This is a genomic window from Tistrella mobilis KA081020-065 (assembly GCF_000264455.2).
Lineage (GTDB): Bacteria > Pseudomonadota > Alphaproteobacteria > Tistrellales > Tistrellaceae > Tistrella > Tistrella mobilis.
Genome location: NC_017958.1, coordinates 55,819 through 168,397, shown reverse-complemented (window position 1 = coordinate 168,397; position 112,579 = coordinate 55,819). Strand labels below are relative to the sequence as shown.

Sequence of the window (112,579 nt, the reverse complement as noted above, 5' to 3'; positions counted from 1 at the left end):
TCACCCGCGAGATCTTCGAACGCGGCACGGCCGCAGCGGTCCTGCCCTATGATCCGGTGCGCGACGAGGTGGTTCTGATCGAACAGTTCCGCCCGGGCGGACTCTACGGCCCCACCGATGCCAGCCCCTGGATGGTCGAGATCGTGGCCGGCATCATCGAGCCGGGCGAGACGCCCGAGGCGGTCGCCCGGCGCGAGGCGGTGGAAGAGGCCGGGCTTGAGCTTGGCCGGATCGAAGCCATATCGACTTATCAGCCCTCGCCCGGCGCCTGCGACGAATGGGTGCATCTCTATGTCGGCGAGGTGCGGGCCGAGCACCGCGGTTCGACCGGCGGCCTTGTGGAAGAGCACGAGGACATCCGCATCTTCGCCCTGAAGCGCGAGGCGGCGGTGGCCCTGCTGGATGGCGACCGGCTGGACAATGCGACCACCCTCGTGGCGCTGGGCTGGCTGGCCCGCCACGGCGCGGCGCTGAGAGCGCGGTGGCTGAGCGATCGCAAGACCAGGGAGGAGGAGGCATGACCAGCGCGGACAGAACCGACAAGGATGGGGCCGACCTCGCCGGACGGCTGGGGCTCGGCAATCCCGCCCCGGGGGCCCGGCCGGCGGAACAGCGCCGGGGGCCGTTTTTCTGCGGCGATATCGACATGCGCATCGCCCGCGACGGCACCTGGTTCTACCAGGGCACGCCGATCGGCCGGATGCCGCTGGTGAAGCTGTTCTCGACCGTGCTCCACCGCGACCAGGACGGCGACTACTGGCTGGAGACCCCGGTCGAGAAATGCCGGATCCAGGTCGAGGACGCCGCCTATATCGTGACCGCCATGCGCATCGAGGGCGCGGGCGACGACGCCCGGATCGTCTTCCGCACCAATGTCGATGCCGAGGTGCCGCTGGACGCCGACCACCCGCTGGTGCTGCGCCCGCGCCCCGAAAGCGGCGACCCCGCCCCCTATCTGGCGGTCGGCCGCGGGCTGGAGGCGCTGCTTAGCCGTTCCGTCTATTACGAACTGGTCAACATAGCCGATCTGGCTATTTCGCCCGAAACCGGAGAGGAATTGCTGGCGGTGAAAAGTGCCGGTCTGACCCATTATCTGGGCTCCCCCGATATCGAGATCGCAGAGCCGCGGCATCGTGCCGGAGGCCGCGCATGACCACCGGTGCCGATATCGCCGCCCTGTTCAACGAGCCCAATGCGGCCGGCATCGACCCGGCGATGCCGGCGGTGAACGGCGACTATGTGCTCAACCCCGGCTCCCGCCATGGCGGCGCCAAGCGGCCGGCGGCCGTGCTGGTGCCGCTGGTGGAACGGTCCGGGGGGCTGACCGTGCTGCTGACCCAGCGCACCCAGCATCTGCATGCCCATGCGGGCCAGGTCGCCTTTCCCGGCGGCCGGGTGGACGAGGGCGATGTCGATGCGGTGGACACCGCCCTTCGCGAGACCCGGGAAGAGATCGGCGTCACCCGCGATCACATCCGGATCATCGGCCGGCTTGACACCTACGAAACCATCACCGGCTTCCATGTGGTGCCGATCGTGGGCCTGGTGACGCCGCCCTTCGAGGTGATCCCCGATCCTTTCGAGGTCGCCGACGTCTTCGAGGTGCCGCTCGCCTTCTTCATGGACCCGCGCAACCGCAAGCGTCACTCGCTGGAACGCGGCGGGGTGGTGCGTCACTGGTATGCCTTTCCCTTCGGGCGCTACTACATCTGGGGGGCGACCGCGGGGATGCTGGTCAATCTGACCCGGGTGCTGGATGCCGGGCTGTCGCTGAAGGACACCGATGGCGAGGGCCGCATGGCCGGCCCCAGGGTCGCCGATTTCGCCGCCGCCGGCACCATCGCGGCCGGGGCGGGCTAGGGCAGGGCGATGCGGATCCTGCTGACCTATATCCTGCCCTTCCTTGCCCCCTTCCTTGCCTATGCCGCCTGGATGGCCTGGGCCGGGCGGGTGGAGCGGCAGCGGGGCAGCCGGCCTGACGCACCGCCGGTCTGGGTCACCGGGCTTGCGGTGGTGGTGCTGGCGGCGGCATTGTTCCTGGTGGGGCATGCGGTCGGTCCCCGGCCCGACCCGGGCGTCTATGTTCCACCCAGGGTGGAGGACGGCCGGATCGTCCCGGGCCATTACGGGCAGGACTGACCGCGCCCATCGTCGCCTTACCGTCCCCTGCTCCAGCGTGATCCCGCATCATGGCCGACGCCCCCGAACCCCTTCTGCCTGCGCGCACCGATCCCGTCCGAACCGATGTCGTGCTGCCGCCCGAAATGGCGGCTGCACCCGTGCGCCGGGTCTTCGCGGCGCTCGCGGCCGCGGGCGGCGAGGCGCGCTTCGTGGGCGGCGCCGTCCGCGACCTGATCTCGGGCGACCCCATCGGCGACATCGACGTGGCCACGACCCTGGAGCCGCCGGCGGTGATGGCGGCGGCCGCCGCCGCCGGGATCAAGGCGGTGCCGACCGGCATCGAGCACGGGACCGTTACGCTGATCGCCGACCGTCTGCCGGTCGAGGTGACGACCTTGCGCCGCGACGTTGCCACCGACGGGCGGCGGGCGGTGGTGGCCTTCAGTCGCGACTGGGCCGAGGATGCCCGGCGGCGCGACTTCACCGTCAATGCCATGTCGCTGGACCTTGCCGGCCGGCTCTACGATCCCTTCGACGGGCTGTCGGATCTGGCGGCCGGGCGGGTGCGGTTCATCGGCGATGCCCGGCGGCGGATCCTGGAAGACATCCTGCGGATCCTGCGCTTCTTCCGGTTTCAGGCGCGGCTGGGCCGCGGCGAGCCCGACCGGGCGGCCGTCGATGCCTGCCGGGAATTCGCCGAGCGCATCCAGGCGCTGTCGGGCGAGCGGATCCGCGAGGAATTCCTGCGGATTCTGGGCGGGCCGCGCGTGGCCGGCGGTGACGGCATCCTGCTGCTGATGGCCGATCTGGGCGTGCTCGACCAGGTGCTGGGCGGGATCGTCGACACGGGGCCCCTGGACGCGCTGATCGCGATCGAAGAGGCGCTGGACATGGCCGATGCCGCCCGCCGGCTGGCGGTGCTGACGGCCACCTGCGGGCCGGCCTTCGGGGCCGTCGACCACTGGCGCCGGCGGATCGAGCGGCTGAAACCGTCGAACCAGCTGGTGGCCCGGGTGGGGGCGGTGGCCGAGGCGACCGCCCGCCTGCCGGCCAGACCGCCCAGCCCCTTGACGGTGCGGGTCGCCGCCTATCGCGAGGGCATCACCACCATCCGCGACCGGCTGTTCGCCGGCTGGGCGCGCGCCCGCGCCCGCGGCGTGCTCGATGCGACCGACGAGGCCGGCTTCCGCCGCGCGATCGGGGCGCTGTCGGGCTGGAGCCAGCCGCATCTGCCGCTGGGCGGCGCCGATCTGATCGCGCTTGGCCTGAAGCCCGGCCCCGGGTTGGGGCAGGCGCTGTCCGAGATCGAGGCCTGGTGGCTGGACGAGGGCTTCGCCCCCGATCGCGGCGCCTGCCTTGCCGAGGCGCGGCGCCGCTTCGTGCCCATGGGTAGCAGCACGGGCGGGGGCGGCGGTTGAGCCGGTAAGGCGCCGGTTCAGGCGCCGCCGCCATCATGCACCGGGCAGCCGGCGGGGGTGAGGGCCGAGGGTTCGAAATGCGCTTCGGCCGCCGCATCGCCCCCCTCGAACCAGGCGATCCAGCGCCGGAGGATACGGCCGGTATAGAGCACCGGCATGTCGTGGCGGTACAGCTCCTTGCGCATCTCGGCGAAGGCCGGATCCTGATGGCTGGCATACCAGTGGTGACGATCGGTATCCAGATAGGTGGGGCAGAGGCCGGTGTCGGTGATCGAGACATAGTTCCGCACCGTGCGCTCGGCAAAGCGCTGCCACAGCTCCGAGGCCCGGGCGAACAGGGCCCGGCGGGTGCGGTGATCCGCAATCTCGAACACCTCGCAGTCATGGGCCTGCAGGCAGAGATCGCGGGTGAACATCGAAAAGGCATAGACGTCGGAATTGAGGTTGGCGCAGATCACGGGCGCCGCCATCATCGGGTCGTAGAGCGGATCGCCCGGGTCGGCGGCGGCCGGGCAGAAGGCGACGGCATCGAAATCGTCGAAGAGCAGCCGCCGGTTGGTGACCGGGCAGGTCAGCTCGATCGCGCGGTTCAGCTGGCCGCCATCGACCAGGACTTCGGGCGGGCGGGTGGTCAGCACCGACATCAGATCGGCCATGCGCCGGATGGCGGTGGCGACCGGTTCCGGCGGCAGCATGCCGCCATCGGGGCGGGTGGCCACGAACAGCCCGGCGACCGTGCGGCGCGCCTCCAGGGCTTCCACGAAACCCGTGAAGGCGCGGCGCACGTCGTCGGGGGTCGCGACCGGGGCGATGTAATAGCGGTTGCGGAGGAACTCGCGGCGGCCGGCGACACAGCCAAGGCCACTGACCATCCAGTCGCGCAGCCTCTCGAGCGCATCGTCTCGCGATGCTTCTTCGGCGGGGGATGAGGGGATCATGGGACGAACCATTTCGGTCGTGGATCCGGGATGCGAATTCATCTATCTATAATAGAATGTAGATCGGAATCATAATTATAAGTTGATGATCGCAACGTGATACATCTACCGGCTGCAGGGCGCTTCCCATCCGAGGTCTCCCCCCAATGACCGCCTCATCGACCAATTCCGACCCTTCGGCGGCCGCCTCCCGCCCCGATGACCGCCACCCCTCCCGGGTTCTCGTGGGGCTCGTGGCGGTCAACCTGCTGTCAGGGCTCGCCCAGATCGTCCAGATCGGGGCGACCGCACCGTTGCTGGCGCTGATGCTCGACGGGCGCGGCGTCGATGCCGGCACCATCGGTCTTGTGGCCGCCGCACCCTGGGCAATGATTCTGCTGGTCTCGCGCTTCGTGCCGGCGATCATCGCCCGGCTGGGGCTGGCGGGGACGGTGGCGCTGGCGCTGATCACCGGCATCGCGGCGCTGGGCGGCATGGCGGTGGTGGAAGATCCGATCGCCCTCGCGGGGTTGAACGCGCTTGCCGGCATCGGGCTGATCCTGCGCTGGATCGCCTGCGACACCTGGATCGTGCGCATCGCGCCAGAGGCGATCCGCGGTCGTGCCATCGGCACCCATGAAACCCTGATGGGCCTGGGCATCGCGCTCGGCCCCGGGCTGGTGGCGCTGACGGGGCATGAGGGCAGCCTGCCATTCCTGGCGGCGGCCGCGGTGATGGCGGCGGCGATCCCGCCGCTGGTGGTGTTGAAACGGCTGGGCTTCGACGGCCGGCCGGGCGTCGCGCCCGTCCGCGACGGCGCCGGCCGGCGATCGGGCTGGGGGCTGGTGCGGCTGCTGCCGGTGGCGCTGACCGCAGCCTTCGCCTGCGGCGTGGCCGAGACCGCCTCCATCGCCTTCCTGCCGCTTTACGCCGCGGCGGCCGGCAGTGGGGGCGGTGGCGGCCCCGCTCTTCGCGACGGCTTTCGGCGCCGGCGGCACCATCCTGCAGATCCCGCTCGGCGCCATCGCCGACCGGCTGGGCTTCGACCGGGCCCAGGCACTGGCGGCGACGGCCGTCATCCTGGGGGCGATCCTGCTGCCGCTGGCCGATGACGCAATCCTGCCCTGGGTGATCGCCTTCCTGTGGGGCGGCGCGGTCGGCGGGTTGAACACCCTGGCGGTGATCGAGGCCGGCGCCCGGGTCGACGAGATGCGGATGAGTGCGGCCATGACCGCGATCGCCTTCTGCTACACGCTGGGCGGTTTCGCCGGCCCGGCCGCCGCGGGCCTTGCCACCGAAATGCTGTCGATGCACGGCCTGCCCATGGTGGCGGGTGCCGCAGCACTGGTCGTGCTGGCGGTCTGGGCGGTCAGGCGCGGGGCGGAAAGCTGAGCGCGTCGGGCCGGGGGAGTGCGTCGGGCCGGGGGAGTGCGTCGGGCCAGGTGAGCGCGTTGGGCCTCAGGGCCATTTCGCATGCGGTGGCATGGACATCAGGATCGCCTCGGTGTTGCCGCCGGTCTTCAGGCCGAACTGGGTGCCCCGGTCGTAGAGCAGGTTGAATTCGGCATAGCGGCCGCGGCGGATCAACTGATAGTCGCGCTCGGCCTCGGTCCAGGATCGGTTCATATGGGCCCGGATGATCGCAGGATAGGCATCCAGGAAGGCGAGCCCGACATCGCGGGTGAAGGCGAAGTCGCGCGCCCAGTCGCCGCTGTCCAGATAGTCGTAGAAAATGCCGCCCACGCCGCGGGTCTCGCCGCGATGGGGCAGGAAGAAATAGTCGTCGCACCAGGCCTTGAAGCGCGGATAGTAATCGGCGTCATGGGCGTCGCAGGCGGCCTTGAACGCCCCGTGGAAGCGCGCGGTATCGGGGGCGTGCGGGGTGATCGGGGTCAGGTCGCCGCCGCCGCCGAACCAGCCGAGCGTGGTGCGGATATGGCGGGTGTTCATATGGGCGGCCGGCACATGCGGCGACCACATATGCGCCACCAGCGACACGCCGGCCGCCCAGAACTGCGCGCCGGCGCCATCGGCACCGCCGGGGGCCGGGTCGCGGTCGGCGCCGGGGATCTGCTTTGCGAATTCGGGCGAGAAGCCGCCATGGACGACCGAGATGTTCACGCCGACCTTTTCGAACACCCGGCCGCGCATCACCGACATCTCGCCGCCGCCGCCGCCCGGCCGTTCCCACGCCGTGCGCTCGAACCGGCCGGGGGCGAGATCCGGGTTCATCGGTCCGGCATAATCGTCTTCGATCGCCTCGAACGCCGCGCAGAGCCGGTCGCGCAGCTCGCGGAACCAGCCCGATGCGGCCTGGCGGCGTTCGGCCGCGACCTCCGGATCCTCGGGCGGGCTGGTGCGGGCGCGGGCGTCGAGCACGGCGCGGGCGTCGAAACTCATCGGCTGGTCTCCTCGGGGAGGACTGGCTGGGGCGGGCAGGCGACCGGCTCTGCCGGAAATCCACCGGTCTGGCGCAGTGCCTCTCCCAATATCATGGATGCGGCCACGGCGACATTCAGCGATCGCATGCCGGGCACCATCGCGATCCGCACCCGGGCATCGACTGCATCATGAACGCTTTCGGGTACGCCGGCGCTTTCGCTGCCCATCAGCAGCACGTCGTCCGGTCGGAAGGCGAAGTCGGTATGCGGCACCGCGCCCTGGGTGGTGGCCAGCACCAGACGGCTGCCGGGCACCTCGGCGGCGCGCGTCGCCCGGAACGCCGACCAGTCGGCATGGCGACGGATCGTCGCACGCAGGGCATAGTCCATCCCCGCCCGCTTCATGCGCGCATCCGACAGAATAAAACCGCAGGGCTCGATGATGTCGATACCGATCCCCAGGCACGCGCAGAGCCTTATGCAGGTTCCGGCATTTCCGGGGATGTCCGGTTCGTACAGGGCGAGGCGCATGGCGGGCTCCGGGTGAAGGAGACGTGTCTCTCTTGCCGCGCTCGGCGGAAATATCGGGGCGGGACACCGATGACGGGCGACGGATCGCCCGGGCGTCTGTAACATGCCCAGGGGGGCATCCTTTGCAAAGAGGGCGTTTTTTCGGTATACCCCTTTGCGACACGGCAGTAATCCACCCGTTCGGGCAAGAGGTGGTGCCTCGCTTCGGGCGTTGGACGAGTGGCCGTGATCGACGGGAGGAAAAGGAACGACGTCGGGGCTTCGCAAGGCCACCCTATGGTGGTGCGACAACCTGACGCATCCACCAGTCCGGGTGCCGCGGACAGTATCCGTGTATATCGGCGGATCCCCGGGAACGGGGAAACGGCGGGGACGGAGTGAGCGGTGTTCGGCCGGATCCCGTGCGACCGCAGGCGAGACCGAGGCTTTACGCCCGATAAGGTGTGAGAGCGACGAAAGGTTTGCGAAATGGCGAACACGGTGCCATCCGGCGACGGCCACCACGACCATGGTGACGATGCCACGCGCCGCGACTTCCTGATGCTGCTGGCGGGCGGCGGCGCTGCGGTGGGTGCCGCGGCACTGGCCTGGCCGCTGATCGACAGCATGAATCCGGCGGCGGACGTTCTGGCGTTGTCGTCCACTGAAGTGAACATCTCCCAGATCGAGGCCGGTCAGGCGGTGACCATCACCTGGCGCGGCAAGCCGGTGTTCATCCGTCACCGGACCGAGAAGGAGATCGAGGAGGCCCGGGCGGTCAATGTGGCCGACCTGCCCGATCCGCAGCCCGATGCGGATCGCGTCGAAAAGCCGGAATGGCTGGTGGTCGTCGGCGTCTGCACCCATCTGGGCTGCGTCCCGCTGGGCTACCAGGGCGATTACGACGGCTGGTTCTGCCCGTGCCATGGTTCGCATTACGACACCTCGGGCCGCATCCGCAAGGGTCCGGCACCCGCGAACCTCGCCGTCCCCGAATATGTATTCGTGGACGACAACACCATCCGCATCGGGTAAAACCAAGAACAGGGTTGGGGTTAGGCGATGAGCAGTCCCTCGACCGGCAGCCGTGTGTCGAACTGGATCGACCACCGTTTGCCGATCATCTCCTTCGCGCGGGAACACTTGATCGAGTACCCGGCGCCGCGGAATCTGAATTACTGGTGGAACTTCGGTTCGCTGGCGGGCATCGCGCTGGTCCTGCAGATCGTGACCGGCATCGTGCTGGCCATGGCCTATACCGCGCACACGTCGCTCGCCTTCGACAGCGTCGAGCGCATCATGCGCGACGTGAATTTCGGCTGGCTGCTGCGCTATGCGCATGCCAACGGCGCGTCGATGTTCTTCATCATCGTCTACATCCACATCTTCCGCGGCCTGTATTACGGCTCCTACAAGGCCCCGCGTGAGATTCTGTGGTGGCTGGGCGTGATCATCCTGCTGCTCATGATGGCGACCGCCTTCATGGGCTATGTGCTGCCCTGGGGTCAGATGAGCTTCTGGGGTGCTACCGTGATCACCAACCTGTTCTCGGCCATACCATTGGTGGGTGAGAGCATCGTGACCTGGCTCTGGGGCGGCTTCTCGGTCGACAACCCCACGCTGAACCGCTTCTTCAGCCTGCATTACCTGCTGCCCTTCGTGATCGTCGGCGTGGTGGTTCTGCATCTGGCGGCGCTGCACACGCACGGCTCCAACAACCCGCTGGGCATCGACAAGAAGACCAAGAAGGACGTTATTCCCTTCCACCCGTATTACACGATCAAGGATCTGTTCGGGCTGGGTGTGTTCCTGACCTTCTTCGCCGTCTTCCTGTTCTTTGCACCGAATTTCTTCGGCGAGCCGGACAACTACATCCCGGCCAACCCGCTGGTGACGCCGGCGCATATCGTGCCGGAATGGTACTTCCTGCCGTTCTACGCGATCCTGCGTTCGGTCCCGAGCAAGCTCGGCGGCGTGCTGCTGATGTTCGCCGCGATCTTCGTGCTGTTCCTGCTGCCCTGGCTGGATACCTCGCGGGTCCGCAGTGCGAAGTTCCGTCCGGTGTTCAAGGTGTTCTACCTGCTGCTGATGATCGACATCCTGGCGCTCGGCTGGGCGGGTGGTCAGCCGGCGGAAGGTGTGGCGGTGGTCATCGGCCAGATCGCAACGGCCTGGTACTTCCTGCACTTCCTGGTGCTGCTGCCGCTGCTCGGCTGGTTCGAACGGCCTCGGCCGCTGCCCGAGAGCATCGCCTCTGCCGTGCTCGGTGACCGCGCGATGGAGAAGGCGTGATGCGTAAGCTCCTGATCAGCACCCTCGCCGGCCTCGGCGCCCTGATGGGCGTCCAGGCCACCGCGATCGCTGCCGAAGCGGTCGAACTGCCCGAGGTCTCGTTCAGCCACGAGGGCCCGTTCGGCACCTATGACCGCGCAGCGGCGCAGCGCGGCTTCCAGGTCTTCGAACAGGTCTGCTCGGCCTGCCATTCGGCCAAGTATCTGGCATTCCGCAACCTTGCCGACCTCGGCTACAACGAGGACGAGATCAAGGCGATTGCGGCGAAGAAGCAGGTCCAGGACGGCCCGGACGACAATGGCGACATGTTCATGCGCCCGGCCGTCGCCTCGGATCGCTGGCCCAGCCCCTATGCCAACGAGAAGCAGGCCCGCGCCTCCAATGGCGGCGCCTATCCGCCGGACCTGTCGCTGATGGCGAAGGCCCGTCTGGGTGGCGAGCACTACATCTATGCGCTGCTGACCGGCTATACCGAGCCGCCGGCGGGCATGGAAGTGCGGCCCGGCATGTACTACAACGCCTACTTCGCGGGCCACCAGATCGGTATGCCGCCGCCGCTGGCAGCCGACATGGTGCCCTATGGCGACGGCACGCCCGCGACCGTGGAACAGATGACTCACGACGTGTCGGTCTTCCTGACCTGGCTCGCGGAGCCGAAGATGGAAGAGCGCAAGCAGACCGGCATCAAGGTGATCCTGTTCCTGATTGCGCTGACCATCGTGTTCTATGTTGCCAAGCGGCGGATCTGGGCCCGCATCCATTGATGCAGCCTGGCTGATCCGACCGGATCGAAACGGGGGTCGCCCTTTTGCGGAGGGGCGGCCCCCGTTGCGTTTCGGGCCCCTGTTGCGTTTCGGGCCCCTGTTGCGTTTCGGGCCCCTGTTGCGTTTCGGGTTGTTGCATTCCGGCCACGGGTCGGCCAGGGTGCGCCGTCCCGGCCGGTGTCGCAACCGGCGCCGTCCCGCGGGAAGCCGGTGGCCGGCGCTTAACGCAGGGTAGAAAATTCCTCCCGAACCACGCAGAATGCGAGCAGCCGGGAAGAGCAGGGCCCGCGGATGGATCCGGGGCCGGATGACGAGACGAACCAGACGAGGGGTGACGGGCATGGCATCGACCAGTGCAGCGGGCGCAGGCATCGGATTGGGCAGCGACGGCCGCCCGGTGATCGGCATCATCGGCGGCAGCGGCGTCTACGACATTCCGGGCCTGACCGATATCGGCTGGCGGCGGATCTCCTCGCCCTTCGGGGCCCCTTCGGACGAGTTGATGTTCGGCCGGCTGGGCGATGTGCAGCTGGTCTTCCTGCCGCGCCATGGCCGCGGCCATGTCCATGCGCCGTCCGACCTCAACTACCGTGCCAATGTCGATGCGATGAAACGGGCGGGCGTGACCGAGATCCTGTCGGTCTCGGCGGTCGGCTCGCTGAAAGAGGATCTGCCGCCCGGCACCTTCGTCATCGTCGACGATTTCATCGACCGCACCTTTGCCCGCGAGAAGAGCTTCTTCACCAAAGGCTGCGTCGCCCATGTCTCCATGGCCCATCCGGTCTGTCGGCGTCTGGGCGATGCGGTGGAGGCGGCGGGCCAGCGGCTCGGTCTCGATATCCGCCGCGGCGGCACGTATATCGCCATGGAAGGCCCGCAATTCTCGACGCTTGCCGAATCGAAGCTCTATCGCAGCTGGGGCGCCAGCGTGATCGGCATGACCAACATGCCCGAGGCCAAGCTCGCCCGAGAGGCGGAGCTGTGCTACGCGACCGTCGCCATGGTGACCGATTTCGACTGCTGGCATCCCGAGCACGACAAGGTGACGGTGGAGCAGGTGGTGAAGGTGCTTCTGGGCAATGCCGATCATGCCCGCGCCCTGGTGAAAGAGGTGGCGCCCGCGCTGGCCGACCGTCGCGAGCCCTGCCATGCCGGCTGCCACACGGCACTCGATCATGCCCTGATCACCGCGCCCGAGAAGCGCGATCCCGAGCTGCTCGCCCGGCTCGACGCCGTCGCCGGCCGCGTGCTCGGCGCCTGATCCGCCCACAGAGATCCGGAGCCCCGCCCCATGGACGAGAGCCGTTTCACCCGCCGCACCGTCTGGCTGGAAGCCGACGGGCGGACCGTCGGCATCCTGGACCAGACCCGGCTGCCCTTCGAGACCGTGGACGTCCGGCTGACCAGCCTGAGCGATGCCGAAACCGCCATCCGCGACATGCTGGTCCGCGGCGCGCCGCTGATCGGTGCGGTGGGCGCCTACGGCATGGCGCTGGCGCTGGCGGAAGACCCGTCGGATGCCATGATCGCCACCGCCTATGACCGGCTGTTCGCGACCCGGCCGACGGCGATCAACCTGCGCTGGGCGCTGGATGATCTGCGCGAACGGGTGGCGCCGCTGCCGGAAGCGGCGCGGGCCGATGCGGCCTATGCCCGCGCGCGGGAGATTTCTGACGAAGATGTGGCGATCAACCGGGCGATCGGCGAGAACGCCTTCCGGCTGATCGAGGCGCGTTACGAGGCGATCGGCCGCAGCCGGCCGGTGGAGATCCTGACCCATTGCAATGCCGGCTTCCTGGCGACGGTGGGCTGGGGCACGGCGCTGGCCGGCATCTTCCTGGCCCATGCTCGCGGCATTCCCGTGCATGTCTGGGTGGACGAGACCCGGCCGCGCAGCCAGGGCGCCTATCTGACCGCCTGGGAGATGCGCTGGGCCGGCGTGCCCCATACCGTGATCGCCGACAATGCCGGCGGGCATCTGATGCAGCACGGCCGGGTCGACATGTGCATCGTCGGCACCGACCGGGTCGCCGCCAATGGCGATGTCTGCAATAAGATCGGCACCTATCTGAAGGCGCTGGCCGCCCATGACAACGGCGTGCCGTTCTATGTGGCGCTGCCCTATCCGACCATCGACTGGCGGATCGCCGACGGCGTGCGCGACATCCCGATCGAGGAACGGTCGGCGACCGAAGTGACGGTGGTGCGCGGGCGGCTGCCCGATGGCGGCATCGCCGATGTGACGGTGATCGAGGACAGCCCCGCCGCCAACCCGGCCTTCGACGTGACTCCGGGCCGGCTGGTCACCGGGCTGATCACCGAACGCGGCGTCTGTGCCGCTTCGGCCGAGGGGCTGCGCGGCCTTTATCCCGAGCGTGCCGCGGCCGAGTGACCGCGCACCCGACCCGGCCTGTCTGCGAATTGAAGCTGAGGTGAAGACGATGCAGAACCGCTGGTCCGATGCCGATGCGGCCGCCATGGTCGCCCGCTATGTCGATCAGGGTGTGAACGAGGATCTGGCGCTCAGGGTCTATACCACCCGGCTGCTCGGCTCCGATCCGCGGCTGGTGCTGCATGGCGGAGGCAACACCTCGGTCAAGACCCGGATGACCGACATCCTGGGCGATCCGCTGGACGTGCTGTGCGTGAAGGGCAGCGGCTGGGATATGGGGGTGATCGAACCCGCAGGCCTGCCGGCGGTGCGGCTGGAGCCGCTGCGCCAGCTGGAGCGGCTGGAGGCGCTGACCGACGAAGAGATGGTCAATGTCCAGCGGCTGAACCTGCTGGACTCGACCGCTCCCAACCCCTCGGTCGAGACCCTGCTCCATGCCTTCCTGCCGCAGAAATTCATCGACCACACCCATGCCAATGCGGTGCTGTCGCTGACCGACCAGCCGGATGGCGAGGCGATCGTCCGCGAGCTGTATGGCGACCGGGTCGCCTATATCCCCTACATCATGCCGGGCTTCCTGCTGGCCAGGACCGCGGCCCGCATCGTTCGTGAGACGCCGGGCGTCAAGGGCATGGTGCTGCTGAAGCACGGCATTTTCAGCTTCGACGATGACGGCCGCACCGCCTATGAGCTGATGATCGATTTCGTGTCGATGGCCGAAGAACGGCTGACCCGCGGCCGGCGGACGCTGGTCCAGGCGGCCGTTCCGGCGGGGCTGGCGCCGGTCGCCGCGGTGGCGCCGGTGCTGCGCGGCCTGACGGCGCTGGCCGACCCTGCCGCCGAGGGCGGGCGTCGGCCTTTCGTTCTGGAGCATCGCGCCGGCCCGGCGGTGATGGATTTTGTCAACGCCGCCGATCTGGACCGGATCGCCAATTCGGGCGTCGCGACGCCGGATCATGTGATCCGCACCAAACCGGCGCCGCTGATCCTGCCGGCCCCCAGGGCGGATGACCTCGCGGGCTTCAGGGCGGCGGCAGAGGCGGCGCTCGGTCGCTATGTCGAGGCCTATCACGCCTATTTCGCCCGCAACAACGAACGGCTCGGCGGCATCAAGACCGAACTCGACCCCATGCCGCGGATCGTGGCGGTGAAGGGGCTCGGCATCTTCGCGCTCGGCAAGTCGTCGAAAGAGGCGCGGATTGCGGCCGATGTCTACGAGGCCGCGATCGAGGTGATCACCGGTGCCGAGGGCATCGGCCGCTTCGAGAGCATTTCCGAAGCCGATCTCTTCGATGTGGAATACTGGTCGCTGGAACAGGCGAAGCTGGGCAAGGGCGGCGAGAAGCCGCTGCAGCGCCGGATCGTCGCCGTCACCGGCGGGGCAGGGGGGATCGGTGCGGCCACCGCCCGGGCCTTTGCCACCGCCGGTGCCGAGGTGGCGGTGCTGGATCTGAACCCCGAGGCGGCAGCCGGGGTGGCCAGGCCGCTGGGCGGTATCGGCATCGCCTGCGACGTGACCGACCCGGCCTCGGTGACTGCCGCGATCGAGGCGGTGGTGACACGCTTCGGCGGGCTCGACATCCTGGTCAGCAATGCCGGCGCCGCCTGGCAGGGCCGGATCGGCGAAGTGGACGAGGCGGTGCTGCGCCAGAGCTTCGAGCTGAATTTCTACGGCCATCAGCGCGTCGCCCAGGCGGCGGTGAAGGTGATGAAAGCCCAGGGCTTCGGCGGCCAGCTGCTGTTCAACGCCTCGAAACAGGCGGTCAATCCGGGCCCCGATTTCGGCCCCTATGGCCTGCCCAAGGCGGCGACGCTGTTCCTGTCGCGGCAATATGCGCTCGACCACGGCCGCGACGGCATCCGCGCCAATGCGGTGAATGCCGATCGGGTCCGCTCGGGGCTGCTGACCGACGAGATGGTGGCTGCGCGCTCGAAGGCCCGCGGCCTCAGCGAGGCGGATTACATGGGCGGCAACCTGCTGGGGCGCGAGGTGACCGCGGCCGATGTCGCCCAGGCTTTCGTGGATCTGGCGCTGGCGCAGAAGACCACCGGCTCGGTCACCACGGTCGACGGCGGCAACATCGCGGCGGCGCTGAGATAGGCGGGACCGACAGCAGAAGAGGGGGCGGCTGCCCCCTCTTTCGATGCCGTGTCGGATCGGGCCGTATCAGGCCGGGCTGCCGGAGCGACCCAGGGCCTTGCGCAGCTGCGGCTCCACCAGATCGGCCAGCTTGCGCATCGCCCGGCTTTCGATCTGGCGCACCCGCTCTTTCGAGATGCCGAGTTCCGAGCCCAGCGCATCCAGCGTCGCCGAGGCCTCGGCCAGATGACGGCGGGTGATGATCAACCGTTCGCGGGCATTCAGGGCATCCAGCGCGCCGCGGACGATGCGCTTGCGGAACGAGGCCAGATCACGTTCGACCAGCTGTTCCTCCTGGTCGGGCTTGTCGTCGGCCAGCTGATCCAGCCATTCATCGCCGCTGTCAGCCGACATCGGCGCGTTCAGCGACTGGTCGCCGCCCGAAAGCCGCATCTCCATCATCCGCACATCGCGGTCGCGCACACCCAGCGTGGTGGCGATCTGGCCGACATCGGTCGGATCCAGGCTTTCCGAGGCGCGGGTTTCGTCGCTGCGCCGCAGGCGGGCCTTCAGCTTGCGGAGATTGAAGAACAGCGCCTTCTGGGCGGCGGTGGTGCCGATGCGCACCATCGACCAGGACCGCAGGATATAGTCCTGGATCGCGGCCTTGATCCACCACATGGCATAGGTGGCGAGCCGGACCCCGCGTTCGGGATCGAACCGCTCCACCGCCTGCATCAGCCCGATGGAGCCTTCCTGGACCAGCTCGTTCATCGGCAGGCCGTAATTGCGGTAGCGCGAGGCGACCTTGATCACCAGGCGCAGATGGCTGCGGACCAGAATATCGGCAGCCTCGCGGTCACCGGCCTTCACCCGCATGGCCAGATCGGCCTCTTCCTCGCGGGTCAGCAGGGGCTGGCGCTGGACGGCCGAGAAATAGCGGGTGTCGCCGCGATCCTGGCTGCGACCCGCGGCACGGACATTCCTGGTCAGCCGGTCGATCATGACGTCCCTCCAGACTCTCATGGCCTTCGCAACATCGTGAATGTACAGGATTCCATATCCCGTGTCCGGTGGGAACGCCAATCCGCACCGGAATGGTCCGAATTTCTCACAGGCTTTCGATCTGGTATGGACCGCCGCATCAACTATGTTTGAACAGAGGCAGTTCCGCCCTCGTCCATCAACCCAGGAGGACGCCCCATGCCCAAGGTCAAGGACGCCGAGGCCCGGATCATCGACGCAGCCCTCGCCCGTGCCGCCATCGACGGCTGGGACGGGCTGACGCTGGCCGGCATCGCCGAAGAGGCGGGGATGTCGCTGTCCGAATTGTCGGGGCATGTCGGCTCCGTCTCCGAGATCCTGGACGCCTTCTCGCGCCGAATCGATCGCGCCATGTTGACCGAGGCCGAGGATGAACCCGAAGAGTTCGCCGCCCAGCCGGTGAAGGACCGGCTGATGGCACTGATCATGGCGCGGCTCGATGCGCTGGAGCCGCACCGGGCGGTGATGCAGCGCCTGGCCGACCGGTCCGACCGCGGCATTCCCGCGCTGGATCTGATCTGCGGGCAGGGGATGCGCCTGCAACGCAGCATGGGATGGCTCGCTGCTGCGGCCGGGCTCGAATCCCGCGGCATCGCCGGGCTGGCCCGCCGTCAGGGGTTGGCTGCGATCTATCTCGCCACGCTGCGGGCCTGGCTGAAGGACGACAGCGAGGACCGGGCGAAGACCATGAAGACGCTCGACCGATTGCTCGACCGGGCCGGGCGCTGGTCACGCATGGCCGGCCGGATGGCCGGCGGGCGGCGTGGGTTCCGCTCCGGAGCCGAGCCATCCGCGGGGCCCTCTCCGGCCGCCGACACGCCCGCTGCGGGATGACGACCCCGACGATTTCCACGCAACCGAAAAGCGGGATCGCCTGCATCCGTCATCGCGCCGACATTTTTGTGCAACGCAAAAACCGCCCTTGACCTTCCGGGTCCGATGCCGCATATATGGCTGAGGATTTTGCAGCGCAGCATAAACCCCGACGCTGCGCCGCGAGCGACCTGATGCCAAGCCATGCCATCGGTCGCAAAGGCGAACGGAGGTTTTGAAATGGCCGAGAAGATCAACCCCCTCGACTACACCAAGATGTTCGGCGAGTTCAAGATGCCGGCGGTTCCGGCCGTCGACGTCGAGGCGATGATGAGCACCGCCCGCCGCAACTACGAAGCGGTTGCCCAGGCGAACAAGCTGATCGCCGAGGGCTTCCAGGCCCTGGCCAAGCGCCAGGCCGAAGTTGCCCGCGCCTCGTTCGAGGACGCCTGGAAGGCCACCCAGGAAGTCATGAACGCCGGCACCGTCGAGGCGAAGGCCGAGAAGCAGGCCGAGGTCGTGAAGGCCGCGGTCGAGAAGGCCGTTGCCAACGCCCGCGAGCTGACCGAGCTGGCGACGAAGTCGCAGGGTGAGGCGTTCGACGTCCTCAACAAGCGCTTCATCGAGAGCGTCGACGAGGTGAAGACCCTCGCCGTCGTGAAGTGATCCGGCGCCGGGCGCATCGCCGCCCGGTCTGGTCACCGACAGGTTTCGAAGGGCGCCGCTCCCGCAAGGGGGTGGCGCCCTTCGGCCGTTCCGGGGCAGGATGGCGACATCTTCGATGTCCGCCGAGGTCGCGAACCCATGACCGATGCCAGCCCTGCCTCTCAGATCGGCTTCGACGATTTTCTGAAGGTCGATATCCGTGCCGGAACCGTGTTGCGCGCCGAGCCCTATCCCGAGGCCCGCAAGCCGGCGATCAAGCTGTGGATCGATTTCGGGCCCAAGATCGGCGAGAAGCGGAGTTCGGCCCAGATCACCCATCTCTACACACCCGAAACGCTGGTCGGCCGCAAGGTCGCCGCGGTGGTGAACTTCCCGCCCCGGCAGATCGGCCGCTTCATGTCGGAGGTGCTGGTGCTGGGCTTCGCCGATGCCGAGGGGCGGATCAGCCTGATCGCCCCGGATCATGACGTGCCGGACGGCGCCCGCCTGAGTTGAACCTGTCGCATCGTCACGGTTCTGCGCTTTTCCTGATGACGCGTCCGGTGTATGTCCTGGACGCAGAGGAAGGGGCAGCGCATGCAGATCAAGGCCGGGTCCTGGACCCATAAGCTGAGTTCGATGTCGGTCTTCCGGCAGGTGACGCTGATGATCTGCGTCGCGGTGGCCGGGGCGGATCTGCTGACGGCCTTCTTCTACTGGTATTTTGAATTCGATCGTCTGCCGCTGGACATCGTGCTGACCACGATCATCGTACTGATCGTCGGCTATCCTCTTGGTTTCTTCTTCATCGGCCAGAATGTCAAACTGCGCGAGATGGCGCTGGAACTGGACCGGTTGTCGAAGATCGACGACCTGACCGGTCTGTTCAACCGGCGGACCTTCTTCGCCGAGGCCCGGCGGCTGGTGGCGGAACAGGTCGCCGCCCGCGATCAGGGGGCGATCCTGTTCATCGATGTCGACCATTTCAAGGCGGTGAACGACGATTTCGGCCATGCCACCGGCGACGCCGTGCTGAAGGAGTTGGGGGCGATCATCCGGACGGTGGTGGGCGAGGCCGGCATCGCCGCCCGGCTGGGGGGCGAGGAATTTGCCGTCCTGCTGCACGGCGCCGAAGGGCGGCGGGCCGCCGAGATCGCCGAGCGGGTGCGCCGCGGCGTCGCCAATTGCGGACGTGTGATCCCCGGGCTGGAACGGACTACTGTGACGGTGAGCATCGGCATCGCCTCGATCCGCGCCGGCTATGATTTCGAAGACGCTTTGCTGCGCGCCGATCACAGTCTTTACGCCGCGAAGGAAAGCGGGCGTGATCGTGTCGTGCGCGAAGACGAGAGGGTAGCGCCGGCCTGAGCATCGCCGACCATAAACCGCGGTTTACCGAGCGGCGGCTGGCCTGCGTCAGACGCCCGGGGCCGAACGGATACTGACCTCGGCCGGCCGCAGAGCCGGTCTTGTCAGCACCCGAGGTCTTCCATGCTTCGCAGCCTCGCATTGGGCACGATGATTGCCCTTACCCTCACCGCCCCCGGGCCGTATTCCGCCGCCCGGGCCGAAAGCTCCATCGCCGGCCGCTACACCTATACCGGCACCGACACCGACGGCAGCGCCTATGACGGCGCCGGCGAGGTGGTCGTGACCAAGGCCGCGTCGGGCGCTTATGAGATCGTCTATGACGGCGGCGCCTATACCGGCGTCGGCCAGGTCACCGGCGATACCTTCTCGTTCGCCTCGATGGCCGATGGCAAGAACAGCATCTCGATCGGCACCATCCGGCCCGACGGGTCGATCGTCACCCGCTGGTGGCGCTACAAGGACAAGGGGTCCAAGGGCACCGAGACCTGGGTCCGTAAGTAAGGATCAGACCGGCAGGTCGAGCACGACCCTGAGCCCGCCGAGCGGGCTGTCTTCCAGCCGGATATCGCCGCCATGACCGCGCATCACGTCGCGGGCGATGGCGAGGCCGAGCCCGACACCGGTAATGCCCGAGGCGAGGCCGGTTCCGGCCTCGGCCACGGGCCCGGTATCGTCGAGTCGCCGGAAGGGACGGAAGGCTTCGACGCGCAGATCGGCCGGAATGCCCGGGCCATCATCATCGATCAGCACCTGGATCGACTGGCGCCCGGGCAGAATGGTCACCTCCACCCGGTCGGCATGGCGGATGGCATTGTCGATCACATTGCCCAGGCAGCGGCGGAAGGCCTGGGTCCGGACCAGGACCATGGCGTGATCGGCGCCCTTCAGGTCGATCCGCGCGTCCGACAGGCCGCGGGCACGGAACACCACCTGTTGCACCAGCTGGGCCAGATCGGCCAGAACCGCCGGCTCTTCGGCGCCCTCGCCGCGGGCGAAGGCCAGATAACCCTCGACCATGCGGGTCATCTCTTCGACATCCGCCTCAAGCTCCGCGACATCGGGCGAGGGCGGCATCAGGGCCAGCTGCAGCTTCATGCGGGTGAGCGGGGTGCGCAGGTCGTGACTGACCCCCGCCAGCATCTCGGTGCGCTGGTTTACCTGCCGGTGGATGCGGTCGCGCATGCGGATGAAGGCATGGGCTACCTGCCGCACCTCGGTCGCGCCCGAGGGTTTGAACCCTGCCAGATCGTCGCGGCCCTTGCCCAGATTGTCGGCTGCCGAGGCGAGCCGGCGCAGGGATCGCATCTGGTTGCGCAGGAAGATCATGGCCACGATCATCAGCGTCAGCGAAATGCCGATCAGCCACATGATGAAGATGTAGGTCGTGGCGCTGGTCACGCGCTTGCGGGGGACCTTCACCCCCAGCACCCCGTCCTGCAGCTGCACGTCGATGATCACCCAGTTCTCGTCCGAAACCGCATCCAGTACGAAGGGCCGGTAGACCCGGCTGTCGAGCGCCGAGGTCATCATCCGCTCCAGCAGGGTGTTCACCGTCCGCCGGCCGGCATTGGGCAGGATTTCCCCCGGCCGGAAATCGAAGCGGATATCGGTATAGACCTGGATCAGACGCAGCAGGCGATCGCGTTCCTCGCCCTCGGGATAGTTGCGCAGCACCTCCACCGTCAGCGCGATGTCGCCCGCGACCGCCAGGGTCATGTGCCGGGTGACGTTGTCCCAGTGGCGGTTGTAGAACAGATAGGTCGACAGGCCGAGCAGCACCACCAGCGGCGCCACGATCATCAGAAAGGACCGCCCGTAGAGAGAGCGGGGCAGGATGGTCCTCAGGATGCGGTCGACAGGGGTCACGCAGGATCTCCGGGGGCGGATCAGCCGTCGGTGCGCAGCGCATAGCCGGCGCCGCGCAGGGTGTGGATATGGCGCGGATTGCGCGGGTCGTCTTCGATCTTGCGGCGCAGCCGCACGATCTGCACGTCCACCGCCCGGTCGCCGCCGCGGATCTGGGCCCGGTCTGCCAGTTCGTCGCGGCTGATCGGGCGGTTGGGGGCGGCCGCCAGCACGCCCAGCAGCGTGGCCTCACCCTGGGTCAGATGCACGATCTCCCCATGGCGGCGCAGTTCCTGGCGGCCGAGGTCGAAGCTCCAGGGGCCGAAACGCAGCGTCACCCCCTGAAGGCCGCCGGCGAATGCCGGTGCGGCCGCCGCCGCCCGCGGCACCGATCGGCGGAGGATCGATTTCACCCGGGCCAGCAGCTCTCGCGGCTCGAACGGCTTGGTCAGATAGTCGTCGGCCCCGGTCTCCAGCCCTGCAATGCGATCTTCTGCTCCGTCCATGGCGGTCAGCAGCAGGATCGGCAGATCGCCGTCGCGGCGCAGCGCCTGGGTGAGGTCCAGCCCGCTTTCGCCCGGCATCATTACGTCCAGCACCAGCAGATCGACGGTCAACATGGCAAGCTTGGCGCGGGCTTCGGCGGCGTCATGGGCGGTGGAGACCATGAAGCCGCTTTCCCGCAGCAACCGGGCGAGGAGCCCGCACAGCCGGCGGTCGTCGTCCACCACCAGGATATGGGGCGCGTCGGGGTCGGGCGGCACGGCTGCGCCCTGCGCCGGCTGCATGGCAGCCGATCCGGCGCCGCAGGCCTCAGGCGGCCTGCCCCGGCTGTCCTGATCGCTCATGGCCGGTTGAACCCGTCGCGTTCGGGATCGTCCATCACGCCCAGCATCACTTTGCGAAACCCTTCGACCGCTTCGGCCCCAGCCTCACGATAGGCGCGGGCCATGCGCTTGCGCTGATTTCCCGAGAGTTCGCGTTCCAGAGCCTTGCCGGTCTCGGTCAGATACAGAAGTCTCTGTCGACGATCACGGAGCCCCGATTGCTGATCGATCAGCCCCTGATCGATCAACTGCTTCAGAACCCGGCTCAGGGACTGTTTTGTGATGCGCAGGATGCGCAACAATTCTGTAATAGTCGTCCCGGGATTGCGACCCACGAAATAGATCGCCCGGTGATGCGCGCGGCCCAGGCCGTGCTTTTCCAGGATGCGGTCCGGCTCGGCGGTGAAGTCGCGATAGCCGTAGAACAGCAGTTCGATGCCCTGGTTCAGCTCCTCCTCGCGGAGGAAGAGCGGATTCGGATTTGCGTTCGGATTGGACATTACGGCAGCCATGTTGACATAGTTGGAACGGAATGTTACTCATCCCATCCAGTTTTTGTTCGCAAATTAGCCAAGGCGCGCGACAATGGCACTCATCCCCTTCGACGACCGCGACGGCTGGGTCTGGTTCGACGGCAAGCTCACCCCGTGGCGCGAGGCACGCATCCACGTGCTCAACCACGGCCTTCACTATGCGAGCTGCGTGTTCGAAGGCCAGAGGGCGTATGACGGTGTGGTTTTCAAGCTCAACGAGCATTCTGAGCGGCTTGCCCGTTCGGCACAACTGCTCGGCTTCGAGCTGCCGTATACGCCGGCCGAAGTGAATGCCGCAACTGCGGAACTTCTGGCGGCCAACGGCCTCTCCGACGCCTATGTCCGCCCGGTGGCCTGGCTGGGCAGCGAGCAGATGGGCGTCTATACCCGCGGCTCGAAGGTCCACATGGCCATCGCCTGCTGGGAATGGCCGTCCTACTTCTCGCCCGAAGAGAAGCTGAAGGGCATCCGGCTGGAGATCTCGCGCTGGAAGCGTCCGGCGCCCGATACCGCACCGACCGAGAGCAAGGCCGCCGGCCTTTACATGATCTGCACCATGAGCCGCCGCGAGGCGGATGGTCGCGGCTTCGACGATGCGCTGATGCTGGATTATCGCGGCTATGTCGCCGAGGCGACCGGTGCGAACATCTTCTTCGGCCGCGGCAAGGAACTGCACACCCCGACCCCGGACTGCTTCCTGGACGGCATCACCCGCCGCACGGTGATGGGTCTGGCACGCGAGGCGGGCTATACCATCGTCGAGCGCCATATCCGCCCGGAAGAGATGGCCGGGTTCGACGAGTGCTTCCTGACCGGTTCGGCCGCCGAGGTGACCCCGGTCCGGCAGATCGGCGATTACAGCTTCAAGCCGGCCGAGGCCTGCTCGACCCTGCTGCACGCCTATTCCGACCTGGTGCGCGTCGAGGGCCGTGCCGCCCGGGCTGCCGCCGCCGCGGAGTGACCACCCGCCGGTTATGAAGCCGGTGGTTGTGTGCCTGACGATCGACACCGCCCGTCCCGGAGCCCCGGGGCGGGCGGTGTCGCTTTTGGGGCCCCCGTCAATCGGTGGGCCTGCGATCCTCCGGCAGATTCCGGCCCCAGCTGCCCAATGCATCAGTGACCGCCCGCAGCCCGGCGCCGAGTGGTGTGAGGGAATATTCCACCTTGGGCGGTACCTGGGCATAGACCCGGCGGTCGACGATGCCACTGGCCTCCAGCTCGCGAAGCTGGCTGGTCAGCATCTGCTGAGTGACGCCGGGGATGGCCCGCCGCAATTCGCTGAACCGCTTCGTGCCATCCAGAAGATGGAAGACGATGTGCAATTTCCACTTGCCATCCAGGGCGCGGACGGCCCGGGTGACCGGGCAGTTTTCACCAGGAAGACAAGATTCGTCCGTCTTTGATGTCATGTTCGTCTCCATGGTCATAAAAATATGACTATGTTCTGAAAACAAGTCTACTTGTGATTTACGACGTACTCGACGATTTTCACTATATCAATTCAATGGAGACGGCCCATGAAGAAAATTCTGGTCATCGGGGCAACCGGCCCCCAGGGGCGCCCGGTTGCCCAGAAGCTGGCTGCCGCCGGCTACGAAGTCACGGCGCTGGTGCGCGATCCGGCCCGCGCCGCCGGTCTGGCCGACATCGGCGTGCGCCTGGCCGCGGGCGATCTTGAGGATGCCGCTGCCGTCAAGGCCGCCATGGTGGGCCAGGATGGGGTGTTTCTGCTGATCTCGTTCTTCGCTGGCCGGGCAGCCCAGGCGGAGACGGTGATCGCTGCGGCCATGGATCAGGGCGTCCGCCGGATCGTCTGGAACGCCACCGGGCCGATCCTGCCCTTCGACACCGGCAACCCGTCGATCGACATGCGGCGCGGCATCCTGGCCGCGCTGGAGGCGAGCGGTATCTCTTTCGTCGCCCTGCAGCCGACGGTCTATATGGAGAATTTCCTGATCCCGGCAATCGCACAAGAGGTGGCGACGGCCGATGTGCTGGCCTATCCGATGCCCGAGGCGGTGCGGTGCCAGTGGATCAGCCATCTGGACGCAGCGTCCTATGCCGTCGCGGCCTTCGCCGATCCGGATCCGGAGACGCTGGTGATCGAGATCGCCGGCCCCGAGAAGCTGTCGGGGTCCGAGATCGCCGAACGCTTCGGCCGTGCGCTGGGCCGGCAGATCACCTTCCGGCCGATGCCGCCCGAGGAGTTCGCCCGGGCGATCTCGTTCGACGGCAATGAGGAAGCGATCATCGGCTATTACCGCGGGATCTTCGAGAGCCCGGACATGATGACCACCCATGTCGACCACGAAGCCGCCCTGGCCCGTCTGCCGATCCGCCCGGTGTCGATCCAGGATTTCGCGACCATCCACAGGGATCTGCTCACGGCAGGCTGACGGCGTTCCACCCGAACGCAGGGCTTAAGACCAGCGCCCGCCCCGGGGAACCGGAGCGGGCGTATTGCGTTGTAGGGGGACCGGATGGGGATCAGCGCGGCCCGGCCGCGGCACGGCGCCAGCCTTCGACCACCAGGTCGGAGGTGAGATCCTGCATCTCGCGATCACGGGCGGCGACGCGGGCAAGGGCCTCTTCCAGGGCCTCGGGGCTCGCCATCGGGGTGGCACGGATCACGGCCTTCAACTCGCCGCGCGCATCCTTGAGCGCCATCAGCCGCTGCCGAAGCTCGGGCCTGCGGGCTTCGAAGGCCGTCTTCACCGCATCGCGCTGCGGCTCGGGCATGTCGTGGAGCAGGCGGTGGATGCCGCGGTCGTGTCCGCCGGGCCGCATCAGCACGCCCGACAGGAAGATGCCGGCCACGAACAGGTTCAGCGCCAGGCTGGCGATCAGCCCGCCCACCACCCAGCGGGCCCGGCGTCCGGTCATCGTCATGGCGCTTCCTCCAGGCTGCCCTGTTCGCCATAGAGCACGGCGGCAAGATCGATCTCGGCGCCGTCCAGCGCCAGCGCCGGGGTCGAGACCCAGCCATTGCCGCCGATCAGCAGCCCCATCACCAGGGCGGCCGCGGCGACGGCACCCCCCAGCCGGGCGACGAAGGCGGGGCTGTGCCCGCTGCCCTGGCGCGTGCGCGGTGCAGCCGGGTGCGTCGTCCCGACAGGCGTCGCATTCTTCGCCGACAGCGGCTGGGCGGCGGCCGGCGCACCACGACCGCCTTCGATCACGGTGATCTGGGGCCGGGCGGCCGGAATCGCCTTCAGCCGGTCGAGAAAGGTGGTATCGCGGGCCGCCGCATTCCGTCCGGCACCGCCCCCCGCGCTGCCGGGTGCGGCGGCGCGGATCAGGCTGTCCAGACGGCGGGCCTCGTCCAGCACCGCGCGGGCGGCGGGTTCTGTCGCCAGCAGCACCAGCGCATCGTCGCGGGCGGTTTCGGGCCAGCGCGCCGGATCGCCGCCATGGGCGTCCAGCAACGCCCGGAAGCTGTCGATATCCATCACGCGCCTCCCTTGTCTTCTTCGTCCATCAGTGGCCGGAGCCCGGTGCGCAGACTGCGCCGGGCCCTGACCAGAAGCTGTTCCATCGCACCGGCGCTGACCCCCATCGCCTCGGCGGCCTCGGCGCCGTTCAAACCGGCGTCATAGACCAGCGCGATCGCCATGCGCTGCCGTTCGGGCAGGGTCTGGATCGCATCGGTCACCTGGCGGAGCACCCGGTCCCGTTCCAGGCGCTCCAGCGCGCCGGGAGACGGGTCGGGCGGGTCGATCGCGTCGGTGAGTTCACCCATGCGCGGCCGGCGCAGCTGGTCCAGGCAGCGATTGGCCACCGCCCGCCAGAGCCAGGTGCCGAAGCGCGCGCCGCCCGGCCGCCACCGTGCCGCCGCCCCCGCCCAGAGGCGGGTAAAGACATCCTGAACGGCGTCTTCGGCGTCGGCACGGCTGCCGAGCATGCGGGTCGCCACGGCGAGCGCACGCTCGCCATGGCGGTCCACCAGCCGCCCGAAAGCGGCGGCATCGCCTGCGGCCACGCGGGCCAGCAGGAGGTCGTCCTCGTCATGCGGCCGCCCGGCGGCCCCGGTATCCGACGAGGATGCGACCATGATCACCCGCCGGTCTTCGGCGCATCGGCCGGCTTGTCGGCGGCCGGGCCGTTGTTGCGCATGTACTCGCGCATCCGCTCGCGGGCGCCGTCGCGTTCGGCCCTGGTGATCTGGCCGTCGCCATCGGCGTCCAGCCGCGAGAACATCTTGTCGGCGCCGGCCATGAATTCATCGCGTGAGATGATGCCGTCGCCATTGGTGTCGGCCATGCGTGCCATATGGTCGCCGCGCGGGCCCTTGTGGCTCCAGCCGGGCATGCCGTCGCCGGCCTTGCCGTCGTGCATCATCGCGCGCCCGGCCTTCATCTCGTCGCGGCTGACGCGGCCGTCCTGGTTGGTGTCGAGCTTCTGGAAGCGTTCGGCGGTGCGTGCCTGCATCTGTTCCAGGGTCATGCCCTGGCCATCGGGGCCGTCGCCCGGGGCCGCAATGGCCAGGCCAGGCAGTGCCAGAAGGGTGGCGACGCCGGCGGCGAAGGCAGTCTTGCGGAAGCTGTTGCGGGTCATGGGATCGGATCTCCTGGGGTCACCGTCTTCCGGTGAGGGGGGCGTTGAGAGCGGCGGTTCGAACCGTTGGAAGAACCGGGCGTCGTCCTGCCCCGTTCCTGTAGCTTTCACGCGGCCCCCGCCGGTTCCCTACGCAGCTCCCCGTTTTCCGTCCGAAGGCGTCTCCCATCTGAGGGCGGCGGCGTCGTCGCTCGACTTCGCAGCCACCCATCGTTCCCCGTCGGGTGTTTCTTCCAGTTTCCAGAACGGCGCCCGGGTCTTCAACCAGTCGATCAGGAAGGCGCAGGCATCGAAGGCCGCCGCCCGATGGGCGGAAGCCGCAATCACCAGCACGATCCGATCCCCCGGCATCAGCCGGCCGACGCGGTGGATGATGCGGATGGCCTGAAGCGGCCAGCGTTCCGCGGCCTCCCGCGCGATGCGGTCGATCTCGCGTTCGGTCATCCCGGGATAGTGCTCCAGGGTCATGGCCGCCACCTCGTCGGTGCCGTCCCGGCCGCGCACCTGGCCCACGAACAGCGCGACCCCGCCGGTCGCAGGGCCGGTCGCCGCGGCGGCATATTCGGCGCCGACATCGAAATCCGCCGTCTGGACCCGGATGTCGATCGCGCAGGCGCTGGCCTCCGCCCCCGACCCGCCGGTCACCGGCGGGAAGATCGCGATCTCGTCGCCGTCCCGGACCGCGGCATCGGGGCCGGCATAATCCTGATTCACCGCCACCCGCACCGCCGACCTGTCGGCCAGCGCCTGGGCATGGGCGGGGCTTACCCCCGCCAGGTGGTCGAGCAGGGCGCCCACGGTCGACAGCGCCGGCGTCCAGGCGATCTCGTCCTCACCGCGGCCGATCCGGGCGCGCATCCAGGCGAAATAGAGGATCTGCAGGGGCATGGGGGGCGTCTCCATCAGCGTCGGTCGGCGGCAAGAAGATGGCGCATGCCGCCCTGCATATAGCTCCAGCCGGTCACCACCGTCAGCGCGGCCGCAAGCCAGAGCAGGGTCTCGCCCGCCCACCAGGCCCAGCCACCCAGCGCCGGCAGCAGCAGCAGGATGGCGATGGCGATCATCTGCACCGTGGTCTTCCACTTGGCGAGTTTGGAGACCGGCACCGCGATCCGGTCGCCGGCCAGATGCTCCCGCAGCCCGGAAATCAGGATCTCGCGGCAGAGGATGATCAGCGCGGGCAGGGGATGGGCGCGGCCGTCGGCAACCAGCATCAGCAGGGCGGCGGTGACCAGCAGCTTGTCGGCGATCGGATCCAGGAACCGGCCCACCGCCGAGACCACACCCCAGCGCCGCGCCAGCCAGCCGTCGAACCAGTCGGTGACGGAGGCGGCGGCGAACAGGCCGAAGGTGACCCAGGCGCCCGCCGGCGCATCGAGCGCGAAGCCGGCGATGAAGAACGGGATCACCACGATCCGCGACAGGGTGAGAATGTTGGGCAGGCTCTGGCGCATGGGATCCGTCGCGATTGGGGCCGCGGGTCAGTCTACAGGAAGGCGGGCGTCGCCGTCAGCCTTCGGCGGGCGCGATCAGCCTTCGGGATGGAAGAAGCCGTAGATCTGGCGGGCGACGGCGGTGGAGATGCCCTCGACCCGGGCGATGTCGGTCAGGCTCGCCGCCTCCACCGCCTTGGCCGAGCCGAAGTGGTGCAGCAGCGCCTTCTTGCGCTTCGGCCCGATCCCCGGGATCTCGTCCAGCGCCGAGGTGCCGATGGCGCGGCTGCGCTTCGCGCGATGCTGGCCGCCGGCGAAACGGTGCGCCTCGTCGCGCAGACGCTGCAGAAAATACAGCACCGGGTCGCGTTCGGGCAGGCGGAAGGGCGCGCGGCCGGGCAGGAAAAAGCGTTCGCGCCCGGCATCGCGGTCGGGACCCTTGGCGATGGCCGCGACCATGATCCGGCCGGTCAGCCCCGCCGCCTCCAGCTCTTCGGTGCCGGTCTGCAACTGGCCCTCGCCGCCGTCGAGCAGCACCAGATCGGGCCAGCCGGCGACGCGGTCGGTCTCGCCGCCGGCCTCGTCCAACTCGCGGGCCAGCCGGCCGAAGCGGCGGCGCATCACCTCGCGCATCATCGCATAATCGTCGCCGCCGGCCTTGGCCGGGTCGATGTCGCGGATGGTGAAACTGCGATAAGACCGGCGGTCGAAGCCCTCGGGGCCCGCCACGATCATGCCGCAGACGGCATGTGTGCCCGAGATATGGGCGTTGTCGTAAACCTCGATCCGCTGCGGCGCCCGCTCCAGGCCGAAGACGGTGCGCGTGCCTTCCAGCAGCCGCTTCTGGCTGGAGGTTTCGGCCAGTTTGCGGCCCAGCGCCTCGCGGGCATTGGTGGCGGCATGGGTGACCGCCTGGAGCTTGTCGCCGCGCCGGGGCACGGTCAGCCGCACCTTGTGGCCGGCCCGTACCGACAGGGCCTGGGCGACCAGATCGGCCTCGTCGGGTTCGCGGTCCAGCACCACCTCTCGTGGCGGCAGCTTGTCGGCATAGAACTGGCCGAGGAAGGCCGAGAGTACCTCGGCCGCCGTGCTGCCGGCCTCGTTGGCCGGGAAATAGGCGCGGTTGCCATAGTTCTGGCCGCCGCGGAAGAAGAACACCTGAATGCAGCTCTGGCCGCCCTCTTCGGCGATCGCCACCACGTCGACATCCTCCAGCCCCTGGAAATTGATCCCCTGGGTGGCGGTGACGCGGGCAAGCGCCTTGATCCGGTCGCGATAGACCGCGGCGGTTTCGAAATCCAGATCGTTCGCCGCCTCGGCCATGCGGTCCTGCATCGCCTGGCGGACGCCGGCCGAACGCCCGCGCAGGAAGTCGCGGGCCTCGGCCACCAGCCGGCCATAGCTCTCGCGGTCGACATAGGCGCAGCACGGCGCGCTGCAGCGCTTGATCTGGTATTGCAGGCAGGGCCGGCTGCGGCTTTCGAACACGGAATCCGAGCAGTTGCGCAGCAGGAATGCCTTTTCGAGCACCGCCAGGGTTTCGTTGACCGCGCCGGCGCTGGCGAAGGGGCCGAAATACTCGCCCTTGCGGTTGCGGGCGCCGCGATGCTTCAGGATCTGCGGGAAGTCGTGATCGCCGGTGATCAGAATGTAGGGGAAGCTCTTGTCGTCGCGCAGCAGCACGTTGAAGCGCGGGCGCAGGCGCTTGATCAGATTGGCTTCCAGCAGCAGCGCCTCGGCCTCCGAGGCGGTGGTGACGATCTCCATGGTCCGGGTCTCGGCCACCATCCGCATCAGGCGCGGCTGCAGCTGGTTGATCCGGGTATAGCTCGCCACCCGCCGCTTCAGATGCTTGGCCTTGCCGACATAGAGCACGTCGCCATGGCCGTCGAGCATCCGATAGACCCCGGGGCTGTCGGGCATGGTCTTCAGCGCCGCCAGGATGGCCCCACGGCCGGTCCGCAGCTGCGGGTGGCGGGAGAGGGGGCGGGCGGTCGGCGCCGGCCCGTCGGTGGCCTCAGGGGCCGCGGCCGTCGGTTCCGGGACGTCTGCCTGTGTGGCCGGTGTGTCGTCCGGCTCGTCCTCGGCAGCGTCGTCGCCGTCGGCGCCGTCATCCTCCGCATCGCCCGCCTCCAGACGCACCCAGCCCGGATCACCCTGTTCGTGGCGCGGCCGGCGGCTGCGCTGGGGCCGGCCCGGTGACGCATCCTCCGATGGCGCATCCTCCGAGGGCGCATCCTCCGTCGGGGCATCCCCGGACGCGGTCTCGGCAGCGCCGTCGTCCTCCGCATCTTCGGCGTCGTCGCCATCCTCCGCATCGTCTTCGGCGTCGCCGTCGGCGGCGGGCATTGCCGCATCTTCGGGTGCTGCGGCGCGGCGGGTCAGAAGGCGGGTGAGGGCAGGCGTGTCGAGTGCGGCCGCATCGCCTTCCCAGACGATGTCCTCGGCCCCGCTCTCCGCCGATGGGGTCGCGGCAGGAGCGGATTCGGCCGCCTCTGCGGCAGCGGGGCGGTGGATATCTTCGGGCCGCTCGGTCATGTCCGTCTCACAAGCGTCATCTGATCGTCAACATATCCACGGAAACTGTGGATAACCATGTGTATATCGTGTTGAGGGCCGGTGCGACGGGGCCGTCCGCTTGGTTTTCCATCGCTTTGCCCAAAAAACAGGCAAATGTTAAGTCTTTGATTTTCCGTCTTTTTTGTCAAAATGGGCTGCTGGCCACGTACCATCAAGGGCTTAGCCCGCCGATTCGCTGTCAAGCGCTTTATTGTGGGGCCCCTGTGCAAAAAAAAGCTGGTGTTGCGCCGGCTGCATGGCGTTCCCGCCTCGTTCAGGGGACGCGATGGCATACGATCGCAGTCACGCCGAACGATTCGGCATGAGGAAACATCCGCTTGCGCAAGCTCGTTCCGGCAGCGCTCAGGCGCGCATACGCTCGATTTCCACACCGACGCCGGCGGCATCGTGGAACACGTCGAGCTTCTCGATCCGGATGCGTGCCACCAGCACGCGATCGTCCGAAAAACACAGGGCAGCCACGCGTTCGGCGAGGGTCTCGACCAGATTGACGTGTCCGCTGCCGGCAAGCGCCCGGATGCCGACCACCAGATCCTCATAGGACAGCACGCAGGACAGATCATCCGCCGGCGGCGGGCCGTCATCGCGCAGCGTGAGGTCGATGTTGAACGCCACCCGCTGCGGCTGCCCATGTTCATGCGCATGGACGCCGATATCGCAGGCGATCACCAGATCGCGGATGAACAGGCGGCGTCGCGACGGCCGGTGGTCCGGCTGGGGGACGGCACGCAATTGGATCGGATCGGTCAAGGGGCTCTCCCGGATGGGGGCGGCATCAGATCGCAGGCGGTACCGGAAGACCGGCCCGGGCGGCAGGAGTCCTACACCGCCCGGCGCGTCGCGTCGAGCTTCAGTCCAGTGCCGCATCATGTGCATGGGGCGGCTGGGCCCAGCCCAGATGCTGGCCGCCATCCAGCGCCAGCATCTGCCCGGTCATCGCCTGGGCGCCGATCAGGAAGCGCACCGCCTCGGAAATCTCCTCGGGCGAGGTGCCGCGCCGGAGCGGCATCTTCTCGCACTGCTCGCGGAAGCCGGCATCGTCCTGGTGAATGCTGGCCAGCGTCGGGCCGGGGCCGATCGCATTCACCCGGATCCGCGGGGCCAGCGCCATCGCCAGGGTGCGGGTCAGCGTCCAGAGCCCGGCCTTGCTGACCGTGTAGGTCATGAAATGGGGCGTCAGATTCCAGACCCGCTGGTCGATCAGGTTGACGATCGCGCCACCGGCCGTGGCCGGCAGCTGTTGCACGAAGCCCTGCGACAGCACGAACGGCGCCCGCAGGTTGACCTCCATATGGAAATCCCAGCTTTCGCGGGTGGCCGTGGTGACGGCGTCGTATTCGAAGGTCGAGGCATTGTTGACCAGCACCCCGATCGGCCCCAGTGCGTCGACCGCCCGCGGCATCAGTGTCGCGACCTCGTCTTCGACCGCCAGATCGGCCTTCAGCGCCACCGCCCGGCCGCCGCCGCTCCGGATCTCGGCCGACACCGCCTCGGCCGCCTCGGCCGAGCCGTTGTAGTGCACCGCGACCGCATAGCCGTCGGCGGCGAGGTCGAGCGCGATGCGCCGGCCGATGCGCTTTCCGGCGCCGGTCACGAGGGCAGCGCGCGGCAGGGCGGGCAGGGGACGGGCCCCGTCTGCGGGACGTGATGTCGGGCTGGTGGTCATGTCGGGGTCCGTGTTTGGTGTCGGGGACCGAAACGACGCCCGGCCCCCGATGATGCCGCCCCCGGGGTCATTCCCCGGGGCCGGGCAACGGGCGGCCTGGCCCGGTTTCGCGGGCGGCGGTGCCATCTGCACCGCCATGGCTCTCGGGACCGACATGGGCCGAGGGGTGGTTGCGGTCAAGCTCGGTCAGGCGCTTTGCGATCGAGCCCGCCGGGCGGGTGAAGCCCGCCAGCATCGCATAGAGCACCGGCACCAGGAACAGGGTCATCATGGTGGCGAGCGACATGCCGCCGATCACCACCACCGCCAGCGCACTGCGGCTTTCCACGCCGGCGCCATGGCCCATGGCCAGCGGCACCGCGCCCAGCACGGTCGCGATGGTCGTCATCAGGATCGGGCGCAGGCGCAGCACGGCCGATTTCCGGGCGGCGGCGGCCGGCGACAGGCCCTCTTCGTCGCGGAGCTGGTTGGCGAATTCGACGATCAGGATGCCGTTCTTGGCCATCAGCCCGACCAGCATCACCATGCCGATCTGGCTGTAGATGTTGAAGGTACCGCCCGAGAGCCAGACGCCGGCCAGGCCCCCCGTAAGCCCCACCGGCACCGCCAGCAGGATGATCACCGGGTGGATCCAGCTTTCGAACTGGGCCGCCAGCACCAGGAACACGATCAGGATGGCGAGCGCAAAGACGATCATCACGCCGGCGCCGGCATCGACATATTCGCGCGACTGGCCGTCGAAAGTGACGCGGGCAGCCGTCGGCAGTTCCTCGGCCGCGATCCGGCGGACCTCTTCGATCGCATTGCCGAGACCGTAGCCGTCGGCGAGACCGGCCTCGATGGTGATGGCGGGCAGGCGGTCGACGCGGCGCAGCTCCGGCGGCACCGCCACCTCTTCCATGCGCACCAGATTGGACAGCGGCACCAGCGAGCCGTCGGTGCCGGCGCGCACGAAGACGTTGGAAAGGTCGCGGGCCGCGGCGCGATCGGCATCGGCGGCCTGGAGCACCACGTCGTACTGCTCGCCGCGATCCTCGAAGCGGGTGACGGTCCGGCTGCCGAACATCACCTCCAGCGTGCCGCCGATCTCTTCGGCCGTGATGCCGAGGGCGGCCGCGCGCTCGCGGTCGACCGAGACGTCGAGCTGGGGCTTGGTCTCTTCATAGTCGGTATTGACGTTGGTGAGCTGCGGATTGTCCTGAAGCCGGCGCAGCATGATGTCGGCCCATGCCTTCACGTCCTCGCGGTCGAGCCCGGCGACCACCACTTCCAGCGGGTCCGAGAAGCCGCGCTGGCCCAGCCCCGGCGGGTTGACCGGCACCGCCCGCACGCCCGGCACCGCCGAGAGTTTGGGCAGCACCTCGCGCACCAGATCGGTCTGACGGACATCGCGATCCGACCAGGGCGCCAGGCGCACGATCACGAAGGCGCGGTCCACCGGCGAGGGGCGGTTGGAGCCGGGGGAGACGATGGTGAAGACGATCGAGGCGACACCGCGATCGACCAGCGGCCGCAGGATCTCTTCCACCTTTTCGACATTGCGGCTGGTGTAGTCGTAGCTCGCCCCCTTAGGCGCCTGGACAACCACGATGAAGCTGCCACGGTCTTCGGTGGGCGCGAATTCGCGCGGGATGACGTCGTAGAGGATGCCGGCGACGACCGAGATGCCGATCGCGAGCGCGATCACCACCAGCTTCGCCGCCATCGCCCAGCCCAGGATGCGGTCATAGACCCGGTTCATGCCGTCGAAGAAGCGCTGGCTCAGCCGCTCGGCGGCATTGGCCTTGCCCGGTGCGCTCAGCAGCTTGCTGCACATCATGGGCGTCAGGGTCAGCGCGACCAGCATCGAGAAGGCGACGGAAGACGCCATGGCGATGCCGAACTCGCCGAACAGCCGGCCGGTGCGCCCCTCCATGAACGAGATCGGCACGAAGACCGCAATCAGCACCAGGGTCGTCGCGATCACCGCGAAAGCGATCTGGCGTGAGCCGCGCAGCGAGGCGAGAAGCGGCGGCTCGCCTTCCTCGATGCGGCGATGGATGTTCTCCAGCACCACGATCGCGTCGTCGACCACCAGCCCGATCGCCAGCACCAGCGCCAGCAGGGTCAGCACGTTGATCGAGAAGCCGAGCGCCCCCAGCACGGTGAGCGACGCGATCACCGAAACCGGGATCGCCACCGCGGGCACCAGGGTGGCCGCGATCGAGCGCAGGAAGATGAAGATGATGCCGACCACCAGCAGCAGCGCGATCACCAGCGCATGCATCACCTCGTAGATCGCTTCCGAGATGAACAGGCTCTCGTCATAGGAATAGGCGACCCGGATGTCCGGGGGCAGGCTGGTGCGGATCTGCTCGATCTCGGCACGCACGCCATTGGCGACGTCGAGCGTATTGGCCTTCGACTGGCGGATCACGCCGATGCCGATGCCCGACATGCCGTTGGAGCGGATCTCGTTCTTGTAGTCTTCGGCGCCGACCTCCACCCGGGCGACATCGCCCAGCCGGATCGGGCTGCCGTCGGTGCCGCCGGCCAGGATCAGGCGGCGGAAATCATCCTCGCCGGCGAAGCGGGTGTCGGTGCGGATCGTGACCTCGCGATTGGTGGTCTCGATGCTGCCGGCGGGGAGTTCCAGATTCTCGCGATTGAGTGCGGCGGTGATGTCGGTGACGGTCAGCCCGCGCGCCGCCAGCGCCTGCCGGTCGATCCAGATCCGCATCGCATAGCGCCGCTCGCCGCCGATATAGACCGAGGCGACGCCCGGCACCACCGACAGCCGGTCGACGATATAGCGGTCGGCATAATCGGTGAGCGCCAGCGAATCCCGCGCATCCGAGGTCAGCGTCACCCACAGCATCGCCCGGGCATCGGCATCGGCCTTGGAGATGATCGGCTGATCGGCGGTCTCGGGCAGGTCGTCCATCACCTGGGCGACCTTGTCGCGCACGTCGTTGGTCGCGGCTTCCAGGTCGCGGTCGACATTGAATTCGATCGAGACATAGGACCGGCCGTCGCGGCTGACCGAGCGCATGCTGCGGATGCCCTCGATGCCGCTGACCGCGCCCTCGACGATTTCTGTGATCTGGGTTTCGACCAGAGAGGCCGGTGCGCCGCGATAGGCGGTGGAGATCGACACTTCCGGCGTGTCGACATCCGGGTATTCGCGTACCGCCAGACGGATGGCGGCCGAGAGGCCCAGCACCACCAGCAGCAGCGACAGCACGGTCGCGAAGACCGGGCGCTTGATGGAAACATCCGACAGGATCATGACGGCACCCGGATCGACAGCGGGGAGGGCATCAGCCGGCGGTGGCCGGCGGGGCGCCGGTTCCCGTTGCAACGGTGATCGGTGCGCCGTCGCGCAGGCGCTGATGGCCGGCCACCACCACCGGTTCGCCCGGCTCCAGCCCCTTCAGCACCTCGATCAGCCCGTCCTGACGGCGGCCGGGCTCGATGATCCGCCGCCGGGCGACGCCATCGGTGCCGGCGACATAGACATAGGCGAGCCGGCCTTCGCGGATCATCGCGGCCTCGGGGATGGTCGGCACGTCGGGGCCGGGGTCGAGGGTGAGGGTGACGGCCATGAACATGCCCGGCTTCAGCCGCCCGTCGGGGTTGTCGACCGCGGCTTCCACCGTGACGGCACGGGTCGCCACATCGATCCGGGTGTCGATGAACTGAACCCGGCCGGTGAAGGCTTCGTCGGGATAGGCGGCGCTGCGGGCGGCCACGGTCTGGCCGGCACTGAGCTGGGCGAGAGCGGTTTCGGGCACCGCGAAAGAGAGCTTGATCGGGTCGATGTCGTCCAGCGTGGTGATCGCGGTATCGGGGCCGACCACTGCACCGATGCTGACCTGACGCAGACCCACCCGGCCCGAGAAGGGAGCCACCACCTTGTGATCGGCAAGCTCGGCCCTTGCGGCCGCGAGCTGGGCGCGGGCGCCCGCCAGCGAGGTGGTGCGGGTGTCGAATTCCGCGGCGGAGACGGCGTTGCGCTGGCGCAGCTGACGGGTGCGCTCCAGCTGGGTCTGGGCCTCGTGGACCGCCGCTTCCAGCTGGGCGACATTGGCGCGCGCCGCGGCATCATCGAGCGCGGCCAGCACGCGGCCGGCTTCAACCGTGGTGCCTGGGGTGAAGTTCAGCTCTGCGATCCGGCCGGAAATCTTGGTGGCGACCGTCACCGCATCCATGGCGCGGGCGGTGCCGACCGCTTCCACCACGCGGGCGAGCTGATGGGGCGTCACGGCGGCGAGTTCGACCGTCACCGGCCGCACGGTCGCCGGCGTCACCGTCGCCGAGGCCTTGCCGGCCTCGCCGCCGGCCAGGCGGTCCCAGCCGTACCACGCGCCGGCGCCGGCCGCGGCAAGCCCCGCGATCAGGATGATCTGCCCGATGATCCGCACGTCCTGCTTCCCCCACTCGGCATCCGTGGCCGCCCTTCGGCGTGTCCGTCCGGCGCCGTCATGCCCCGAATACGGTCCCGTCGCGCCGCCCGGACCCGATGCCCGGCGCTGCGCAACGGCGATGATACGACGGGGCTGCCGCTTCTCCTACGCGCGGTTCCAGGGGGCGGATCGATTTTCGGGCCAGGGACTGTGGTAAAACTCACGCCATGGCGATCGGGCCGCGATCAACCGCGCTTGCGCCCGGTGGGCTTGCCGGATTTGAGCGCGCCGCGCCGGCCGCCGGTCTTGGCGCCGCCCGCGACCCGGGCCGCCCGCGAGTCCAGCCGGCCGCCGCGCCCTTTGGGCGGGGCGAGCGCCGGGCCGGCCCCCTCGGCCAGGCCCAGTTCGGCAGCATCCAGGCGCTTCAGCTCGTCGCGCAGCCGGGCCGCCTCCTCGAACTCCAGATCGGCAGCGGCGGCGCGCATCCGCTTCTCCAGGTCCTCCTTGTAGGCGCGGAGGTTGTGGCCGACCAGATGGCCCTGATCGGCCTCTTCGACCTCGACTTCCAGATAGTCCGCCTCGTAGACGCTGCCCAGCGCATCGCCGATGGTCTTGCGCACGCTTTCGGGCGTGATGCCGTGTTCCTGGTTATAGGCCATCTGCTTGGCGCGGCGGCGGTCGGTCTCGGCAATGGCGTAGGACAGGCTTTCGGTCATGTGGTCGGCATAGCAGAGCACCCGGCCGTCGACATTGCGTGCCGCGCGGCCGATGGTCTGGACCAGAGAGGTCTTGGAGCGCAGGAAGCCTTCCTTGTCGGCATCCAGAATGGCGACCAGCGCGCATTCCGGGATGTCCAGCCCCTCGCGCAGCAGGTTGATGCCGATCAGGATGTCGAACACGCCCTTGCGCAGATCGCGGATGATCTCGATCCGCTCCAGCGTCTCGACGTCGGAATGCAGATAGCGGACCTTCAGTCCGGCCTCGTGCATGTATTCGGTCAGATCCTCGGCCATGCGCTTGGTCAGCGTGGTGACCAGCACCCGGTAGCCCTTCGCGATGGTATCGCGCGCCTCGGCCAGAAGATCGTCCACCTGGCGGGTGCAGGGCCGCACGATCACCGGCGGATCGATCAGCCCGGTGGGACGGATGACCTGTTCGACGAAGGTGCCGCCGGTGCGCTCCAGCTCCCAGGGGCCGGGGGTCGCCGACACGAACACCGATTGCGGCCGCATCGCGTCCCATTCCTCGAATTTCAGCGGCCGGTTGTCGGCGCAGGAGGGCAGGCGGAAGCCGTAATCCGACAGCACCGATTTGCGCTGAAAGTCGCCACGGAACATGCCGCCCACCTGCGGCACGGTCACATGGCTCTCGTCGACGAAGAGGATGGCATCCTCCGGCAGGTATTCGAACAGGGTCGGCGGCGGCTCGCCGGGGGCCCGGCCAGACAGATAGCGGGAATAGTTCTCGATGCCGGCGCAGGAACCGGTCGCCTCGATCATCTCCATGTCGAAGGTGGTACGCTGTTCCAGCCGCTGGGCCTCCAGCAGCTTGCCCTCGGCCTCGAACTGGGCGAGCCTCGCCTTCAGCTCTTCCTTGATGTGCTTGACTGCCTGGGCCAGCGTCGGCTTGGGCGTCACATAATGGCTGTTGGGATAGATACGCACCTTGGGGAAACTGCCGGTCTTCTCGCCGGTCAGCGGGTCGAATTCGACGATCGCCTCGACCTCGTCGCCGAACAGGCTCAGCCGCCAGGCGCGGTCTTCCAGATGGGCGGGGAAGATCTCGACCACATCGCCGCGCACCCGGAAGGCACCACGCTGAAAGCCGGCATCGTTGCGGCGATATTGCAGCTCGACCAGCTTCTTCAGCAGGACCGTCCGGTCGATCGTCTCGCCCTTCCTGATATCCAGCGTCATCCGGGCATAGGTTTCGACCGCGCCGATACCGTAGATGCACGACACGGAGGCCACGATCACCACATCGCGCCGCTCCAGCAGGGCGCGGGTGGCCGAATGGCGCATCCGGTCGATCTGCTCGTTGATCGAGGCTTCCTTCTCGATATAGGTATCGGAGCGCGGCACATAGGCTTCGGGCTGATAGTAGTCGTAATACGAGACGAAATATTCCACCGCGTTCTCGGGGAAGAACTGCTTCATCTCGCCATAAAGCTGCGCGGCCAGCGTCTTGTTCGGCGCAAGGATCAGGGCCGGGCGGCCCTCGGCGGCGATCACCTGGGCCATGGTGAAGGTCTTGCCCGAGCCGGTGACGCCCAGCAGCACCTGATCGCGTTCCTGGCCGCGGATGCCGTCGAGCAGTTCCGCGATCGCGGTCGGCTGGTCGCCGGCCGGCTCGAAAGCGCTGACCAGATTGAAATCTGCCCGGCCCGTCGGACGGGTCGGCATCGGATCCGGGACCTCGCGGTCGTCGAAGGTGCGGCCGGGCATCAGGACGGGCATGGGCGATCGGGTCTCCAGACGGTCAGGACGCGGGGTCGTCGCACGGGCAGCGGGACCACTGCCATATATAGGATCTTCGGCAGGATTTTCAGCGATTGAGTGCAGCGGACGGTGCCGCCTCCTGACAGGAGATGTCAGCAGGTCAGCCCCCCTTTTGCATGAGGGCTTTTCCGTTGAAAGCCCCGGGGGGCGGGAGTACGTTGCCGCACGACCTCTGCTGCGCGCCCGAGCGTCGTCTCGCGACCGGTCGGCATGTCGCTCATCCCTCCAGTCCCCAGCCGAAGAGCCGATCCAATGTCCGTGATCGCCGACCGCCTGTCCCGAATCAAGCCGTCGCCGACGCTCGCCGTCACCGCCAAGGCCGCCCAGCTCAAGGAAGCCGGGCGCGACATCATCGGCCTGGGCGCGGGCGAACCCGATTTCGACACGCCCGACAACATCAAGGACGCCGCGATCAAGGCGATCCGCGACGGTCAGACCAAGTACACGCCGGTGCAGGGCACCCGTGCGCTGGTCGAGGCGGTGCGCAACAAGTTCAAGCGCGAGAACGGGCTGGATTACGCGGCGAACCAGATCGTGGTCGGCACCGGCGGCAAGCAGGTGCTGTACAACGCCTTCATGGCGACGCTGAACCCGGGCGACGAGGTGATCATCCCGGCGCCGTACTGGGTTTCGTATCCCGACATGGCGCTGCTGGCCGAGGGCGTGCCGGTCTTCGTCGAGGCCGGCCGCGAAACCGGTTTCAAGATCCAGCCCGCACAGCTGGAAGCGGCGATCACCCCCCGCACCAAGTGGCTGATCCTGAACTCGCCCAGCAACCCGAGCGGCGCCGCCTACAGCGCTGCCGAACTGCGGGCCCTGGCCGATGTGCTGGTCCGTCATCCGCATGTGCTGGTGCTGACCGACGACATGTACGAGCACATCCTGTTCGACGGTTTCGAGTTCGCGACCATCGCCCAGGTGGCCCCTGAGCTGTATGACCGCACGCTGACGGTCAACGGCGTCTCCAAGGCCTATTCGATGACCGGCTGGCGCATCGGCTATGCCGGCGGCCCGGCCAACATTATCAAGGCGATGACGGCGATCCAGTCGCAGTCGACCTCGAACCCGTCCTCCGTCAGCCAGGCCGCCGCCGTCGAGGCGCTGAACGGCCCGCAGGACTTCATCGCCGAGCGCGCGGCCCGCTTCCAGGTCCGCCGCGACCTGGTCGTCCGCCTGCTGAACCAGGCACCGGGCCTGGTCTGCCCGGTGCCGGAAGGCGCCTTCTACGTCTATCCGTCTTGCGAGGGCGTGCTGGGCAAGAAGACCCCGTCGGGCCAGGTGATCGGCTCGTCGGAAGACTTCGCGACCTATCTGCTGGAACATGTCGGCATCGCCGTCGTGCACGGCGCTGCCTTCGGCCTGGACCCCTATTTCCGCATCTCCTACGCCACGGCCGACGAGGTGCTGGAAGAGGCCTGCGGCCGCATCGCGCGCGCCTGCAACGAACTGGTCTGATCCGGCAGCTTCCGCAGGATCCGGTTCTGACGACGCCCCCCGGTCGCACGCTGCGGCCGGGGGGTTCGCTTTTGCCGAGGATGATCACGCCTGCGTGAGCGGGGCCGTGAGGCCTTTGCGCGCGCGGTCGCGGCATCCATTATCCGGGAAGGCGCGTATCTCCCTGAACGTCGCCCGTGTTTTCCGCAGGTCAGGAGCCGGACCCATGCGCATCATCCGCCGCCGCAGCTGGGAGCTGCCCGAGCGTGCCGTCACCCCCGAAGCCGTCTGGCGCGACCGCCGGGCAGTACTCAAAGGGCTGGGGCTGGGCATGGCGGGGGCGGTCGCGGGCGGTCTGGGCGGCGGCCTGCTGATGCCCGGCCGCGCCTTTGCCTATCAGCCGGGGGACCCCACCCCCGACACGCCCTGGGGCGATCTTTACCCCGTGAAGACCAACCCGGCCTATGCCGATCCGGGCCGGCCGGTGACGGTGGAAAAGACCGCCTCGTCCTACAATAACTTCTACGAATTCGGCACCCACAAGCGGATCTGGCCCGATGCCCAGAAGCTGAAGGTCCAACCCTGGGCGGTAACCATCGACGGCATGGTCGATGCGCCGCAGACGCTGGATGCCGATGCCCTGATCCGCCGCATGGCGCTGGAAGAGCGGATCTACCGCTTCCGCTGCGTCGAGGCCTGGTCGATGGTCGTGCCCTGGAGCGGTTTTCCGCTGGCCGATCTGGTGAAGCTGGCACAGCCCAAGGCCGGGGCGAAATATCTGCGCATGGAGACCTTCGAGGATCGCGAGATGGCCCATGGCCAACGCTCGATCTGGCTGCCCTGGCCTTATGTCGAAGGGCTGACCATGGCCGAGGCGACCAATGATCTGGCCTTCATCGCCACCGGCATCTACGGCAAGCCGCTGCCCCGCCAGCACGGCGCGCCGCTCCGGCTGGTGGTGCCGTGGAAATACGGCTTCAAGTCGATCAAGTCGATCGTGCGCTTCACCTTCACCGACGAGCGTCCGGTCAGCTTCTGGGAGCAGCTGCAGGACCAGGAATACGGTTTCTGGGCCAATGTGAACCCCGAGGTGTCGCATCCGCGCTGGAGCCAGGCGCGCGAGCAGGTGATTGACACCGGCGAAGAGATCCCGACGCTGAAGTGGAACGGTTATGGCGATCAGGTCGCCGGGCTCTATACCGATATCCGCGACGGCGACCGCCTGTTCCGTTGAAGCCGGACAGGGCTATCCCGCAGCGCCAAAGTTTCAACGACAGAAGACAGTCCGCCGGGCTTCGTGCCATTCCGCTATGCAGCAAACGCAGAACGGACTTGCGCAGAACGGCGGGCTGCGTCATATTGGCGCACATCGTCGGACCGGACGACAAGACGGTCGCGACAGGCTGAAGGCGGAGCTGGGGAGGTTCGCCGACGGTCTGATGGACGGAACGGCCGATGTTGGCCGCGCAGCGAAGCGACTGCGGATCTGCGATCATCCTGCCAGGCCTGGCAGCGCACACGACACGCCGGGGCGCGCGAGACACGTCCCGGATCCAGGCCCGGCCCCGGAGTGACCCTCCGGGCATGGTGAGCGCCCGCATCGCTGCAGCATCCTTCGGGTGCTGCAGTCCCGAGGGGAGGGGAGGCCCCTTGCGGAACCGTTGCGCAGGCCCGTCGGCCGCTTCCGTCTTTCGCACTTCCGCTGCGGCAGATGCTGCGCCGGTCCGATGTGGTGCAGGAGGAAACGCCCATCTTTTCCGGACGTCCGAAGATGGCGCCGGATGACCAAAGCAGCAGCCGCAAGAGCTGCCGGCCCGGGACGAACCGGGCCTCGCGACGAGACGCGCGATGCATAACAACCGACAAGCTCAGCAAAAACCGACAGTCAGCAAAGACTGACGGATTGAACCGACAGGCCCGGGCGGGGCCGGCCAGACATCCCCGCCCGGGCTTTCGTATTTGCAGGCCCGGCCGCAAAAAAAAAAAGCCGGGCCCGAAGGCCCGGCTGAAGTCTGACAGGGAGGCTTCACGTCTGGGAGACGCAAAAAGGTCAGGGAGACCTGACATCCGGGGGGAGACCCGGACGCGGAAACAAGCGGGGGAGCCGCCGGCTTCCGTGGCATCGGAGGCTAACCTCGACGATGTTGCAGTGCATATAGGACGCCTGAGGTCGAAGTGCCAGAGGCACGACGTCAGTTCAGCCATGCACGTTGTGCATGGCTTCTTTTTGCGCGTAAGCATTGTGACAGACGGATGAAGAGCAGCAGGTCACCACTGCTTTACGCAGCACGAACCAGCGTCTCGTTCCGTGCTGCGGAGACATGATGCAATCCAGCCGTGAAACGGCAGCCGGCACCGCCGCATGCTGTAGGCATTGGCGTGCATTGTTGATAATCTCCACCGTCGTGAACGGGCCACTCTTGCCGTATCCCGTCATGTCACCGATTGCCTTTATGAATGGGATTGCGGGAGGTCAACTGCGTTGCATCGGCTGATGATGATGCTGGCGGCAGCCGCGATCACCGTGGCCGGTGTCCTGGGTCAGGCGGCGATGGCAGCGAGCGCCGACCCGAAGATCGTCAGGGTCGGCGGCTATCAGTTCGCGCCCTATGTCTCGTTCGGCGAGGGCGGGACGGGGCCGCACGGGCTGACGGTGGACCTGATCGCCCTGCTGAACCGGGCGCAGGACAGATGGCGCTTCCAACTGGTGCCGACCACGCCGCTCAGACGCTATGACGATTTCGCTCGCAGCCGCTTCGACGTCATGTTCTTCGAAATGGCCGGCTGGGGCTGGAGCCGGCGGGACATCCCCCTCGACGTCTCCAAAAGGATCGCGACCGATCGCGAGGTGTTCATCGCCCAGCTCTATGCCGGACGCGACAAATCCTGGTTTGCCGGTGTCCGCGCCACCAAGATCGCGGCGATGCTGGGCTACCATTACGCCTTCGCGGATTTCGCCGGTGACCCGGACCAGATGCGCCGCCGTTTCGATCTGGTGCTGGTGAACGACAATGCCGCAGTCATCGAACTGGTGCTGCTGGGACGGGTAGAGGCAGGCGTGGTGACGCAATCCTTCCTCAGCCGCTATCTTGCCGATCGGCCCAATGATCTGGCGCGGCTGCTGGTGTCGGATCAGGCCGATCAGCTTTACGATCTGCGGGTGCTGACCCGGCCGGGGCGGGACCCGGATGCGGCCGCGATCTATGGGCTTCTGGCCCGGCTCGATCGTGATGGCCGACTGGCGCCGCTCTGGCGCGCCTATGGGCTTGACCCGGTGAGGCTCGGGGAAGACTGATGGGGGAACGGCGGGCGATGCGCCGGAGGCGGGCATGACGGAGAAACGCGAAACGCTGTCCCGGGCGGCAATGGGCCGGGCGGCGACGGGGCGGGCGCAGGCCGCGGGCGCGCCGAAGCGCTCGCTGGCCGCCAAGCTGTTCCGTCGTACCCTGCCGGTGGTGATGCTGATCGTGCTGCTGATCCAGGGCAGCATCGCCTGGATCACCTGGACCGATCAGCGCCGGGCGCTGGAACGTCGCGCCGGCGTGCTGACCGATCTGACCGCCGCCGCCATCGCCACCCCGCTCTGGTATCTGGACCGCACGGTGTTCGAGCCACAGGTCGACGCACTGGTCAGCGACCAGGGGTTCCGCTACGCCCGGGTGCTGGACGACAATGACGAGATGCTGTTCGAAACCGGCACCCCGCCAGAGCCCGGCAGCGGCGCGATCACCGTCGCGCGCACGATCATAGAGCCGCAGGGGCATATCAAGGTCGGCACGCTGGAGGTGGTCTTCGCCACCGGGGAGCTGAACCGGATTGCGATCCTTCAGGTCGCGACGGCGGCCTTCGCGGTGCTGCTGCTGACCGGCGCCCTGTCGATCACCGTGCAGTTCGCCATGCGCCGGCTGGTCGTGCAGCCGCTGGGGCGGATGCTGCGGGCGATGCGCCAGGTGGAACACAAGAGCTGGACCACGCTGGACGAGCCGGCCGACGACGAGCTGGGCCAGGCGGCCGCCGCCTTCAACCGGATGGTGGCGGGGCTGCGTGCCGGCGACGATGCCCGCCGCCTGCTGGAAGCGCTGCAGGATGCCCAGGCGGCGCTGGTCGAGAAAAATGTCGAGCTGGAAACCGCAAACCGCCAGGTGATGGAGAGCATCCGCTATGCCCGCCGGATCCAGGAGGGCATCCTGCCCGACCCCGCGGTGCTGTCGCCGGCAATGGCCGATATCGCCCTGCTCTGGGAGCCGCTGGATGTGGTGGGCGGCGATTATTGCTGGATGGAACGCCGCGACGGCAAATGCCTGATCCTGCTGGCGGATTGCACCGGCCACGGCGTGCCGGGCGCCTTCATGACCCTGGTGGTCGCCTCGGAGCTGAAGGCGATCCTGGACGTGGCGGGCATGCCGGCACCCGATCTGATTTTGGGGGAGCTGGACCGGCGGCTGCGGGCGCGGCTGCGCCAGGACCGGCCGGATCCGGGCGGGCATGATGCCTCGGATGATGGGGTCGATGCCGCGGTCTGCATCTATGACGAGGCGGCCGGGACGGTTGCCTTCGCCGGCGCCGGGCTGTCGCTGACCGTGGTCGGCCCCGACGGTGTCTCGTCGATCACCGGGGTGCGCCGCAGCCTGGGCTACCGGACCCTGCCGCCGCCGGGACGCATTCCGGTCCATCTTCATCAGGTCCGGCCGGGGGAGAGCTTCCATCTGTGGACCGATGGCGTGACCGATCATGTCGGCGGGCCGTCGCGGCGGCTGTTCGGCCGGCGCCGGATGGCGACCCTGCTGGCGATGCATGCCGATCTGCCGCTGGCGGACCGGCTGCGGGCGCTGACGGCGGCCCTCGACGACTGGCGCGGGGCCGAGGCCCGGCGCGACGATATGACCCTGGTGGCCTTCCGGCCGCGCCTGTCCGGGCCTCTGGCCGATGGCAGCACGACCGCAGGCCCCCCAACTCCAACCCCGACCCCGACCCCGACCCCAACCCCCGACGAACCGTAACGCGCCGACGTCGCATGCGATGCGGCATATGTCCGAGGAGCCGAGAGGTGCTGGCCCGAGACCTTTACGATTTCCGCACCCAGATACAGGCCAACAAGCTGATGCTGATCTATAGCGGCATCATGTCCGAAGGCATTCTGTTCTCATTGGGGGAAGCGCTGCGCCGCAAGCTGGAGCAGGACGCCACCGACCGCAATCTGACCCGCCGGGTGTTCTCGGTCTTCGTCGAGCAGGTCCAGAACATCATCCGCTATTCCGATGATGCCCATGGCCCCGACGACGATGCCGCACGCTCGGGCATCGTGACGGTGGGCAAGGAAGACGGCCGGTTCTTCGTGATCTGCGCCAATGTGATCGACGCGGCGCGGGCGCCGCGCCTGCGCCAGCGGCTGGCCGAGATCGCGGCCCTGTCGCCGGATGAACTGAAGGCGCTCTACCGCCAGAAGCTGAAGGAAGACCCCGATGTCGACAGCAAGGGCGCGACGCTCGGGCTGATCGAGATCGCCCGTCGTGCCAGTGCCCCCATCGAGTATGATTTCTTCGAAATCGACGCTCAGACCACCTTCTATGGCCTCAAGGTGTTCATATGACCGCTTCCGACTCCCCCCTCGCCATCGAGATCGCCGCCACCGACCGGTCGCCGGCGGTGCGTTTCGATCCGGTCGCCGGCCGGTTCTCGATGGCGGGCGAGTCCTACCCTGAGGACGCCGCCGCCTTCTACGGGCCGATCCTGTATGCGCTGCGCAGCTTCCTGGCCGAAGACGGGCCCAGCGTCACGGTGGACATCTCGCTGATCTACTTCAACTCATCGAGTGCGAAAGCTTTGATGAACATTTTCCAGATGTTGGAAGAATCGGCGGCAGATGGACGCACGGTCACTGTGAACTGGCACTTTGCTCCGGATGATGAGACGATGGAGGAATTCGGGGAGGATTTCGCATCCGACCTGGAGCACATCGACTTCATCATGTGCGCGGACGGAGATGGTGGCGACTGATCGGGATGACGTGAGATGACCAGGCCCAAGGTGACCAGGGTGAAGACCCTGCCCGAGCCGGCGACGACGGGGGATTTCTCGCTCTTCGACCAGGAAGAGGCGATGATCGCCCAGAGCGAGGAGATGCTCCGCAAACTGGAGGAGGTCTCCGACGGCGTGCGCACGTTGATGCGTGCCTATCGCCAGGGCTATCGGGAACAGCGCCGCCTGGTCCGTCTCTCGGATCGCATGCAGGATGAACTGCGCCGGCTGAACCAGCGGCTGGAAGCCGAGGTCCGCACGCGCGAGGCCCTGGCTCACCGGCTGGAGGCGCTGGCCGCGGTCGACGAGTTGACCGGCGCCGCCACCCGCCGCCATTTCATGGACGTGGCGGCCCATCTTGCCGACCAGTGGCGCCATGAGGGGCGTTCCTCGGGCGTGATCATGGCCGATCTGGATCGCTTCAAGACGATCAACGACCGCTTCGGCCATGCGGCCGGCGACGAGGCCCTGCGCCTGTTCGTGGGCCGGATGTCCGAAACGCTGCGCGAGGATGATCTGGTCGGCCGGCTGGGCGGCGAGGAATTCGCCGTGCTGCTGCCGGGGATCGGCGCGGCAGAGCTGGACGAGGTGGCGGAGCGCCTGCGAGCCACGACCGCCGCCATCCGCATGCCCTGGAAGGGCGATGAGATCCGGCTGACCGCAAGCTTCGGCCTGGCCCGCTTCTCGGCCCCCGGCGACGATATCGACCGGGTGCTTTCCAGGGCCGACAAGGCGCTTTATGCCGCCAAGCGCTCGGGCCGCAACCGCGTGGCAATCAATGACGATTCAACGGAAGAGGCGGCAGAGGACATCTGATCCCCTGCCGCCCCGTCCATCTGCCGCCCCGTCCGTCCATCTATGACGGCGTCGCCGTCGCCCGTCAGCGCAGGCTCTGTTCGATCTCGCGGATCAGGAAGTCGCGGAAGACCGCGATGCGCTTCGAATGGCGCAGCTCTTCGTGATAGACGAAGTAGACTTCCGATTGCGGTCCTTCCAGCTCGGGCAGGACCTGCACCACATTGCCGTTCTCGCGCACCATGTAATCGGGGATCGAGGCGACGCCGAGGCCGCTCTCCACCGCGCGCATGATGCCATAGATGTTGTTCACCTTCAGGATCGGCCGCCGGGCCTTGCCGGGGGTGGCGCCCGCATCCAGGATCCAGTTGGCGTTGGAGATGGGGGCGGCCGTGTCCTCGCCGAAGACGATCAGCTTGTGATCGTCCAGCTCTGCCGGGGTCTTGGGCATGCCCTGGCGGTTGACGTAATCCGGCGAGGCATAGATGCCGTGCCGGATGGTCATCAGCTTGCGTTTGACCAGATCCGGCTGGCGGGGCGGCGACATGCGGATGGCGATGTCGGCCTCGCGCATGCCCAGATCCAGCTCGCTGTCGTCCAGCAGCAGGGTGATGGTGACGTCCGGATGCAGGCTGAGGAAGCCGTGAATCCTGGGCGTCAGCCAGACCGAGCCGAAGGCGACCGTGGTCGTCACCTTCAGCGGCCCCTTCGGACGTTCGCGGCTTTCGGTCAGCATGGCTTCGGCCATGGACAGCTTCGCGAAGACGTCGCGGGCGGTGTTGCGCAGCAGCTCACCCTGTTCGGTGAGGATCAGGCCGCGGGCGTGGCGGTGGAACAGGGGAACGCCCAGGCTCTCCTCCAGCGCACTGATCTGTCGGCTGATCGCCGACTGGCTGAGGTTCAGCAACTCGCTTGCATGCGTGAAGCTGCCGGCCTCGGCGACGGTGTGGAAGATCTTGACCCGGTCCCAGTCCATGTCAGGCTCGCGCGGCTCCGCTGATGCTGCCGGGTGGCGACGTCTGGCTCCCTGCCGTCACCCGGTCCGCTGCTGGTGTTTCGACGATCTTACGGCGCGATGCGCCGGTCTTCAAAGGTCCTGAGCGCGGCCGCGCCGTTTTCGGTGCGGCCGCATGTGCTCATTCCGCGACGGCATCGGCCGGCGCATGGGTGGTTCCGGCCAGGAAACGCTCGGCTTCCAGCGCCGCCATGCAGCCCGTTCCGGCGGCGGTGACGGCCTGGCGGAACACCTTGTCCTGCACGTCGCCGGCCGCGAACACGCCCGGAATGCTGGTGCGGGTGCTGTCGGGGCGGGTGATCAGATAGCCTTCCTCGTCCAGCTCCAGCTGGCCCTGGAACAGGGCGGTGGCGGGGGCATGGCCGATCGCGATGAACACGCCGTCGACATTGAGGTCCCGCAGGCTGCCATCGGCGGTATCCTTCAGCCGCACGCCGGTCACCCCGCGCGGCTCGCCGCCGGCCAGATAGCCGTCGACCACGGCATTCCAGATCATCTCGATCTTCGGGTTGGCGAACAGCCGCTCCTGCAGCATCTTCTCGGCCCGGAGCGCATCGCGCCGGTGGATCAGATAGACCTTGTCGGCATGATTGGTGAGGTAGAGCGCCTCTTCGACCGCGGTGTTGCCGCCGCCGACCACGGCGACCGTGCGGTTGCGGTAGAAGAACCCGTCGCAGGTCGCACAGGCCGACAGCCCGAACCCTTTCAGGAGTTCCTCGTCGGGCAGGCCCAGCCATTTCGCCTGGGCGCCGGTGGAGATGATCACCGCATCGGCGACATAGCGGTCACCGCTGTCGCCGGTGGCGACGAAGGGGCGGGTCTTGAGGTCGATATCGGTGATGATGTCGTGATGGAAGCGGGTGCCGACATGTTCGGCCTGCTTCTGCATCTGCTCCATCAGCCAGGGGCCCTGGATCACGTCGGGGAAGCCGGGGAAGTTCTCGACATCGGTGGTGATCGTCATCTGGCCGCCCGGCTGAAGCCCATGGACCAGGATCGGCTCCAGCATGGCGCGCGAGGCATAGATCGCGGCGGTCAGGCCGGCGGGACCGGATCCCAGAATGAGGACCTTGGTGCGATGGGTGGCACTCATGACGTGGCGGCCTTTCCAGAGCAGGACATGTGACGGGCGGCGGACGGCCTGAACCCTGACCCCCGCTACCCGGCGGCAGCAGGGAGGGGCGGGGAAGCTAGCGGGAAACGGCCGGATTTGCCAGCACCAACCGCCGGATCTGCGCCGCCACCGCCTGGGCGTCGTCCAGGGGCGGGTAGCGCCAGGCGATCTCACCCCGGGCGACGAAGTCGGCATCGAGCGGGCGGGCCGCACCCAGGGCGTAGAGCGCCCGGTGCAGCCGTGCCTCTTTCGATGCCTCCCCCGTTATGGGCAGGATCGCGACCGGCCGGCCGGTGCTGGCGGCTTCCGAGGCCATCGACATGCTGTCGCCGGTGACCACGATCAGATCCGCCACACCCAGTATGCCGAAATAGGGATTGTCACCGCCCTTTGCCACATCATGGAGCCAGAAAGCGCCCGGCCGTGTGGCCTGGAGCACGTCGCTCAGCGCCGCTGTCACCTCGGCGCCACTGCGGCGGCTGTTGGTCGCCAGGATCCGGGCATCGTGGCGGGCGGCCAGATCGGCGACCAGCCGGGCCAGATGGCGGCCATCCTCGGGGCCGAAGGGCATGCGCTTGGTGGTGCCGCCGACCAGCAGGCCGATCCGGGGCGCTTTGCCCGCCCCCATGCCGGCGGCGGCGAAGCGGGGCTCCCAGCTGCCGGCCGCCTCGGCGAGGCGGGCAGGGGTGACGCGGTTGGGCGCGCCCAGGGTCACCAGCAGCCGCGGGTCGCGGTCGCTTTCGCGGGCGATGCGGTCATGGGCCGGCACGGCGATCAGGTCCAGCCCGCGGCTGGGTTCGCCCGGCCACATGATCTGGACGGCGATCATCTGCGGAAAGCGCCGCTTCAGCCGGCGGAGCGCCGGCGTCGCCCGGCGCCCGGCCGCGATGGCGATGTCGGGTGCCGCCACGGCATCGAGCGCCGCAGCGGCGGATGTGGAAAGACCGAGCGTCGTGGTGCCGCGGATCAGATTGGGCAGGCGGATAAGCCGGGTATAGGACAGCCGGATCTCGGTGATCGGCCAGCCCAGCGCCTCGGCAACGCCGAGGGCTTGCGCATTGTTACCGGCGCGGTCGTCGGTCAGCACGCAGACGTGTGGTTGCGGCTGCGGCTGTCCCGTGTTGCGCGGATCGGTCATGGCTGCCTGCGGTATGACATTACGGAAGGTCGGTCCTGAAAGATCGTTTCGTGCTTGAGAGCCCTTCCGGTGGACTATAAAGTCCGCGGCGCCGGAACGGAACCGCTTCGCCTCGGGTGCTGAGGGGCAACCCCCGGCCGCGGTTCGCCTGAAACCGGCACCAGATGAAGACCATCGAATGGCCCATGGGTCGCGACAGAACCGCAAACTGCCGCTATGGGTCCGGGTAATATTGCTATAGACTGCCCAGCGATCACGTTCGCCCGCACGCACGGGCCCGTGACGGGGGAAGGGAGTCAGCGACACTATGGCGCGGGTAAAACTCGACACCATCGACCGGAAGATCCTTGCCGATCTCCAGTCCGACGGCCGCATCACCAATGTGGAACTCGCCCGTCGGGCGGGCATCTCGGCACCGCCCTGCCTGCGGCGCGTCCGGGCCCTCGAAGAGGCGGGCTTCGTGCGCGGGTATCGCGCGGAACTCGATCCTGAACATCTCGGCTTCTCGGTCACCGTCTTCGCCCGGGTCGGGCTGGAGAGCCAGGCCGATCTCGACCTCAAGAAGTTCGAGGCGCTGGTCCAGAGCTGGCCCGAGGTCCGCGAGTGCTACATGCTGGCGGGTGAGACCGATTTCCTGCTGAAGATCGTCGCCAAGGACTGGGACGCCTATCAGCGGTTTCTGACAACCCGGCTGACCGCGGCGCCGCCGGTGCGCCATGTCCGCACCTCGCTCACCATCCGGACCTCGAAGTATGAGCCGGGGGTGCCGATCGAGCTGCTGGAGGCCGAAGAGCCCACCGGCGAGGACGACTGAGCCCGAGCCGTGCGGAAACCGCAGACCCCTGGGGGCGGGGGTGGTGGTTGTGCCGCGTGGCAGATCATGGTTCGGTGCAGAACGATCCGAACGGCCGCTTTCGGGTGAAAGCGGCCGTTTTCGTTTGCGGAAGAACCCCGATCCGATGTCGTTGCCGACCCTTCCCCTCTGGCTGCGCTGGCTGCTGCTGCCGATCGTCTCTGTGCCGGTGACGGCGGGGCTGATCTGGATCCAGCTGCCGGCGGCATTGCTGCTGGGGCCGATGGTCTCAGGCATTCTGCTGGCGCTGGGCGGGGTCGGGCTGAAGATGCCGCGGATCACCTTCCTGATGGCCCAGTCGGTGCTGGGCTGCATGATCGCAGGCTCGGTGCGGCCCGAGATCCTGGTGACGGTGGCCGAAGACTGGCCGATCTTCCTCGGGATCGTGCTCTCCACCATCCTGCTCAGCGGCGCGCTCGGCTGGGTGATTGCCCGCAATCACATCCTGCCCGGCACGACCGGTGTCTGGGGCACCTCGGCCGGTGCCGCCTCGGCGATGGTGGTGATGGCGGAAGCCTTCGGCGCCGATGCCCGGCTCGTCGCCTTCATGCAGTATACCCGCGTGCTGTTCGTGGCCTTTGCCGCCGCCCTGCTTGCGCATTTCCTGCTGGGCGGGGGGGGCGGGAGCCGCCGCTCCGATCGTCTGGTTCCCGCCGATCCAGCCGCTCGCCTTCGCCGAGACCCTGGCGCTTGCCGCGGCCGGCGTGGCGGCGGGCCGGCTGATCCCGGTGCCGGCGGCAGGCCTGCTGCTGCCGATGATCGGCGGCGCCGTGCTCAGCGCGACCGGCCTCCTGACCATTCAGCTGCCGCAATGGCTGCTGGCGGCCAGCTACGCGGTGCTGGCCTGGAGCGTGGGCCTGGGCTTCACCCGGGCGGTACTGGGGCATGCGCTGAAGGCGCTGCCCACCATCCTGGTCTCGATCGCGGTGCTGATCGGCTTCTGCGCCGGCCTCGCCTGGGTGCTGACGCAGCTGACCGGCATCGACCTTCTGTCGGCCTATCTGGCCACCAGCCCCGGCGGGCTGGATACGGTCGCGATCATCGCCGCCTCCAGCCGCGGCGTCGATATCGGCTTCGTCATGGCCCTGCAGACCATGCGCTTCTTCCTGGTCGTCCTGCTCGGCCCCCCGCTCGCCCGCTTCGTGGCGCGGCAGGTGCGGGAGTGACGGCCGCCACTTGAATCCCGCCGAGCCCTCGCCGAAGCTAGGGTTCACTGGCGGGATCTGCCGGAGATGGGCCGGAGGAGCGACATGGCGGCAACGAATTTCAACACCGAGAATCGTACCTATCGCCAGTTGCTCGGCAATGGCCTGACCTATCGCGTGCCCCGGTTCCAGCGGGACTATTCCTGGGGGGATGCCGAGTGGGAAGACCTTTGGGCAGACATCCTGGGCTCGATCGCCCCGGACGGCGAGCCGGCACATTACATGGGCTATCTCGTCCTTCAGACCTCGGACAACCGCATCTTCGAGATCATCGACGGGCAGCAGCGGCTGACGACGATCAGTCTCATCATCCTGGCCGCCATGCGCCTGCTGAAGGCGTATATTGCAGGCGGTCGCAATGCCGATGCGAATCAGCAGCGGCTCGACCAGTTTCGCGCGACCTATATCGGATATCTGGATCCGGTGACGCTGGCGACGCATAACAAATTGTCGCTCAACCGCAATAATGACGGCTATTACCGCGATCACCTCGTTCCTCTGGCCGAACATCTTCCGCAGCGCGGCTTCCCGCCCTCGACCCATGCCATGCGCAAAGGGTTTGAGTGGTTCGAGAAGGCTCTGCGCGATCATGTCCGCAGCCAGCAGGACCAGGGGGTCGCGCTGGCGCAATTCATCGAAACCATGAGCGACCGGCTGTTCTTCACGGTGATCACCGTCGCCGACGAACTGAATGCCTATAAGGTGTTCGAAACGCTGAATGCGCGGGGTGTCCGGCTGTCGGCGACCGATCTGCTCAAGAACTATCTGTTCTCGGTGCTGGCGCGCGGTCCTCAGTCACAGCAGGAAATGGATGATCTTGAGCGGCGCTGGGAGGGCATGGTCGGCCGCCTGGGCAGCGAGAGCTTCCCGGACTTCCTGCGCATGCACTGGAACAGCCGGCATGGCTTCGCCCGCCAGTCGGAGCTGTTCAAAATCATCCGATCGAGCGTGCGCGACCGCGGCCAAGTGTTCGGGCTGCTGCGTGAAATGGACGAAGACATGGATGCCTATCTTGCGCTGATCCACCCCGAGGCGGCGCAATGGTCGGCAGACTGTCGTCGCAGCGCTCAAGAGCTGCGGATGTTCTCGGTCCGTCAGCCCTATCCCATGCTCATGGCGGCGAAGCGCCGATTGTCGGATGGTGATTTCGAAGGGCTGATTGCGGCCACGGCAGTGATCGCTTTTCGCTACAACGTTATCGGCAGCCAGGCGCCCAATGAGCAGGAGCGCGTCTATCACGCCGTTGCCCTGCAGCTGCACCGGGGTGAGCTTGCGGCTCTCGGACCGGTGCTTGCGGCGCTTCGCCCGATCTATCGCAGCGACGATGCCTTTCGCGGCGACTTTGCGGCCAAGGCGATCAAGACGACCCAAAGCCGCAATGCGAAGATCGTCCGCTATATCCTGTGCAGGCTGGAGCGACAGAATGGTGGCGTCGAGTTCGATCCGGATGCGTCGACCTATACGATCGAGCACATCCTGCCCCAGTCGCCAAATGGAGGCTGGGATGCCTTTCCCGACCGGGACCTGGAGACCTTCATCTATCGTCTCGGGAACATGGTCATGCTCGAGACGGCCCGAAACAGAGCCCTGGGCAATAAGCCCTATGCGGAGAAGCGGCCGATCCTGGGGCAGAGCGGGCTGAAACTGACGCGGGATCTTGTCGAGGAGAACCAGGACTGGACGCCGGAGCGGCTGGACAAGTGGCAGCAAAAGCTCGCTCGTATGGCCAAGACCGTCTGGCGTGTCGCTCAACTGTCCTGATCGACAGGCATTCTGCAAGACGAAAGGCCGGCCCTTCCGCTCGGGAGGGCCGGCCCTTCATGTCTTCGGCGGCGTGGCCGGCTTCAGTTGAAGCTCACGCCCAGGATCTCGTAGGAGCGGCGGCCCTTGGGCGTCGCGACCTCGACGGTTTCGCCCACCGCCTTGTTGATCAGCGCCCGCGCCATCGGCGAGGTGACGGAGATGCGGCCGATCTTGAGGTCGGCCTCGTCCACGCCGACGATCTTGTAGCTCGTCTCTTCCTCGGTCTCTTCGTCGACGACGGTGACCGTCGCGCCGAACTTGACCCGGTCGCCCGACAGCTTGGTGGGGTCGATCACCTCGGAGCGGGACAGCTTGTCCTCCAGCTCGGCGATGCGGCCCTCAATGAAGCTCTGGCGCTCACGCGCCGCGTGGTACTCGGCGTTCTCCGACAGATCGCCATGCGCCCGGGCTTCGGCGATCGCGTTGATCACCTCGGGACGGGCCACCGTCTTCAGATGCTTGAGTTCGGCGGTCAGTCGGTCGAAGCCTTCCAACGTCATGGGAACTTTTTCCATGGGTATGACGCTTTCCACGTTGGTCGTCGAACGGTCAGGCGATCGTCGGAGGGAATGCCGTTCCGCGGTTGACAGGAATTCATGCCGCAGCAGTTCAGCGCGCGGCGGCCGGACTTTCCGGCAGCCGAACGTCGGTTGTGCACGAGATCGCTGTGCACCTGCAGCACGACAACAGGAACACATGCGGGGCCGATTTTCATCGGCCCCGCATGTCGATCAGCCGTTTTCTGCGGCCTTCTCAGGCAGAATAGGATTGCAGGGACCGGACTTCAAGCGTGCCGGCCCGGATGGCCGCGATCGCCTGAACGGTCGCCCGGCAACCGGCGACGGTGGTGAAATAGGGCACCTTGTTCATCAGGGTTTCGCGGCGCAGCGAGTAGCTGTCCGAAATCGCCTGAGACCCGGCGGTGGTGTTGAACACCATGTCGATCCGGCGGTCCTTGATCTGGTCGATGATGTTCGGCCGGCCCTCATGGGCCTTCTTGACCAGTTCGACCTGGATGCCCGCATCGGCCAGCACCCTGGCGGTGCCGCGGGTGGCGACGATCTCGAAGCCCTGGGCCTTCAGGCCGCGGGCGATCTCTACCATCGCGTCCTTGTCGTCGTCGCGCACCGAGACGAAGACCCGGCCCGAGGTCGGCAGGCGCACGCCCGCCGCCAGCTGCGCCTTGGCGAAGCTGCGGCCGAAATCGGTATCCAGGCCCATGACCTCGCCGGTCGACTTCATCTCGGGCCCGAGCAGGATGTCGACGCCGGGGAAGCGGGCGAAGGGGAAGACCGCTTCCTTGACCGCGATATGGTCGACCTTGCGCTCGGCCAGATCGAAGGCGCCCAGTTTCTCGCCCGCCATGATCCGGGCCGCGATCTTGGCGATCGGCCGGCCGACGGCCTTGGCGACGAAGGGCACGGTGCGGCTGGCGCGCGGGTTGACCTCCAGGATGTAGATCTCCCGGTCCTTGACCGCGAACTGCACGTTCATGAGCCCGACCACGCCCAGCTTGAGCGCCAGCGCCTCGGTCTGCCGGCGGATCTCGGCGATGATCTCGTCGTCGAGAGAATAGGGCGGCAGGGTGCAGGCGCTGTCGCCCGAATGGACGCCGGCCTCTTCGATATGCTCCATGATGCCCGCGACCACCACGGTCTCGCCGTCGCAGAGCGCGTCGACATCCACCTCGATGGCATCGGTCAGGAAGCGGTCGAGCAGCACCGGCTTGTTGCCGAACTCGCGCACCGCCCGGCGCATATACGAAGACAGCCCGCCCAGATCATGGACGATCTCCATCGCCCGGCCGCCCAGCACATAGGACGGGCGCGCGACCAGCGGGAAGCCGATGCGCTGGGCGATGGCCAGCGCCTCTTCCTCGCTGTGGCAGGTGTCGTTGGCCGGCTGCTTCAGATCCAGATCGTTCAGCAGCTTCTGGAAGCGGCGACGATCCTCGGCCAGGTCGATCGCATCCGGCGAGGTGCCGAGGATCGGCACCTGGGCCTTCTCCAGCGGCTCGGCCAGCTTCAGCGGGGTCTGGCCGCCATACTGGACGATCACGCCCTTGAGCGTGCCGCGCGAGGTTTCCACCCGCACCAGCTCCAGCACGTCCTCGACCGTCAGCGGCTCGAAATAAAGCCGGTCCGAGGTGTCGTAGTCGGTGGAGACCGTCTCGGGGTTGCAGTTGACCATGATGGTCTCGTAGCCCGCTTCCGAGAGGGCATAGGCCGCGTGGACACAGCAATAGTCGAACTCGATGCCCTGGCCGATCCGGTTCGGACCGCCGCCGAGCACGATGATCTTGGTGCGATCCGAGGGCTGCGCCTCGCATTCGACGATGCCGTCGAAGCCGGGCAGCTCGTAGGTCGAGTACATGTAGGGGGTGCGCGCCTCGAATTCGGCGGCGCAGGTGTCGACCCGCTTGAACACCGGGTGCACGCCGGCCTTCCAGCGCCGGGCACGGACGATCTCTTCGTCGAGACCGGCGAGCGTCGCCAGCCGTGCATCCGAGAAGCCCAGCGACTTCAGCCGCCGCCAGCCGGCCGCATCCGCCGGCAGCCCGTCCTCGATCACCTGCTTTTCGGTGGCGACCAGACCGGCCAGACGCTCGATGAACCAGGGATCGTAATCCGAGGCCTCGTGGATCTCTTCCGGGGTCAGCCCGGCGCGCAGCGCCTGGGCGATGACCAGCAGACGATCCGGGGTCGGCAGGGCCAGCGCCGAGCGGAGCGCATCGACCTCGCTGGTGCCGGCGCCGCCCGCGACCTCGATCTCGTCGAGGCCGGTCAGGCCCGTCTCCATCGAGCGGAGCGCCTTCTGCAGCGATTCCTCGAAGCAGCGGCCCATGGCCATGACCTCGCCCACCGCCTTCATCGAGGTCGACAGCGTGCGCGCGGTGCCCGGGAATTTCTCGAAGGCGAAGCGCGGGATCTTGGTCACGACATAGTCGATGGTCGGCTCGAACGAGGCCGGCGTGACGCCGGTGATGTCGTTCTGAACCTCGTCGAGCGTGTAGCCGACGGCGAGCTTGGCCGCGACCTTGGCGATCGGGAAGCCGGTCGCCTTCGAGGCGAGCGCCGAGGAGCGCGACACGCGCGGGTTCATCTCGATCACGACCATGCGGCCGGTCTCGGGGTCGATCGCGAACTGCACGTTCGACCCGCCGGTGTCGACGCCGATCTCGCGGAGAACCGCGAGCGAGGCGTCACGCATGATCTGGTATTCCTTGTCGGTGAGCGTGAGTGCCGGTGCGACGGTGATGCTGTCGCCGGTGTGCACGCCCATCGGGTCGATGTTCTCGATCGAGCAGACGATGATGCAGTTGTCCGCACGGTCGCGGACCACCTCCATCTCGTATTCCTTCCAGCCGAGCACCGATTCCTCGACCAGCACCTCGTTCACCGGCGAGGCGTCGAGGCCGCTGGCCACGATCTCTTCGAATTCCTGCCGGTTATAGGCGATGCCGCCGCCGGTGCCGCCCAGCGTATAGGAGGGGCGGATGATCGTCGGCAGGCCGACGAACTCCATCGCCTCGCGGGCGGATTCCATGTCGCGGACCACGCGGCTGCGCGGGCTGGACAGACCGATGCGGTCCATCGCCTCGCGGAACAGCTGGCGGTCTTCGGCCTTTTCGATCGCCGCCTCGTTGGCGCCGATCAGCTCGACGCCGAACTTCTTCAGCGTGCCGTCGCGCGACAGAGCGAGCGCGGTGTTGAGCGCGGTCTGGCCGCCCATGGTCGGCAGCAGGGCGTCGGGGCGCTCGGCCTCGATCACCTTGGCGACCAGTTCGGGCGTGATCGGCTCGACATAGGTCGCATCCGCCAGGCCCGGATCGGTCATGATCGTGGCCGGGTTGGAGTTGACCAGGATGATCCGGTAGCCCTCTTCGCGCAGCGCCTTGCAGGCCTGGGTGCCCGAATAGTCGAATTCGCAGGCCTGACCGATGACGATGGGGCCTGCGCCGATCACCAGGATCGACTTGATATCGGTACGCTTAGGCATCGGTCTTGGTCTTCTCGATGAGGCGCGCGAAACGGTCGAAGAGGTAGTGGCTGTCCTTCGGTCCCGGCGAGGCTTCGGGGTGGTACTGCACCGCAAAGACCGGACGATCGGTCAGGCGGAAGCCCTCCAGCGTGTCGTCGAACAGCGAGACATGGGTCACTTCGGCATTGGCCGGCAGCGACGAGGCGACGACGCGGAAGCCGTGGTTCTGCGAGGTGATTTCGACCTTGCCCGTGGTCAGATCCTTGACCGGCTGGTTGGCGCCGCGATGGCCGCGGTCCATCTTTTCGGTCGAGGCGCCGACCGCCAGCGCCAGCAGCTGATGGCCCAGGCAGATGCCGAAGGTCGGCTTGCCGGTCTCGATCAGCCTGCGGATCTGGGGCACGGCATATTCGCCGGTCGCCGCCGGATCGCCGGGGCCGTTGGACAGGAAGATGCCGTCGGGCTCGTGCGCCAGGATCTCGTCCGCGGTTGCGGTCGCGGGGACCACCACCACCTCGGCACCGGTGCCGGCCAGGCAGCGCAGGATGTTGCGCTTGGCGCCGTAATCGACCGCGACCACCTTGAAGCGCGGGCTTTCCTGCCGGCCGAAGCCCTGGCCCAGCTCCCACGGGGTCTCGTCCCAGGCATAGGTCTGGGCGCAGGTCACCGTGATCGCGAGATCGAGACCTTCCAGGCTGGGGGCGGCCTTCGCCTGCGCCTTCAGCGCGTCCAGATCCGCCGATCCGGCCTCGCCATGCCAGATCACCGCATTCTGCGGACCCTTGTCGCGCAGCAGGCGGGTGACGCGGCGGGTGTCGACGCCGGCAATGCCGATCAGCCCGTGGGCCGCCGTCCAGTCCTGCAGGCGGCGGGTGGAGCGGAAATTCGACGGCTCGGTCGGCAGCGCCTTAAGGACGAAACCGCGCGCCGCCGGCGTCGTGGTTTCCAGGTCCTCGTCATTGGTACCGACATTGCCGATATGCGGGAAGGTGAAGGTGATGATCTGACCGGCATAAGAGGGATCGGTCAGGATCTCCTGATAGCCGGTGATCGAGGTGTTGAAGCACAGCTCGCCCTCGGCGATGCCTCGTGCGCCGACGCCCAGGCCCCAGAAGACCGTGCCGTCGGCCAGAACGAGGGCGGCCGTAGCCGCCAGGGCGGGCGAGTTCGACGCCTCTTGCATGATAGCGAGCCCCCAGGATGATGCGACGCGGCCGCCCGGGAAGCCCCAAGGCGGCCGATGATAGCGAATGCGTGGTCCATCCGGGGACGCTGGCCCGGCTCGCGGACCCGGCCGGCCGGCGTCCCGGCCGCAGGACTGCGGCACAAGGCGGGGCGTCGGAGGGGGTCACGGGCGCAACCTGTATAACGACCTGGCAGGCAGGCAAGGCGGTTGCGGCAGCGAAGAGGGCGCGTGCGTAGACGCCCGGCGGGTGGGCGCCGGATCGACCGGACGGACCATACGCAAACCCCTCCCCCCGGTCAAGCCGCGGGCTCCGCTGATTTCGCAAGGGGGGCGTCCGCGTGCCGGCCATTGAAAGCCCGGGGGCTGACACGCAATATGAAAGCTTGTCACATCGTCCGCGCCCCCGTTAACTGCCCGCACCGCCACGATGCCGCCGTCTTCTGCATGATCTGCGGCATCCGGAGCCGGGCTTTCGGTGGCCGCGACATGACGGGGTCGCCGGTTTCCGTCTTATCGAGGGATCGACTTCCATGCTTCGTGAGCGCCTCAAGGACGCGCTTGCCCAGGCCGAGCAGCAGGGCAACAGCGAAGAGCTGGCTGTGCTCCGGCTGATCCGGACGGCGATCAAGGACCGCGATGCCGCTGCCCATGTGAGGGGGCGGGACGCGATCGACGACACCGAGATCCACGACATGCTCCGTACCATGCTGCGTCAGCGCGACGAGAGCATCGGTGCCTATGAGCAGTCCGGCCGCATCGAACTGGTGGAACAGGAACAGCTGGAGCAGCGGGTGATCCGCCGCTTCCTGCCGCCGCAGATGTCGGAGGACGAGATCGAGGCCGCGGTGCGTGCCACGATCGCGGCCTGCTGCGCCAAGGGGCTGAAGGATCTGGGGCGCACGGTCGACGCCCTGAAATCCGCCTATGGGCCCGAAATGGACCTGGGCTGCGCCAGCTCTGCGGCCAAGCGCCTGCTGCGCAACTGCCAGCCCGGCTGACCCGCACCCCATGGCGCTGCCCCCCGGCTTCATTGAGGAACTGCGTGCCCGCATCCGCCTGTCGGATGTGGTCGGCCGCCGGGTCAAGCTGATCCGCCGCGGCCGCGAGCACACCGGCCTTTGCCCGTTCCACAACGAGAAGACGCCGAGTTTCACGGTCAGCGACGACAAGGGCTTCTATTACTGCTTCGGCTGCGGCGCCAAGGGCGACGCCATCGATTTCGAGATGAAGCTCGGCGGGTTCGACTTCCGCGAGACCGTGGAGCGGCTGGCGGGGGAGGTGGGGCTGACCGTTCCCGCCGAAGATCCGGATGCGAAGCGCAAGGCCGAGCGCCGCGAGGGGCTGGTCGACGTCGTCGAAGAGGCCTGCCGCTGGTTCGAAAGCCGGCTCGGCACCGACGAGGCGGCGCCGGCCCGCGACTATCTGGTCCGCCGCGGCTTCGGGCCCGAGAGCTGGGGCCGGTTCCGCTTCGGCTATGCGCCCGACCGGCGCGACGTGCTGATCCGCACTTTCGAGCAGCGCGGCATCGCACTGGACCGGCTGGTCGAGTCGGGCCTTGCACGGCGGCGCGAGGACCGTTCCGCCTTCGACTATTTCCGCGGCCGGCTGATCATCCCCATCGCCGACCGGCGCGGCCGGATCATCGCCTTCGGCGGCCGGGTTCTGGGCGATGGCGAGCCCAAATACCTGAACAGCCCGGACACGCCGCTGTTCGAGAAGGGCCGTGTGCTCTATGGCTGGCCGGTTGCCCGAGAGGCTGCGCGCAAGGCCGGTACCGTGCTGGTGGTCGAAGGCTATCTGGACGTGGCCGCCCTGGTTCAGGCCGGCCGGCCCCATGCGGTGGCGCCGCTCGGCACCGCGCTGACCGAACATCAGATCGAAGAACTGTGGCGCATGGCGCCCGAGCCGGTGCTGTGCCTGGACGGCGACGCCGCCGGTATCCGTGCCGCGCGCCGTGCGGCCGAGCGTGCCCTGCCGCTGCTGAAGCCCGGCCACAGCCTGCGCTTCGTGCGCCTGCCCGGCGGCCATGATCCCGACAGCCTGATCCGGGCCGAAGGGGTGGGGGCGTTCGATCGGGCCGTGGCCAGCCCGCAGCCGATGATCGACTTGCTCTGGCAGGCGGCGCTGGAAGGCCATGCCACCGACACGCCCGAGCGGCTGGCCGCGCTGGAAGCCGATCTGATGGCCCAGGCCGACACGATCCGCGACCCGCTGATCCGCGACCTCTATCGTCGCGACTTCCGCGACCGGGTCTGGCAGCTGCGCCGGGCAAGACGCGGCGGCGGCGGGCCGGCGGCGCCCGGCCGGCCGGGTTTCCAGCGGCCGCAGGGAGAGCGGCGCGGCGGCAAACCCAGGCCCGGACAGCTGAACGACGACCCGACGCCCATCGCCGCCCCGGCGCTCGGCCAGGGAAACGAGGGCCAGTCGGCACGGCGCGAAGCGGCGCTTCTGGCGGCGGTTCTTCTGCATCCTCAACTGCTTGAGGTGGCGGAGGACGAGGTGGCCGCCTTGCCCGTCGCCACCCCTGAGCTTGACATCTTGCGGGCTGCGATCGTAGATACGCACGCATCGGAGTCCGGTCTTGACAGTGAAACGCTGCAGGACCATTTGAGACTGCGAGGGTTTTCGGACCTGGTGGACCGGTTGACGGCGGCGGAGAATGCCGGCCGTGTACCGTTCGCGGGGCCGGGAGCTGCATTCGACAGGGTTCTGGCCGGATGGCGCAATGTGCTGGCTGTACACCGGCATGCGCAGCTGGTCGACGAATTGAAGGCCGCAGAGCAGGAGCTTGTCGAGAGCATGACGGAAGAAGCTTTGCAGCGGTTCGTCGCGCTCAAGAAGCTCGTTGACGACAACGAGCGCGGACTGGCGGCCTTCGATCAGAGCGACGGTTTCGACCTTTGAGGGTCGGGGCGGGTTCGGCGATGACGCGGGGCGTCGTTGCCGCGGTGATGCTGTCATCATCGCGGGAGCGGCGCCTCACGGCCGTTGAAGGACGGGGCATCGACCTCATGGGCAAGCATCGGAATCAAGGCGCAGCGTGCGTTTCTGAGCGGGGGAACGACGAATAATGGCGAAAAAAGCGACCACGGCTGTCGAAGCCGGCGAAGGGCGTGAAGACACGCCGGATGGACCGCTGGTCGATTCGCTCGAGATCACCGTCAAGAAGATGGTGGCCCGCGCCAAGGAGCGCGGCTACATCTCCTATGACGAACTGAACAAGGCGTTGCCCCAGGATCAGCTCTCGTCGGAGCAGATCGAAGACGTGATGGCCATGCTCTCCGAGATGGGCATCAACGTCGTCGAGAACGACGAGGAAGGCGAGGAACTGGGCGAGAACCAGAGCGGCGACGACGAAGAAGAAGAATTCGGCGGGTCGCACGCGACCTCGGTCGAAGAAGAGGAACTGGGCCGGACCGACGACCCCGTGCGGATGTATCTGCGCGAGATGGGGTCGATCGAGCTTTTGTCCCGCGAGGGCGAGATCCTGCTGGCGAAGCGGATCGAGGCCGGTCGCAACACCATGATCGGTGCCATCTGCGAAAGCCCGCTGACCTTCCGGGCGATCGTGCGCTGGCGTGATGCCCTGGCGGCCGGCGAGGCGATGCTGCGCGACATCATCGACCTCGAGGCCAGCTATGGCGGCGACCAGCCGCCGATGACCGACGAGGACGCCGAGGCTGAAGCCGCGATGCTGGCGGGTGACCGTCCGGCAGTCGAGCCGGCCAAGCCCGTGGTCAACGGCAATGGTGCAGCGGCCGCCCCGGCGGCGGCAGCCGCGGCGCGCCCCGAGGGCGAGGTCCGCAAGGCGTCCGACAACGAGGAAGACGAGGAAGACGAAACCGTCCGCGCGGCCGACTCCGAAGAGGAGGAGGACGAGGAGGGTGACGGCGCCAGCGTGTCGATCTCGGTGATGGAAGCCGAGCTGACGCCGGTGATCCTGGAATCCTTCGACAAGATCGTCGAGGCCTGGGCGAAGCTTGAAAAGCTTCAGGCCAAGCGGCTCGAGGCGGCCCTGAAGGGCGAGGAGCAGACCACTCAGGCCCGCAGCCGGTTCGAGGCGGCGAAGTCCGACGTGATCGAGATGGTCCGCGGCCTGAACTTCGCCCAGGCGCGCATCGACCTGCTGGTCGAGGAACTCTACCTCCTCAACCGCAGCCTGATGTCGCTGGAAGGCCAGCTGATGCGTCTGGCGGTCGGCTGCCGGGTGAAGCGCGAAGACTTCCTGCGGCTCTACAGCGGCCAGGAACTGGCGCCGAACTGGTTCCAGGTGGTGGGCGCGCAGAACGGCAAGGCCTGGAAGACCTTCCTGGAACGCCATGGCGAGGAAGCGGCCGATATCCGCGAGGGCATCTCGCGGCTGGCCCGCGAAGTCGGCCTGCCGATCAACGAGTTCAAGCGCATCGTCAGCAACGTCCAGCGCGGCGAGCGCGAGGCCAGCCAGGCCAAGAAGGAGATGGTCGAGGCCAACCTCCGTCTGGTGATCTCGATCGCGAAGAAGTACACCAACCGCGGCCTGCAGTTCCTGGACCTGATCCAGGAAGGCAATATCGGCTTGATGAAGGCGGTCGATAAATTCGAATACCGCCGCGGCTACAAGTTCTCAACCTATGCCACCTGGTGGATCCGGCAGGCGATCACGCGCTCGATCGCCGACCAGGCCCGGACCATTCGCATCCCGGTGCACATGATCGAGACGATCAACAAGCTGGTCCGCACCTCGCGCCAGATGCTCCACGAAATCGGCCGCGAGCCGACGCCGGAAGAGCTGGCCGAGAAGCTGCAGATGCCGCTGGAGAAGGTCCGCAAGGTCCTGAAGATCGCCAAGGAGCCGATCAGCCTCGAAACCCCGATCGGCGACGAGGAAGACAGCCATCTGGGCGACTTCATCGAGGACAAGAATGCGATCCTGCCGGTCGATGCGGCGATCCATTCGAACCTCAAGGAGACCACCACCCGGGTGCTCGCCAGCCTGACGGCGCGCGAGGAGCGGGTGCTGCGCATGCGCTTCGGCATCGGCATGAACACCGACCACACCCTGGAAGAGGTCGGCCAGCAGTTCTCGGTGACCCGCGAACGCATCCGCCAGATCGAGGCGAAGGCGCTGCGCAAGCTCAAGCATCCGAGCCGGTCGCGCAAGCTGCGCAGCTTCCTCGATCACTAGGATCGAACGCCGGCATCGACGACACGACACGACCGCCGCCGGGCCTTCCGGCGGCGGTCGTGTCATTTCCGCCAGCCTTCTCCCGACGAACGGCCCCCTCGTGACGAACCGGCTTCCTCTTGACGAAAACGGCGGAACTCGACAAGGTGTGCCGCCGGTAACCGGCGGTGGCATTCCGCCCCGTTCCGGCACCATGGAAGATGTGGGGGCCTGTAGTTCAGCGGTTAGAACCCGCCGCTCATAACGGTGTTGTCGCAGGTTCGAATCCTGCCGGGCCCACCACCTTCCTGCAGCCCGACATGCATATGCCCGGCGCGCTTTCCCGCAGGCGATGCAAACGGTTGCCGCACCATCGCCCGCCATTGTCGCCGCCCGGCCCGGTCGCTATCTTGTAACGAGAGGCAGCGATCGCGAGGCGCAGATGACCGTCGTTCCGCCGATGCCATGTCGGGCGAGCAAGGCCGTCATCCAGGAGGCGGCGGAGAAATACGCGGGCAAGATCAATTTTCTGCCCGGGGATGATCTGTTCGATCTGGTCCACCGGATGGGCGGCCGGATCCGGTTCAGGGAGTTTGCGACGCCGCAGCCGCGTGAGAGCATTCATGTGCGGGCGCCAGACGATTTCGACCTTTACCTGCCTTTCGAGACCACGCCGGCCCGCGACCGTTTCACCATCGGGCACGAGCTGGGGCATCTGCTGCTGCATTATCCGGTCGTGAAGAAGGCGCATCAGGGTGCCAGCGTCGAGATGGCTGCCACCCGCTATCTGCCTGACAATCCGCCGCCGGATGTCGAACGCTGCGAATGGGAAGCCAACTGGTTCGCGGCGGCCTTCCTGATGCCCTCGGGCCCCTTTGCGGACCTTTGGCGGGAGACGCATGGCGATCGCGGTGCCGTTGCACAACGCTTCTTCGTATCCCGTCAGGCTGCCGAGAACCGGGCACGCAGCCTGGGTCTGGCGTAAGCAGCGGCCCGGCAACCCGTGAGCGCCGATCAGGGCGACGACCAGATCCTTGCCGCAGCGGCGGCGCGCTATCGCCTGGAAGCCTTTCTCAGCGTCGACATGGTGGGGTCCAGCGCGTTCAAGTTTTCGACCGCCATCGCGGGCGGGACTGAAGAGCGTGACGAGACGGGGTCGGAAGGATGGTCCCAGGCCATCCGCAAATTCTATGTTACTTTCCATCAGACCTTTCTGAAGAAGACCCGTATCCGATTTGGAACCGAGGATCGGGTGCGGTTGTGGAAAGCCTTGGGGGACGAACTCGTCTATCGCTTTACCGTTACAGACCTGGACGATACCGCGGGCATCGTCAACGATTTTATTCTGGCACTTCACCAGACGCGGCAGGTGGTCCGTGAGATCTCGCGCAGTCTCGACCTGAAAGCCTGTGGCTGGGTGGCGGATTTTCCGGCGCGCAATATGATGATCGACCTCGGCGGACTGAGGGAGGCCGACCAGTTCCTTGACGAGATGGCTGAAGGCGTAGGCGGCATTCAGGATTTCATCGGTCCGTCGATGGACACCGGCTTTCGCCTTGGCCGGTTCGCGACCCGGCGCAAGATGGTGCTGTCGGTGGAACTGGCCGCCCTGCTGGCCGAGAGCGATGCACAGCAGCGTCTTCCCTTCTGTTTCGGATATGACGGCCGCGAGGCCCTGAAGGGCATTCTGGGCGGAGAAGCTTATCCTCTGATCTGGATCGATACGGAAGATGATCCGCGGCGCAAGACCGCCGATCGCCGCGAGGCCGCCATGCTTCACATGCGCTCCGAGGTGCAGGCGGCAGCCGTGGCCGAATTCTGCCTGGGCTATATCGATGCATCCGACTGGATGGAGCGACCCTTCCTGCGTGAGCGCATCGGAGCATTCGACATGGTGCCAGCATCTCACATCGACCATGCCCGCCGGGGTCGGGCATTGCAGGCCCATGAAGACCGGCTTTATGCCGAGGCGGCCCCGCTTGCGGCGGCCGCCCAGAGCGATCTCAGTGTCACCAGCCTTGATCTGATCGGAGACATGCCCGCGCCGGCCGGACGCGGTGACGGTCCGCGGAAAGACGGCGCATGACCCCCATTGTCCCCCGCCGTCCGCTCTGTTACCGTCAGCCCATGACGATGCTGCACCCCATCTTCTGCCCGATGCAGACCCGCCGCTGGTGGCCCGCGTAAGCGGGCGGTTTCACCGGCAGTCGTCATGCCCTGTGGAAGGCCGCTCACTCCGGAGAGCGGCCTTTGTCGTTTATGCGCACGACAGGGGCGGGGATCCGGGGCGGCGACCCTCCAGCGATCCCGATCCGGAGGTTTTCGACCGATGACGTCCCCCCAGCCCGCCTCTCATCTGCCCAACAGCCTGCGCAACGGCCCCGACGAGAACGGCCGTTTCGGCATGTTCGGTGGCCGCTTCGTGGCCGAGACCCTGATGCCCAACCTGCTGGCGCTGGAGCGGGCCTATGCAGAGGCCAGGGCCGATCCCGCCTTCGCGGCCGAGATGGACGACATGCGCCGGCACTATATCGGCCGGCCCAGCCCGCTTTATTTCGCCGACCGGCTGACGGCGCATCTGGGCGGGGCGAAGATCTATCTGAAGCGCGAAGATCTGAACCACACCGGCTCGCACAAGGTGAACAACGTGCTGGGCCAGATCCTGCTCGCCCGGCGCATGGGCAAGAAGCGGATCATCGCCGAGACCGGCGCCGGCCAGCACGGTGTCGCCACCGCGACACTCTGCGCCCGCTATGGGCTGGATTGCGTGGTCTATATGGGCGAGGTCGACATTGCCCGGCAGATGCCCAATGTCATCCGCATGCGCATGCTGGGCGCCGAGGTCATCCCGGCGCTCTCGGGCTCCCGCACGCTCAAGGATGCGATGAACGAGGCCCTGCGCGACTGGGTGACCAATGTCGAAGACAGCTTCTACTGCATCGGCACCGTGGCGGGACCGCATCCCTATCCCATGATCGTCCGCGATTTCCAGACGGTCATCGGCGACGAGGCACGGGCCCAGATCCTGGAGGCAGAGGGGCGGCTGCCGGATGTGGTGATGGCCTGTGTCGGCGGCGGGTCCAACGCCATGGGCCTGTTCCATCCCTTCCTCGACGACGCAGAGGTCGCGATCTATGGCATTGAGGCGGCGGGGCACGGGATCGAGAGTGGTAAACATGCGGCCTCGCTGACCGGGGGCCGCCGGGCGTGCTGCACGGCAACCGGACCTTCCTGCTGATGGACGATGACGGCCAGATCACCGAGGCCCATTCGATCTCGGCCGGACTGGACTATCCGGGCATCGGGCCGGAACATGCGTGGCTGCACCAGATCGGCCGGGTGACCTATCTGCCCGCGACCGATGCCGAGGCGCTGGAGGCGTTCCACCTGCTCACCCGTCTGGAAGGCATCATCCCGGCGCTGGAATCGGCCCATGCGCTGGCGCGCGCCATCCGCATGGCGCCCGATCTTACGCCCGATGCGGTGATGGTGGTCTCGCTGTCGGGGCGCGGCGACAAGGATGTGCCGCAGGTGGCGGAGATGACCGGCGGCTGACATGTCTTCGTCGTGACCACGAATGATGTCACGGAACCCTGCCTGAGCCCTGCCTGAAAAGCACGACGGGCGACCGGAAACCGGCCGCCCGTCGTGCTGCGGGGGAGGGAGACGGAAGGAAGAGCGGCGGTCAGCGGCCCCTGCGCATCAGCCCCGCGACCAGCGTGATGACGAAGATGATGATCGCGACCCAGAACAGGATCTTGGCGCCCGCCATTGCCGTGCCTGCAACACCACCAAAGCCCAGAAGGGCCGCGACCAGCGCCACGATCAGGAAAACGATGGCCCAATGAAGAAGGCTGCCCATGGTTCAGATCTCCTTGTCTTTTCGGATGGTGCCTGCGACATCCGGATGGGATACGCCACCCGTGTAAAGTCGTTTCGCAGTCATCTTGTTCCGAATAATCTCCAGCCCGAAATGTCCGGGCGAGGCGGGATACGAAAGCCGGTGCGGGAAGGCGGTCAGGTTTTTTCTGTCGGCCGCTTTCGACTTGCTTCGTGTTGATTGAAATGTAGCACCCGGCGCAGGGCTCCGCCGCGGACAAAGACGTGACCGGATTTGGTCAGACCCCGGCCGGTTTTGGGCCAAAGCCGGCCGATCGGCCGGCCGGCGCCTTCCTGTGGTCACGGTAGCGCCGGTTCCGGTGTATGATCGCCCGACGTTCCTCTGACGGGAGACGCGGTCATGACCGAGGACAGACGGGCTTCGGGGCCAGAGGCCGAGGGGATCGGCTTTCACCTGGGCGAGCGGGCGGTGCAGGATCTGTATGGCCTGGGGGAGCGCATGGCGTCGATCGGCGCCCAGGTGTTCATGACCGCGCTGCCCGACCCGTTCCGGCTGTTTTTCATGGATCTGGAATTCCTGGTGGTCGCCTCGGTCGATGGGCAGGGGCTGCCCTGGGCCTCGTTGCTGGCCGGGCCGCCGGGCTTCATCGCCTCGCCCGATCCCAGGGTGCTCAGCATCCTGGGCGCCGTGCCGGCCGGCGACCCGCTGGCGGCCAGTCTTCAGCCCGGGGCGGCGCTGGGCCTGCTCGGCATCGATCTCGCCACCCGGCGGCGGATCCGGGTCAATGGTCGGGTGCTGGCGCTGGATCGTGACGGCGCGCCGCGCATCGACCTGCTGGTGGACCAGTGCTTCGGCAACTGCCCGCGTTACATCCGGCCCCGCCAGGCGGTGCCCGGCCGCGGCGGGATGGATCCGGCACCGGCGGTGGTGTCTCAGGCGGCGCCGGATCCGCGGGCGCGGGAGATGATCGCCCAGGCCGATACGATCTTCGTCGCCAGCGCCGCCGATACCCGCGTGGAAGGCCGGGCCGCCGGGGCCGATGCCTCGCATCGCGGCGGGCCGGCCGGCTTCGTGGCGGTCGACGAGGCGGGGGTGATCACGGTGCCGGACTACGCCGGCAACCGCTATTTCAACACGCTGGGCAACATGGTGCTGCGCCCGGCCGCCGGGCTGCTGGTGCCGGATTTCGCAACCGGCGACCTGCTGACCATCACCGGCGATGTCGAGATCGTCTGGCAGGGGCCCGAGATCGCCCGCCATCCGGGGGCCGAGCGGCTCTGGCGGCTGAGGCCGCGCCGGGTGGTCCATCTGGCGGGCGCGTGGCGGGCCCGGCTTCGGGAGACCGGTGGCCGGGTTGTGGGGCTGGGACCGGACGGGCGGCCCGGTTGAGGGGCAGATGACAGTGGTTGATCCGGACAGATCCGGAAGTGACCGGGTGGATGATGAAAGGGTATGGTTCAGTTAAGGCTGTGTGAAGCTTGCGCCGATACCGGCCTGTCATCCTTGCGGCACCCTCATCCCCGCACCACCGTCGCCCCCTGGGATATCCGGGGCGATGCTCCCCCTTCAGGAGGTCAGATGCCCGGCCGCCTCACCCTGCATCCGCTTGCCCTGCATTCACGCGCCCTGCGTCCGCTTTGTCTTGCGCTGTTCGCATCCGTCGCCATCCAGGCCCTGCCGGCACAGGCGGCGGAGTATGGCGACTTCGCCTATGACACGCTCAGAACCTTGACCATTGATCATGCCGGCCGCCACAGCGGCACGGAGGCATTCGAGGACGCGGCCGACTGGATGTCGTCGCGCTTCACCCTTGGCGGCACCACGCTGACCCGCCAGCCCTTTACCACCCGCCGGGGCCTCGCCTCCCAGAACGTGATCGGCACGGTGGGCAATACCGATCAGGGCTTCATCCTGGTCGGCGCCCATTTCGACAGCGCGCCGCAACGCCCGGGCTATACCGGCCCCGCCCTGCAGGGCGTGGACGACAACGGCTCCGGTGCTGCCGTGCTGACCGAGATCGCCGCCCATCTGGCGGGGCTGCCGGTTGAAACCGGGCTGGTCTTCAACGCCTTCGGCGCCGAGGAGACCGGGCTCGAAGGCTCTGCCTTCTATCGGCAGGAGCTGGAGGCGGCGGGCGAGATCGACCGGCTGAAGGGCATGATCAATATCGACAGCCTGATCACCGGCGATTTCATGTATGCCCATGCCGGCACCAATTATCTGGCCGATCCGGCGCTGAAATCCTACTGGACGCGGATCCACGCCATTGCCGACGAGCTGGGCATCGACCTGCGCAGCAATCCCGGGCTGAACCCGCATTATCCGGTCGATACCGGCTGCTGCAGCGACGCCGGCAACTACGAGGATCTGAACATCCCGGTGTTGTGGCTGGAGGCGACAAACTGGGAAATCGGCGATCTGGACGGCTATACCCAGACCACCAATCCGGGCATTCCGGGTGGCGCCAGCTGGCATGACCCGGCGATCGACAATTGGGACGTGCTGGAGGCGGCCTTCGGCCCCGATCACATCCCCGGCCGGCTGGAAGACTGGTCGCGGCTGCTGACCCGGCTGCTGGTGGAGCTGACCAACGCCGATCTTGCGGCCTCGGCGCAGTCGGGCGCCGGCTTCAGCCTTGCGATGACCGATCAGCTCGCCCGCGATCATCAGGCCTTCCAGGCGGCCGTCGACCGTGCGGTGCTGGCGCTGTTCACCCGCAAGCCCGGGCTGGGGGAGACCAGCGTCGATGTCTTCGTCGAGGGTCTGGCGCGGCCGGGCGGGTTCGACGGCGCGGCCACGGCCGATCACGAAACGGCCGGCCGCATCGGCTTCCGGGCCGATCACCGGCTGAGTGATCTGGTGACGCTGGGCGCCGATCTGCATCTGTCGCGCGGGCGTGACGATCTGTCGAGCGGGTCGGATCTGGACCGCACCGGCGTCGCTTTCGGCCTGGGCGTGCTGGTGAATGACGGTGCACCCGGCTGGCTCGCGGCCTCGGTGTCGGCCGGCTATGCCCGGGTCGACGGCACCCGTGCCTTCACCATGACCTCGGGACTGGGCGCCACCATCCTGGACCAGCGCTTCGATGCGCAGACCAATGCCCGCAGCTTCGGGGCGCGGATCGAGGGCGGCTGGGATCTGGCGCTGGGTGGCATCGCCACCGGCCCGGTGGTCGGGCTGGACTATACCCGCTATGAACTCGACGGCTTCACCGAGAGCGGACCGGCACGCACCGCGCTCACCTATCCCGATCAAAGCTATAACTCTGCCGAGGGTGAGCTTGGCTGGCGGGTGCGCGGCAGTATCGCCATAGGCGAGACCACGACGCTTGCGCCCTATGCCCGCGCGGGTTGGGTGCATGAATTCGCCGATGGCCGGCCCGATGCCATCCGTCTGACGGCGGGGGACGGGTCGTCGCGCCAGGTGGCGCTGGCCGAGGCCGATGACGATTTCGGCCGGGCGACGCTGGGCGCGCGGATCTTCTTCGGCGAAACGGTCTCTACCTATGCCGAGGTCGAAACCCGCTTCGGCCATGACGACGGCGCGCAGACCGCCGTGACCGCGGGCCTGGGCCTGCGCTTCTGAGGGGCTGGCGGTCATCGCCCTTATCTGAGGGCGATGACCAGCCCCAGGGCCACGATCGTCGTCCACAGCGCCAGGGCGCCGACGCCCACCAGGGTGGCGTGGTGGAAATAGGTGTCCTGGAGCGTGGCGTTGATCAGCGCCCGGGCCTGTTCGGCCGGCAGCTTCAGCTCCGATTTCACCGCCTGCCACACCTCGGTGCGGCGATGGTCCCGATGGGGGGCGCGATAGCCCTTCAGCATCAGGATGGCCCCCATCAGGGTCACGAGGATGGCGCCGGATCTGAGTCATGCACTAGAGCGCTAAGTCTCTGTTTCCCAATCACTTTCTCCACTGTGGTGATCAGCGAAGAACTCAATTATAGCCTTGTTTTTCGCCCTCGGCAACAAAGTTCATCCAACCACTTCCACCAGCGTCCAAGGATGATCCATCCACCCGTCGTTACGCCTGATGCGTCCAGCTGCTGAGCGGGTTCGCTATCGAACTCCAACTTGCGACGATCATGACTTGCGCTCGCTCCGCAGGCAGCGCGGGGTGGTGTCGCGTGGACTACCTGGCACCTGGACGGCTGTAGGACACAACCGCCGGCATCGGAACACCGCAAGTACTCATCTTTACATCGCTGCGGCTAACTTCGCCGGAGCGCAACGCGGCGCCAGTGTAGTGGCAGCCAGCCTCAACGAAGGCGTGCAGCAATCCGGTTCATCTGCTCGATCTCCGCGCGCTGGCCATCGGAAATCGCTTGGCATAGGTTGACGAGTTCCGGATCTGAGAGCTGCGCCTCGCGGCACATGAGGATCGCTCCCGAATGGTGCGGGACCATAGACGCGATGAACTGTCGATCGCCGATTCCGGTTTGAGCACGGGTAGCGGCAAAAGAACCGAGTGTGAGAACGGCAAACAAGCCGTACAGCACGAGATTGAGCCGCCGGTTTGGAAACATGCCGGGCATTGTCGCTAGCATGAAGATGCCCATTGGCGCCCACATAGTGACCGCCATGTAGAGCATGTTGAGATTGTTTCTGAAGTCCCTGGCGCCGTCGATCATGCTGAACATTACGAAGTACATGACGACGAGGCCCAACACCATGTTCACCCAGAACTTGGCGTATGGTCGGCCGTGCTTACCCATCTGACCGGATGTGTGATGTTGATGTTCATGGGAATGTTCAGCCATCTCCGTCTCCTATGTGCTGGGGCAACCTGGCAGGGTCACTGGTACTGCGGCAGATACTTTGTCGATATATCAGCATGTGGAGCGATGCATCACTAACCGCTGATTTCCAGTCCCCAACTGGACGTAGGGGCGTCGAACGCTTCAACTCGCTGGTCTTGAACCGTCTGGATATCAGACCATACCAAATCGGTCTTGATGGGCTTTGCGCCACCTATGACGCTGGTACCGTGAGCGCCAATATCGAGCTTGCGTCCTCATCGCTCGATGGGCCGGCAACTGATCGATTCTTGCATATCAAGCAAGACAAGGCCACCTGCGGCGGACGCCAATGGCCTCCTCCGCCTTCGCTTAGGGCATCGCCTCAAGCGTCCGTCGCAGGCCATAACGACACAACAGCCCTTGGGCAAGAAAGGAGCCGGTGATGTAGCGCACCCGAAAGGAGACGAAGACATGCACAAGGACATTTCAACATCAAAGGTGTTCTATCGTCCCATCGAGGCGGCCATCCGATGGGCTGGGTTGCTGCGGTATCTCCCGATGATCCTGGCCACGATCGCGTCACCGCGTGTCCTGCCTCGGTCGCTGAACTGCCCTCGATGGAATGAGTGCCGGCTGCACTCGGAACGTATCTATGACGGCATCCTCAACGGAGAGCTGCCCTACGGCAAGAACGGGATCACGCTCAATGATCCGAACCTGCTCAATTCTCTGGATCTGACTGTTCGCCATGTCGATCTAAAACGCTGGATGCGCACCCACTATCCCGAGCACCGGCCAGGATTTCTGTTCAGCCGTGGCGAACGCATGGCGCATCCTTTCATCACCATGGAAACAGGACAGGCGATCCTCGTGGAGCGGCTGGCCCTTCAGGCCGCGCTTGAACAAGCCCGACGTGAGATGCGAGAACTGCAGGAGCAGCACGACACGCTACTCAAGCAATCCTCGGTGCTGTTGGCATCCAAGCAATGCGAGATCAGCGAACGGGCGGAAACGACCTATCTCAACATCATTGGAGGGATGTTGACGCTGATGCTGAGCCAGTCGCCTTCAGGCGTGCCCTATTCCAGCTTCAAAACGCAGGAGGCCCTTGTCTCTGCATTGGTCGCCCACTACGGCGGCACCATGGGCATCACTGAGCGCACCTTAAACGGAAAGTTCGCCAACGCTAAGAGGTACGTTCGTAGCGCAAGCGCATGAGGTTATCCAGCTTGTATGTGCAATCGCGGAGATTGCATTTGCAATGTCTTTCCGCAGCCAGGTCTATTGAATAGAGGTCACGCCAACAAACGCCACCGAGCGTTCAGGAGTGACCGCCATGTCGCAGACCCCTGTACTCCCGCCGAACGAGCGCCGCATCCTGCGGCTCGATGAAGTCGAAGCGAAGTCCGGCTTCAAACGCGCCCACATCTACAACCTGATGAAGAAGCGCCAGTTCCCTCAGGCGCTGCGCCTGGGCGTGCGCGCTGTCGGCTGGGATTCGATCGAAATCGACCAGTGGATCGCCGAGCGCCTCAACCACCGGACCTGACCCGCTCTCCCGCGGACTTCCCATTCCCAGCCGGAGAGCGCCATGCAGGTCGTGTCCATCATTTCAACGAAGGGCGGCGTCGGCAAGACCACGACGGCCGCCAACCTGGGCGGGCTCGCCGCGGACGCGGGCCTGCGCGTGCTGCTGCTCGATCTCGACGTGCAGCCCACCTTGTCCTCCTACTACGAACTGACCCAGCGCGCGCCGGGCGGCATCTATGAGCTGTTGGCCTTCAACGAGCGCGACCTTGGCCAGCTCGTGTCCCGCACGATCATCGCGGGCCTGGACCTGGTGCTGTCCGACGACCACCGGGGCGAGCTGAACACGTTGTTGCTGCATGCGCCGGATGGCCGCCTGCGGTTGCGGCATCTGCTGCCAGCACTTGCTCCCCTCTACGACCTGGTGCTGATCGACACCCAGGGCGCGCGTTCCGTGCTGCTGGAGATGGCGGTGCTCGCCTCCGATCTCGCGCTGTCGCCCGTCACGCCGGAGATCCTCGCGGCACGCGAGCTGCGGCGCGGCACCATGCAGTTGCTCGAAGACATTGCGCCGTACCGGCACCTGGGCATCGAACCGCCGCCGCTGCACTTGCTCATCAACCGCGTCCACCCGGTGTCCGCCAACGCACGGCTGATCCAGCAGGCCTTGCGCGACCTGTTCCAGGACAGCGCCGGCATCCGCGTGCTCGCCACCGACGTGCCGGCCATAGAAGCGTATCCACGTGCCGCAACGCGCGGCCTGCCGGTGCATCGGGTCGAGCACCGCCAGCCGCCCGGCAGAGTCGCCCCTGCCGCGCTCGACACGATGCGCGCGCTCGCCAGCGAGTTGTTCCCGCAATGGCAGGACCGACTGGCTCAAGTATCCGGCCGCCCGCAGCGACCTCTTGATCCTGGGAGGCCCCATGGCGAACGCACATGAGCTGGCCCGCGGCCACAAGCGGCTGCGCGCCCTGATCGAGTTCGCGGTCGGTGAGGGCTGGCACGTCAAGCGCACGCCGGGCGGGCACCTCAAGTTCACCAAGGCCGGCTGCGCGGCGATCTACACGAGTTCGACAGCGAGTGACCACCGGGCCGAATTGAACGCCCGTGCGCAGATCCGCCGCGCCGAGCGAGAGGCCCGCATGGCGCCGGCCGGCGGTCGTGGGGACTGCGAGGGGTGCGGCCATGGCTGACATGACCTCGCAGGACATGGCAGGCAAGCTGCTCGCGGCCGGCTTCGAGCGCAGCGGCCCAGCGGCTACGGCCTTGAGCGACCCGATCGCGGACACGCCCATGGTCGTGACGCTGGACCAGTTGCGGCCCTACGACCATGACCCGCGCATGAAGCGCAACCCGGCTTACGAGGAAATCAAGGCATCCATCCGCGAGCGCGGCCTGGACGCGGCGCCGGCCATCACGCGCAGGCCCGGCGAGGACCACTACATCATCCGCAACGGCGGCAACACGCGACTGGCGATCCTGCGCGAACTCTGGTCGGAGACCAAGGAAGAACGCTTCTTCCGCATATCGTGCCTGTTCCGACCATGGCCGGAGCGCGGTGAAATCGTCGCGCTGACCGGGCATCTTGCCGAGAACGAACTGCGCGGCGGCCTCACGTTCATCGAGCGCGCGCTCGGCGTCGAGAAAGCACGGGAGTTCTACGAGCAGGAGAGCGGCGCCGCCCTGAGCCAGTCGGAACTGGCCCGCCGCCTGGCGGCCGATGGCTTCCCCGTCCAGCGGTCGCACATCACCCGCATGGCCGACGCGGTGCGCTACCTGCTGCCCGCCATTCCCACTGTGCTCTATGGCGGCCTGGGGCGCCACCAGGTCGAGCGGCTGTCGGTCATGCGCACGGCCTGCAAACGCACCTGGGAGCACTACGCCAAGGACCGTTCGCTGCCGCTGGACTTCGACAGTTTCTTTCAGGAGGTGCTGGCGCAGTTCGACACGCAGGGCGACGAGTTCGCGCCGCAGCGCGTGCAAGACGAGCTGATCGGCCAGATGTCCGAGCTGCTGGGCATCGGCTACGACGTGCTGGCGCTGGACCTGACCGAATCGGAAAGCCGCCACCGGGCGCTGGTCAGTGACCCGACGCCACCTGCGGCGCAGCCGGCGTTGCCTTCGCCCACCGCCGGCACGCCGACTCCGCCGGGCGCAGCATCGTCCATCGCCACGCCTGCAGCGGCGGCCGGTCCTCCACCCGCCAGCCCTCCGGCGTCCGAGCCCACCTTGCGCCACGACGACACGGCGGTTGGCGAAGCGGCCACGGGAAGCCAGCCGGCCGCACCGGGCGATCTGCTTCGCGAGCACATCGTCTCGCCAGCACCGACGACAGAACGGCTCCAATCGATCCAGCGCATGGTCGCCGACCAGTTGGGCGATGCGCTGCCGCCCGACTTCTCGGCGAGCGTGCTGCAGTCCATCCCGGTGCAACTCGGCGGACTCTATCCGATCTCCGACGTCTGGTACATCGACGCCGGCCTGGACACGCCCGATCGGCTGCGCATCCACATCGCGCAGTTCGCGCGCGAGATCGCCGGGGAGGCAGGCCTGGACGAGTGCATCGAGGATCGCGCCGATGGCATCGGGTTTGCGTGCCGCGCCCGCGGCCAAGCCCCGTCGCCGCTCGGCCGCGCGGTGCTGACGCTGCTCACTTCCCTGACGGGTCAGCCCGTCGCCGAAGCGGGCCTGGACGGCGCGCAGCTCGCCGCCGACCTGCCGACCCTGTTGCACGGCCAGAGCCAAGGCCATGGCAGCGGCGCAAGGCGCTTGAGCGACACGGCGTTGGTCAAGCTCTTTCGGCTGCTGCGCCTCGCCCGGCGTCTGCTGGACCTGGAAGCCGGCACCACGGCGCCCGGGACGTGAGCGAGGGAGGCCGCATGTCCACATCGCATCCGCTCAACCAGGCCGTGATTGCCCAGGCGCTGTATGACCTTCGCAACGGCCAACTGCGCCGCTGCAAGGCCATGGGCTTCGGCGAGGCCGAGCTGGATGCGCTCAAGCACCCCGCGCTGATCAGCGTGCTGGCCAACGCCAGCGTCTCGTGGTGCTCGGTCACGGTCAACCGCGAAGTGCTGCAGCGCCTGCTCAACCAGGCACAGGACGTGGAGAAGGAAATCGCCACGGTCGATCGCATGCTGCGGCTGGGGGCCAGCACGGAGATGGTCAGCCGCTTCTATGGCCTGACCCATCAGGAAGTCGCCCTGCGGCGGGAGATCCTCGGCCTGCCCAAGCGCAAGGGGCGCCACCCCGTCCTGGACGAGACCCAGGACACCGAACTGTGGCGGCAATGGAAAGCCGTGACCAGCAGCAGGAACGTCGATCTGGAGGACGAGACCTCGATTCTCGATGCGGCCATGGACCTGGCCGAGGGCATGTCGCTGCCGCTCTCGGTGGTCTGGGCCGCGATCAGGAACTGGGTCGATCAGGGATTGGGCTAGGCCATGGCCGTGGACGACACCGCCCCACGAGCCCAGCGCCCTGGCCCCATCGCACTCGCCGACCTGTTCGACGCTGCGCTGAAGGACCTCGCGCCCAAGTCCAGCTCTGGCGCTCCCGCGTCCCTGCCTGCTCCAACGCCCACGCCTCCTACGTCCGGCGACGCCTTCCTGTTCAGTGGCAATCGGCACGGGAGCGTGCCGCGGCGGCTGTTCCTCGACCGCCGCCTGACACCGCTGGAGCGCAACGCCTGGCAGGTGTTCCGATTGATGCTCAACGACGATGGCGTCACGGCATTTCCCACCTATGAGCAGTTGCGCCCCTGGCTGGCGTCGATGCCCTGCGCAGGCCAGGCCTCCCATGAGACCGTGGCGCGGGCGCTGACGCTGCTGCGCCTGACGCGCTGGCTGAGCCTCGTGCGACGACGGCGCGACCCCAAGACCGGTCGCATCCTCGGCAACCTCTACGTCCTGCACGACGAACCGCTGACGCCGTTCGAGGCGATGCAACTCGACGCCGACTACCTGGCCCTGGTCAGCCAGTCGCTGGGGCATTCGGCCAAGGCCGTCCAGGTGGTGGGACTCAACACCCTCCAGGAGATCGCGGACGACCCGATGCTGTCCGGACGCACCTTGCCGTCGCGGCTGCAAGTGCTCGCCGAGCGCCTGGCCGACCAGGGCATCACCGCCTCCGAAAGTTATCCACAGGAGGATGCGGTCCACGATTCCGAAGAAGGGCCCGCGAGCCTTCTTCGGAATAGCGATCGCCCATCTTCGGAATCCGAAGCAGGGCCGAAACCCGCGCCAGACGGCGCTCTTCGGAATTCGAAGCAGGACCGTACAGTACGTAGTAGTCATATTGATGAAGTACGTACTACCGCGCAGGCGCGTGCGCTGGGCGACCTGCAATGGCCCAAGCGCTTCGCGGAACTGAAGGCGGAACAGCAGGCCGGAGCCAAGATGGCGTTGCAGCAGGTGGACGCTGCCCTGCGGCAGGCCGTGCTGGACGAATGGGCCGCACGGTGCGGCAAGCATGGCATCCGCAACCCCGCCGGTTATCTGTTCGGCATCATCCAGCGCGCCATGCGCGGCGAGTTCAATGCCTGGGCCAAGCAGACCGGCCCGGCACCGCCAACACCATCGGCGGCGCGAGCGCCACCAACCGAGCCGCCGCGCAACGTCGTGCCGCCCGAGGTGGCCCGGCAGCACATCGAGCGCCTGCGCGATCTGCTGCGCAAATCCTGAGCACAGGGCTTGTCAAAGCCGTGAAGTAGATCTCCATGGCGGTCGGCAGAAACGGTCCCCTGGGGACGGCTGTGCGGTGAAGCGCCGGGCGACGGCGCGACATGCTGCGCAAAACCTGAGTAGAGCGCATGCAAGACCATGAAGCAGACCTCCATGGCGCTCAACGGAACGGTCCCCTGGGGACGGCTGCGCGGCGAAGGATCGTGTCGAACGGCAGCGCGACGTGCGGTGCAGCACGCATACCGTCAACAACCGAGGACGGGAACGCCGATGTGAGTGCCCATCTGCGGAGCGGTCCCCAGGGGACCGTTGCGCGCTGCGCCGCCAGCGCGCACAGAACCGGGGGTCGGCTCATTTCGGTTTGTTGACTGACTGCCTTCCGCTGCATGCGGATGCTGGCGGCTCCCTGTCCACCAGCGAGCGATCACCATGGCAACCAGCAACGAACCATTGCAACTCAACCTCGGCTCCCTGCGCAGCGCGATGTCGCTGACGCTGCACACCCACCACGCCTCGCGCATCTGGCATGGCCGCGCCGCCGCCGAGGGGCGACCGGGCATCGTCGGCCTGAACGGCTACATCGCCGTCATGAACAAGATGAAGCGCGGCTCGGAGCAGGACGACCCATACAGCGACTGGTGGATGCTTCGCATCGAAGACAAGCTCGACCAGACCAGGACCACGCTGCAGACGCTGCGCGACCAGGTGGACCAGGCCCTGGCCGGCGTGCCCGCCGCGTTGACCCTGGGCGAGAACCTCAACGTGCAGCCCGTCAAGCTTCCGCTGTTCGTCAATGCGCAGTTGGGCTTTGCCGCCGTCTATCTCCTGGCCGACTACGACGACATCGCGCGCAAGCTGATCCTCGCCCACCACACCGCGCTGATCGATCGCTCGACGTTGGAGCGCTGGCTCAACGAAGGTGCCCACGCGCTGCGCAGCCTGTTCAGCCTGGCCCAGCAATACCGCTACTCGGGCTGCACCCGCGACGACTTCGCGGCCAAGAACGCCGCAGCTCGGGCAGCATTGGAGAAGTTCGGCGAACTGCCGCAGGACGTGCTCGAAGGCATGCGCCGCTCGAAGTTTGCGCCGCCCGTCGTGCGCCGTGGTCTGCAACAGCGTGGTGATAGCGCTGCCGCAGCCGCATCTCCCACCGACGAAGGCGCTGCCGCCGATTCGGCCGAGGCCAAGTCCACAGCCGCCGGCGAGGACGAACCGGCATGAGCGACCCGAACCGCGAACCGCGCTACTTCCGTCGTCTGGAACAGCCAGCCTTCATGCGGCTGGAACACGCGGCCTCTCTAAAAGGCCTTTTAAAGCCTTTTAAAGGTAAAGGGGACTTCGAGGCCTGGGCCAGCCAGTGCTTCGCCATGCGCGACGAGTTGATTGCCCTGGCGCAGCGACAGGTGCTGCCACAGGCGTGCGGGCATCCCTTCCACCTGCTTCCCGTCGAGCTGGCCCAGCAGACCACTGGCGCAGGCACGACCTTTCTTCGCTGGCGCAAGCACGATCGATCGGCCATGGGCGTGGCGTTGTGGCAGGAGCTGATGGCGAGCCCCAGCACGCCGGTCAACCTGCTGCACGACCTGCACGAGATCGAACTGCAGCGCGTCATGCTGAACATGCAGATCAGCCTGCTGCACACCCTGGGCAGGCAAGCACAGGAATGCGCCAGCAAGGCCGCGCAGGCGGACAACACCTACCTGCGCCGGCTCGCGTCCGTTCCTGCCGCAGTGCGCGATCGGTGATTGCGCCTGCCATCCGAGCACGCGCCCGAGCCCAACGAGGCACGGGTATTTCAACCACCACGGAGATTCCAACATGAGCACACAATTCATCGGCGAGGGCAACATCGGATCGCCTCCCGAGTACCGCGAATTCCCCAATGGCAACGACGATCCTCGCCGGTTGCTCCGGCTGAACGTGTACTTCGACAACCCCGTCCCCACCAAGGGCGGCGAGTTCGAGGACCGCGGCGGCTTCTGGGCGCCGGTGGAACTCTGGCACCACGACGCCGACCGCTGGCAGCAGCTCTACCAGAAGGGCATGCGGGTGCTGGTCGTCGGCCGCATGGAGCGCGACCCCTGGACGGACAACGAAGATCAGCCGCGTGAGACTTGGCAGGTCAACGCGCGCAGTGTCGGCATCCTGCCGTACCGCATCGAGTCTGTGGCCCTCAGCCCGAAGCCACAGGAGGCAGAGCCGAAGCCCCAGGCCACCCAGGAATCGACGGCGCCGAAAGAGACCAAGCGCAGGAAGTGATCGGGCATGGAGGGCGGCTGCCGCAGTGCTTCGCCGCCCTCCATGCGCTGCGAATTATCCCCAGGGGATAGCTCCACCAACGTCCACCGAGTTCCACGCGCGCTCCCGGAAATCGCGGCTCTCGGCCCGCACACTTCCGGCCACGCACCTTCCCCGCACTCGCCATTTCATCGGCGTGAAAGCGGTCGCTGCCGCATGCGGCTTGTTTGCTGCTGCCAGGGGCTGCGCTCGGCATCCTCGATCCCAGCAACTCCATGAACAACAGGAATCGGGATGGACGGATATGCGGCTGTTCTTGTGCGAGAAACCCTCCCAGGGCAAAGACATTGGCCGGATTCTCGGCGCCACGCAGCGCGGTGAAGGCTGCCTCAACGGTTCCGGCGTCACGGTCACCTGGTGCATCGGCCATCTCGTGGAGGCGGCGCCGCCCGAGGCCTACGACGAGCAGCTCAAACGATGGTCCGTTGAGCAGTTGCCCATCATTCCCCAGCACTGGCGGGTCGAGGTCAAACCGAAGACCGCCACGCAATTCAAGGTCGTCAAGGCGCTCTTGGCGAAGGCGACTCACCTGGTTATCGCCACCGATGCCGACCGCGAGGGCGAATTGATCGCCCGCGAGATCGTGGAGCTTTGCGGCTACCGCGGCCCCATCGAACGCCTGTGGCTGTCGGCGCTCAACGATGCGTCCATTCGGGCGGCACTGGGCCAGCTGCGGCCTTCGGCCGAGACGCTTTCGATGTACCACTCGGCGCTGGCGCGCTCCCGTGCGGATTGGCTCGTGGGCATGAACCTGAGCCGGCTGTTCACGGTGCTGGGGCGACAGGCGGGTTACGACGGCGTGCTGTCGGTCGGCCGCGTACAGACCCCGACGCTCAAGCTCGTTGTGGACCGCGACCGCGAGATCGCGCGCTTCGTGTCCGTACCATACTGGGCCATCGCCGTGTCCCTGTTCGCAGGCGGTTCGACTTTCGCCGCGCAATGGGTTCCACCCGATGCGTGCACCGACGACGCAGGCCGCTGCCTGCGGCAGCCGGTCGCACAGCAGACCATGCAGCAGATCCGCGCTGCGGGCAGTGCCCACGTCGTGTCGGTGGAGACTGAGCGTGTCCGCGAAGGCCCGCCGCTGCCGTTCGACCTGGGCACCTTGCAGGAAGTGTGTTCCAAGCAGCTTGGGCTGGACGTGCAGGAAACCTTGGAGATTGCCCAAGCCCTGTACGAGACGCACAAGGCCACGACGTACCCCCGCTCGGACTCCGGCTACCTGCCCGAGAGCATGTTTGCCGAAGTGCCCACCGTTCTCGACAGCCTGCTCAAGACCGATCCCTCGCTGCGCTCGATCATGGGCCAGCTCGACCGCTCGCAGCGCTCGCGCGCCTGGAACGATGGCAAGGTCACGGCGCACCACGGCATCATCCCGACGCTCGAACCGGCGAAGCTCTCCGCCATGAGCGAGAAGGAACTGGCCGTGTACAGGCTCATCCGGTCGCATTACCTGGCGCAGTTCCTCCCTCACCACGAGTTCGACCGCACTGTGGCCAAGTTTTCGTGCGGGGGGCAGAACCTGGCGGCCACGGGCAAGCAGGTTGTCATCCCGGGTTGGCGCCAGGTGCTCGCCGAGCCGCAGGCCGAAGACGGTGATGGCGAGGGCGATACTGCGGTCCGCGCCCAGGTGCTGCCCGCGCTGCCGAAACTGTATGAGGGCCTGGCATGCCAGGTGGCCGACGTCGATCTCAAGGCACTCAAGACGCTGCCGCCCAAACCGTACACGCAAGGCGAGTTGGTCAAGTCCATGAAAGGCGTCGCCAAGCTGGTGTCCGATCCCCGCCTGAAGCAGAAGCTCAAGGATACGGTTGGCATCGGCACCGAAGCGACGCGGGCCAACATCATCGGCGGCCTGATCGCTCGCGGCTACCTCGTGAAGAAGGGGCGCGCCATCCGCGCCTCGGATGCGGCTTTCACTTTGATCGATGCCGTGCCTGCGGCGATTGCCGACCCTGGCACCACCGCCGTCTGGGAACAGGCGCTCGACATGATCGAGGCCGGACAGCTCACCCTGGACGTGTTCATCGGCAAGCAGGCCGCGTGGATTTCGCAGTTGATTGCGCAGTACGGCAGCGCCTCCCTGTCCATCAAGGTTCCCCAAGGGCCGGCATGCCCGCAGTGCGGCGCACCCACGCGCCAGCGCAGCGGCAAGAGCGGCCCGTTCTGGTCGTGCAGCCGCTACCCGGACTGCAAAGGCACGCTGCCAGTCGAATCCGGCAGCTCCAAGCGCGGCGCCTCGCGCCCGCGCCGTAGCGGCCGCAAAGGCTCCTGACCGCCCCCGTTCCCCGTGAGCCGTGCCCGCCTTCGGCGGCGTGGCCCCTGTCCCGCACTCCGCCGCATGCCCTGCGGGACGCCCAGCGCGCAACGCCTTCTTGATCCGTGTGCGCGTCCCGCCCAGCCGTCCCCGGCCGCGGGACCTGAAGGTAGCTTCTCTGCGAGCCGCACCACGCGCGTTCTGTTGATCTGCGTTTCTTCCGCCCTCTGCGAAGGGTCTCCCGGTGGCTTGCCAGGCTGCACGAGCCACCGGGAGACCCTTCGTGGTCAGCGGTAATCGGTGCCGGTGCCCGCCGGTGCAAAAACGGGCTCCCTTTGTGCGCGGATGTGCGCCAGACGATGCCGGCCCCAGCCACGACATGGGCCGGGTGTGATTGCTTGATGAGCAGATGGTTCTAGCGACGACCGGGCCTGCCAATCAGCCCACGGGTGGTTCCTCTTTTCTCCCGAGCCGAAGGCCGTTGGGCCTTCGGCGCCATTCTCCTGCCCATCAACGTCCCGGCCCGGCCATTGGCCTGGGCCACACGAACAGGAGAGACGACATGCACCCTCAACCTTGCGCACCGCTGCTGTACGGCAGACGGAGGTCGAGAACGGCATGCCCGCCTATCGCGCGGCCATCGCCAATGGTACGCTCGGCTGCAGCCGAGGCCGTAGCCCAAAGGCTGGACTACCTCTTTTGCAGAGGTAAACCTCGGGATGAACTGGGCGAAAACATGCCTTATGTGCCCGCCTTACGGCGAGCTGTTTCCGATGCTTCGCGCAGGATTTCCCGCCCCCCATTCGCTGCGATTGCGGCCACGATGACGCCCAGCACCAGATCCGGGATGTTCGACCCGAACCCCATCACCAGCACCCCGGACAGCACAATCGCACCATTGACGATGGAGTCGTTGCTGGTAAAGATCGCTGACGCCTTGAAGTTCACATCTTCCCCGCGATGGCGGCGCAGTAGTCTGAGGCACACTAGGTTCAAAGCCGCGTTCAGCGCGGCCATGGCCATCATGGCTGGGCCGACAGGCTCTTCCCCTCCAGCGAAGCGGCGTAGGACTTCCAACAGCAGCAGCGCGGCCAGGCCGATTAGCAAGAAACCCGACAAGCGGGCCGCGCCCACCTTGACCGTTGCCGCACGACCGACGGCATACAGGCTAACCGCATAGACCGACGCATCGGCGAGGTTGTCCAACCCGGCGCCCATCAGCGCCGTAGAGCCAGCCCAGATGCCAAGGGCAATGCCGGCGGCGGACTGCGTCAGGTTGATCAGCAACACAGTCAGAAGAATCTTTCGGTCCTTCGCATCGCTCGCATCTAGGCGGCCCAACTCGTCGTTTTCGTGATTTCTGTGGTTTTCAGCCATGCATTGTTCCTTCCAAATCGATGGATGCTGAAGCCTGTAGCGGCTGGAGAGTCAAGGCGCAGATGCAACGAACTTGCCACAGGGTCTTCCCGGACGCCCTTGACTCTACCGTAGCTAGAAGGTTTTCCAATCCAGTCAGAGCTTTAGGACAGAACAGATGAGCACCAATGCGCCCCCTTCATTGCGACTGTCATCCGGTATGGCTGCTATCCACTGATCCGTGGCGCCACTGCGGTTGTGCTCTTCGGCGAGCTCGCGACCGGCCGGCCGTCTTTTCCGACGGAGCTACTCACAGTGATCGTCGCGCTCGCTTGTGCCGCCTTGCTAGAGGGCGGGCGGCCTTTCCACTCCCCGTTGAGCCAGTAGCGGCGTTCCAAGCTGTGGTTGGCCGTCGGCGCATGGCTCGGCTTCTTGGTCGTGCATCTGGCCTTCCAGCACTCCAATCTGGGATACCGGGTCGGGCCGTTGGGATTGTTGATCGGGGTGGCTGAAGCCCATCGCTGGCATCACAAGCGTGAGCACGAAGACGCCCAAGTCAACTACGGCGATTTCTGGATGCCCGGGGGCCACTTGTTCAGCGCTTTCCGGTCGCAAAAGCACACGCTGGGCGCCAAAGAGTGACACTCAAGAAAGATGGACTTTCCAATGGACTACGGCCCGCAGCTTGTCTATCCCTTCCGGAGCCGGCCAGCAGCGGCAAACGCTTGCGCTGCTGGCTATACGATCTTGCCCACGTCGCATTCTTGCGCGAGTCGGGCCTTGCGGCTTCTTGCGAAGCGATCGCGAGTTGCGTGGCGTGCCCATGAGTCGGGCCGCGTCGTGGCGCACTGCTACCTTGGCCTGCACCTGCACCTGCGCAGCCACGCCGCGATGCTCGGTCTGGCCTGGAGAACCCGTAAGGTGGCGGAGATTGCGGCGCGCAGGTCGTCCGGCTCGCGCTGGCTCCTGTGGGCCACGCCCTCGGTCGCACGCCGTCTCAAAACGTCAGAACCGCGCGCTTTCGCATGATGGAGCGCGGCACGTGGCTCTCAGAACTGGACCCGATCACTTCCAGCACCGATGACACGCTCGAGCTTCAGGCGGGCTCGGCCAAGCTGTTGAGAATGCCGCACTCGCGCGAGGTTCGGGCGCTATCGCAGGAGCGTCGCAGATCCATTAACTCGCGCTCCAAGGCGCGCAATTCCTTCATCTTGGTCCGCACTTGCGCGATATGAGCGTCGACCAGCGCGTTCACCTCGCCGCAGCCCAACTCTGGCCGATCCCGTAAGTTCAGCAGTTGACGGATCTCATCCAGCGTCATGTCCTTCGCCCGGCAGCGGCGGATGAACAGCAAGCGCTGCAAATGGACTTCGTCATAGAGCCTGAAGTTGCCCTCGCTACGTGCAGGCTCGGGCAGCAAGCCTTCTGACTCGTAAAAGCGCACGGTCTGCACCAAGCAATCTGCCTTCTTGCCCAGTTCACCGATCCGCATCATGGTTGCTTCCTATAAAAAACTTGACTCTATATCTACTAGAGGTTTTCTAATGATGGCATCCGGGGAAAACCTTGTCAATGAAGAGCGATCTATGAACAAAGAACCTTCCAGCCCATGCGCCTGCTCCGGCGGCAATGGCCAACAGACGGCGTGCGCCAGTGAGCAGGCCAGCACTGAAACCACCGTTTTCCACGTGAGCAACATGGATTGCCGCAATGAGGAAGCACTGGTGCGGCGAACGCTGGAGGGCATGCCCGGTGTCGAGCGGCTCCTGTTCGATCTTCCGCAGCGTTTGTTGACCATTTCGCACCGCGAAGTCTCGGCCGATGCCTTGGAGCAAGCGCTGAATTCGGTGGGCATGAAGGCTCAGGCTGTCCGAGACGCCGCCGTGTCGACCACCTACCGCATCGAGAACATGGACTGCCCGAGCGAGGAGAAACTCATCCGCTCGCACCTCGGGGCAGTCGAGGGAATTCAGGACCTCGACTTCGACCTCGCTGAGCGCACCCTGTCGGTGAAACACCTCGCTCAGGCACGCGCGCAGATGGAGCAGGTCCTGGCCTCGATCGGCATGCGCGCCAAGGAGCAGACCTTCGGCCACACGGGGCCGATCGAAGCCGCGGCTGTGATCCCATCCTCGGCCCTGCAGCAGCAACCAACCGCTGCCGTTTCCGCGCCGCCGATCGGCGAGCGGGTGACGTACCGGATCGAGAACATGGATTGCCCGACGGAAGAAGCGCTGATCCGCGACCGGCTGGGCAAGCTGCCGGGTGTGACCGCGCTCGACTTCAATCTGATGCAGCGTGTGCTGGGAGTCCAGCACACGCTGGCGACCTCAGCGCCGATCGAGAAGGCGCTTGCTTCCATTGGAATGCAGGCTGCGCGGCAGGACATGCAGACAGCCACCACGGTACTTCGCATCGCGAAGATGGACTGTCCGACCGAGGAAAGTCTGATCCGCGGCAAGCTGCAAGGCATGCCGGGCGTGCAGGGAATGGATTTCAACCTGATGCAGCGCACGCTCACGGTTCGGCACACACCCGACGCGATCAAGCCGGCAGTCGAAGCCATCGAATCGCTGGGCATGGAAGCCGAGGTCCAGAGGACTGATGAGCCGCGCGATGCCCCGGTGGCCGCGCACAAGACCAATTGGTGGCCGATGGCGGTTTCGGGCGTTGCGGCGGTGGCCGCCGAAGGCGTGTACTGGGTCAACGACGGCAATCATTGGGCCGTGATCGTGCTGGCACTGGTTTCGATCTTCACCGGCGGCCTCAGCACCTACAAGAAGGGCTGGATCGCGCTGAAGAACCTCAACCTGAACATGAACGCCCTGATGGCCATCGCGGTCACCGGCGGCATGGCGATCGGCCACTGGCCGGAGGCCGCCATGGTCATGTTCCTGTTCGCGTTGGCGGAAGTGATCGAGGCGAAGTCGCTGGACCGCGCCCGCAACGCCATTCGGGGGCTGATGGACTTGGCGCCCGAGACCGCGACCGTGCGGCAGGCCGATGGCTCATGGACAGAGCTGCCGGCCAAGGAGGTCGCAAAGGGCGCGGTGGTCCGCGTGCGTCCTGGCGAGCGCATCGCACTGGACGGCCTGATCACCTCGGGTCGATCGGCCATCAACCAGGCGCCCATCACCGGCGAGAGCCTGCCCGTCGAGAAGGCCGAAGGTGACCAGGTCTTCGCCGGAACCATCAATGAGACCGGCTCTTTCGAATACAAGGTGACCGCAGGCGCCAGCGACTCGACGCTCGCGCGCATCATCCATGCCGTGGAGTCCGCGCAGGGCAGCCGTGCGCCCACGCAGCGCTTCGTCGACCAGTTCGCCCGCGTCTACACGCCGGCGGTGTTCGCGGTGTCCGTGCTGGTTGCCGTCGTGCCGCCGCTCGCCTTCGGCGGCGCATGGTTTGACTGGGTCTACAAGGCCCTGGTACTGCTGGTGATCGCCTGCCCCTGCGCTCTGGTCATCTCCACGCCGGTCACCATCGTCAGCGGCTTGGCCGCTGCCGCCCGACGCGGCATCCTGATCAAGGGTGGCGTCTACCTGGAGGGCGGGCGCAAGCTCAAGGCGTTGGCCCTGGACAAGACCGGCACACTCACACATGGCAAGCCCGAGCAGACCGACTTCGTGCCGCTGATCGGCGAGGCGCAGGAAGTTGCCGCCTGGGCCGCAAGCCTCGCGGCACGCTCGGACCATCCTGTGTCTCAGGCCATCGCCCGCAAGGCGAACCGTGACGGCATCGCGCTGCACGAGGTCGACGACTTCGCGGCGCTGCCTGGCCGCGGCGTGCGCGGCCGCGTCGCCGGGCGCATGTTGCACATGGGCAACCACAGGCTCGCCCAGGAGCTGGGCCTGAGCGAAGCGACGCTCCAGGCTCGGCTGGAGACCCTGGAGCGCCAAGGCAAGACAGCGATCCTGCTGATGGACGATGCGACCGTGCTCGGCATTTTTGCAGTGGCCGACACCGTGAAGGAAACCAGCCGTGAGGCGGTGGCCGACCTGCAGGCGCTGGGTGTGCGCACGCTGATGCTGACGGGGGACAACCAGCACACGGCCGCGGCCATCGCTGCCCAGGTCGGAATCTCTGAAGCCCGTGGTGACCAACTGCCCGAAGACAAGCTCAAGACCATCGAAAGCCTGGTCGGCGGCGAGGGCCAGGTGGGCATGGTGGGCGACGGCATCAACGATTCGCCCGCGCTCGCCCGTGCCGACATCGGCTTCGCCATGGGCGCGGCCGGCACCGACACCGCGATCGAAACAGCCGACGTCGCCCTGATGGACGACGACCTGCGCAAGATCCCCGCCTTCATCCGGCTGTCGCGTAGCACTGCGGCGATCCTCACGCAGAACATCGTTCTGGCCCTTGGCATCAAGGCGGTGTTCCTTGCGTTGACGTTCACAGGGCATGCCACCATGTGGATGGCTGTGTTCGCTGACATGGGGGCAAGTCTTTTGGTTGTCGTCAATGGGCTGCGCCTCCTGAAGTTCAAGGCGGCATGAACAATGGATGAACCATCTCTTCGCAAGACGCAGTGGTACTCACTCGCGATCGTTATATTCGCCGGCGATCAGGCAGCTAAGAGCTACATTGACGCGACAACTCCCTTGGGTTGGTCGCACGAGGTGGCGTCATTCTTCAACCTAGTTCACGCTCTCAATCCCGGCGCGGCGTTCAGCTTCCTTGCTGGCGCGGGCGGCTGGCAGCGGTGGTTTTTTCTGGCGATCGCGTTCGCAATATCGGCATGGCTCGCATGGCTGCTCTCCCGGCCGCTGCGCAAAACGGAAGGCCTTTCGTACAGCCTCATTCTGGGCGGCGCATTGGGCAACGCGTTCGACCGCGCCACGCGCGGGCACGTTATCGACTACATCGACTTTCACCTGCACGGCTGGCACTGGCCCGCCTTCAACATCGCTGACATGGCCATCGTGGGCGGGGCGATCGCGCTGGTGGCCCAGTCGTTCATGAGCGTGGAGAACCCGGCCGCCACAAAGGAGTCCCAGTGACATTGGGACGATCCGGAAATTCGCAATGCACACGGTGCAGGACACCAATCTGAAGAGAACGGCCCCCAGCATGAGCGGCCGCGGCTTGGCCCTCATGCTAGCGCCCACCGCCGCTTTTGCTGCAACGCCCTGTTGCGATGGCGGCGATTGCTGCAACGACGTCGCAATGCCTTGCTGTGAATAAACAGCACGCAAGCCAGTTGACCTGGCAATTATGAAAGTCCATCACGGCGATGCTGGCCTTTTTCGTTCCAATGAGCCGTCACGGAGAGGTGATGATGAAGCTATGCCGGGATCCTGCAAGCTTTAGGACGGTCTTCTTTACCGCATAGCGATATGCTGATGTCACCCGTTCGCCTCGCCTGGCAAGTACAAGTAGTTCGTCGCGGTTTTCTGGCCGTGTCCGCCCGCTTCGCTGGCCCTTTTGCCCCAAACAAGCGCAATCATGCCTGCGTTACCACCAAAGTTCGCCCCCGCCAGTTGCTGTTCCTAAAGGGCATCAAGCTCAACGCCATCGCCGACCGGCCAGCGTATTTCGCATCGCTGCGTGCCCGTCGGGGCCAGCCCATCGTCATCCTCGCAGAGCTGGGACCGGACGAGGCATTCGCCCTGTGGAAGCAGCATGTACTGGGCGACAGGCCTCGCTGACCCAGTTTCGCCTCATCCTCCTGACAGCCCCGCACTTATTGCGGGGCTTTCTTTTTTTCCGCGTTCGCCAATCGGGGCTGTTGCAAATGCCGATTTCCGGCTGACGCGGCTCGCCTCGCGCATGAAGCTGCCCGCATGTGTCGCTGATTCGTCAGCACCATGCCAGCAGCCAGAGTTTCCAGGCTGCCGCGGATTCTTTCCGCGCTACCCGCCAGTCCGCCATCGCATCGAGTCTGCGGACGCGCGTCACCCGTGACGCCGATGCTTTTTTCTCAACCGCGTGCGGGAGCTGCCATCCCGTGAGGGACGAGGCCCCGCTTTTTCCAAGGAGCCCGTCCACGTCCCAGCAAGCCTCTTTCGGCCAGTTGGCCTTGATCCATTGCGGCAAGTTCCTGCCGCTCGAAATCCTGCATAGCGCCGCCGGCCACTACATCGGCACGCGCGATACAGAAGGTCCCGTTTCGCGGGAATCCTGCCAGTACTTCCGCAGCTATGCCGCGGCTCAACGTGCCCTCGAAAGAGGCGGCGGGTCCCAGCTCGCCACACCCTGATCCAACTGGAGGAACCACGTCATGAACCAGCTTTTGCCCCAGGAAGTCGTCGATCAGATCATGCGGGAAGAGCAGCATTTCGCCGCCGCGCCCCAAGCCTTCTTCGAGGTCTGGAAGCGCGGCGTCGAGATCGCAGGCCCGCAATGGTTTGGCGACGGCACGCGCGAAGGCCTGAACCAGGCAAAGAGCAAGTGGGATCTGCGTCCCGACATGCTGCGTGCCAACGACGCACTCGGCGTCCTGAGCAGCGGGGAACGCATGTTCCTGTCCGCCATGTTCAGCTTCTACAACGCGCGCGAGGGCGGTGCCATGCTCAAGCGCTGCCACTTCCAAGGACTGTCGGACTTCGATGGTCTCGATCTGCAACGCCGCAAGGTCATCGCCGATCTGTTGGTGAACTACAGCGGTTGGTGAGCCGGTCTGCGGCATACCACCGTCTTTTTGTTCACTGCCCATGAGGGACATGCGTCCACGCGGCCATGTCCCTCGATTTTTCTTCCGTCAGCCTGCGCCGATTGGCCCAAAGCCCTCGATCAGTGCCGCCTGACGCTTTTTCCACTTTCAACCCACCGGGGTTCAATTCCCGGTGGCGGGAATTGGCTCCATTATTCAATCTGGAGAAATTCCATGACCCAGAATCCCAATCCCTTTGTACGCGGCTACTGGAATCTGAGAGTCGTCCGAACGCTGTGCATCTGCTACGGGGACGGAAGCCCGCATGTCTGGCGATCCATCCACACGAGCCAAGCGCATCTTTCCGACAACGACCTGATCTCATCGCCTTGCATCGTCACCAGCGACTTCGCGTTGATCAAAAGCGGCACTGACGCCATCAGCGACGAGCTGATTGCTGAATGTGATGCTGTTGAAGGCATCAACGGCGAAGGCGTGGTGGGCGCCGTGGTCTATGCCATCCATGGCGACGACCTCGACGGCCGCCCGGTCCATGTCGGTGATACCTATTCGGCCGAAGCCGCGCGAGACGTGGTGCAGCGGTTGAGTTTCGAGACCGGCTATTACAGCCGGTGCTGGGAAGTCAGCAGCGCGCACATCTGCCAGGAAACCGGCCAGTACCTCGCCAACCTGGCAGACCTCGCCACGCCGGAGGCTTTTCTGTTCATCGCCTTTCGGGTTCCGTACAGCCCGGCGATTGGCGTCAAGCTGATCTCCACGCCCTGGACAGACAAGAACCTGGAATATGCCGAGGGCATCAGTGCTGAGCAGCTTCGACAGGAGCACCGCGACAAGGGCATGCCTGACGACCTGGCGAACATCCTTGAACTGGCCGGCCAGGCAGATGTGCGCATCCTCATCCTCGATGCCGACGCACCCGCGCTACTGGGCTTGCCACTGGCCGAGACCTAGCAGACACGCGACGCGCAAGCCTTCCCCTTTATCCCCCATATGCCAGCCCGCCTCCCACCAGGAGCCGGGCTGGTTCAATTCCATAGGAGCAATCTCATGTTCCCCGATCTCATCTTGCCCACGCCCGACTTCGAGAATCAGCTTGGAGCCTGCGTCAACGCCATGAGCCAGGACGACGCCATCGGCCAGATCCTGGTGTTCGAGCGCATGAGCGGTACGCTGCACATGCGCCATATCGACAGCGCCGATCTGGTGGACACCGACATTGACGACTACGAAATGGTCGTCTTCGACGGTGGCAACACAAGCGGCGACACGTGGAAACACGTGTTCTTTCCGCGTCAGCGCGAGCACTACTTCGTGTACCAAGCCTGATTCCTCCAGCCCCTTTCGAGGGGCTTTTTCTTGCCCGCAGCACAGGAAAACGGTTGTGGTGCGGTGCCGTTTCCTGCGGGCAGGCAGACCGCCCCAGGGCCATGCTTGCCCCATGTTCGTCGGCGTTGCCGGCACATGCCCAGGCAGTCGAGACCTTCGAGGCTGCAAGCGCGGGAAACCGTGCTGGTCGTTTCTTCCTACGGACCTACCGCGTCCATCCACGCCACCCACAAGGGACCTCTCCCTTGCGGGCGGGGAATCCCTTGTTTTTCCTCAAGGAGTTTCCCCATGGATCGTTCCCTCATCAAATCCATGATGCCTTCGCTGGTCGCAGGCCATGTGCCCCGCAACGTGCGGTCGTTCAAGTACCGCGTGTTCGATGATCAGCCGCTGTCCTCAACGCTGGGCTTCGCCATCGACCCCCAACCCTTCGACGGCAAGGTGGTCGCCGCGACCGACGATGCCATCGTCGTCAAGCTCAAGCCTTCCGAGTTCGCGGTGCTCGATCCCAGCCTGGTGACCACGGTTCCTGCCGAAGGCGCCAAGGTGCATGTCCAACCCTATGCCCGTCGTCGCTTCGACGGACTGCGCGCGGACACGCCGGAGGTCATCACCGAGGAGACTTCGGACGGCACGCCGTACACCATCACGAGGCACATCCTCGGCTCGGCGCCGGCCAAGCTGCCCATTCCCACGCCGCAGTGCATGGAGTTGGGCCAGCTCATCGAGCAGTTGGAGGAGATGCCGGCCCCCGATCGCTTCCGGCGCATCACCCACATGCTGGTGGATGCCGGTGCCCGCGACTTCACCTGGGTCGATCCCACGCCCTCCAAGATCATCGAGACCCCGCCGGCGATCAGCTTCACGGTCTCGACCGCGAAGTTCGAGGGCCGGGTGACGATCCTCTACGACCGCGGCGGAGACACCTACGTGGTGGAACTGCACCGTCAGAACGGTGAATCGGTCGAACTGGTCGATCGGCACGACGAGGTGTATTTCGACATGCTCGGCGAAGTGCTGGAGAGGCTCATCGACGACGGGCGCTGGCGCCAGATCGACGTGAGCATCCTCGACGCGAAAGCGGCCCGCAAGCGCCAGGCCGTCCCGGCATGACGCCCCGCAGCGAAACCGGGCGGTCCTGCGGCTGACCCGAGGCATCCGCCACGGCGTTCCAGCCGTTCCGGCCGCGTGCACTACAGGCCCTTCATCCCATCGGATGGAGGCCTTTCTCATTCTTCCACACAGGAGATTTCATCCATGTCACTGCGATTCAAAGGCGCTGACCTGCGCCCCGTGCTGACCGAAGCCATCGCCAATCAGGGGTCGTCTCAGAAAACGGAAAAAAATCGTACGCTAAGAGCCGAAGTGGGCCCTTTAGCAGCAATGCAAAGCTGCGATCAACGGGCAGGAAACATTGCCATGGTGCGCGTTGCACTCTCTCACTAGCGTCGACAGGGCCTCTTCCATCCGCGTGAGGTCCGCCATGCGTGCGCGCACATCGGCCAGCCGGTGAGCAGCCAGTTCGGCCGCCTCGCTGCAATGGGTGCCGTCCTCCAGTTTCAGGAGCTGGCCGACTTCATCCAGGCTGAATCCCAGGCGCTGGGCTGACTTCACGAACTTCACCCGCGCCACGTCCGCCTGCCCGTAGCGGCGGATGCGACCGTAGGGCCGCTCCGGCTGGGGTAGCAAGCCCTTGAGCTGATAGAAGCGGATCGTCTCCACGTTGACCCGGGCTGCCTTGGCGAAGGCCCCGATGGTCAGATTCTCTTGAGCGTTCTCCATGGCGCTTGACTCCGTAGTTGACTACGGAAGTAACGTTACAGCATCAAGCGAAGTCCCGGAAGGAGAACCTTATGTCGGAACCCAAGAACGGCCGCGGCGCACTGGCGACCGGCGGCGTCGCGGCCGTCCTCGCCTCGGCCTGCTGCCTCGGCCCCCTTGTCCTGGTCGCGCTCGGCTTCTCTAGCGCGTGGATCGGCAACCTGACCGTGCTGGAGCCGTATCGGCCGATCTTCATCGGCGCAGCGCTCATCGCGCTGTTCTTCGCCTGGCGCAGCATCTTCCGACCAGCCCATGCCTGCAAGCCCGGCGACGTTTGCGCCGTGCCCCAAGTGCGGACTGCCTACAAGGTGATCTTCTGGATCGTGGCCGCCCTGGTTCTGGTTGCCCTCGCGTTTCCCTACGTCCTGCCGCTGTTCTACTGAAAGGAGATCACCATGAAGAAACTCACCACCCTCACCACCCTCACCACCCTCACCACCCTCATCGCCCTGGCCGCCGCTCTAAGCGCGCCCGCCTGGGCTGCCACCAAGACCGTCACCCTGTCGGTGCCCGGCATGACCTGCGCCGCGTGCCCGATCACGGTCAAGACGGCTCTGTCCAAGGTCGCCGGCGTCGAGAAGGCCGAAGTCAGCTTCGAGAAGCGGGAGGCCGTCGTCACCTTCGACGAGGCCAAGACCAATGCCGACGCCTTGACCAAGGCCACCGCAAACGCGGGTTACCCGTCCAGCGTCAAGCAGTGAGGGCGTAATCATGGCCGAGGCGATCACCCTCCACATCGAAGGCATGACCTGCACGTCGTGCGCCGAGCACGTCCAGCAGGCTTTGACGAACGTGCCCGGCGTGCGCGCGGCCTCGGTGTCCTATCCGCAGCGGCAGGCCGAAATCGAGGCGGATGCAGGCGTGAGCGTGGCCCCGCTGGTTGCCGCAGTGGCCACGCTCGGCTATCGCGCACGGCTTACCGACACGCCGAACAAGCCTGCCGGCCTGCTAGACAAGGCGCTGGGCTGGCTCGGTGGCGAAACGAAGCATGTTGGCGGTGAACAAGCGCTGCACGTGGCTGTGATAGGCAGCGGCGGCGCGGCGATGGCGGCTGCCTTGAAGGCCGTGGAGCAAGGCGCCCGCGTCACGCTGATCGAGCGCGGCACCATCGGCGGCACCTGCGTCAATGTCGGCTGCGTGCCGTCCAAGATCATGATCCGCGCCGCGCACATCGTCCACCTGCGCCGCGAAAGCCCGTTCGATGCTGGCCTGCCGGCCGCAGCGCCCGCTGTACTGCGCGAGCGGCTGCTGGCCCAGCAACAAGGCCGCGTCGAGGAGCTGCGCCATGCCAAGTACGAAGGCATCCTGGCAAGCACTCCGGCCATCACCGTGCTGCGCGGCGAGGCCCGGTTCAGGGACACGCGCACGCTGACCGTGGCGACCGCTGACGGCGGCACGCACGAGGTGAACTTCGACCGCTGCCTGATTGCCACCGGCGCGAGCCCGGCGCTTCCGCCAATCCCGGGCCTTGCGGACACACCCCACTGGACCTCCACCGAGGCGCTGGAAAGCAGCTCGCTCCCCGAGCGGCTGGCCGTGATTGGTTCCTCCGTGGTGGCGGTCGAGTTGGCGCAAGCCTTCGCCCGGCTGGGCAGCCAGGTCACGATCCTGGCGCGCAGCACGCTGTTCTTCCGAGAAGACCCGGCCATCGGGGAAGCCGTAACAGACGCCTTCCGCGCCGAGGGCATCGAGGTGCTGGACCACACCCAGGCGAGCCACGTTGCCTATGCGGGCGGGGAATTCGTGCTCACCACCGGGCAGGGGGAAGTGCGCGCCGACAAGCTGCTGGTCGCCACCGGTCGCGCGCCGAACACGCGCAGCCTGAACCTTGAAGCGGCAGGCGTCGAAGTCAATGCGCAGGGAGCCATCGTCATCGACCGCGCCATGCGCACGAGCGCACCGCACATCTTTGCTGCCGGCGACTGCACCGACCAGCCGCAGTTCGTCTATGTGGCGGCGGCGGCCGGCACGCGCGCCGCGATCAACATGACCGGCGGCGACGCGGCGCTGGACCTGACGGCGATGCCGGCGGTGGTGTTCACCGATCCGCAGGTGGCGACCGTGGGCTACAGCGAGGCGGAAGCGCACCACGACGGCATCGAGACCGACAGCCGGCTGCTGACGCTCGACAACGTGCCGAGGGCGCTCGCCAACTTCGACACGCGCGGCTTCATCAAGCTGGTGGCGGAAGCTGGCTCAGGGCGGCTGATCGGCGTACAGGCGGTCGCGCCGGAAGCGGGCGAACTGATCCAGACGGCCGCGCTGGCGATCCGCCACCGGATGACCGTGCAGGAGCTGGCCGACCAGTTGTTCCCCTACCTGACCATGGTCGAGGGACTGAAGCTCGCGGCGCAGACCTTCAACAAGGACGTGAAGCAACTGTCCTGTTGCGCCGGATGAGGAAAAGGGAGGTGTTCGATGAACGCCTACAGCCGCGCCAACCGCCGCATCTACGCGGCCTTGTCCGATCCCCTGTCGGCCACCCACCGGCACCGCCTCGACGATCTGCTCAAGCGCCACGACAACGGCAAGACGACCTGGCTGGCCTGGCTGCGCCAGTCGCCCGTCAAGCCGAACTCGCGCCACATACTCGAACACATCGAGCGCCTCAAAGCCTGGCAGGCGCTCGACCTGCCTTCCGGCATCGAGCGGTCGGTGCACCAGAACCGCCTGCTCAAGATCGCCCGCGAAGGCGGCCAGATGACGCCCGCCGATCTGGCCAAGTTCGAGGCACAGCGCCGCTACGCGACCCTGGTGCGCTCGCCATCGAGGGCATGGCCACCGTCACCGACGAAATCATCGACCTGCACGACCGCATCCTGGGCAAGCTGTTCAACGCTGCCAAGCACAAGCATCAGCAGCAGTTCCAGGCGTCCGGCAAGGCGATCAACGCCAAGGTGCGGCTGGCCACCTCGATCAAGCAGGGCACGGTGACGGCCTCGCTGATGCTCAGGAAACTCGGCAGCTACCCGCGCCAGAACGGCCTGGCCGTGGCGCTGCGCGAGCTGGGCCGCATCGAGCGAACGCTGTTCATCCTGGACTGGCTGCAAAGCGTCGAGCTGCGCCGCCGCGTGCATGCCGGACTGAACAAGGGCGAAGCCCGCAACGCGCTAGCCCGCGCCGTGTTCTTCAACCGGCTGGGCGAAATCCGCGACCGCAGTTTCGAGCAGCAGCGCTACCGGGCCAGCGGCCTCAACCTGGTGACGGCGGCCATAGTGTTGTGGAACACGGTCTATCTGGAACGGGCCTCAAACGCCTTACGCGGTCACGGCCAGACTGTCGATGACGCCCTGTTGCAGTACCTGTCGCCGCTGGGCTGGGAGCACATCAACCTGACCGGCGATTACCTCTGGCGCAGCAGCGCCAAGATCGGCGCGGGCAAGTTCAGGCCGCTACGACCGCTGCAACCGGCTTAGCGTACGATTTTTTCCGTTTTCTGAGACGTCCCCAATCAGTGCCGCATTGTCCTGGTCAAGGATCAGGGCGTGTACTTCCTCGCCGAGCGTGGGGAGCGTCGCCCGGATGGGCGCCAGGCACTGCTCGCCTACGCCGTCGGATGCAACCCGGACACCGACCCGTTCGATGACTGGTGGCACCTCGCCGGCCGCGAGCTGGGCGGCGATGACTTCGCGGAGTATTTCGACCCGAAGGACGGCCTGTTCACGCGCCTCCAGCACTCGGCGGACGATCTCGTGCTTTCCGCCACCGCCACGCACCTGTCCTTAGCAGTGGTGCCTCCCGCCTGACGCGGCAACCGCCTCGCAGCCCCCGCATCGGGGGCCTTCTTTTGTTCGCACCGCCGCCATCGCCGCGCGTGCGCGTTTGTCTCCAGCCGCCGAGGCACGCCCCGCCGGCCACAACGCCGGCATGCCACCGGAGACAACCGCATGAACACGCCATCGACCTCGCCGAGGCTGCACCTCCTACCGGTGTCGCTGCGCACGGCCAATGCATTCGTTCTGTCGCACCATCGCCACCACCGCCCGGTCCAGGGCGCGAAGTTCGCCCTGGCCGTCACGCTGAGCGACAGCGACCTGATCCACGGCGTGGCCATTGTCGGCCGCCCGGTCGCGCGGCACCTGGACGCTGGAAGTCACGCGGCTGTGCACCGACGGCACACCCAGCGCCTGCAGCAAGCTCTACGGCGCGGCCTGGCAGGCGGCAAGGGCGCTGGGCTACATACGCCTGCTCACCTACACCATGCCCGACGAAGGTGGCGCCAGCCTGCGCGCCGCCGGCTGGCGGCTGATCGGCGCGCGCGGTGGCGGCGCCTGGAGCCGTCCCGGCCGTCCGCGCGCCGATACCCCCGAGCACCTGCGCGGCGCCAAGTGCCTGTGACAGGCGCCGGGTGGCGCGGACAAAGGGAAGCGCCCGGGTGCCGATTGATTGCTGCCGCGCGCGCGAGGCCCCGCCATGCTGGCCCCATGCCTGCTGACGTCGTCAGCGACATGCCAGGCAACCATCGGTCTTCGAGGTTGCGGCGCAGTTCCCACTGCGTGACCGAGCCAGCTCGCACCGCATCCTTCCGCGAGCGGCCACCAGCCTCTGGTGGCGGATGCTTTCGCCTTATCAACCCACCGCGGGGTCACGCACCTTCCCCGCATGCGTGGGCCGGTGTGTCTCCGCTTCATCCCAATGGAGATTCACCATGAACACCACGTCCAACGAGAAATCGTATTTCGACCTCCACACCTCGGGCATCGGCTACATCCAGCGTGTCCGTGAAGTGCCCGTCCGGGGCGGCCGCCGTGCGCAGCCTTTCCTGGCATGCACCATCGCCGCGCTGGTCGGCCCCGCCCGGGACCCCAGCTACCGCTACTTCGACGTCAAGGTCTCGGGTGCCGAGGCCAAGAAGCTCGTTCAGCGCTACATCGGCGTTGACGATCCCAAGCAGCGCCCGCTGGTGCGCTTTCGCCTCGGTGACCTGTGGGGCGATGTGTACATCCGCGACAAGGGTGAGCAGAAGGGTCAGGCCGCCGCGTCCCTCAAGGCGCGACTGCTCAAGGCCGAACTGATCGACCGGGCCGAACTGGCTTCGATCGAGCAGCACGAGTTGATCACCCGCGGCATCGGCTATCTCAATCGTGTGAAGGACGTCACCCCAAAAGCTGGCGACTCGTTCCTCTCTTGCACCGTCGCGGCACTGGCCGGGCCTGTCGATGAACCGGAGTATCGGTACTTCGACACCATCGTCGCCACCCCGGAAGCCGAGCACCTGGTTCGCCGGTGCGTTCAGGCCATCGAGGGTGACCGCAAGGTGCTGATCGCCTTCCGTCTGAACGACATGAAGATCGATCCGTACATCCGCACCAAGGGTGAGCACGCCGGGGAACCGGCCGCCAGCCTGGAATCGACGCTGGTCCACATCGGTCTCATCAAGATCGACGGCACCCAGGTCTATCCGACGAGCCAGGCGCAAGCCGAGGCGCCGCCGGCCGAAGACGCATCCGCGTCCGAAGCCGACGATGCCATCGACACGGCCACCGAGCCCGCCGAGCGCGAGCCCGAGGCGCAAGTCCAGGAGCAGGAGCCGGCATTGGCTGCTTCGTTCTGATCCGGCACGGCCTCTCACGGGGCCTTGTCGCTTTTCCTCCCCACGTACGCCGCGTCCCCAGGACGCGTGCTTGCGCATTTCATCCCCCGAGTTCCGCGTGGTCTCACGGCCACGCGGTTGTCGAATTTCTCAAAGGAGATCAGCCATGTCTCTGGTATCCCGCTTTGCTCCGCAATCCCCGATCCTGCGCTCTGATCGCCCACTCTCGGACGACCGCATTCGTGCCGTCGTTCCGTCGATCTTCGCCGACGCTCCACATGGGAGCCGGTCCGATCGGTATGCCTACATACCGACCTCGACCGTGCTGACCAAGCTGCGCCAGGAGGGCTTCGAGCCCTTCATGGTGTGTCAGACGCGCGTGCGCAACGAAGACCGGCGCGAGTACACGAAGCACCTCATCCGACTTCGCCATGCAAGCCAGATCAACGGCGACGAGGCGAACGAGATCATCCTGCTCAACAGCCATGACGGCACGAGCAGCTATCAGATGCTCGCCGGCATGTTCCGGTTCGTCTGCCACAACGGCCTGGTTTGCGGTGACACCACCGCCGACATCCGCGTTCCCCACAAGGGCGACGTGGTCAGCCAGGTGATCGAAGGTGCCTACGGAGTCCTCGACGGCTTCGAGCGCGTGCAGAACGCGCGCGATGCGATGCGCACCATCACCCTCGATGAGGGCGAAGCGGAGGTCTTTGCAAACTCCGCGCTCGCACTCAAGTACGACGATCCAGCCAAGTCCACGCCTGTCACGGAGTGCCAACTGCTGGCACCCCGGCGATGGGACGACCGCAAGAACGACCTGTGGGCCGTCTTCAACCGCGTCCAGGAGAACCTCGTCAAAGGGGGCCTGAACGGACGCACGGCCAACGGCCGCAATCAGCGCACCCGTCCGGTGCAAGGCATCGACCAGAACCTGCGCCTGAACCGGGCGTTGTGGCTGCTGGCCGAAGGCATGCGCCAGCTCAAGGCGTGATGCCACGCGGACCTCGCCCACCTCGGGCGAAGCCATTTCCTCTCATCCACCGGGTGCCGTCGGCGGCCCGTCATTCATCATCAGGAGAACCATCATGGCAACCCCATTGGCACCCGAGAAATCGGTTGCGCCCATCGTCGTCCCCGGCCAGCTCACGCTGCGTACCATCCGCGGCAAGAACGGCCCGTTCACGGTTGGCCGCCTCGCCACGCACCTCGGTACGTTCGAGGTCAAAGACCCGGAGCTGGAGCAGTACCCCGAAGGCAAGTACGACGGGGAATTCATCATCAGGTACATCTTCCCGAAGTCCTATCCGGTCGGCGGCGGCATGCGGTTCGAGATCCGTGCCAGCCTCGACGGCATGACGCTCAACGGCATCGACAAACTCAGCCGCGACGAAGCCCGCAGCTTCGCCACCCAGGACGTCGATCCGCTCGATGAAGAGCAAGGGGCGCAGCCTGCGGCAACGCCGGCCAAGCCCACCAAAGCGTCCAGGCCCGCCAAGCCCGCACCCGTGCAGGCGTCCGCGGACCCGATGGTCGATACCACGCCCTTTGGCGTGGATGCGCCGCCACCTGCTGAGGCTGCTGCCCCCGGCAGCACCCAAGACGGTGACCCCGCGCTCTTCGGCCTGCTGTGGCCGCTGGGCGAGTCCGTGAAACTGGATTCGACCATCGACCGCCGCGCTTTGCGTGCACAGATCGTCCGCCTGGGCGAGCTGGGCTACGCGCTGGACTTCAAGACGCAGGAGTGGAGCCGCCAGGCCGAACTGCAACCTGCGTGATCGCAGACGCCGCATGCGCGGTGTTCTTCATCCACCCGCCGGGGTTCCTTCCCCATGCGGGGGAGGCCCTGGCCATCTTCTGGAGGTCTTCATCATGTCCACCATCGCTTGCGATATACCCCGCTCCGCGCTGGATGAACCCGCGTGGCGGGCTCTCTGCGAGACGGCAGCCGCACAAGCCACCAAGGGTTGCGGACTGTCTCACGACTACTACGTCGAACGCTTCAGTTCGGCGATCGACGCGCAACTCGGTCGATTGCCCGAAGAACAGCGCGCACAGGCGCTGAAGATCGCACAGGAATGAGACTACGCAACACCGGCCGAACGGCAGGAAACCCAGGACTGGAATGCGGAGCACGGCTATTGCTCGCATGGGATCGAGTTCGGCAGCTGCCCGGCTGGTTGTGATCGCGACGATGACGACTGGGACTAAGGGCAAGGCATAGGTTTTCCTTCGCTGCACCTGCGGCATTCCATCACCCACTGGGGGTTCTTCCCCACGGGGAGGCCTCCAGCTCAACTTTTCGAGGAGGCCTCTCATGGGCTGGTATTTCTCTCCCCAATCGCGGTCTGAACTGATCGCGGAACTGATCGCACCACAGCAGACCGAGCGCGTCAGCGCGAAGGTTATCGCTCACGCATTGCGCAGCAACGTGCTGTGGTCCGTGGTCGAACTGACCGCCAAGGTCGAAGGTGTGCATCGTGATCTCGCGCCGGGCCAGTCCCTGCGCTACATCCGCTGCGATCTGCTGGAACGAAGCGGCAACCAGTGGGGCTACAAGCCGCTGGAAGAGTCCATGCATCCGTACTATTACTCGTGCCCGCTGTCCTATCTGGACCTCGCACCGGAGCAGTCCGCCGACTGGCGTGCAGGCGTTCGCGCCTACCACGCACGGCGGCGCACACCCACGGCTGTCACGGCACCCGCCGCGGCGCTGTTGGCCTGAGCCAGGAGGAACCGACATGGACCCGATCCTGGCTGCACTCCCGCTCTCGCTGTTGAAGCTCGTTGACGGCAGTTTGTCCAACGACGAAGTTTCCTCCGACGAGGAAATGCTGGGGTACTTCATCGACAACGGCCTCACCGAGGAGCAGGCACGGCAGGCGCTGACCTACCGCGACCAGTACCTCAACAACATCTACCTGGACGGCTTCACGCCGATCACCGCGGTGGACGAGGCGCTTCACTTCAATCCGCACACCCAACAGTTCGAGCCGGACTGAGCGGTTTTCTTCCACCCCCTGGGGCAGTACTTGCCCCAGCGGGCGGTGCTGTTCCCGTTCATCCGAGGACACCACCATGCCCGCAAACACTTCTTCCACGCTGTACCGCATCGACGAATGCCCGGACGTGATGGCCGACGCCTGCGTCGGCGATGACCAGGGCAACCTGATCTTCCTGTCCATCTGGGCGCGGGACACCGCCGTCCAGCAGTTCCTTGCACGCCTGACCCTCGGGCGCGACGAGCAGGGACTGGACCAGTTCCACGTCATCACCGACCAGGGCGGCAGCGTCCCGGTATTCATCGGCAACGTCGATCGCCTGGAAAAGCGCATCACGCGCGCCTACCGGCGAACGCTGTTCGGTTCGCTGTCCAACGTGTGGCTGTTCGACCGGCGCTGCGTCAAGCCCGACAAGGCCAACGCCAGCGCATTGGCACTGCTGCCACGTGACAGCGCCCACCGGCTTGACCGCCTGTGGATGCTGGTGCGGGACACCTGCCCGTTGCCGCTGCTCGACCACTGGCGCGAGACCGTGCTGGAACTGCTGCAAAGCCGCGAGATGCTGGCCCGCCTTCCGTTCGCCCTCGGGCCGCTGGAAGGCCATCGGCTCGCCATCGACGTGCCGGCGCTGAGCTTGGCGCTGGGCTCCCTGATCCGCAGTGACGCGCTCACCGCCTATCCCTATCCGGCCAAGATTTGGACGCCGGAAGCGGTAGCGGCTTGACCCACCCTCGGAGGCACGCCTTGGCGTGCTTCCGTCATTCATCCCCGCCAACCAGGAGACTTCCATGGCTCTCATGTTCCCGCGGCTCGCCCGCAATTTCGCCAAAAATGGGTACTACCCGACCGACGAACCCACGCTCGAAAGAGCCCTCAACGCACTGATGCCCAGCGACGGGCCGATGTGCATCCTCGATCCCTGCGCCGGTGAAGGCGTGGCAATCGCCGAAGCCTCTCATGCCCTCGGGCGCGAACAGACCAAGGCGTTCGCCGTCGAATTCGACGCCGAGCGGGCGCGCCATGCCCGCGGCCTGGTCGATCACTGCCTGCACGCGGACCTGATGGACACGATGATCTCCAAGCAGTCCTTCGGACTACTGTGGCTGAATCCACCGTATGGCGACCTGTCCAAGGACGTCAACGGCAACATCGGCTATCAGGGCCAGGGCCGTGCCCGCCTCGAAAAGCTGTTCTATCAGCGTTCGCTGTCGCTGTTGCAATACGGCGGCGTGCTGGTCTTCATCGTCCCCGGCTACGTGCTCGACGCGGAGCTGGTCGGCTGGTTGACGCGCCACTACACCGATCTGCGTATCTACCGAGCGGTGGAAACGCAGTTCAAGCAGGTGGTGATCTTCGGCCGCCGGGTCCGTCAGCGGGAGCTGGCACCCGATGGCGTCAAGGCCGTGCGCAATCTGCTGCTGCAGGTTGGGCTTGGCGAAGTCGAAGCCGAGGAACTGCCGAGCGAATGGCCGTTCCTGCCGTACATCGTCCCCGCCAGTCCGGCCGAGCCGGAGCATTTCTTCCGCGTGACGATGGAGCCCGAACAGTTCGCCGACGAGGTTGGCCGGCTGCAAGGCCTTTGGCCGTCGCTGGACACGCACTTGGGGACCGCGCAGCAGTCGCTGCGTCCACCGGCGCGGGCCTTGTCCCACTGGCATCTCGCCCTGGCTCTGGCCGCGGGCGCGATCTCCGGCGTCGTGCGCTCCCAGACGGGGCGCGTGCTCGTCGTCAAAGGTGACACCCACAAGGACAAGACGCTCCAGCGGGAATTCACCGAACGCGAAGACGGCTCCATCGCCGAGACACGCATCCTCACCGACAAGTTTGTGCCCGTTATCCGCGCGTGGGACATGACGCCTGGCTCCCCGACAAGGGGCGAGGTGCTGACCATTCGCTGATCCACCGGACGCGCTGCCGTCCTGCTGTACCACATCGAAGGAGAAACACCATGTTCCCCAATCCGTTCAAGCGGCCTGCGCCGCGCAAGCAACCCTTGTTCGCACCGAGTACGTTGAAGTTGAGCGAGAAGGTGCATTGGCTGGCTCGGCGAGGCCTGATCGACCCCTTGGCCTATGTCCAGCGCCATGTGCGCGGGGACTGGGGCGAGATCGATGAGGCCACCCGCCAAGCCAACGACGTCGCAATCCAACAGGACAACCTGATGATCTCCCAGTACCGGATCACGCCGGAACTGGTGTTGCTCGTGAAGACCAGCGAAGACCACCAGACCACGGTGGTCCAGCTTCCCGAAGAGCGCGACCTGATCTGAAGGCGCCGCCTCGTCATCCCATCCACTTGACGGAGCCACTTCACTCCGCCAGGGGTGTCGTGGCTCAATAGCCTTTCAAGGAGGAGCCCATGGCATCGCATCGCATCGAAACCTACTGCCAGAGGCTGGCGTTCCCCATCGGGGCGCTCATCTTCAGCCGAGGCATTGATCGCCTTGTCCGCGCGGGTCGCCTGGACCCGATTCCGTACTTCAGGCGCCACACCCGTGGCGACTGGGGTGACGTCAACGTCTGCCAATGGCACGCCAACGGCGTTGCACTTCAATCGGGCGCGTCGCTGGAATCGCACTATGTGATCCACCCGGGACTCGCCATTCGCATCATCACCGATGCGGGGCGCAGCGTCACTGCCATCGTGCTGCCGTCCGAAGACTGAGCACGGTTCACCCGCAGGCCACTCAGGCCAGCATCTTCAACCACCTTCGGCCGCGCGCCGATTTCCTTCCCACCACGGGGCATGCCATTGCCCCGCTGGGGGTGGTGCATGCCCCATTTTTCATTGGAGCATCACAATGTCCTTCGATCTCGAAACCACTGCCGCTGACGCCGCGCCCGTACAGGGCGAACTGCTCGACGCGGAATCATCCCCTCTGACCCTGAGCCTTCAGGATTTCGTCGGCGAGTTCGGCGACGAACTGCTCGACGCCCTCAACAGCGCCAACCCGCCTGTCTATACCGGCCAACCGCAGGCGCACCGGCAGCTCATCGTCGCCAGCCTCAAACGCAAGCTGTTCCCGGCCCAGGCCGAAGTCGTCCACGCCGCCGCCGAGCTGCTGATCGACCGTGGCGAACGCGCCGCGATCGTCAATGGCGAGATGGGCTGTGGTAAGACGACCGTTGGCATCGCCGCGGCCGCCGTGCTCAACGCCGAAGGCTACCGCCGCACTCTGGTCCTGTCGCCACCGCACTTGGTTTACAAGTGGCGGCGGGAGATCCAGGAGACGGTGGCCGGCGCCAAGGTATGGGTGCTCAATGGGCCGGATACGCTCGTCAAGCTCCTCAAGCTGCGTGAGCAGTTGGGCGTGCAGCCCACGGGCCAGGAGTTCTTCGTCCTGGGGCGCGTCAGGATGCGGATGGGTTTCCACTGGAAGCCCGTCTTCACCCAGCGGCGCACCCGCCACGGCGACGTGGCGGCCTGCCCGGACTGCGGCACGGTCATCACCGACCTCGACGGCGAGCCGGTCAACCCGGTCGCGCTCGAAGCCGAGGAGTACCGCAGGAAGTGCAGCCATTGCGCTGCGCCCCTGTGGACGCTGATCCGCCCGCGCAGCCTGTCCGGCAGCGACCAGTCCTCGGCCGTCCTCAAAGCCCTGAAGCGCATCCCGACCATCGGGGAAGTCACTGCGCAGAAGCTGATGCAGAAGTTCGGTGACGGCTTCCTGGCCTCGATGCTGGGCGACAACATCCACGAGTTCATCAACCTCATGGATGGCAACGGCGAGCTGGTGTTTTCCGACCGTCAAGCCACGCGCATGGAACGTGCGATGGCCAACATGGAGTTCGGCTTTGGCGAGGGCGGTTATCAACCCTCGGAGTTCATCAAGAGGTACTTGCCGCAAGGTACGTTCGACCTGCTCATCGCTGATGAAGCGCATGAGTACAAGAACGGGGGCAGTGCCCAGGGCCAGGCCATGGGCGTGCTGGCGGCGAAGGCTCGCAAGACCTTGCTGCTGACTGGCACGCTGATGGGCGGCTACGGTGATGATCTTTTTCACCTGCTGTTCCGAGCCCTTCCGGGGCGGATGATCGAAGACGGCTACCGCCCGACCACGAGCGGCAGCATGACCTCGGCTGCGATGGCGTTCATGCGCGATCACGGGGTGTTGAAGGACATCTACTCCGAGAGCACCGGCACGGCGCACAAGACGGCCAAGGGCACCAAGGTATCGGTGCGCACGGTCAAGGCCCCGGGCTTCGGCCCCAAGGGCGTCTTGCGCTGCATCCTGCCATTCACGATCTTCCTCAAGCTCAAGGACATCGGCGGCAACGTCCTGCCGCCGTATGACGAGGAGTTCCGTGAAGTCGCGATGGACACGGCGCAAGCCGCGGCCTACCGCGATCTGGCGGGTCGGCTGACCGCCGAGCTGAAACAGGCTCTGGCGCGACGCGATACGACCTTGCTGGGTGTGGTCCTCAACGTGCTGCTGGCCTGGCCGGATTGCTGCTTCCGGTCGGAGACCGTGGTGCATCCGCGCACGCGCAACACCTTGGCGTTTGTCCCGGCTCAGTTCAACGAGTTCGAGATCAGCCCCAAGGAGCGTGAGCTGATCGACATCTGCAAAGAGGAGAAGGCGCAGGGCCGCAAGGTCCTGGCCTACACGGTCTATACCGGCACGCGCGACACCACGTCGCGCCTGAAGGTGTTGCTGGAGCAGGAAGGCTTCAAGGTGGCGGTGCTGCGCGCGAGCGTGGATGCCAGCCGCCGCGAAGACTGGATCGCCGAGCAACTGGACCGTGGCATCGACGTGCTCATCACCAACCCCGAGTTGGTCAAGACGGGGCTGGACCTGTTGGAGTTCCCGACGATCGTGTTCATGCAGTCGGGCTACAACGTGTACTCGCTCCAGCAGGCGGCACGCCGCTCCTGGCGCATCGGGCAGAAGCAGCCCGTGCGTGTGATCTACCTCGGCTACGCCGGTTCCTCGCAGATGACCTGCCTGGAGCTGATGGCCAAGAAGATCATGGTCTCGCAGTCCACCTCGGGCGACGTGCCCGAATCCGGGCTCGATGTCCTGAACCAGGACGGTGATTCCGTCGAGGTCGCACTGGCCCGGCAGCTTGTCGCCGCATGACACGTTCCACTTACGGCCCTTCGGGGCCGTTTTTTTTGCCGCTCCCGGTAAATCGGACGCTGCCTGGTTCGCATTGTTTGCTGCCGCTCGCGGCCTGAGCGGCGATGGTGAGGGCTGGATGTTTCAGGACGCCGAGCTATGTGCCCCTCTCCACCGTGGTTTCACTATCCCGAACGCCGCCTTCTGGCGGGATTTCTCGGCCTGCTGTGGTCGGTGCTGGCCGGTGGCTGCGCGACGACGACTGCGCCGGTCGCGCCCGACACCATCGCGGAAGTCTTGGCCGCGCCTGAACCCGAGGCTTCCGAGTACATCCCGGTCGTGCGCTACGCCCGCTACACACTGGTCGAACTGGCACCCATGGCGGCGCAGCGCGACCTGTTGTTGCAGACCATCGACGTGTCCATGCCCGAGGATGCCCGCGCCACGGTCGGGGATGGGCTTCGGCACGTGCTCAAACGCAGCGGCTATGGCCTGTGCCAGACCGCGCATGCCGTGATCGAGCTGTACGCGCTGCCGTTGCCGGCGGTACACCTGCACCTCGGCCCCATGACCTTGCGCGATGCGCTGCTCACGCTGGCTGGCCCGGCCTGGGAACTGCACGCGGATGACCGCGCACGGCAAATCTGCTTCGAGCGGCCCGGCGATCGCGCGGTCGCCGAGTCCCCATCCGAGCCACCCGCCACCGAGGCGGTGCAGACGTTCCCGCTGGCACCCATGGTTTCGGGAGGCCAGCCATGAACGCCCCGCAACCTGCCCAGCGATCGACCGCCGCCGTGGTGGTGCAGAGCCTGATGTGGCTCTGGTTGATCTTCCTCAGCGTCTTGGCGGCCCTGGGCTACCAGGCCCTCAGCGACCAGGCCGACCAGGAGCGGCTGGATTCCCGCCTGCAACGCCTGGAAGCGCAGGCAACTGGCTTGGCCGAGACGATCGAGGCCATCCAGCAGCGCCCGGCCGTCGCGACGGACGCTGACCTCAAAGACACCCGCCAGATTCTGGAAGCACGCGCGGCCCAGGTCGAGAAATCTCTCAGTGGCTACGCAGCGGCCGACGACCTCCAGGCGCTGCGCGCGGAGGTCGAGCAGATCAAGGCGCGCCAAGCCGCCGCGCGTGCCACCGCACCCGCCCAGCGGCGCGCATCGCGCACGTCCGCCGCCTCCAAGACCGAGCTGCCGCCGCTGCCATTCCGCGTCGTCGGCGCCGAACTGCGCGCCGGCCAGCGCAGCGTGTCCGTCGCGCCGAGCATCGGGGACTTCACGCCCGCCCAACTTCAGGTGCTGCTGCCCGGGGATGCGGTCGGCCCGTGGCGCCTGCAGGCGATCGAGGGCAACACCGCAGTGTTCCAGGCCGGCAACCAGACCCGCCGCGTGGCGATTCCCTGACCGGAGCACCCCATGAAGCCGTCGATCCTCCTTTTCGCGGTCCTGGTGGCGTCGTCGCAATGGCCCGCCTGGGCGCAGCAGCCCGCAACGACCTCGGCGCGCAACGCACAGAGCCAGGAGCGCCCGCTGGCCGCCCGCGTGCTGGACGACCGGGTGGCAACCGAATGGGGCTTGCAGCCACAAGAATGGGCACGCTACCGCGAGCTGATGGATGGGCCGCTGGGTATCTACTCGCCCAACCTGGACCCGCTGTCCGCCCTGGGCATCGAAGCTCGCACGGACGAAGAACGGCGCCGCTATGCGGAACTGCAGGTGCAGGTGGAAGCGCGCCGCGTCGAGAAGCTGCTCGCCTACCAGCGCGCCTACGACGAGGCCTGGCAGCGCCTGAATCCGGGGATGCAGCGCGTGAACCTGCCCGACGACAAGCCGGGCGCCGGCCCATCCAGCAGTCCCTTGCGCGGCAGCGGCCGCATGGCGGTGTTCGTCAAGGACGGCTGCGCAGCCTGCGGACAGCTCGTGCAGCGCCTGCAATCCTCGGGCGCGGAGTTCGACCTGTACATGGTGGGCAGCCGCCAGGATGACGCGCGCATCCGCGACTGGGCCAAGCGCGCGCAGATCGACCCGGCGCGCGTGCGCGCCGGCAGCATCACGCTCAACCACGACGGCGGCCGCTGGCTGTCACTGGGCCTGCCCGGCGATCTGCCCGCCGCCGTGCGCGAAGTGAACGGCCAATGGCAGCGCCAGCCGTAGCCATGCCCCTGCGCGCACTGGTGCTCACTGCCGGCCTGTATGCCGTTGCCGCCCTGGCCCAGGAGGTTCCGCCACCGGCTTACCAGCTTGCCGCCCAGCGCGCAGGCATCCCCTCGACCGTGCTCTACGCCGTGGCCTTGCAGGAGAGCGGCATCCGGCGCAACGGGCGCCTGGTGCCGTGGCCGTGGTCCCTCAACGTCGCCGGCCAGTCGCGCCGCTTCGCCACGCGCGCCGACGCCTGCGCTGGCCTGCAGCAGGCGATGCGCGCCACGCCGCACACGCGCATTGATGCGGGCCTGGGCCAGATCAACCTCGGCTACCACAAGCACCGCTTTACCGGCGCGTGCGACCTGCTGGATCCGTATCGCAACCTGGCCGTTGCCGCCGAGATCCTGAAGGAGCAGCACACCCCCGGCGAGGACTGGCTGCTGGCGATCGGCCGCTACCACCGCCCCGCAGGCGGCGAGCCCGCCGCCCGCTATCGGCGCAGCGTGTCGCGCCACCTTGCCCGCGTGCAGGGCACGCGACCAGCCGCCGCGGTCCTCGCGGCGCGCCAGGAGACCTCCCCATGACGAAACCCCATCCCGCCCATCTCGCGTTCACGGGCCTACTCATGCTGCTGTCAGGCCTGCCGCTGGCCTCGCGTGCCGGCGAGCCACTGATCGTTGTCGAGGACCGTGGCGGCACGTCGGCATTGCCGTACTACGAAGCCCTGAATCTCCAGCCGCGCGCCAACGCACCGGCGCGGCCGTCCATCCCGACGCCCCAGGTTCCTGCCACACGGGCGGACGAAGCCGCGATGCTGCCGGTGCGCAGCGCCAAGCTCACGCCCGGCACCGTCGCGCGACGGGTGATCGAAGCGCCCGGCCTGCGGCCGTTCGTGGTCATCGGCGACGACGAGGCTTCCCGGGCCTGGTTGCAGCGCCGCGCCGCCGCTTTGCGCGAACGTGGCGCGGTCGGCCTGGTCGTCAACGTCGAGACCGCGCAGGGCCTGGCGCGGCTGCGCGCCCTGGTGCCGGGCGTGCCGCTCGCGCCCGTGGCCGGCGACGACCTGGCCGATCGCCTGGGCCTGCGGCACTACCCGGCGCTGATCACGGCCACCGGCATCGAGCAATGAAGCCATGTCGGGCAAACAGCCGGTCGAGGTTCTGCTACGCCCAGCGGTGGAGCTATACACCGTCGCGGCGTGTGCAGGCGCCGCGTTTCTGTGCCTGGTGGCCCCATGGTCGCTCGCGCTGAGCCCGGCCATGGGCATCGGCAGCGCCTTGGCGTTCGGCGCCTACGGCGCGATCCGCTACCGCGATGCCCGCATCATCCTGCGCTACCGGCGCAACATCCGCCGTCTGCCGCGTTACGTGATGACCAGCAAGGACGTGCCGGTCAGCCAGCAGCGCCTATTCGTGGGGCGCGGCTTTCTCTGGGAGCAGAAGCACACGCATCGGCTGATGCAGACGTACCGGCCCGAGTTCCGCCGCTACGTCGAGCCGACGCCGGCCTACCGGCTGACCAGGCGCCTGGAGGAACGGCTGGAATTCGCGCCATTGCCGCTCTCGCGCCTGCCGAAGCTCACCGGCTGGGACGCGCCTTTCAACCCCGTGCGCCCGTTGCCGCCTGTCGGC

The 112,579-nt window shown here is 66.8% G+C and carries 111 protein-coding genes, 1 tRNA gene and 5 pseudogenes (2 of these 117 running past the window's edge); 84 read left to right on the top strand and 33 right to left on the bottom strand.

Features of this window, described 5'->3' with window-relative positions:
- The 5 genes in view from TMO_RS24615 to TMO_RS24595 are tightly spaced (at most 50 nt apart) and all read left to right on the top strand, a layout consistent with a single transcriptional unit that may run on beyond the window.
- A protein-coding gene (locus TMO_RS24615) for an NUDIX domain-containing protein (protein WP_014747763.1) crosses the window boundary here: on the top strand, positions 1–521 show its 3' portion. 175 nt of this gene lie to the left of the window's left edge; 521 of the gene's 696 nt are visible here — the last part of the coding sequence; its start codon lies off the left edge, out of view; the stop codon is at positions 519–521.
- Positions 518–1,153: a DUF1285 domain-containing protein gene (locus TMO_RS24610; protein ID WP_051045614.1), complete on the top strand. Its 636-nt coding sequence runs from the start codon at positions 518–520 to the stop codon at positions 1,151–1,153. Before TMO_RS24615 ends, TMO_RS24610 begins: the two co-directional genes overlap by 4 nt.
- On the top strand, positions 1,150–1,860 hold the full coding sequence (locus TMO_RS24605) for a CoA pyrophosphatase (RefSeq protein WP_014747761.1): 711 nt from the start codon (positions 1,150–1,152) through the stop codon (positions 1,858–1,860). The genes TMO_RS24610 and TMO_RS24605 overlap by 4 nt, the downstream gene beginning before the upstream one ends.
- A gap of 9 nt (positions 1,861–1,869) precedes the next feature.
- A complete protein-coding gene (locus tag TMO_RS24600; RefSeq protein ID WP_014747760.1) occupies positions 1,870–2,139 on the top strand; it encodes a DUF6111 family protein in 270 nt (89 codons plus the stop codon).
- A 50-nt stretch (positions 2,140–2,189) separates the two neighbouring features.
- Entirely contained in the window at positions 2,190–3,539 is a 1,350-nt protein-coding gene (locus TMO_RS24595; RefSeq protein WP_014747759.1) for a CCA tRNA nucleotidyltransferase, read from the top strand.
- Between the two features lie 17 nt (positions 3,540–3,556).
- Here the strand turns inward: TMO_RS24595 and TMO_RS24590 are convergent, their stop codons facing one another.
- The gene (locus tag TMO_RS24590) at positions 3,557–4,477 is read right to left on the bottom strand and encodes a hypothetical protein (protein ID WP_041607581.1); all 921 of its coding nucleotides are present in this window, start codon (positions 4,475–4,477) and stop codon (positions 3,557–3,559) included.
- Between the two features lie 146 nt (positions 4,478–4,623).
- On the opposite strand from TMO_RS24590, the gene TMO_RS24585 reads away from it, so the two are divergent.
- Positions 4,624–5,568 (top strand): MFS transporter, encoded by a 945-nt coding sequence (locus tag TMO_RS24585; protein WP_014747757.1) that lies wholly within the window; start codon positions 4,624–4,626, stop codon positions 5,566–5,568.
- Between the two features lie 346 nt (positions 5,569–5,914).
- Here the strand turns inward: TMO_RS24585 and hemF are convergent, their stop codons facing one another.
- Together hemF and TMO_RS24575 are read right to left on the bottom strand one after the other, a co-directional pair.
- A complete protein-coding gene (hemF, locus tag TMO_RS24580) occupies positions 5,915–6,856 on the bottom strand; it encodes an oxygen-dependent coproporphyrinogen oxidase (protein ID WP_014747755.1) in 942 nt (313 codons plus the stop codon).
- A complete protein-coding gene (locus TMO_RS24575; protein ID WP_014747754.1) occupies positions 6,853–7,368 on the bottom strand; it encodes a tRNA (cytidine(34)-2'-O)-methyltransferase in 516 nt (171 codons plus the stop codon). The genes hemF and TMO_RS24575 overlap by 4 nt, the downstream gene beginning before the upstream one ends.
- Positions 7,369–7,836: 468 nt before the next feature.
- Here TMO_RS24575 and petA point away from each other — a divergent pair, with 468 nt between their 5' ends.
- From petA to TMO_RS24545, 6 genes are all read left to right on the top strand, one after another.
- Positions 7,837–8,382, top strand: a complete 546-nt coding sequence (gene petA, locus TMO_RS24570) for a ubiquinol-cytochrome c reductase iron-sulfur subunit (RefSeq protein WP_014747753.1) — start codon at positions 7,837–7,839, stop codon at positions 8,380–8,382.
- A 27-nt stretch (positions 8,383–8,409) separates the two neighbouring features.
- A complete protein-coding gene (locus TMO_RS24565; RefSeq protein ID WP_014747752.1) occupies positions 8,410–9,639 on the top strand; it encodes a cytochrome b in 1,230 nt (409 codons plus the stop codon).
- On the top strand, positions 9,639–10,403 hold the full coding sequence (locus TMO_RS24560; protein ID WP_014747751.1) for a cytochrome c1: 765 nt from the start codon (positions 9,639–9,641) through the stop codon (positions 10,401–10,403). Before TMO_RS24565 ends, TMO_RS24560 begins: the two co-directional genes overlap by 1 nt.
- A 340-nt stretch (positions 10,404–10,743) precedes the next feature.
- A complete protein-coding gene (locus TMO_RS24555) occupies positions 10,744–11,664 on the top strand; it encodes an S-methyl-5'-thioadenosine phosphorylase (protein ID WP_014747750.1) in 921 nt (306 codons plus the stop codon).
- A 30-nt stretch (positions 11,665–11,694) separates the two neighbouring features.
- Positions 11,695–12,795 carry an S-methyl-5-thioribose-1-phosphate isomerase gene (gene mtnA / locus TMO_RS24550; protein ID WP_014747749.1) on the top strand — a complete coding sequence of 367 codons (1,101 nt, stop codon included), beginning with the start codon at positions 11,695–11,697 and terminating at the stop codon, positions 12,793–12,795.
- 49 nt (positions 12,796–12,844) lie between these two features.
- Complete coding sequence (locus TMO_RS24545) at positions 12,845–14,896, top strand: bifunctional aldolase/short-chain dehydrogenase (protein ID WP_014747748.1); 2,052 nt, start codon at positions 12,845–12,847, stop codon at positions 14,894–14,896.
- A 66-nt stretch (positions 14,897–14,962) separates the two neighbouring features.
- On the opposite strand, the gene TMO_RS24540 is transcribed toward TMO_RS24545, so the two are convergent.
- Entirely contained in the window at positions 14,963–15,880 is a 918-nt protein-coding gene (locus TMO_RS24540; RefSeq protein ID WP_014747747.1) for an RNA polymerase factor sigma-32, read from the bottom strand.
- A gap of 198 nt (positions 15,881–16,078) precedes the next feature.
- Here TMO_RS24540 and TMO_RS24535 point away from each other — a divergent pair, with 198 nt between their 5' ends.
- The 5 genes from TMO_RS24535 to TMO_RS24515 all read left to right on the top strand — a co-directional run bounded on the left by TMO_RS24535 (position 16,079) and on the right by TMO_RS24515 (position 19,249).
- Entirely contained in the window at positions 16,079–16,753 is a 675-nt protein-coding gene (locus tag TMO_RS24535) for a hypothetical protein (RefSeq protein WP_014747746.1), read from the top strand.
- A 219-nt stretch (positions 16,754–16,972) separates the two neighbouring features.
- On the top strand, positions 16,973–17,398 hold the full coding sequence (locus TMO_RS24530; protein WP_014747745.1) for a phasin family protein: 426 nt from the start codon (positions 16,973–16,975) through the stop codon (positions 17,396–17,398).
- A gap of 138 nt (positions 17,399–17,536) precedes the next feature.
- Positions 17,537–17,893, top strand: a complete 357-nt coding sequence (locus tag TMO_RS24525) for a tRNA-binding protein (protein WP_014747744.1) — start codon at positions 17,537–17,539, stop codon at positions 17,891–17,893.
- An 81-nt stretch (positions 17,894–17,974) separates the two neighbouring features.
- Positions 17,975–18,745, top strand: coding sequence for a GGDEF domain-containing protein (locus tag TMO_RS24520; protein WP_014747743.1), 771 nt, complete (start codon positions 17,975–17,977; stop codon positions 18,743–18,745).
- A gap of 123 nt (positions 18,746–18,868) precedes the next feature.
- Positions 18,869–19,249: a hypothetical protein gene (locus tag TMO_RS24515; RefSeq protein WP_014747742.1), complete on the top strand. Its 381-nt coding sequence runs from the start codon at positions 18,869–18,871 to the stop codon at positions 19,247–19,249.
- A gap of 3 nt (positions 19,250–19,252) precedes the next feature.
- On the opposite strand, the gene TMO_RS24510 is transcribed toward TMO_RS24515, so the two are convergent.
- Genes TMO_RS24510 through TMO_RS24500 form a run of 3 tightly spaced genes read right to left on the bottom strand, consistent with a single transcriptional unit; the run spans position 19,253 to position 21,920 of the window.
- Entirely contained in the window at positions 19,253–20,614 is a 1,362-nt protein-coding gene (locus tag TMO_RS24510) for an ATP-binding protein (RefSeq protein ID WP_014747741.1), read from the bottom strand.
- 20 nt (positions 20,615–20,634) lie between these two features.
- On the bottom strand, positions 20,635–21,381 hold the full coding sequence (locus TMO_RS24505) for a response regulator (protein WP_014747740.1): 747 nt from the start codon (positions 21,379–21,381) through the stop codon (positions 20,635–20,637).
- Between the two features lie 56 nt (positions 21,382–21,437).
- Positions 21,438–21,920 (bottom strand): MarR family winged helix-turn-helix transcriptional regulator, encoded by a 483-nt coding sequence (locus TMO_RS24500; RefSeq protein ID WP_014747739.1) that lies wholly within the window; start codon positions 21,918–21,920, stop codon positions 21,438–21,440.
- An 85-nt stretch (positions 21,921–22,005) separates the two neighbouring features.
- Here TMO_RS24500 and TMO_RS24495 point away from each other — a divergent pair, with 85 nt between their 5' ends.
- On the top strand, positions 22,006–22,914 hold the full coding sequence (locus tag TMO_RS24495; protein WP_014747738.1) for a branched-chain amino acid aminotransferase: 909 nt from the start codon (positions 22,006–22,008) through the stop codon (positions 22,912–22,914).
- A 97-nt stretch (positions 22,915–23,011) separates the two neighbouring features.
- On the opposite strand, the gene TMO_RS24490 is transcribed toward TMO_RS24495, so the two are convergent.
- Positions 23,012–23,380 (bottom strand): winged helix-turn-helix transcriptional regulator, encoded by a 369-nt coding sequence (locus TMO_RS24490; protein ID WP_372026926.1) that lies wholly within the window; start codon positions 23,378–23,380, stop codon positions 23,012–23,014.
- A gap of 90 nt (positions 23,381–23,470) precedes the next feature.
- Between TMO_RS24490 and TMO_RS24485 the strand changes: the two genes are divergently transcribed.
- Complete coding sequence (locus TMO_RS24485; protein ID WP_014747736.1) at positions 23,471–24,349, top strand: SDR family oxidoreductase; 879 nt, start codon at positions 23,471–23,473, stop codon at positions 24,347–24,349.
- 91 nt (positions 24,350–24,440) lie between these two features.
- Here TMO_RS24485 and TMO_RS24480 read toward each other — a convergent pair whose 3' ends face one another.
- The 12 genes from TMO_RS24480 to uvrB form a co-directional block, all read right to left on the bottom strand.
- A complete protein-coding gene (locus tag TMO_RS24480) occupies positions 24,441–24,842 on the bottom strand; it encodes a periplasmic heavy metal sensor (RefSeq protein ID WP_014747735.1) in 402 nt (133 codons plus the stop codon).
- The gene (locus TMO_RS24475) at positions 24,839–25,402 is read right to left on the bottom strand and encodes a hypothetical protein (protein WP_014747734.1); all 564 of its coding nucleotides are present in this window, start codon (positions 25,400–25,402) and stop codon (positions 24,839–24,841) included. Before TMO_RS24475 ends, TMO_RS24480 begins: the two co-directional genes overlap by 4 nt.
- Entirely contained in the window at positions 25,402–26,004 is a 603-nt protein-coding gene (locus TMO_RS24470; RefSeq protein ID WP_051045644.1) for a sigma-70 family RNA polymerase sigma factor, read from the bottom strand. The genes TMO_RS24475 and TMO_RS24470 overlap by 1 nt, the downstream gene beginning before the upstream one ends.
- 2 nt (positions 26,005–26,006) lie before the next feature.
- Entirely contained in the window at positions 26,007–26,507 is a 501-nt protein-coding gene (locus TMO_RS29960) for an EF-hand domain-containing protein (protein WP_014747732.1), read from the bottom strand.
- Between the two features lie 129 nt (positions 26,508–26,636).
- Positions 26,637–27,395, bottom strand: a complete 759-nt coding sequence (gene moaE / locus TMO_RS30900; protein WP_014747731.1) for a molybdopterin synthase catalytic subunit MoaE — start codon at positions 27,393–27,395, stop codon at positions 26,637–26,639.
- 14 nt (positions 27,396–27,409) lie between these two features.
- Positions 27,410–27,961, bottom strand: a complete 552-nt coding sequence (gene pgsA / locus TMO_RS24455; RefSeq protein WP_014747730.1) for a CDP-diacylglycerol--glycerol-3-phosphate 3-phosphatidyltransferase — start codon at positions 27,959–27,961, stop codon at positions 27,410–27,412.
- A 75-nt stretch (positions 27,962–28,036) separates the two neighbouring features.
- Positions 28,037–30,289, bottom strand: a complete 2,253-nt coding sequence (uvrC, locus tag TMO_RS24450; protein WP_145978499.1) for an excinuclease ABC subunit UvrC — start codon at positions 30,287–30,289, stop codon at positions 28,037–28,039.
- Positions 30,290–30,862: 573 nt separating this feature from the next.
- Positions 30,863–31,270 (bottom strand): dihydroneopterin aldolase, encoded by a 408-nt coding sequence (locus TMO_RS24445; protein ID WP_014747728.1) that lies wholly within the window; start codon positions 31,268–31,270, stop codon positions 30,863–30,865.
- Positions 31,271–31,370: 100 nt separating this feature from the next.
- The gene (locus TMO_RS24440; protein ID WP_051045642.1) at positions 31,371–32,186 is read right to left on the bottom strand and encodes an SDR family oxidoreductase; all 816 of its coding nucleotides are present in this window, start codon (positions 32,184–32,186) and stop codon (positions 31,371–31,373) included.
- A gap of 67 nt (positions 32,187–32,253) precedes the next feature.
- Entirely contained in the window at positions 32,254–35,454 is a 3,201-nt protein-coding gene (locus TMO_RS24435) for an efflux RND transporter permease subunit (RefSeq protein ID WP_014747726.1), read from the bottom strand.
- A 31-nt stretch (positions 35,455–35,485) separates the two neighbouring features.
- Positions 35,486–36,589, bottom strand: coding sequence for an efflux RND transporter periplasmic adaptor subunit (locus TMO_RS24430; protein ID WP_014747725.1), 1,104 nt, complete (start codon positions 36,587–36,589; stop codon positions 35,486–35,488).
- Positions 36,590–36,816: 227 nt separating this feature from the next.
- The gene (uvrB, locus tag TMO_RS24425; RefSeq protein WP_014747724.1) at positions 36,817–39,027 is read right to left on the bottom strand and encodes an excinuclease ABC subunit UvrB; all 2,211 of its coding nucleotides are present in this window, start codon (positions 39,025–39,027) and stop codon (positions 36,817–36,819) included.
- A gap of 294 nt (positions 39,028–39,321) precedes the next feature.
- Here uvrB and TMO_RS24420 point away from each other — a divergent pair, with 294 nt between their 5' ends.
- Together TMO_RS24420 and msrP are read left to right on the top strand one after the other, a co-directional pair.
- Positions 39,322–40,524, top strand: a complete 1,203-nt coding sequence (locus TMO_RS24420) for a pyridoxal phosphate-dependent aminotransferase (RefSeq protein ID WP_014747723.1) — start codon at positions 39,322–39,324, stop codon at positions 40,522–40,524.
- 205 nt (positions 40,525–40,729) lie between these two features.
- The gene (msrP, locus tag TMO_RS24415) at positions 40,730–41,737 is read left to right on the top strand and encodes a protein-methionine-sulfoxide reductase catalytic subunit MsrP (protein ID WP_014747722.1); all 1,008 of its coding nucleotides are present in this window, start codon (positions 40,730–40,732) and stop codon (positions 41,735–41,737) included.
- 963 nt (positions 41,738–42,700) lie between these two features.
- Here the strand turns inward: msrP and TMO_RS31395 are convergent.
- On the bottom strand, positions 42,701–42,940 hold the full coding sequence (locus tag TMO_RS31395; protein WP_145978412.1) for a hypothetical protein: 240 nt from the start codon (positions 42,938–42,940) through the stop codon (positions 42,701–42,703).
- A 45-nt stretch (positions 42,941–42,985) separates the two neighbouring features.
- Between TMO_RS31395 and TMO_RS24410 the strand changes: the two genes are divergently transcribed.
- Genes TMO_RS24410 through TMO_RS24390 form a run of 5 tightly spaced genes read left to right on the top strand, consistent with a single transcriptional unit; the run spans position 42,986 to position 47,337 of the window.
- Entirely contained in the window at positions 42,986–43,798 is an 813-nt protein-coding gene (locus TMO_RS24410) for a substrate-binding periplasmic protein (RefSeq protein WP_014747721.1), read from the top strand.
- Between the two features lie 34 nt (positions 43,799–43,832).
- Entirely contained in the window at positions 43,833–45,503 is a 1,671-nt protein-coding gene (locus TMO_RS24405) for a PP2C family protein-serine/threonine phosphatase (protein ID WP_014747720.1), read from the top strand.
- Between the two features lie 47 nt (positions 45,504–45,550).
- Positions 45,551–46,093: a SiaB family protein kinase gene (locus tag TMO_RS24400; RefSeq protein WP_014747719.1), complete on the top strand. Its 543-nt coding sequence runs from the start codon at positions 45,551–45,553 to the stop codon at positions 46,091–46,093.
- Positions 46,090–46,500 (top strand): DUF1987 domain-containing protein, encoded by a 411-nt coding sequence (locus TMO_RS24395; RefSeq protein WP_014747718.1) that lies wholly within the window; start codon positions 46,090–46,092, stop codon positions 46,498–46,500. The genes TMO_RS24400 and TMO_RS24395 overlap by 4 nt, the downstream gene beginning before the upstream one ends.
- Positions 46,501–46,515: 15 nt before the next feature.
- Complete coding sequence (locus TMO_RS24390) at positions 46,516–47,337, top strand: GGDEF domain-containing protein (RefSeq protein ID WP_014747717.1); 822 nt, start codon at positions 46,516–46,518, stop codon at positions 47,335–47,337.
- Positions 47,338–47,401: 64 nt separating this feature from the next.
- Here TMO_RS24390 and TMO_RS24385 read toward each other — a convergent pair whose 3' ends face one another.
- The 3 genes from TMO_RS24385 to TMO_RS24375 all read right to left on the bottom strand — a co-directional run bounded on the left by TMO_RS24385 (position 47,402) and on the right by TMO_RS24375 (position 50,583).
- The gene (locus TMO_RS24385) at positions 47,402–48,292 is read right to left on the bottom strand and encodes a LysR family transcriptional regulator (RefSeq protein WP_014747716.1); all 891 of its coding nucleotides are present in this window, start codon (positions 48,290–48,292) and stop codon (positions 47,402–47,404) included.
- A 160-nt stretch (positions 48,293–48,452) separates the two neighbouring features.
- A complete protein-coding gene (gene trxB / locus TMO_RS24380; RefSeq protein WP_014747715.1) occupies positions 48,453–49,424 on the bottom strand; it encodes a thioredoxin-disulfide reductase in 972 nt (323 codons plus the stop codon).
- A gap of 97 nt (positions 49,425–49,521) precedes the next feature.
- Entirely contained in the window at positions 49,522–50,583 is a 1,062-nt protein-coding gene (locus TMO_RS24375; RefSeq protein ID WP_014747714.1) for a mitochondrial fission ELM1 family protein, read from the bottom strand.
- A 307-nt stretch (positions 50,584–50,890) separates the two neighbouring features.
- Between TMO_RS24375 and TMO_RS24370 the strand changes: the two genes are divergently transcribed.
- The 4 genes and pseudogenes from TMO_RS24370 to TMO_RS24360 all read left to right on the top strand — a co-directional run bounded on the left by TMO_RS24370 (position 50,891) and on the right by TMO_RS24360 (position 54,402).
- Positions 50,891–51,397 carry an Lrp/AsnC family transcriptional regulator gene (locus TMO_RS24370; protein WP_014747713.1) on the top strand — a complete coding sequence of 169 codons (507 nt, stop codon included), beginning with the start codon at positions 50,891–50,893 and terminating at the stop codon, positions 51,395–51,397.
- Positions 51,300–52,004 (top strand): annotated as a pseudogene (locus TMO_RS32975) (AbrB family transcriptional regulator); the annotation flags it as partial. The gene TMO_RS24370 and the pseudogene TMO_RS32975, both read left to right, overlap by 98 nt.
- A 25-nt stretch (positions 52,005–52,029) precedes the next feature.
- Positions 52,030–52,602 carry an AbrB family transcriptional regulator gene (locus TMO_RS32970; RefSeq protein WP_014747712.1) on the top strand — a complete coding sequence of 191 codons (573 nt, stop codon included), beginning with the start codon at positions 52,030–52,032 and terminating at the stop codon, positions 52,600–52,602.
- A gap of 84 nt (positions 52,603–52,686) precedes the next feature.
- On the top strand, positions 52,687–54,402 hold the full coding sequence (locus TMO_RS24360; protein WP_014747711.1) for a DUF262 domain-containing protein: 1,716 nt from the start codon (positions 52,687–52,689) through the stop codon (positions 54,400–54,402).
- An 83-nt stretch (positions 54,403–54,485) separates the two neighbouring features.
- On the opposite strand, the gene greA is transcribed toward TMO_RS24360, so the two are convergent.
- From greA to carA, 3 genes are all read right to left on the bottom strand, one after another.
- Complete coding sequence (gene greA, locus TMO_RS24355) at positions 54,486–54,959, bottom strand: transcription elongation factor GreA (protein WP_081599072.1); 474 nt, start codon at positions 54,957–54,959, stop codon at positions 54,486–54,488.
- Positions 54,960–55,197: 238 nt separating this feature from the next.
- On the bottom strand, positions 55,198–58,443 hold the full coding sequence (gene carB, locus TMO_RS24350; protein WP_014747709.1) for a carbamoyl-phosphate synthase large subunit: 3,246 nt from the start codon (positions 58,441–58,443) through the stop codon (positions 55,198–55,200).
- Positions 58,436–59,608 carry a glutamine-hydrolyzing carbamoyl-phosphate synthase small subunit gene (carA, locus tag TMO_RS24345; protein WP_014747708.1) on the bottom strand — a complete coding sequence of 391 codons (1,173 nt, stop codon included), beginning with the start codon at positions 59,606–59,608 and terminating at the stop codon, positions 58,436–58,438. The genes carB and carA overlap by 8 nt, the downstream gene beginning before the upstream one ends.
- Positions 59,609–60,141: 533 nt before the next feature.
- Here carA and TMO_RS24340 point away from each other — a divergent pair.
- The 7 genes and pseudogenes from TMO_RS24340 to trpB all read left to right on the top strand — a co-directional run bounded on the left by TMO_RS24340 (position 60,142) and on the right by trpB (position 68,309).
- Positions 60,142–60,609 (top strand): GatB/YqeY domain-containing protein, encoded by a 468-nt coding sequence (locus tag TMO_RS24340; protein ID WP_014747707.1) that lies wholly within the window; start codon positions 60,142–60,144, stop codon positions 60,607–60,609.
- 10 nt (positions 60,610–60,619) lie between these two features.
- Complete coding sequence (gene dnaG, locus TMO_RS24335; RefSeq protein ID WP_014747706.1) at positions 60,620–62,515, top strand: DNA primase; 1,896 nt, start codon at positions 60,620–60,622, stop codon at positions 62,513–62,515.
- 166 nt (positions 62,516–62,681) lie between these two features.
- Positions 62,682–64,775 (top strand): RNA polymerase sigma factor RpoD, encoded by a 2,094-nt coding sequence (gene rpoD, locus TMO_RS24330; RefSeq protein WP_014747705.1) that lies wholly within the window; start codon positions 62,682–62,684, stop codon positions 64,773–64,775.
- 206 nt (positions 64,776–64,981) lie between these two features.
- Positions 64,982–65,057 (top strand) — tRNA-Ile (locus TMO_RS24325).
- Positions 65,058–65,196: 139 nt separating this feature from the next.
- Positions 65,197–65,739, top strand: a complete 543-nt coding sequence (locus tag TMO_RS24320) for an ImmA/IrrE family metallo-endopeptidase (protein WP_014747704.1) — start codon at positions 65,197–65,199, stop codon at positions 65,737–65,739.
- An 18-nt stretch (positions 65,740–65,757) separates the two neighbouring features.
- Complete coding sequence (locus TMO_RS24315) at positions 65,758–66,840, top strand: hypothetical protein (protein WP_014747703.1); 1,083 nt, start codon at positions 65,758–65,760, stop codon at positions 66,838–66,840.
- Between the two features lie 243 nt (positions 66,841–67,083).
- Positions 67,084–68,309, top strand: a pseudogene (gene trpB, locus TMO_RS24310) (tryptophan synthase subunit beta).
- Between the two features lie 130 nt (positions 68,310–68,439).
- Here the strand turns inward: trpB and TMO_RS30895 are convergent.
- Positions 68,440–68,616, bottom strand: coding sequence for a DUF1328 domain-containing protein (locus tag TMO_RS30895; RefSeq protein WP_041607573.1), 177 nt, complete (start codon positions 68,614–68,616; stop codon positions 68,440–68,442).
- Between the two features lie 378 nt (positions 68,617–68,994).
- On the opposite strand from TMO_RS30895, the gene TMO_RS24300 reads away from it, so the two are divergent.
- Together TMO_RS24300 and TMO_RS24295 are read left to right on the top strand one after the other, a co-directional pair.
- Positions 68,995–69,984, top strand: coding sequence for a pyridoxamine 5'-phosphate oxidase family protein (locus TMO_RS24300; protein ID WP_014747700.1), 990 nt, complete (start codon positions 68,995–68,997; stop codon positions 69,982–69,984).
- A gap of 189 nt (positions 69,985–70,173) precedes the next feature.
- A complete protein-coding gene (locus TMO_RS24295; protein ID WP_014747699.1) occupies positions 70,174–72,180 on the top strand; it encodes an autotransporter outer membrane beta-barrel domain-containing protein in 2,007 nt (668 codons plus the stop codon).
- Positions 72,181–72,200: 20 nt separating this feature from the next.
- Here TMO_RS24295 and TMO_RS24290 read toward each other — a convergent pair whose 3' ends face one another.
- Positions 72,201–72,434 (bottom strand): hypothetical protein, encoded by a 234-nt coding sequence (locus TMO_RS24290; RefSeq protein ID WP_416069016.1) that lies wholly within the window; start codon positions 72,432–72,434, stop codon positions 72,201–72,203.
- 419 nt (positions 72,435–72,853) lie between these two features.
- Positions 72,854–73,354, bottom strand: coding sequence for a DUF305 domain-containing protein (locus TMO_RS24285; protein ID WP_003098996.1), 501 nt, complete (start codon positions 73,352–73,354; stop codon positions 72,854–72,856).
- 450 nt (positions 73,355–73,804) lie between these two features.
- Here TMO_RS24285 and TMO_RS24280 point away from each other — a divergent pair, with 450 nt between their 5' ends.
- The 11 genes from TMO_RS24280 to TMO_RS24230 all read left to right on the top strand — a co-directional run bounded on the left by TMO_RS24280 (position 73,805) and on the right by TMO_RS24230 (position 84,115).
- A complete protein-coding gene (locus TMO_RS24280; protein ID WP_003098991.1) occupies positions 73,805–74,551 on the top strand; it encodes a hypothetical protein in 747 nt (248 codons plus the stop codon).
- 118 nt (positions 74,552–74,669) lie between these two features.
- A complete protein-coding gene (locus TMO_RS24275) occupies positions 74,670–74,882 on the top strand; it encodes an AlpA family transcriptional regulator (RefSeq protein ID WP_003090093.1) in 213 nt (70 codons plus the stop codon).
- A 42-nt stretch (positions 74,883–74,924) separates the two neighbouring features.
- Positions 74,925–75,800 (top strand): ParA family protein, encoded by an 876-nt coding sequence (locus TMO_RS24270; protein ID WP_003098988.1) that lies wholly within the window; start codon positions 74,925–74,927, stop codon positions 75,798–75,800.
- A complete protein-coding gene (locus tag TMO_RS24265) occupies positions 75,784–76,053 on the top strand; it encodes a hypothetical protein (RefSeq protein ID WP_003050422.1) in 270 nt (89 codons plus the stop codon). The genes TMO_RS24270 and TMO_RS24265 overlap by 17 nt, the downstream gene beginning before the upstream one ends.
- Positions 76,046–77,725: a ParB family protein gene (locus TMO_RS24260; protein ID WP_003098985.1), complete on the top strand. Its 1,680-nt coding sequence runs from the start codon at positions 76,046–76,048 to the stop codon at positions 77,723–77,725. Before TMO_RS24265 ends, TMO_RS24260 begins: the two co-directional genes overlap by 8 nt.
- A gap of 14 nt (positions 77,726–77,739) precedes the next feature.
- Complete coding sequence (locus TMO_RS24255; protein ID WP_003090097.1) at positions 77,740–78,300, top strand: DUF2857 domain-containing protein; 561 nt, start codon at positions 77,740–77,742, stop codon at positions 78,298–78,300.
- Between the two features lie 3 nt (positions 78,301–78,303).
- The gene (locus tag TMO_RS24250; protein WP_034066692.1) at positions 78,304–79,542 is read left to right on the top strand and encodes an STY4528 family pathogenicity island replication protein; all 1,239 of its coding nucleotides are present in this window, start codon (positions 78,304–78,306) and stop codon (positions 79,540–79,542) included.
- 429 nt (positions 79,543–79,971) lie between these two features.
- The gene (locus TMO_RS24245; RefSeq protein ID WP_003098981.1) at positions 79,972–80,763 is read left to right on the top strand and encodes a PFL_4669 family integrating conjugative element protein; all 792 of its coding nucleotides are present in this window, start codon (positions 79,972–79,974) and stop codon (positions 80,761–80,763) included.
- Positions 80,760–81,287: a DUF3158 family protein gene (locus TMO_RS24240; RefSeq protein WP_003098978.1), complete on the top strand. Its 528-nt coding sequence runs from the start codon at positions 80,760–80,762 to the stop codon at positions 81,285–81,287. Before TMO_RS24245 ends, TMO_RS24240 begins: the two co-directional genes overlap by 4 nt.
- 73 nt (positions 81,288–81,360) lie before the next feature.
- A complete protein-coding gene (locus TMO_RS24235) occupies positions 81,361–81,801 on the top strand; it encodes a single-stranded DNA-binding protein (protein ID WP_003098976.1) in 441 nt (146 codons plus the stop codon).
- A 283-nt stretch (positions 81,802–82,084) separates the two neighbouring features.
- Positions 82,085–84,115: a DNA topoisomerase III gene (locus tag TMO_RS24230; protein WP_003098974.1), complete on the top strand. Its 2,031-nt coding sequence runs from the start codon at positions 82,085–82,087 to the stop codon at positions 84,113–84,115.
- Positions 84,116–84,838: 723 nt separating this feature from the next.
- Here TMO_RS24230 and TMO_RS24225 read toward each other — a convergent pair.
- Entirely contained in the window at positions 84,839–85,474 is a 636-nt protein-coding gene (locus TMO_RS24225; protein WP_003098972.1) for a cation transporter, read from the bottom strand.
- A gap of 384 nt (positions 85,475–85,858) precedes the next feature.
- On the opposite strand from TMO_RS24225, the gene TMO_RS32410 reads away from it, so the two are divergent.
- Together TMO_RS32410 and TMO_RS32405 are read left to right on the top strand one after the other, a co-directional pair.
- Positions 85,859–86,095: a hypothetical protein gene (locus TMO_RS32410; protein WP_003098970.1), complete on the top strand. Its 237-nt coding sequence runs from the start codon at positions 85,859–85,861 to the stop codon at positions 86,093–86,095.
- Positions 86,096–86,107: 12 nt separating this feature from the next.
- The gene (locus TMO_RS32405; protein WP_055312603.1) at positions 86,108–86,482 is read left to right on the top strand and encodes a DUF3703 domain-containing protein; all 375 of its coding nucleotides are present in this window, start codon (positions 86,108–86,110) and stop codon (positions 86,480–86,482) included.
- Between the two features lie 67 nt (positions 86,483–86,549).
- On the opposite strand, the gene cadR is transcribed toward TMO_RS32405, so the two are convergent.
- Positions 86,550–86,948, bottom strand: a complete 399-nt coding sequence (cadR, locus tag TMO_RS24215) for a Cd(II)/Pb(II)-responsive transcriptional regulator (RefSeq protein WP_003098965.1) — start codon at positions 86,946–86,948, stop codon at positions 86,550–86,552.
- Between the two features lie 91 nt (positions 86,949–87,039).
- Here cadR and TMO_RS24210 point away from each other — a divergent pair, with 91 nt between their 5' ends.
- From TMO_RS24210 to TMO_RS24180, 8 genes are all read left to right on the top strand, one after another.
- Entirely contained in the window at positions 87,040–89,952 is a 2,913-nt protein-coding gene (locus tag TMO_RS24210) for a heavy metal translocating P-type ATPase (protein ID WP_003098961.1), read from the top strand.
- Positions 89,953–89,955: 3 nt separating this feature from the next.
- Positions 89,956–90,456, top strand: a complete 501-nt coding sequence (gene lspA, locus TMO_RS24205) for a signal peptidase II (protein WP_003098955.1) — start codon at positions 89,956–89,958, stop codon at positions 90,454–90,456.
- Between the two features lie 336 nt (positions 90,457–90,792).
- Entirely contained in the window at positions 90,793–91,104 is a 312-nt protein-coding gene (locus TMO_RS32965) for a hypothetical protein (protein ID WP_003108988.1), read from the top strand.
- Between the two features lie 299 nt (positions 91,105–91,403).
- A complete protein-coding gene (locus TMO_RS24200; RefSeq protein WP_005408894.1) occupies positions 91,404–91,655 on the top strand; it encodes a hypothetical protein in 252 nt (83 codons plus the stop codon).
- Between the two features lie 21 nt (positions 91,656–91,676).
- The gene (locus tag TMO_RS24195; RefSeq protein WP_003098949.1) at positions 91,677–92,069 is read left to right on the top strand and encodes a hypothetical protein; all 393 of its coding nucleotides are present in this window, start codon (positions 91,677–91,679) and stop codon (positions 92,067–92,069) included.
- Positions 92,070–92,282: 213 nt separating this feature from the next.
- On the top strand, positions 92,283–93,020 hold the full coding sequence (locus TMO_RS24190; protein WP_003098947.1) for a hypothetical protein: 738 nt from the start codon (positions 92,283–92,285) through the stop codon (positions 93,018–93,020).
- Between the two features lie 96 nt (positions 93,021–93,116).
- Positions 93,117–93,395, top strand: a complete 279-nt coding sequence (locus TMO_RS24185) for a hypothetical protein (protein ID WP_003098943.1) — start codon at positions 93,117–93,119, stop codon at positions 93,393–93,395.
- A 288-nt stretch (positions 93,396–93,683) separates the two neighbouring features.
- Positions 93,684–94,508, top strand: coding sequence for a hypothetical protein (locus tag TMO_RS24180; RefSeq protein ID WP_003098941.1), 825 nt, complete (start codon positions 93,684–93,686; stop codon positions 94,506–94,508).
- Positions 94,509–94,769: 261 nt separating this feature from the next.
- On the opposite strand, the gene merR is transcribed toward TMO_RS24180, so the two are convergent.
- On the bottom strand, positions 94,770–95,177 hold the full coding sequence (gene merR, locus TMO_RS24175; protein WP_003098939.1) for an Hg(II)-responsive transcriptional regulator: 408 nt from the start codon (positions 95,175–95,177) through the stop codon (positions 94,770–94,772).
- A 71-nt stretch (positions 95,178–95,248) separates the two neighbouring features.
- Here merR and merT point away from each other — a divergent pair, with 71 nt between their 5' ends.
- The 24 genes and pseudogenes from merT to traD form a co-directional block, all read left to right on the top strand.
- Positions 95,249–95,599 (top strand): mercuric ion transporter MerT, encoded by a 351-nt coding sequence (merT, locus tag TMO_RS24170; protein ID WP_003098936.1) that lies wholly within the window; start codon positions 95,249–95,251, stop codon positions 95,597–95,599.
- A 12-nt stretch (positions 95,600–95,611) separates the two neighbouring features.
- Positions 95,612–95,917, top strand: coding sequence for a mercury resistance system periplasmic binding protein MerP (merP, locus tag TMO_RS24165; RefSeq protein ID WP_003098934.1), 306 nt, complete (start codon positions 95,612–95,614; stop codon positions 95,915–95,917).
- 10 nt (positions 95,918–95,927) lie between these two features.
- Positions 95,928–97,616, top strand: coding sequence for a mercury(II) reductase (gene merA, locus TMO_RS24160; protein ID WP_003098932.1), 1,689 nt, complete (start codon positions 95,928–95,930; stop codon positions 97,614–97,616).
- An 18-nt stretch (positions 97,617–97,634) separates the two neighbouring features.
- Positions 97,635–98,150: a Tn3 family transposase gene (locus TMO_RS32960; RefSeq protein ID WP_003098931.1), complete on the top strand. Its 516-nt coding sequence runs from the start codon at positions 97,635–97,637 to the stop codon at positions 98,148–98,150.
- Positions 98,114–98,632: pseudogene (locus TMO_RS32955) on the top strand (Tn3 family transposase); the annotation flags it as partial. The gene TMO_RS32960 and the pseudogene TMO_RS32955, both read left to right, overlap by 37 nt.
- Before the next feature lie 45 nt (positions 98,633–98,677).
- Positions 98,678–98,962 (top strand): DUF3085 domain-containing protein, encoded by a 285-nt coding sequence (locus TMO_RS24150; protein WP_031629745.1) that lies wholly within the window; start codon positions 98,678–98,680, stop codon positions 98,960–98,962.
- A gap of 141 nt (positions 98,963–99,103) precedes the next feature.
- Positions 99,104–99,467 (top strand): annotated as a pseudogene (locus TMO_RS32400) (XF1762 family protein); the annotation flags it as partial.
- Positions 99,468–99,864: 397 nt separating this feature from the next.
- Positions 99,865–100,770, top strand: a complete 906-nt coding sequence (locus TMO_RS24140) for a DUF3577 domain-containing protein (RefSeq protein ID WP_003098919.1) — start codon at positions 99,865–99,867, stop codon at positions 100,768–100,770.
- A gap of 145 nt (positions 100,771–100,915) precedes the next feature.
- Positions 100,916–101,743: a DUF932 domain-containing protein gene (locus tag TMO_RS24135; protein WP_003098915.1), complete on the top strand. Its 828-nt coding sequence runs from the start codon at positions 100,916–100,918 to the stop codon at positions 101,741–101,743.
- A gap of 94 nt (positions 101,744–101,837) precedes the next feature.
- Positions 101,838–102,527, top strand: a complete 690-nt coding sequence (locus TMO_RS24130) for a DUF3275 family protein (protein ID WP_003098913.1) — start codon at positions 101,838–101,840, stop codon at positions 102,525–102,527.
- Between the two features lie 94 nt (positions 102,528–102,621).
- Positions 102,622–102,960, top strand: a pseudogene (locus TMO_RS24125) (hypothetical protein).
- A 106-nt stretch (positions 102,961–103,066) separates the two neighbouring features.
- Positions 103,067–103,474, top strand: a complete 408-nt coding sequence (locus TMO_RS24120; protein WP_003098908.1) for a hypothetical protein — start codon at positions 103,067–103,069, stop codon at positions 103,472–103,474.
- 16 nt (positions 103,475–103,490) lie between these two features.
- Positions 103,491–103,751, top strand: coding sequence for a hypothetical protein (locus TMO_RS24115; RefSeq protein ID WP_014747693.1), 261 nt, complete (start codon positions 103,491–103,493; stop codon positions 103,749–103,751).
- A 76-nt stretch (positions 103,752–103,827) separates the two neighbouring features.
- On the top strand, positions 103,828–104,475 hold the full coding sequence (locus TMO_RS24110; RefSeq protein ID WP_003098901.1) for a hypothetical protein: 648 nt from the start codon (positions 103,828–103,830) through the stop codon (positions 104,473–104,475).
- Positions 104,476–104,515: 40 nt separating this feature from the next.
- Complete coding sequence (locus tag TMO_RS24105) at positions 104,516–105,649, top strand: DUF6094 domain-containing protein (protein WP_254917107.1); 1,134 nt, start codon at positions 104,516–104,518, stop codon at positions 105,647–105,649.
- 50 nt (positions 105,650–105,699) lie between these two features.
- Positions 105,700–106,020 (top strand): hypothetical protein, encoded by a 321-nt coding sequence (locus TMO_RS24100; RefSeq protein WP_003098896.1) that lies wholly within the window; start codon positions 105,700–105,702, stop codon positions 106,018–106,020.
- An 89-nt stretch (positions 106,021–106,109) separates the two neighbouring features.
- On the top strand, positions 106,110–106,415 hold the full coding sequence (locus tag TMO_RS24095) for a hypothetical protein (protein WP_003098895.1): 306 nt from the start codon (positions 106,110–106,112) through the stop codon (positions 106,413–106,415).
- A gap of 136 nt (positions 106,416–106,551) precedes the next feature.
- Positions 106,552–108,831, top strand: a complete 2,280-nt coding sequence (locus TMO_RS24090) for a helicase-related protein (RefSeq protein ID WP_003098893.1) — start codon at positions 106,552–106,554, stop codon at positions 108,829–108,831.
- A 138-nt stretch (positions 108,832–108,969) separates the two neighbouring features.
- Complete coding sequence (locus TMO_RS24085; RefSeq protein WP_003098890.1) at positions 108,970–109,569, top strand: PilL N-terminal domain-containing protein; 600 nt, start codon at positions 108,970–108,972, stop codon at positions 109,567–109,569.
- A complete protein-coding gene (locus tag TMO_RS24080; RefSeq protein ID WP_003098888.1) occupies positions 109,566–110,210 on the top strand; it encodes a hypothetical protein in 645 nt (214 codons plus the stop codon). Before TMO_RS24085 ends, TMO_RS24080 begins: the two co-directional genes overlap by 4 nt.
- 12 nt (positions 110,211–110,222) lie before the next feature.
- On the top strand, positions 110,223–110,960 hold the full coding sequence (locus TMO_RS24075; RefSeq protein WP_003098886.1) for a TIGR03759 family integrating conjugative element protein: 738 nt from the start codon (positions 110,223–110,225) through the stop codon (positions 110,958–110,960).
- Complete coding sequence (locus TMO_RS24070) at positions 110,942–111,532, top strand: transglycosylase SLT domain-containing protein (protein WP_003109780.1); 591 nt, start codon at positions 110,942–110,944, stop codon at positions 111,530–111,532. Before TMO_RS24075 ends, TMO_RS24070 begins: the two co-directional genes overlap by 19 nt.
- Positions 111,529–112,077, top strand: a complete 549-nt coding sequence (locus tag TMO_RS24065) for an integrating conjugative element protein (RefSeq protein ID WP_003109779.1) — start codon at positions 111,529–111,531, stop codon at positions 112,075–112,077. Before TMO_RS24070 ends, TMO_RS24065 begins: the two co-directional genes overlap by 4 nt.
- A gap of 4 nt (positions 112,078–112,081) precedes the next feature.
- On the top strand, positions 112,082–112,579 hold the beginning of the coding sequence (traD, locus tag TMO_RS24060) for a type IV conjugative transfer system coupling protein TraD (protein WP_003116813.1). 1,695 nt of this gene lie beyond the right edge of the window; only the first 498 of its 2,193 coding nucleotides appear in the window; its start codon is at positions 112,082–112,084; its stop codon lies off the right edge, out of view.

Excerpts from the sequence above, each read along its gene's own strand:
- pgsA (WP_014747730.1), bottom strand. The coding sequence starts at position 27,961 with ATGCGCCAGAGCCTGCCCAACATTCTCACCCTGTCGCGGATCGTGGTG.
- TMO_RS24095 (WP_003098895.1), top strand. The coding sequence starts at position 106,110 with ATGGCATCGCATCGCATCGAAACCTACTGCCAGAGGCTGGCGTTCCCC.
- TMO_RS24075 (WP_003098886.1), top strand. The coding sequence starts at position 110,223 with ATGAAGCCGTCGATCCTCCTTTTCGCGGTCCTGGTGGCGTCGTCGCAA.
- TMO_RS24295 (WP_014747699.1), top strand. The coding sequence starts at position 70,174 with ATGCCCGGCCGCCTCACCCTGCATCCGCTTGCCCTGCATTCACGCGCC.
- TMO_RS24185 (WP_003098943.1), top strand. The coding sequence starts at position 93,117 with ATGTTCCCCGATCTCATCTTGCCCACGCCCGACTTCGAGAATCAGCTT.
- TMO_RS24385 (WP_014747716.1), bottom strand. The coding sequence starts at position 48,292 with ATGGACTGGGACCGGGTCAAGATCTTCCACACCGTCGCCGAGGCCGGC.
- TMO_RS24585 (WP_014747757.1), top strand. The coding sequence starts at position 4,624 with ATGACCGCCTCATCGACCAATTCCGACCCTTCGGCGGCCGCCTCCCGC.
- merA (WP_003098932.1), top strand. The coding sequence starts at position 95,928 with ATGGCCGAGGCGATCACCCTCCACATCGAAGGCATGACCTGCACGTCG.
- TMO_RS24115 (WP_014747693.1), top strand. The coding sequence starts at position 103,491 with ATGGACCCGATCCTGGCTGCACTCCCGCTCTCGCTGTTGAAGCTCGTT.
- TMO_RS24240 (WP_003098978.1), top strand. The coding sequence starts at position 80,760 with ATGAGCGACCCGAACCGCGAACCGCGCTACTTCCGTCGTCTGGAACAG.
- TMO_RS24320 (WP_014747704.1), top strand. The coding sequence starts at position 65,197 with ATGACCGTCGTTCCGCCGATGCCATGTCGGGCGAGCAAGGCCGTCATC.
- TMO_RS32405 (WP_055312603.1), top strand. The coding sequence starts at position 86,108 with ATGGACTTTCCAATGGACTACGGCCCGCAGCTTGTCTATCCCTTCCGG.
- TMO_RS24195 (WP_003098949.1), top strand. The coding sequence starts at position 91,677 with ATGAACCAGCTTTTGCCCCAGGAAGTCGTCGATCAGATCATGCGGGAA.
- TMO_RS24245 (WP_003098981.1), top strand. The coding sequence starts at position 79,972 with ATGGCAACCAGCAACGAACCATTGCAACTCAACCTCGGCTCCCTGCGC.
- TMO_RS24530 (WP_014747745.1), top strand. The coding sequence starts at position 16,973 with ATGGCCGAGAAGATCAACCCCCTCGACTACACCAAGATGTTCGGCGAG.
- TMO_RS24500 (WP_014747739.1), bottom strand. The coding sequence starts at position 21,920 with ATGTCCAATCCGAACGCAAATCCGAATCCGCTCTTCCTCCGCGAGGAG.
- TMO_RS24260 (WP_003098985.1), top strand. The coding sequence starts at position 76,046 with ATGGCTGACATGACCTCGCAGGACATGGCAGGCAAGCTGCTCGCGGCC.
- TMO_RS24225 (WP_003098972.1), bottom strand. The coding sequence starts at position 85,474 with ATGGCTGAAAACCACAGAAATCACGAAAACGACGAGTTGGGCCGCCTA.
- TMO_RS24520 (WP_014747743.1), top strand. The coding sequence starts at position 17,975 with ATGCAGATCAAGGCCGGGTCCTGGACCCATAAGCTGAGTTCGATGTCG.
- TMO_RS24435 (WP_014747726.1), bottom strand. The coding sequence starts at position 35,454 with ATGATCCTGTCGGATGTTTCCATCAAGCGCCCGGTCTTCGCGACCGTG.
- TMO_RS24285 (WP_003098996.1), bottom strand. The coding sequence starts at position 73,354 with ATGGCTGAACATTCCCATGAACATCAACATCACACATCCGGTCAGATG.
- mtnA (WP_014747749.1), top strand. The coding sequence starts at position 11,695 with ATGGACGAGAGCCGTTTCACCCGCCGCACCGTCTGGCTGGAAGCCGAC.
- uvrC (WP_145978499.1), bottom strand. The coding sequence starts at position 30,289 with ATGCCCGCCGCCGACGGCGACGCCGAAGACGATGCGGAGGATGGCGAC.
- petA (WP_014747753.1), top strand. The coding sequence starts at position 7,837 with ATGGCGAACACGGTGCCATCCGGCGACGGCCACCACGACCATGGTGAC.
- TMO_RS24100 (WP_003098896.1), top strand. The coding sequence starts at position 105,700 with ATGTTCCCCAATCCGTTCAAGCGGCCTGCGCCGCGCAAGCAACCCTTG.
- TMO_RS32965 (WP_003108988.1), top strand. The coding sequence starts at position 90,793 with ATGCTGATGTCACCCGTTCGCCTCGCCTGGCAAGTACAAGTAGTTCGT.
- TMO_RS24470 (WP_051045644.1), bottom strand. The coding sequence starts at position 26,004 with ATGGTCGCATCCTCGTCGGATACCGGGGCCGCCGGGCGGCCGCATGAC.
- TMO_RS24135 (WP_003098915.1), top strand. The coding sequence starts at position 100,916 with ATGTCTCTGGTATCCCGCTTTGCTCCGCAATCCCCGATCCTGCGCTCT.
- TMO_RS24515 (WP_014747742.1), top strand. The coding sequence starts at position 18,869 with ATGCTTCGCAGCCTCGCATTGGGCACGATGATTGCCCTTACCCTCACC.
- rpoD (WP_014747705.1), top strand. The coding sequence starts at position 62,682 with ATGGCGAAAAAAGCGACCACGGCTGTCGAAGCCGGCGAAGGGCGTGAA.
- TMO_RS24420 (WP_014747723.1), top strand. The coding sequence starts at position 39,322 with ATGTCCGTGATCGCCGACCGCCTGTCCCGAATCAAGCCGTCGCCGACG.
- TMO_RS24545 (WP_014747748.1), top strand. The coding sequence starts at position 12,845 with ATGCAGAACCGCTGGTCCGATGCCGATGCGGCCGCCATGGTCGCCCGC.
- TMO_RS29960 (WP_014747732.1), bottom strand. The coding sequence starts at position 26,507 with ATGACCCGCAACAGCTTCCGCAAGACTGCCTTCGCCGCCGGCGTCGCC.
- TMO_RS24565 (WP_014747752.1), top strand. The coding sequence starts at position 8,410 with ATGAGCAGTCCCTCGACCGGCAGCCGTGTGTCGAACTGGATCGACCAC.
- TMO_RS24190 (WP_003098947.1), top strand. The coding sequence starts at position 92,283 with ATGACCCAGAATCCCAATCCCTTTGTACGCGGCTACTGGAATCTGAGA.
- hemF (WP_014747755.1), bottom strand. The coding sequence starts at position 6,856 with ATGAGTTTCGACGCCCGCGCCGTGCTCGACGCCCGCGCCCGCACCAGC.
- TMO_RS24575 (WP_014747754.1), bottom strand. The coding sequence starts at position 7,368 with ATGCGCCTCGCCCTGTACGAACCGGACATCCCCGGAAATGCCGGAACC.
- TMO_RS24340 (WP_014747707.1), top strand. The coding sequence starts at position 60,142 with ATGCTTCGTGAGCGCCTCAAGGACGCGCTTGCCCAGGCCGAGCAGCAG.
- TMO_RS24140 (WP_003098919.1), top strand. The coding sequence starts at position 99,865 with ATGAACACCACGTCCAACGAGAAATCGTATTTCGACCTCCACACCTCG.
- greA (WP_081599072.1), bottom strand. The coding sequence starts at position 54,959 with ATGGAAAAAGTTCCCATGACGTTGGAAGGCTTCGACCGACTGACCGCC.
- TMO_RS24535 (WP_014747746.1), top strand. The coding sequence starts at position 16,079 with ATGCCCAAGGTCAAGGACGCCGAGGCCCGGATCATCGACGCAGCCCTC.
- TMO_RS24235 (WP_003098976.1), top strand. The coding sequence starts at position 81,361 with ATGAGCACACAATTCATCGGCGAGGGCAACATCGGATCGCCTCCCGAG.
- TMO_RS24390 (WP_014747717.1), top strand. The coding sequence starts at position 46,516 with ATGACCAGGCCCAAGGTGACCAGGGTGAAGACCCTGCCCGAGCCGGCG.
- TMO_RS24130 (WP_003098913.1), top strand. The coding sequence starts at position 101,838 with ATGGCAACCCCATTGGCACCCGAGAAATCGGTTGCGCCCATCGTCGTC.
- TMO_RS24300 (WP_014747700.1), top strand. The coding sequence starts at position 68,995 with ATGACCGAGGACAGACGGGCTTCGGGGCCAGAGGCCGAGGGGATCGGC.
- TMO_RS24480 (WP_014747735.1), bottom strand. The coding sequence starts at position 24,842 with ATGACGATGACCGGACGCCGGGCCCGCTGGGTGGTGGGCGGGCTGATC.
- TMO_RS24605 (WP_014747761.1), top strand. The coding sequence starts at position 1,150 with ATGACCACCGGTGCCGATATCGCCGCCCTGTTCAACGAGCCCAATGCG.
- TMO_RS24525 (WP_014747744.1), top strand. The coding sequence starts at position 17,537 with ATGACCGATGCCAGCCCTGCCTCTCAGATCGGCTTCGACGATTTTCTG.
- TMO_RS24610 (WP_051045614.1), top strand. The coding sequence starts at position 518 with ATGACCAGCGCGGACAGAACCGACAAGGATGGGGCCGACCTCGCCGGA.
- TMO_RS24080 (WP_003098888.1), top strand. The coding sequence starts at position 109,566 with ATGAACGCCCCGCAACCTGCCCAGCGATCGACCGCCGCCGTGGTGGTG.
- TMO_RS24085 (WP_003098890.1), top strand. The coding sequence starts at position 108,970 with ATGTGCCCCTCTCCACCGTGGTTTCACTATCCCGAACGCCGCCTTCTG.
- TMO_RS24180 (WP_003098941.1), top strand. The coding sequence starts at position 93,684 with ATGGATCGTTCCCTCATCAAATCCATGATGCCTTCGCTGGTCGCAGGC.
- TMO_RS24265 (WP_003050422.1), top strand. The coding sequence starts at position 75,784 with ATGGCGAACGCACATGAGCTGGCCCGCGGCCACAAGCGGCTGCGCGCC.
- TMO_RS24485 (WP_014747736.1), top strand. The coding sequence starts at position 23,471 with ATGAAGAAAATTCTGGTCATCGGGGCAACCGGCCCCCAGGGGCGCCCG.
- lspA (WP_003098955.1), top strand. The coding sequence starts at position 89,956 with ATGGATGAACCATCTCTTCGCAAGACGCAGTGGTACTCACTCGCGATC.
- TMO_RS24255 (WP_003090097.1), top strand. The coding sequence starts at position 77,740 with ATGTCCACATCGCATCCGCTCAACCAGGCCGTGATTGCCCAGGCGCTG.
- merP (WP_003098934.1), top strand. The coding sequence starts at position 95,612 with ATGAAGAAACTCACCACCCTCACCACCCTCACCACCCTCACCACCCTC.
- TMO_RS24065 (WP_003109779.1), top strand. The coding sequence starts at position 111,529 with ATGACGAAACCCCATCCCGCCCATCTCGCGTTCACGGGCCTACTCATG.
- TMO_RS24555 (WP_014747750.1), top strand. The coding sequence starts at position 10,744 with ATGGCATCGACCAGTGCAGCGGGCGCAGGCATCGGATTGGGCAGCGAC.
- TMO_RS24495 (WP_014747738.1), top strand. The coding sequence starts at position 22,006 with ATGGCACTCATCCCCTTCGACGACCGCGACGGCTGGGTCTGGTTCGAC.
- TMO_RS24360 (WP_014747711.1), top strand. The coding sequence starts at position 52,687 with ATGGCGGCAACGAATTTCAACACCGAGAATCGTACCTATCGCCAGTTG.
- carB (WP_014747709.1), bottom strand. The coding sequence starts at position 58,443 with ATGCCTAAGCGTACCGATATCAAGTCGATCCTGGTGATCGGCGCAGGC.
- TMO_RS24540 (WP_014747747.1), bottom strand. The coding sequence starts at position 15,880 with ATGATCGACCGGCTGACCAGGAATGTCCGTGCCGCGGGTCGCAGCCAG.
- TMO_RS24280 (WP_003098991.1), top strand. The coding sequence starts at position 73,805 with ATGCACAAGGACATTTCAACATCAAAGGTGTTCTATCGTCCCATCGAG.
- TMO_RS24395 (WP_014747718.1), top strand. The coding sequence starts at position 46,090 with ATGACCGCTTCCGACTCCCCCCTCGCCATCGAGATCGCCGCCACCGAC.
- carA (WP_014747708.1), bottom strand. The coding sequence starts at position 59,608 with ATGCAAGAGGCGTCGAACTCGCCCGCCCTGGCGGCTACGGCCGCCCTC.
- TMO_RS24370 (WP_014747713.1), top strand. The coding sequence starts at position 50,891 with ATGGCGCGGGTAAAACTCGACACCATCGACCGGAAGATCCTTGCCGAT.
- trxB (WP_014747715.1), bottom strand. The coding sequence starts at position 49,424 with ATGAGTGCCACCCATCGCACCAAGGTCCTCATTCTGGGATCCGGTCCC.
- TMO_RS24590 (WP_041607581.1), bottom strand. The coding sequence starts at position 4,477 with ATGATCCCCTCATCCCCCGCCGAAGAAGCATCGCGAGACGATGCGCTC.
- TMO_RS31395 (WP_145978412.1), bottom strand. The coding sequence starts at position 42,940 with ATGACGGGATACGGCAAGAGTGGCCCGTTCACGACGGTGGAGATTATC.
- TMO_RS24405 (WP_014747720.1), top strand. The coding sequence starts at position 43,833 with ATGACGGAGAAACGCGAAACGCTGTCCCGGGCGGCAATGGGCCGGGCG.
- TMO_RS24560 (WP_014747751.1), top strand. The coding sequence starts at position 9,639 with ATGCGTAAGCTCCTGATCAGCACCCTCGCCGGCCTCGGCGCCCTGATG.
- TMO_RS24275 (WP_003090093.1), top strand. The coding sequence starts at position 74,670 with ATGTCGCAGACCCCTGTACTCCCGCCGAACGAGCGCCGCATCCTGCGG.
- TMO_RS24290 (WP_416069016.1), bottom strand. The coding sequence starts at position 72,434 with ATGGGGGCCATCCTGATGCTGAAGGGCTATCGCGCCCCCCATCGGGAC.
- TMO_RS24595 (WP_014747759.1), top strand. The coding sequence starts at position 2,190 with ATGGCCGACGCCCCCGAACCCCTTCTGCCTGCGCGCACCGATCCCGTC.
- merR (WP_003098939.1), bottom strand. The coding sequence starts at position 95,177 with ATGGAGAACGCTCAAGAGAATCTGACCATCGGGGCCTTCGCCAAGGCA.
- TMO_RS24210 (WP_003098961.1), top strand. The coding sequence starts at position 87,040 with ATGAACAAAGAACCTTCCAGCCCATGCGCCTGCTCCGGCGGCAATGGC.
- TMO_RS32960 (WP_003098931.1), top strand. The coding sequence starts at position 97,635 with ATGAACGCCTACAGCCGCGCCAACCGCCGCATCTACGCGGCCTTGTCC.
- cadR (WP_003098965.1), bottom strand. The coding sequence starts at position 86,948 with ATGATGCGGATCGGTGAACTGGGCAAGAAGGCAGATTGCTTGGTGCAG.
- TMO_RS24375 (WP_014747714.1), bottom strand. The coding sequence starts at position 50,583 with ATGACCGATCCGCGCAACACGGGACAGCCGCAGCCGCAACCACACGTC.
- uvrB (WP_014747724.1), bottom strand. The coding sequence starts at position 39,027 with ATGCCCGTCCTGATGCCCGGCCGCACCTTCGACGACCGCGAGGTCCCG.
- TMO_RS24600 (WP_014747760.1), top strand. The coding sequence starts at position 1,870 with ATGCGGATCCTGCTGACCTATATCCTGCCCTTCCTTGCCCCCTTCCTT.
- TMO_RS24490 (WP_372026926.1), bottom strand. The coding sequence starts at position 23,380 with ATGACCATGGAGACGAACATGACATCAAAGACGGACGAATCTTGTCTT.
- TMO_RS24070 (WP_003109780.1), top strand. The coding sequence starts at position 110,942 with ATGGCAGCGCCAGCCGTAGCCATGCCCCTGCGCGCACTGGTGCTCACT.
- TMO_RS24505 (WP_014747740.1), bottom strand. The coding sequence starts at position 21,381 with ATGCAGCCGGCGCAGGGCGCAGCCGTGCCGCCCGACCCCGACGCGCCC.
- TMO_RS24440 (WP_051045642.1), bottom strand. The coding sequence starts at position 32,186 with ATGACCACCAGCCCGACATCACGTCCCGCAGACGGGGCCCGTCCCCTG.
- merT (WP_003098936.1), top strand. The coding sequence starts at position 95,249 with ATGTCGGAACCCAAGAACGGCCGCGGCGCACTGGCGACCGGCGGCGTC.
- TMO_RS24475 (WP_014747734.1), bottom strand. The coding sequence starts at position 25,402 with ATGGATATCGACAGCTTCCGGGCGTTGCTGGACGCCCATGGCGGCGAT.
- TMO_RS24250 (WP_034066692.1), top strand. The coding sequence starts at position 78,304 with ATGGCCGTGGACGACACCGCCCCACGAGCCCAGCGCCCTGGCCCCATC.
- TMO_RS24120 (WP_003098908.1), top strand. The coding sequence starts at position 103,067 with ATGGGCTGGTATTTCTCTCCCCAATCGCGGTCTGAACTGATCGCGGAA.
- msrP (WP_014747722.1), top strand. The coding sequence starts at position 40,730 with ATGCGCATCATCCGCCGCCGCAGCTGGGAGCTGCCCGAGCGTGCCGTC.
- TMO_RS30895 (WP_041607573.1), bottom strand. The coding sequence starts at position 68,616 with ATGGGCAGCCTTCTTCATTGGGCCATCGTTTTCCTGATCGTGGCGCTG.
- TMO_RS24110 (WP_003098901.1), top strand. The coding sequence starts at position 103,828 with ATGCCCGCAAACACTTCTTCCACGCTGTACCGCATCGACGAATGCCCG.
- TMO_RS24270 (WP_003098988.1), top strand. The coding sequence starts at position 74,925 with ATGCAGGTCGTGTCCATCATTTCAACGAAGGGCGGCGTCGGCAAGACC.
- dnaG (WP_014747706.1), top strand. The coding sequence starts at position 60,620 with ATGGCGCTGCCCCCCGGCTTCATTGAGGAACTGCGTGCCCGCATCCGC.
- moaE (WP_014747731.1), bottom strand. The coding sequence starts at position 27,395 with ATGCCCCTGCAGATCCTCTATTTCGCCTGGATGCGCGCCCGGATCGGC.
- TMO_RS24090 (WP_003098893.1), top strand. The coding sequence starts at position 106,552 with ATGTCCTTCGATCTCGAAACCACTGCCGCTGACGCCGCGCCCGTACAG.
- TMO_RS24230 (WP_003098974.1), top strand. The coding sequence starts at position 82,085 with ATGCGGCTGTTCTTGTGCGAGAAACCCTCCCAGGGCAAAGACATTGGC.